This is a genomic window from Streptomyces sp. NPDC104226, assembly GCF_055584085.1.
The window spans coordinates 56,571-166,839 of sequence record NZ_JBVJMS010000013.1 but is presented as its reverse complement, the minus strand read 5'-3'; the positions used below and the strand labels follow the sequence as shown (position 1 = coordinate 166,839).

112 protein-coding genes (2 of these 112 only partly in view) are annotated in these 110,269 nt (G+C 72.7%); 37 read left to right on the top strand and 75 right to left on the bottom strand.

Annotation, left to right across the window (positions count from 1 at the left end; all coding sequences use genetic code 11):
- On the bottom strand, window positions 1-1,095 hold the 5' portion of the coding sequence (locus ACZ60J_RS34145) for a glycosyltransferase (protein ID WP_469687947.1). The gene continues 78 nt to the left of window position 1, outside the view; 1,095 of the gene's 1,173 nt are visible here — the first part of the coding sequence; the start codon lies at window positions 1,093-1,095; its stop codon lies off the left edge, out of view.
- 169 nt (window positions 1,096-1,264) lie between these two features.
- Here ACZ60J_RS34145 and ACZ60J_RS34140 point away from each other — a divergent pair, with 169 nt between their 5' ends.
- Entirely contained in the window at window positions 1,265-2,662 is a 1,398-nt protein-coding gene (locus ACZ60J_RS34140; protein WP_469687945.1) for an NDP-hexose 2,3-dehydratase family protein, read from the top strand.
- Entirely contained in the window at window positions 2,659-3,663 is a 1,005-nt protein-coding gene (locus tag ACZ60J_RS34135; RefSeq protein ID WP_469687943.1) for a Gfo/Idh/MocA family protein, read from the top strand. Before ACZ60J_RS34140 ends, ACZ60J_RS34135 begins: the two co-directional genes overlap by 4 nt.
- A 113-nt stretch (window positions 3,664-3,776) precedes the next feature.
- Here the strand turns inward: ACZ60J_RS34135 and ACZ60J_RS34130 are convergent, their stop codons facing one another.
- Together ACZ60J_RS34130 and ACZ60J_RS34125 are read right to left on the bottom strand one after the other, a co-directional pair.
- Window positions 3,777-4,196 carry an ester cyclase gene (locus ACZ60J_RS34130; protein ID WP_469687941.1) on the bottom strand — a complete coding sequence of 140 codons (420 nt, stop codon included), beginning with the start codon at window positions 4,194-4,196 and terminating at the stop codon, window positions 3,777-3,779.
- Between the two features lie 97 nt (window positions 4,197-4,293).
- Window positions 4,294-4,938, bottom strand: a complete 645-nt coding sequence (locus ACZ60J_RS34125) for a dihydrofolate reductase family protein (protein WP_469687939.1) — start codon at window positions 4,936-4,938, stop codon at window positions 4,294-4,296.
- A gap of 136 nt (window positions 4,939-5,074) precedes the next feature.
- Between ACZ60J_RS34125 and ACZ60J_RS34120 the strand changes: the two genes are divergently transcribed.
- Together ACZ60J_RS34120 and rfbB are read left to right on the top strand one after the other, a co-directional pair.
- Window positions 5,075-6,142, top strand: coding sequence for a glucose-1-phosphate thymidylyltransferase (locus ACZ60J_RS34120; protein ID WP_469687937.1), 1,068 nt, complete (start codon window positions 5,075-5,077; stop codon window positions 6,140-6,142).
- The gene (rfbB, locus tag ACZ60J_RS34115; protein WP_469687936.1) at window positions 6,139-7,134 is read left to right on the top strand and encodes a dTDP-glucose 4,6-dehydratase; all 996 of its coding nucleotides are present in this window, start codon (window positions 6,139-6,141) and stop codon (window positions 7,132-7,134) included. The genes ACZ60J_RS34120 and rfbB overlap by 4 nt, the downstream gene beginning before the upstream one ends.
- 80 nt (window positions 7,135-7,214) lie before the next feature.
- Here rfbB and ACZ60J_RS34110 read toward each other — a convergent pair whose 3' ends face one another.
- The 20 genes from ACZ60J_RS34110 to ACZ60J_RS34015 form a co-directional block, all read right to left on the bottom strand.
- Window positions 7,215-7,829, bottom strand: a complete 615-nt coding sequence (locus ACZ60J_RS34110; RefSeq protein WP_469687934.1) for a dTDP-4-dehydrorhamnose 3,5-epimerase family protein — start codon at window positions 7,827-7,829, stop codon at window positions 7,215-7,217.
- A gap of 153 nt (window positions 7,830-7,982) precedes the next feature.
- Entirely contained in the window at window positions 7,983-9,488 is a 1,506-nt protein-coding gene (locus ACZ60J_RS34105; protein WP_469687933.1) for a DHA2 family efflux MFS transporter permease subunit, read from the bottom strand.
- A gap of 164 nt (window positions 9,489-9,652) precedes the next feature.
- Complete coding sequence (locus ACZ60J_RS34100; RefSeq protein WP_250745285.1) at window positions 9,653-10,120, bottom strand: ester cyclase; 468 nt, start codon at window positions 10,118-10,120, stop codon at window positions 9,653-9,655.
- Between the two features lie 128 nt (window positions 10,121-10,248).
- Window positions 10,249-10,818, bottom strand: coding sequence for a cupin domain-containing protein (locus ACZ60J_RS34095; RefSeq protein WP_469687931.1), 570 nt, complete (start codon window positions 10,816-10,818; stop codon window positions 10,249-10,251).
- A 49-nt stretch (window positions 10,819-10,867) separates the two neighbouring features.
- Entirely contained in the window at window positions 10,868-11,809 is a 942-nt protein-coding gene (locus tag ACZ60J_RS34090) for a TauD/TfdA family dioxygenase (RefSeq protein WP_469687930.1), read from the bottom strand.
- Complete coding sequence (locus tag ACZ60J_RS34085) at window positions 11,806-13,506, bottom strand: AMP-binding protein (RefSeq protein ID WP_469687928.1); 1,701 nt, start codon at window positions 13,504-13,506, stop codon at window positions 11,806-11,808. The genes ACZ60J_RS34090 and ACZ60J_RS34085 overlap by 4 nt, the downstream gene beginning before the upstream one ends.
- Window positions 13,496-14,149 (bottom strand): thermostable hemolysin, encoded by a 654-nt coding sequence (locus tag ACZ60J_RS34080; protein ID WP_469687926.1) that lies wholly within the window; start codon window positions 14,147-14,149, stop codon window positions 13,496-13,498. The genes ACZ60J_RS34085 and ACZ60J_RS34080 overlap by 11 nt, the downstream gene beginning before the upstream one ends.
- A gap of 45 nt (window positions 14,150-14,194) precedes the next feature.
- The gene (locus ACZ60J_RS34075) at window positions 14,195-15,382 is read right to left on the bottom strand and encodes an FAD-dependent oxidoreductase (RefSeq protein WP_469687925.1); all 1,188 of its coding nucleotides are present in this window, start codon (window positions 15,380-15,382) and stop codon (window positions 14,195-14,197) included.
- Window positions 15,383-15,422: 40 nt separating this feature from the next.
- Window positions 15,423-16,415, bottom strand: a complete 993-nt coding sequence (locus ACZ60J_RS34070; RefSeq protein ID WP_469687923.1) for an aldo/keto reductase — start codon at window positions 16,413-16,415, stop codon at window positions 15,423-15,425.
- Between the two features lie 130 nt (window positions 16,416-16,545).
- On the bottom strand, window positions 16,546-17,433 hold the full coding sequence (locus ACZ60J_RS34065; RefSeq protein ID WP_469687921.1) for an ester cyclase: 888 nt from the start codon (window positions 17,431-17,433) through the stop codon (window positions 16,546-16,548).
- A gap of 9 nt (window positions 17,434-17,442) precedes the next feature.
- Window positions 17,443-18,552 carry a 3-oxoacyl-ACP synthase III family protein gene (locus ACZ60J_RS34060; protein WP_469687920.1) on the bottom strand — a complete coding sequence of 370 codons (1,110 nt, stop codon included), beginning with the start codon at window positions 18,550-18,552 and terminating at the stop codon, window positions 17,443-17,445.
- A 2-nt stretch (window positions 18,553-18,554) separates the two neighbouring features.
- Complete coding sequence (locus tag ACZ60J_RS34055) at window positions 18,555-20,933, bottom strand: beta-ketoacyl synthase N-terminal-like domain-containing protein (RefSeq protein ID WP_469687919.1); 2,379 nt, start codon at window positions 20,931-20,933, stop codon at window positions 18,555-18,557.
- 34 nt (window positions 20,934-20,967) lie between these two features.
- A complete protein-coding gene (locus tag ACZ60J_RS34050; RefSeq protein WP_469687917.1) occupies window positions 20,968-22,257 on the bottom strand; it encodes a beta-ketoacyl-[acyl-carrier-protein] synthase family protein in 1,290 nt (429 codons plus the stop codon).
- On the bottom strand, window positions 22,254-22,703 hold the full coding sequence (locus tag ACZ60J_RS34045; RefSeq protein ID WP_469687915.1) for a 3-hydroxyacyl-ACP dehydratase FabZ family protein: 450 nt from the start codon (window positions 22,701-22,703) through the stop codon (window positions 22,254-22,256). The genes ACZ60J_RS34050 and ACZ60J_RS34045 overlap by 4 nt, the downstream gene beginning before the upstream one ends.
- Entirely contained in the window at window positions 22,700-23,977 is a 1,278-nt protein-coding gene (locus ACZ60J_RS34040; RefSeq protein ID WP_469687913.1) for a beta-ketoacyl-[acyl-carrier-protein] synthase family protein, read from the bottom strand. The genes ACZ60J_RS34045 and ACZ60J_RS34040 overlap by 4 nt, the downstream gene beginning before the upstream one ends.
- Entirely contained in the window at window positions 23,974-24,426 is a 453-nt protein-coding gene (locus ACZ60J_RS34035) for a hotdog family protein (protein ID WP_250745296.1), read from the bottom strand. The genes ACZ60J_RS34040 and ACZ60J_RS34035 overlap by 4 nt, the downstream gene beginning before the upstream one ends.
- Before the next feature lie 34 nt (window positions 24,427-24,460).
- On the bottom strand, window positions 24,461-25,228 hold the full coding sequence (locus tag ACZ60J_RS34030) for an SDR family NAD(P)-dependent oxidoreductase (protein WP_469687912.1): 768 nt from the start codon (window positions 25,226-25,228) through the stop codon (window positions 24,461-24,463).
- A gap of 131 nt (window positions 25,229-25,359) precedes the next feature.
- Window positions 25,360-25,782, bottom strand: coding sequence for an acyl carrier protein (locus ACZ60J_RS34025; protein WP_469687910.1), 423 nt, complete (start codon window positions 25,780-25,782; stop codon window positions 25,360-25,362).
- A gap of 123 nt (window positions 25,783-25,905) precedes the next feature.
- Window positions 25,906-26,877, bottom strand: a complete 972-nt coding sequence (fabD, locus tag ACZ60J_RS34020; protein WP_469687908.1) for an ACP S-malonyltransferase — start codon at window positions 26,875-26,877, stop codon at window positions 25,906-25,908.
- Between the two features lie 149 nt (window positions 26,878-27,026).
- Window positions 27,027-28,256: an FAD-dependent monooxygenase gene (locus ACZ60J_RS34015; RefSeq protein WP_469687906.1), complete on the bottom strand. Its 1,230-nt coding sequence runs from the start codon at window positions 28,254-28,256 to the stop codon at window positions 27,027-27,029.
- A gap of 158 nt (window positions 28,257-28,414) precedes the next feature.
- On the opposite strand from ACZ60J_RS34015, the gene ACZ60J_RS34010 reads away from it, so the two are divergent.
- Together ACZ60J_RS34010 and ACZ60J_RS34005 are read left to right on the top strand one after the other, a co-directional pair.
- Window positions 28,415-28,888 (top strand): DUF1772 domain-containing protein, encoded by a 474-nt coding sequence (locus tag ACZ60J_RS34010; RefSeq protein ID WP_469687904.1) that lies wholly within the window; start codon window positions 28,415-28,417, stop codon window positions 28,886-28,888.
- 197 nt (window positions 28,889-29,085) lie between these two features.
- Window positions 29,086-29,829 carry a class I SAM-dependent methyltransferase gene (locus tag ACZ60J_RS34005; RefSeq protein WP_469687902.1) on the top strand — a complete coding sequence of 248 codons (744 nt, stop codon included), beginning with the start codon at window positions 29,086-29,088 and terminating at the stop codon, window positions 29,827-29,829.
- Window positions 29,830-29,930: 101 nt separating this feature from the next.
- On the opposite strand, the gene ACZ60J_RS34000 is transcribed toward ACZ60J_RS34005, so the two are convergent.
- Both ACZ60J_RS34000 and ACZ60J_RS33995 read right to left on the bottom strand, forming a co-directional pair.
- The gene (locus ACZ60J_RS34000) at window positions 29,931-32,213 is read right to left on the bottom strand and encodes a S9 family peptidase (RefSeq protein ID WP_469687900.1); all 2,283 of its coding nucleotides are present in this window, start codon (window positions 32,211-32,213) and stop codon (window positions 29,931-29,933) included.
- Window positions 32,214-32,315: 102 nt separating this feature from the next.
- Window positions 32,316-32,987, bottom strand: coding sequence for a DUF4097 family beta strand repeat-containing protein (locus ACZ60J_RS33995; protein ID WP_469687898.1), 672 nt, complete (start codon window positions 32,985-32,987; stop codon window positions 32,316-32,318).
- A 235-nt stretch (window positions 32,988-33,222) separates the two neighbouring features.
- Between ACZ60J_RS33995 and ACZ60J_RS33990 the strand changes: the two genes are divergently transcribed.
- Entirely contained in the window at window positions 33,223-33,960 is a 738-nt protein-coding gene (locus ACZ60J_RS33990) for a GbsR/MarR family transcriptional regulator (RefSeq protein WP_469687896.1), read from the top strand.
- 31 nt (window positions 33,961-33,991) lie between these two features.
- On the opposite strand, the gene ACZ60J_RS33985 is transcribed toward ACZ60J_RS33990, so the two are convergent.
- Both ACZ60J_RS33985 and ACZ60J_RS33980 read right to left on the bottom strand, forming a co-directional pair.
- Window positions 33,992-34,672: a nucleotidyl transferase AbiEii/AbiGii toxin family protein gene (locus tag ACZ60J_RS33985; protein ID WP_469687894.1), complete on the bottom strand. Its 681-nt coding sequence runs from the start codon at window positions 34,670-34,672 to the stop codon at window positions 33,992-33,994.
- Complete coding sequence (locus ACZ60J_RS33980) at window positions 34,669-35,037, bottom strand: hypothetical protein (protein ID WP_469687892.1); 369 nt, start codon at window positions 35,035-35,037, stop codon at window positions 34,669-34,671. Before ACZ60J_RS33980 ends, ACZ60J_RS33985 begins: the two co-directional genes overlap by 4 nt.
- Before the next feature lie 348 nt (window positions 35,038-35,385).
- Between ACZ60J_RS33980 and ACZ60J_RS33975 the strand changes: the two genes are divergently transcribed.
- Genes ACZ60J_RS33975 through ACZ60J_RS33960 form a run of 4 tightly spaced genes read left to right on the top strand, consistent with a single transcriptional unit; the run spans window position 35,386 to window position 38,454 of the window.
- The gene (locus ACZ60J_RS33975) at window positions 35,386-35,754 is read left to right on the top strand and encodes an acyl carrier protein (protein ID WP_469687890.1); all 369 of its coding nucleotides are present in this window, start codon (window positions 35,386-35,388) and stop codon (window positions 35,752-35,754) included.
- On the top strand, window positions 35,751-36,563 hold the full coding sequence (locus ACZ60J_RS33970; protein WP_469687888.1) for a 4'-phosphopantetheinyl transferase family protein: 813 nt from the start codon (window positions 35,751-35,753) through the stop codon (window positions 36,561-36,563). The genes ACZ60J_RS33975 and ACZ60J_RS33970 overlap by 4 nt, the downstream gene beginning before the upstream one ends.
- Window positions 36,564-36,599: 36 nt before the next feature.
- The gene (locus ACZ60J_RS33965; protein ID WP_274553406.1) at window positions 36,600-38,180 is read left to right on the top strand and encodes an acyl-CoA carboxylase subunit beta; all 1,581 of its coding nucleotides are present in this window, start codon (window positions 36,600-36,602) and stop codon (window positions 38,178-38,180) included.
- A gap of 13 nt (window positions 38,181-38,193) precedes the next feature.
- Window positions 38,194-38,454 carry an acyl-CoA carboxylase subunit epsilon gene (locus tag ACZ60J_RS33960; RefSeq protein WP_469687886.1) on the top strand — a complete coding sequence of 87 codons (261 nt, stop codon included), beginning with the start codon at window positions 38,194-38,196 and terminating at the stop codon, window positions 38,452-38,454.
- A gap of 14 nt (window positions 38,455-38,468) precedes the next feature.
- On the opposite strand, the gene ACZ60J_RS33955 is transcribed toward ACZ60J_RS33960, so the two are convergent.
- The 4 genes from ACZ60J_RS33955 to ACZ60J_RS33940 form a co-directional block, all read right to left on the bottom strand.
- Complete coding sequence (locus ACZ60J_RS33955) at window positions 38,469-39,272, bottom strand: sensor histidine kinase (RefSeq protein WP_469687884.1); 804 nt, start codon at window positions 39,270-39,272, stop codon at window positions 38,469-38,471.
- Window positions 39,269-40,045 carry a response regulator transcription factor gene (locus tag ACZ60J_RS33950; protein WP_469687882.1) on the bottom strand — a complete coding sequence of 259 codons (777 nt, stop codon included), beginning with the start codon at window positions 40,043-40,045 and terminating at the stop codon, window positions 39,269-39,271. The genes ACZ60J_RS33955 and ACZ60J_RS33950 overlap by 4 nt, the downstream gene beginning before the upstream one ends.
- Before the next feature lie 106 nt (window positions 40,046-40,151).
- A complete protein-coding gene (locus ACZ60J_RS33945) occupies window positions 40,152-41,528 on the bottom strand; it encodes a TfuA-like protein (RefSeq protein WP_469687881.1) in 1,377 nt (458 codons plus the stop codon).
- Window positions 41,525-42,712: a YcaO-like family protein gene (locus ACZ60J_RS33940; RefSeq protein WP_469687879.1), complete on the bottom strand. Its 1,188-nt coding sequence runs from the start codon at window positions 42,710-42,712 to the stop codon at window positions 41,525-41,527. The genes ACZ60J_RS33945 and ACZ60J_RS33940 overlap by 4 nt, the downstream gene beginning before the upstream one ends.
- 269 nt (window positions 42,713-42,981) lie before the next feature.
- On the opposite strand from ACZ60J_RS33940, the gene ACZ60J_RS33935 reads away from it, so the two are divergent.
- Window positions 42,982-43,614, top strand: a complete 633-nt coding sequence (locus tag ACZ60J_RS33935; RefSeq protein ID WP_469687877.1) for a hypothetical protein — start codon at window positions 42,982-42,984, stop codon at window positions 43,612-43,614.
- Window positions 43,615-43,621: 7 nt separating this feature from the next.
- Here ACZ60J_RS33935 and ACZ60J_RS33930 read toward each other — a convergent pair whose 3' ends face one another.
- From ACZ60J_RS33930 to ACZ60J_RS33915, 4 genes are all read right to left on the bottom strand, one after another.
- The gene (locus ACZ60J_RS33930) at window positions 43,622-44,230 is read right to left on the bottom strand and encodes a response regulator transcription factor (protein WP_469687875.1); all 609 of its coding nucleotides are present in this window, start codon (window positions 44,228-44,230) and stop codon (window positions 43,622-43,624) included.
- A gap of 45 nt (window positions 44,231-44,275) precedes the next feature.
- Window positions 44,276-45,511, bottom strand: a complete 1,236-nt coding sequence (locus tag ACZ60J_RS33925; RefSeq protein WP_469687873.1) for a sensor histidine kinase — start codon at window positions 45,509-45,511, stop codon at window positions 44,276-44,278.
- 201 nt (window positions 45,512-45,712) lie between these two features.
- Complete coding sequence (locus ACZ60J_RS33920) at window positions 45,713-47,983, bottom strand: TOMM precursor leader peptide-binding protein (protein ID WP_469687871.1); 2,271 nt, start codon at window positions 47,981-47,983, stop codon at window positions 45,713-45,715.
- A complete protein-coding gene (locus ACZ60J_RS33915; protein ID WP_469687869.1) occupies window positions 47,980-48,252 on the bottom strand; it encodes a hypothetical protein in 273 nt (90 codons plus the stop codon). Before ACZ60J_RS33915 ends, ACZ60J_RS33920 begins: the two co-directional genes overlap by 4 nt.
- A gap of 235 nt (window positions 48,253-48,487) precedes the next feature.
- Here ACZ60J_RS33915 and ACZ60J_RS33910 point away from each other — a divergent pair, with 235 nt between their 5' ends.
- A complete protein-coding gene (locus ACZ60J_RS33910) occupies window positions 48,488-49,315 on the top strand; it encodes an AfsR/SARP family transcriptional regulator (RefSeq protein WP_469687867.1) in 828 nt (275 codons plus the stop codon).
- Between the two features lie 195 nt (window positions 49,316-49,510).
- On the opposite strand, the gene ACZ60J_RS33905 is transcribed toward ACZ60J_RS33910, so the two are convergent.
- Window positions 49,511-50,419 (bottom strand): aminotransferase class IV, encoded by a 909-nt coding sequence (locus ACZ60J_RS33905; protein ID WP_469687865.1) that lies wholly within the window; start codon window positions 50,417-50,419, stop codon window positions 49,511-49,513.
- Complete coding sequence (gene pabB / locus ACZ60J_RS33900; protein WP_469687863.1) at window positions 50,416-52,581, bottom strand: aminodeoxychorismate synthase component I; 2,166 nt, start codon at window positions 52,579-52,581, stop codon at window positions 50,416-50,418. The genes ACZ60J_RS33905 and pabB overlap by 4 nt, the downstream gene beginning before the upstream one ends.
- Before the next feature lie 458 nt (window positions 52,582-53,039).
- Between pabB and ACZ60J_RS33895 the strand changes: the two genes are divergently transcribed.
- Window positions 53,040-54,488, top strand: coding sequence for a class I adenylate-forming enzyme family protein (locus ACZ60J_RS33895; RefSeq protein WP_469687861.1), 1,449 nt, complete (start codon window positions 53,040-53,042; stop codon window positions 54,486-54,488).
- A 269-nt stretch (window positions 54,489-54,757) separates the two neighbouring features.
- Here ACZ60J_RS33895 and ACZ60J_RS33890 read toward each other — a convergent pair whose 3' ends face one another.
- The gene (locus ACZ60J_RS33890) at window positions 54,758-55,405 is read right to left on the bottom strand and encodes a 4'-phosphopantetheinyl transferase family protein (RefSeq protein ID WP_469687859.1); all 648 of its coding nucleotides are present in this window, start codon (window positions 55,403-55,405) and stop codon (window positions 54,758-54,760) included.
- A 75-nt stretch (window positions 55,406-55,480) separates the two neighbouring features.
- Here ACZ60J_RS33890 and ACZ60J_RS33885 point away from each other — a divergent pair, with 75 nt between their 5' ends.
- From ACZ60J_RS33885 to ACZ60J_RS33825, 13 genes are all read left to right on the top strand, one after another.
- Window positions 55,481-55,753, top strand: a complete 273-nt coding sequence (locus ACZ60J_RS33885) for an acyl carrier protein (protein WP_469687857.1) — start codon at window positions 55,481-55,483, stop codon at window positions 55,751-55,753.
- Entirely contained in the window at window positions 55,750-56,007 is a 258-nt protein-coding gene (locus ACZ60J_RS33880) for an acyl carrier protein (protein ID WP_469687855.1), read from the top strand. The genes ACZ60J_RS33885 and ACZ60J_RS33880 overlap by 4 nt, the downstream gene beginning before the upstream one ends.
- Window positions 56,004-57,176 (top strand): beta-ketoacyl-[acyl-carrier-protein] synthase family protein, encoded by a 1,173-nt coding sequence (locus ACZ60J_RS33875; protein WP_469687853.1) that lies wholly within the window; start codon window positions 56,004-56,006, stop codon window positions 57,174-57,176. The genes ACZ60J_RS33880 and ACZ60J_RS33875 overlap by 4 nt, the downstream gene beginning before the upstream one ends.
- Window positions 57,173-57,817 (top strand): beta-ketoacyl synthase chain length factor, encoded by a 645-nt coding sequence (locus ACZ60J_RS33870; protein ID WP_469687851.1) that lies wholly within the window; start codon window positions 57,173-57,175, stop codon window positions 57,815-57,817. The genes ACZ60J_RS33875 and ACZ60J_RS33870 overlap by 4 nt, the downstream gene beginning before the upstream one ends.
- On the top strand, window positions 57,814-59,079 hold the full coding sequence (locus tag ACZ60J_RS33865; protein WP_469687849.1) for a beta-ketoacyl-[acyl-carrier-protein] synthase family protein: 1,266 nt from the start codon (window positions 57,814-57,816) through the stop codon (window positions 59,077-59,079). Before ACZ60J_RS33870 ends, ACZ60J_RS33865 begins: the two co-directional genes overlap by 4 nt.
- Window positions 59,080-59,159: 80 nt before the next feature.
- Window positions 59,160-59,762 (top strand): L-2-amino-thiazoline-4-carboxylic acid hydrolase, encoded by a 603-nt coding sequence (locus tag ACZ60J_RS33860; RefSeq protein ID WP_469687847.1) that lies wholly within the window; start codon window positions 59,160-59,162, stop codon window positions 59,760-59,762.
- A complete protein-coding gene (locus ACZ60J_RS33855; protein ID WP_469687845.1) occupies window positions 59,759-61,384 on the top strand; it encodes an AMP-binding protein in 1,626 nt (541 codons plus the stop codon). Before ACZ60J_RS33860 ends, ACZ60J_RS33855 begins: the two co-directional genes overlap by 4 nt.
- On the top strand, window positions 61,381-62,472 hold the full coding sequence (locus tag ACZ60J_RS33850; protein WP_469687843.1) for a hypothetical protein: 1,092 nt from the start codon (window positions 61,381-61,383) through the stop codon (window positions 62,470-62,472). The genes ACZ60J_RS33855 and ACZ60J_RS33850 overlap by 4 nt, the downstream gene beginning before the upstream one ends.
- Window positions 62,473-62,489: 17 nt before the next feature.
- Complete coding sequence (locus ACZ60J_RS33845; protein WP_469687841.1) at window positions 62,490-63,380, top strand: diiron oxygenase; 891 nt, start codon at window positions 62,490-62,492, stop codon at window positions 63,378-63,380.
- Window positions 63,377-63,622 carry an acyl carrier protein gene (locus ACZ60J_RS33840; protein ID WP_469687839.1) on the top strand — a complete coding sequence of 82 codons (246 nt, stop codon included), beginning with the start codon at window positions 63,377-63,379 and terminating at the stop codon, window positions 63,620-63,622. Before ACZ60J_RS33845 ends, ACZ60J_RS33840 begins: the two co-directional genes overlap by 4 nt.
- Window positions 63,623-63,635: 13 nt before the next feature.
- On the top strand, window positions 63,636-64,496 hold the full coding sequence (locus ACZ60J_RS33835; protein WP_469687837.1) for an aminoacyl--tRNA ligase-related protein: 861 nt from the start codon (window positions 63,636-63,638) through the stop codon (window positions 64,494-64,496).
- Window positions 64,497-64,528: 32 nt separating this feature from the next.
- Window positions 64,529-65,254: a 4'-phosphopantetheinyl transferase family protein gene (locus ACZ60J_RS33830; protein WP_469687835.1), complete on the top strand. Its 726-nt coding sequence runs from the start codon at window positions 64,529-64,531 to the stop codon at window positions 65,252-65,254.
- An 84-nt stretch (window positions 65,255-65,338) separates the two neighbouring features.
- A complete protein-coding gene (locus ACZ60J_RS33825) occupies window positions 65,339-66,127 on the top strand; it encodes an MBL fold metallo-hydrolase (RefSeq protein WP_469687833.1) in 789 nt (262 codons plus the stop codon).
- Window positions 66,128-66,232: 105 nt separating this feature from the next.
- Here the strand turns inward: ACZ60J_RS33825 and fabI are convergent, their stop codons facing one another.
- From fabI to ACZ60J_RS33805, 4 genes are all read right to left on the bottom strand, one after another.
- The gene (fabI, locus tag ACZ60J_RS33820) at window positions 66,233-67,042 is read right to left on the bottom strand and encodes an enoyl-ACP reductase FabI (RefSeq protein WP_469688076.1); all 810 of its coding nucleotides are present in this window, start codon (window positions 67,040-67,042) and stop codon (window positions 66,233-66,235) included.
- Window positions 67,043-67,067: 25 nt separating this feature from the next.
- Window positions 67,068-67,772, bottom strand: coding sequence for a 3-oxoacyl-ACP reductase FabG (fabG, locus tag ACZ60J_RS33815; protein WP_469687831.1), 705 nt, complete (start codon window positions 67,770-67,772; stop codon window positions 67,068-67,070).
- A gap of 48 nt (window positions 67,773-67,820) precedes the next feature.
- Window positions 67,821-68,345, bottom strand: coding sequence for an SgcJ/EcaC family oxidoreductase (locus tag ACZ60J_RS33810; RefSeq protein ID WP_469687829.1), 525 nt, complete (start codon window positions 68,343-68,345; stop codon window positions 67,821-67,823).
- A gap of 123 nt (window positions 68,346-68,468) precedes the next feature.
- Window positions 68,469-70,718, bottom strand: coding sequence for a molybdopterin-dependent oxidoreductase (locus ACZ60J_RS33805; RefSeq protein ID WP_469688074.1), 2,250 nt, complete (start codon window positions 70,716-70,718; stop codon window positions 68,469-68,471).
- Window positions 70,719-70,885: 167 nt separating this feature from the next.
- Between ACZ60J_RS33805 and ACZ60J_RS33800 the strand changes: the two genes are divergently transcribed.
- Window positions 70,886-71,551, top strand: coding sequence for a GNAT family N-acetyltransferase (locus ACZ60J_RS33800; protein WP_469687827.1), 666 nt, complete (start codon window positions 70,886-70,888; stop codon window positions 71,549-71,551).
- A 37-nt stretch (window positions 71,552-71,588) separates the two neighbouring features.
- Here ACZ60J_RS33800 and ACZ60J_RS33795 read toward each other — a convergent pair whose 3' ends face one another.
- Together ACZ60J_RS33795 and ACZ60J_RS33790 are read right to left on the bottom strand one after the other, a co-directional pair.
- On the bottom strand, window positions 71,589-72,392 hold the full coding sequence (locus ACZ60J_RS33795; protein WP_469687825.1) for an AAC(3) family N-acetyltransferase: 804 nt from the start codon (window positions 72,390-72,392) through the stop codon (window positions 71,589-71,591).
- A gap of 85 nt (window positions 72,393-72,477) precedes the next feature.
- Window positions 72,478-73,347 (bottom strand): hypothetical protein, encoded by an 870-nt coding sequence (locus tag ACZ60J_RS33790; protein ID WP_469687823.1) that lies wholly within the window; start codon window positions 73,345-73,347, stop codon window positions 72,478-72,480.
- Window positions 73,348-73,398: 51 nt separating this feature from the next.
- Here ACZ60J_RS33790 and ACZ60J_RS33785 point away from each other — a divergent pair, with 51 nt between their 5' ends.
- Window positions 73,399-75,180 (top strand): trypsin-like serine peptidase, encoded by a 1,782-nt coding sequence (locus ACZ60J_RS33785; RefSeq protein WP_469687821.1) that lies wholly within the window; start codon window positions 73,399-73,401, stop codon window positions 75,178-75,180.
- An 82-nt stretch (window positions 75,181-75,262) separates the two neighbouring features.
- On the opposite strand, the gene ACZ60J_RS33780 is transcribed toward ACZ60J_RS33785, so the two are convergent.
- The 15 genes from ACZ60J_RS33780 to ACZ60J_RS33710 form a co-directional block, all read right to left on the bottom strand.
- On the bottom strand, window positions 75,263-75,511 hold the full coding sequence (locus ACZ60J_RS33780) for a hypothetical protein (RefSeq protein WP_469687819.1): 249 nt from the start codon (window positions 75,509-75,511) through the stop codon (window positions 75,263-75,265).
- Window positions 75,512-75,541: 30 nt separating this feature from the next.
- The gene (gene lanKC, locus ACZ60J_RS33775) at window positions 75,542-78,019 is read right to left on the bottom strand and encodes a class III lanthionine synthetase LanKC (protein WP_469687818.1); all 2,478 of its coding nucleotides are present in this window, start codon (window positions 78,017-78,019) and stop codon (window positions 75,542-75,544) included.
- 32 nt (window positions 78,020-78,051) lie between these two features.
- Window positions 78,052-79,695, bottom strand: a complete 1,644-nt coding sequence (mpaP, locus tag ACZ60J_RS33770; RefSeq protein WP_469687816.1) for a daptide biosynthesis intramembrane metalloprotease — start codon at window positions 79,693-79,695, stop codon at window positions 78,052-78,054.
- 21 nt (window positions 79,696-79,716) lie between these two features.
- A complete protein-coding gene (locus ACZ60J_RS33765) occupies window positions 79,717-80,457 on the bottom strand; it encodes an ABC transporter permease (protein WP_469687815.1) in 741 nt (246 codons plus the stop codon).
- Window positions 80,450-81,244, bottom strand: coding sequence for an ABC transporter ATP-binding protein (locus ACZ60J_RS33760; RefSeq protein WP_469687814.1), 795 nt, complete (start codon window positions 81,242-81,244; stop codon window positions 80,450-80,452). Before ACZ60J_RS33760 ends, ACZ60J_RS33765 begins: the two co-directional genes overlap by 8 nt.
- A gap of 174 nt (window positions 81,245-81,418) precedes the next feature.
- On the bottom strand, window positions 81,419-81,568 hold the full coding sequence (locus tag ACZ60J_RS33755; RefSeq protein ID WP_250744242.1) for a daptide-type RiPP: 150 nt from the start codon (window positions 81,566-81,568) through the stop codon (window positions 81,419-81,421).
- Between the two features lie 55 nt (window positions 81,569-81,623).
- Window positions 81,624-81,785 (bottom strand): daptide-type RiPP, encoded by a 162-nt coding sequence (locus ACZ60J_RS33750; protein WP_469687812.1) that lies wholly within the window; start codon window positions 81,783-81,785, stop codon window positions 81,624-81,626.
- Between the two features lie 55 nt (window positions 81,786-81,840).
- Window positions 81,841-81,987 (bottom strand): daptide-type RiPP, encoded by a 147-nt coding sequence (locus ACZ60J_RS33745; RefSeq protein WP_243336478.1) that lies wholly within the window; start codon window positions 81,985-81,987, stop codon window positions 81,841-81,843.
- A 67-nt stretch (window positions 81,988-82,054) separates the two neighbouring features.
- A complete protein-coding gene (locus tag ACZ60J_RS33740) occupies window positions 82,055-82,201 on the bottom strand; it encodes a daptide-type RiPP (protein ID WP_254387522.1) in 147 nt (48 codons plus the stop codon).
- 83 nt (window positions 82,202-82,284) lie between these two features.
- The gene (gene mpaC, locus ACZ60J_RS33735) at window positions 82,285-83,490 is read right to left on the bottom strand and encodes a daptide-type RiPP biosynthesis dehydogenase (protein ID WP_469687810.1); all 1,206 of its coding nucleotides are present in this window, start codon (window positions 83,488-83,490) and stop codon (window positions 82,285-82,287) included.
- Complete coding sequence (gene mpaD / locus ACZ60J_RS33730) at window positions 83,487-84,794, bottom strand: daptide-type RiPP biosynthesis aminotransferase (RefSeq protein WP_469687808.1); 1,308 nt, start codon at window positions 84,792-84,794, stop codon at window positions 83,487-83,489. Before mpaD ends, mpaC begins: the two co-directional genes overlap by 4 nt.
- On the bottom strand, window positions 84,794-85,621 hold the full coding sequence (mpaM, locus tag ACZ60J_RS33725) for a daptide-type RiPP biosynthesis methyltransferase (protein WP_469687806.1): 828 nt from the start codon (window positions 85,619-85,621) through the stop codon (window positions 84,794-84,796). Before mpaM ends, mpaD begins: the two co-directional genes overlap by 1 nt.
- Window positions 85,621-86,715 (bottom strand): daptide biosynthesis RiPP recognition protein, encoded by a 1,095-nt coding sequence (gene mpaB, locus ACZ60J_RS33720; protein WP_469687805.1) that lies wholly within the window; start codon window positions 86,713-86,715, stop codon window positions 85,621-85,623. Before mpaB ends, mpaM begins: the two co-directional genes overlap by 1 nt.
- A 145-nt stretch (window positions 86,716-86,860) precedes the next feature.
- Window positions 86,861-87,847: an LLM class flavin-dependent oxidoreductase gene (locus tag ACZ60J_RS33715; protein ID WP_469687803.1), complete on the bottom strand. Its 987-nt coding sequence runs from the start codon at window positions 87,845-87,847 to the stop codon at window positions 86,861-86,863.
- Window positions 87,848-88,020: 173 nt separating this feature from the next.
- Window positions 88,021-88,218 carry a hypothetical protein gene (locus ACZ60J_RS33710; protein WP_469687801.1) on the bottom strand — a complete coding sequence of 66 codons (198 nt, stop codon included), beginning with the start codon at window positions 88,216-88,218 and terminating at the stop codon, window positions 88,021-88,023.
- A gap of 299 nt (window positions 88,219-88,517) precedes the next feature.
- On the opposite strand from ACZ60J_RS33710, the gene ACZ60J_RS33705 reads away from it, so the two are divergent.
- The gene (locus tag ACZ60J_RS33705) at window positions 88,518-89,534 is read left to right on the top strand and encodes a helix-turn-helix transcriptional regulator (protein ID WP_469687799.1); all 1,017 of its coding nucleotides are present in this window, start codon (window positions 88,518-88,520) and stop codon (window positions 89,532-89,534) included.
- Window positions 89,535-89,640: 106 nt separating this feature from the next.
- Here the strand turns inward: ACZ60J_RS33705 and ACZ60J_RS33700 are convergent, their stop codons facing one another.
- The 7 genes from ACZ60J_RS33700 to ACZ60J_RS33670 form a co-directional block, all read right to left on the bottom strand.
- Entirely contained in the window at window positions 89,641-89,808 is a 168-nt protein-coding gene (locus ACZ60J_RS33700; protein ID WP_469687798.1) for a hypothetical protein, read from the bottom strand.
- Between the two features lie 128 nt (window positions 89,809-89,936).
- A complete protein-coding gene (locus ACZ60J_RS33695; RefSeq protein WP_469687797.1) occupies window positions 89,937-90,665 on the bottom strand; it encodes a TetR/AcrR family transcriptional regulator in 729 nt (242 codons plus the stop codon).
- Window positions 90,658-91,494, bottom strand: coding sequence for an alpha/beta fold hydrolase (locus ACZ60J_RS33690; protein WP_469687796.1), 837 nt, complete (start codon window positions 91,492-91,494; stop codon window positions 90,658-90,660). The genes ACZ60J_RS33695 and ACZ60J_RS33690 overlap by 8 nt, the downstream gene beginning before the upstream one ends.
- A 98-nt stretch (window positions 91,495-91,592) precedes the next feature.
- Window positions 91,593-92,375 (bottom strand): ABC transporter permease, encoded by a 783-nt coding sequence (locus tag ACZ60J_RS33685; protein ID WP_469687794.1) that lies wholly within the window; start codon window positions 92,373-92,375, stop codon window positions 91,593-91,595.
- On the bottom strand, window positions 92,372-93,373 hold the full coding sequence (locus tag ACZ60J_RS33680; protein ID WP_469687792.1) for an ATP-binding cassette domain-containing protein: 1,002 nt from the start codon (window positions 93,371-93,373) through the stop codon (window positions 92,372-92,374). The genes ACZ60J_RS33685 and ACZ60J_RS33680 overlap by 4 nt, the downstream gene beginning before the upstream one ends.
- Window positions 93,374-93,449: 76 nt before the next feature.
- Window positions 93,450-94,301: a DUF4097 family beta strand repeat-containing protein gene (locus ACZ60J_RS33675; RefSeq protein ID WP_469687791.1), complete on the bottom strand. Its 852-nt coding sequence runs from the start codon at window positions 94,299-94,301 to the stop codon at window positions 93,450-93,452.
- Between the two features lie 112 nt (window positions 94,302-94,413).
- Window positions 94,414-94,929, bottom strand: coding sequence for a toxin-antitoxin system HicB family antitoxin (locus ACZ60J_RS33670; RefSeq protein WP_469687789.1), 516 nt, complete (start codon window positions 94,927-94,929; stop codon window positions 94,414-94,416).
- 238 nt (window positions 94,930-95,167) lie between these two features.
- On the opposite strand from ACZ60J_RS33670, the gene ACZ60J_RS33665 reads away from it, so the two are divergent.
- Complete coding sequence (locus tag ACZ60J_RS33665) at window positions 95,168-96,118, top strand: SDR family NAD(P)-dependent oxidoreductase (RefSeq protein WP_469687788.1); 951 nt, start codon at window positions 95,168-95,170, stop codon at window positions 96,116-96,118.
- 281 nt (window positions 96,119-96,399) lie between these two features.
- Here the strand turns inward: ACZ60J_RS33665 and ACZ60J_RS33660 are convergent, their stop codons facing one another.
- The 5 genes from ACZ60J_RS33660 to ACZ60J_RS33640 all read right to left on the bottom strand — a co-directional run bounded on the left by ACZ60J_RS33660 (window position 96,400) and on the right by ACZ60J_RS33640 (window position 101,320).
- Window positions 96,400-96,972, bottom strand: coding sequence for a CGNR zinc finger domain-containing protein (locus tag ACZ60J_RS33660; protein ID WP_469687786.1), 573 nt, complete (start codon window positions 96,970-96,972; stop codon window positions 96,400-96,402).
- A gap of 26 nt (window positions 96,973-96,998) precedes the next feature.
- Window positions 96,999-97,667 (bottom strand): TetR family transcriptional regulator, encoded by a 669-nt coding sequence (locus tag ACZ60J_RS33655; RefSeq protein WP_469687784.1) that lies wholly within the window; start codon window positions 97,665-97,667, stop codon window positions 96,999-97,001.
- A gap of 91 nt (window positions 97,668-97,758) precedes the next feature.
- On the bottom strand, window positions 97,759-99,432 hold the full coding sequence (locus ACZ60J_RS33650; RefSeq protein WP_469687782.1) for an AMP-binding protein: 1,674 nt from the start codon (window positions 99,430-99,432) through the stop codon (window positions 97,759-97,761).
- Window positions 99,429-100,229 carry a class I SAM-dependent methyltransferase gene (locus ACZ60J_RS33645; RefSeq protein WP_469687780.1) on the bottom strand — a complete coding sequence of 267 codons (801 nt, stop codon included), beginning with the start codon at window positions 100,227-100,229 and terminating at the stop codon, window positions 99,429-99,431. Before ACZ60J_RS33645 ends, ACZ60J_RS33650 begins: the two co-directional genes overlap by 4 nt.
- Before the next feature lie 137 nt (window positions 100,230-100,366).
- A complete protein-coding gene (locus ACZ60J_RS33640; protein WP_469687779.1) occupies window positions 100,367-101,320 on the bottom strand; it encodes a helix-turn-helix domain-containing protein in 954 nt (317 codons plus the stop codon).
- A gap of 257 nt (window positions 101,321-101,577) precedes the next feature.
- On the opposite strand from ACZ60J_RS33640, the gene gap reads away from it, so the two are divergent.
- From gap to ACZ60J_RS33615, 5 genes are all read left to right on the top strand, one after another.
- Window positions 101,578-102,585 carry a type I glyceraldehyde-3-phosphate dehydrogenase gene (gene gap, locus ACZ60J_RS33635; protein ID WP_382756757.1) on the top strand — a complete coding sequence of 336 codons (1,008 nt, stop codon included), beginning with the start codon at window positions 101,578-101,580 and terminating at the stop codon, window positions 102,583-102,585.
- Between the two features lie 81 nt (window positions 102,586-102,666).
- Window positions 102,667-103,581 carry a pyridoxamine 5'-phosphate oxidase family protein gene (locus ACZ60J_RS33630; RefSeq protein ID WP_469687777.1) on the top strand — a complete coding sequence of 305 codons (915 nt, stop codon included), beginning with the start codon at window positions 102,667-102,669 and terminating at the stop codon, window positions 103,579-103,581.
- Between the two features lie 173 nt (window positions 103,582-103,754).
- Window positions 103,755-104,843, top strand: coding sequence for a histidinol-phosphate transaminase (hisC, locus tag ACZ60J_RS33625; RefSeq protein ID WP_469687775.1), 1,089 nt, complete (start codon window positions 103,755-103,757; stop codon window positions 104,841-104,843).
- A gap of 611 nt (window positions 104,844-105,454) precedes the next feature.
- Window positions 105,455-106,027, top strand: a complete 573-nt coding sequence (locus tag ACZ60J_RS33620) for a replication/maintenance protein RepL (protein ID WP_469687773.1) — start codon at window positions 105,455-105,457, stop codon at window positions 106,025-106,027.
- Window positions 106,021-106,431: a hypothetical protein gene (locus ACZ60J_RS33615; protein ID WP_469687772.1), complete on the top strand. Its 411-nt coding sequence runs from the start codon at window positions 106,021-106,023 to the stop codon at window positions 106,429-106,431. Before ACZ60J_RS33620 ends, ACZ60J_RS33615 begins: the two co-directional genes overlap by 7 nt.
- A gap of 103 nt (window positions 106,432-106,534) precedes the next feature.
- Here the strand turns inward: ACZ60J_RS33615 and ACZ60J_RS33610 are convergent, their stop codons facing one another.
- Genes ACZ60J_RS33610 through ACZ60J_RS33600 form a run of 3 tightly spaced genes read right to left on the bottom strand, consistent with a single transcriptional unit; the run spans window position 106,535 to window position 108,970 of the window.
- Window positions 106,535-107,320 (bottom strand): ABC transporter permease, encoded by a 786-nt coding sequence (locus tag ACZ60J_RS33610; protein WP_469687770.1) that lies wholly within the window; start codon window positions 107,318-107,320, stop codon window positions 106,535-106,537.
- Window positions 107,317-108,279 (bottom strand): ATP-binding cassette domain-containing protein, encoded by a 963-nt coding sequence (locus ACZ60J_RS33605; RefSeq protein WP_469687768.1) that lies wholly within the window; start codon window positions 108,277-108,279, stop codon window positions 107,317-107,319. The genes ACZ60J_RS33610 and ACZ60J_RS33605 overlap by 4 nt, the downstream gene beginning before the upstream one ends.
- Before the next feature lie 22 nt (window positions 108,280-108,301).
- Window positions 108,302-108,970, bottom strand: a complete 669-nt coding sequence (locus ACZ60J_RS33600; protein ID WP_469687766.1) for a DUF4097 family beta strand repeat-containing protein — start codon at window positions 108,968-108,970, stop codon at window positions 108,302-108,304.
- A gap of 374 nt (window positions 108,971-109,344) precedes the next feature.
- Here ACZ60J_RS33600 and ACZ60J_RS33595 point away from each other — a divergent pair, with 374 nt between their 5' ends.
- A complete protein-coding gene (locus tag ACZ60J_RS33595) occupies window positions 109,345-109,917 on the top strand; it encodes a dihydrofolate reductase family protein (protein WP_469687764.1) in 573 nt (190 codons plus the stop codon).
- A 102-nt stretch (window positions 109,918-110,019) separates the two neighbouring features.
- Here the strand turns inward: ACZ60J_RS33595 and aroA are convergent, their stop codons facing one another.
- Window positions 110,020-110,269, bottom strand: the 3' portion of a protein-coding gene (aroA, locus tag ACZ60J_RS33590) for a 3-phosphoshikimate 1-carboxyvinyltransferase (RefSeq protein WP_469687763.1). Its footprint extends 1,067 nt past the window's final position; only the last 250 of its 1,317 coding nucleotides appear in the window; its start codon lies off the right edge, out of view — the gene reads right to left on this strand; it ends in the stop codon at window positions 110,020-110,022.

Below are 110,269 nucleotides of genomic sequence, written 5' to 3'. Positions count from 1 at the left end.
GGCCGCGTCCCGGTAGCTCTCGTCGGCCAGGATGCGGTGGGCGTGCTCCGTCACGGCGTCGGCCGAGAGGTCGAAGAGCACCTCGCCCGCACCGACGGCGTGCAGCGCCTGGCCGTTGGCCGGGCCGTCCGCGCCCTGCGGGAGGATCAGCTGGGGCAGACCGGCCGCGAGCGTGGCCAGGGTCGTGCCGCTGCCGCCGTGCTGGACCACCAGCGAGGCGCGCGCCAGCACCTCGGACTGCGGCACCCACGGCGCGGCGATCACGTGGGCGGGCAGGTCGCCGAGTTCGGCGCGCTGGATCCGGAACCCGGTGGCCACCAGGACCGGCACGCCCAGCGGGCTCAGCCCGTCGATCGCGGTGCGCAGGTTGTCGGCGGAGCCCAGCGCGGTGCCCAGCGTGAGGTACACGAACGGGTCGCCGGAGGCGCCCAGTCCGCCCGGGATCTCGCCCTGCTCCACGTACGGGACGGGGCGCAGCTCGATGCGCGGCCAGCCGGACTCCAGGACGCTCCGGTCCTGGATGGAGGGCGGGGAGATGTCGATGAGGGTGTTGCCCAGGGTGCTCGCGCGGTCGGCCGGAACGTCGACGCCGAGGTCGGCCGCGGTGGCGAGGATCTCCTGGCGGAGCCGGTCGGCCTCGTGGTCCTGCGAGATCGGGCCCACGCCGTGCGCGACGGCGGGGATGCCGGCGAGCCGTGCGGCGAAGCCGGCGCCCGGGTTGAGCACCTCGTGCACCACCAGGTCGGGGCGGTACGTGGCGAAGGCCGTGGCCAGGTCGGCGGCGACCCAGCGCGGCAGGACGGAGCCGAACACCTTGATGTGCAGGTCCGCGAGGACCGAAGCCGGAACGTCCTGAGCTCCCACCTGGCCACCGTGCTGCTCGAGGAAGGCTTGACCGCCCGCTGCTTCGATGAACGCCTCGGGTACGGACCGGCCTGCCGTCACCGGCTCGAACCCCGCCTCACGGAGGGTCTGGTGGAACTGCTCACCCGTGGCGAACGCGACCTGGTGGCCGGCTGCCCGTGCGGCCCTCGCCAAGGGAAGCAAGGGGAAGATGTGCCCGAAATTGCCCACGCTGGCAAAGAGGATTCTCATGAGGCCTCAGCGTAGGGTCGCCCCCATCCCATGTCTAGTGCTGCTAGGAAATTTATCGCCGACCCATTTCCTTTCAAGGCTCGCTCCAGTGGCGGCCGATCACGCGCCCCCATCCTCGCGATGCGGCCGCCTGCCCCCGGGCATGCGGAACAAGGCGAAGGAGCCATTGATGATCACAGCCCAGACGGTGCCCACGGGCCTCGTTCCGAGTCTCGGGCGACGGTTCACGCTGTCGGCCCAGACCCTCGACAGCGCGGTGACGCCCAACCCGGTGTTCCGCGCGTGGTTCGCGGAGCAGCGGCGCACCAACCGCTACGACGTGCGGCGCATCCCCTTCTCCGAGCTGGTCGGCTGGCACTTCGAGGAGTCCACGGGCAACCTCGTCCACGACAGCGGCCGGTTCTTCTCCGTCGTGGGGCTGGACGTGCGGACGGAGTGGAACGGGTACGGCGCGTCCTGGTCGCAGCCGATCATCAACCAGCCCGAGATCGGCATCCTGGGCATCGTCGTCAAGGAGTTCGACGGCGTCCTGCACTGCCTGATGCAGGCCAAGATGGAGCCCGGGAACATCGAGACGGTGCAGCTGTCCCCCACCGTGCAGGCCACCCGGAGCAACTACACCGGTGTGCACAAGGGCGCGGCCGTCAACTACATCGAGTACTTCAGGCCTCCGCGGGTGGGCTCGCGGGTGCTCTACGACTCGCTCCAGTCCGAGCAGGGTTCCTGGTTCCTGCGCAAGCGCAACCGGAACATGGTCGTGGAGGCCATCGGCGACGTGCCGGAGCACGAGGACTTCGTGTGGCTGACGCTCGGCCAGATCCACCAGCTGCTGAACGAGTCCAACGTGGTCAACATGGACGCCCGCACCGTGCTGTCGCTGATCCCCTCCTTCACCAGCGAGGGCACTCCGCTGCACAGCACGGAGACCCTGCTGAACCGGCTCACCGAGATCAAGGCGCTCCGGGAGCTGGTGCAGACCACCATGCCGCTGTCGGACGTACAGCGGTGGAAGCGCACGGAGTACGCGATCGAGCACGAGACGGGGCAGCACTTCAGCGTCATCGCCGCCTCCGTGCAGGCCGCGAACCGCGAGGTGAAGAGCTGGACCCAGCCGCTGATCGCCCCCGCCGAGCAGGGGCTCGCGGCCTTCCTGGTCCGCCGGATCGGCGGGGTGACGCACCTGCTCGCGCAGGCCAGGTCCGAGGCGGGCGTCCTGGACGTGGCGGAGCTCGGCCCGACCGTGCAGTGCCAGCCGGCCCGCGCGCTGACCCTGCCTCCGGAGCAGCGGCCGCGCTACCTGGAACTGGTCCTGCGGGGTCAGGGCCGACTGCTGTACGACACGGTCCAGTCCGAGGAGGGCGGCCGCTTCCACCACGCGGGCAACCGCTACGCGCTCGTGGAGGTCGGGGAGGAGTTCCCCCTCGACGTTCCCGAGGACTTCCTCTGGGTGACTCCGGGACAGCTCGCGGGCCTGCTGCGGCACAGCAACTACCTCAACATCGAGGCCAGGACGCTGCTGACCAGCCTGCGCGCGACCCGGGCGCTGGACGGGGAGTACGGCCTGTGAGCGCGAGCGGGACCGGGAACGGGACGGAGCCGCGGGCCGGGCGGCTGCGGATCGGTGTGCTGGGGTGCGCGGACATCGCCGAGCGCCGCATGCTGCCCTCGATGCTGCGGCAGCCGCTCGTCGAGGTGACGGCCGTGGCCAGCCGCAGGATCGAGCGGGCGCGGCAGTTCACCGAGCGGTTCGGCGGCGCCGCCGTGGCCGGGTACGAGCGGCTGCTGGAGCGGGACGACGTGGACGCGGTGTACGTGCCGCTGCCGCCCGAGCTGCACGTGGAGTGGACCCTGCGGGCGCTGGCCGCCGGCAAGCACGTGCTGTGCGAGAAGCCGTTCGCGACCCGGCTGTCCGACGCGGAGAAGGCCGTCTCCTTCGCCCGGGAGAACGGTCTGCTGCTGATGGAGAACTTCATGTTCCTCCACCACTCCCAGCACGCGGAGGTACGGCGGCTGGTGGCGGAGGGCCTGATCGGCGAGGTCCAGCTCTTCGGCTCGGAGTTCGGCATCCCGCTGCGCCCCGACGCGGGACCGCAGGGGCTCCCCCGGCGCGCGAGCACCCTGCCGGAGGTCGCCGCCTATCCGATCCGCGCCGCCCGGCTCTTCCTCGGCGACGGACTGCGGGTGGCGGGTGCGCAGGTGCGCCCGGACAGTCCGTACGGTCCGCAGCCCTCGGGCAGCGCGCTGCTCGTCGCGCCGTCAGGGGTGGCGGCCCAGCTCGCGTACGGAGTCGAACACGGCTACCGCAGCGGCTACGGGCTGTGGGGCAGCGAGGGCCGGCTGCGTCTGGAGCGCGCCTTCAGCACCCCGGACGAACTCACGCCCGTGCTCCGGGTGGAGCGGGGCGGCACCGTCACGGAGATCCCGCTCGCGGCGGACCGCCACTTCACGAACATCGCCGGCGTGTTCGCCCGCGCGGTGCTGTGCGGGGAGGACTTCACCCCGCACACCGAGGCGATCCTGGCCCACGCCCGGCTCGTGGACGAGGTGGAGCGCGCCGCCTCGTTCTGACGCCGGGACGGCAGGACGACGGAGCGACGGAACGGCCGATGGGCCGGTGCCTGCGGTGGACCCCACCGCGTGCACCGGCCCATCGGCCGTTCCGTCGTCCCGTCCGCGGGGCGCTACTCGCCCTGGCCCGCGTAGAAGTCGGCGCCGAGCTGGTGGAACATCCCCGCCACGTCGAGCTGGTCCCAGTGCTCGGCCAGCAGGCCGTCCTCGACGCGCCAGATGTCGATCGTCTGGAAGGTGAGGGTGCGGCCGGTGGCCGGTATGCCGAAGAAGACGCCCTGGTGGGTGCCGGAGTACTCGAAGCGGCCGACGATCCGGTCGCCGTCCACGATCAGGTCGTGCACGACGATCTTGACGTCCGGGAAGGCGTCGAAGATCTGCTGGAAGAAGGCCGTGTTGGCCTCGATGCCGTCCGCGACGATCGGGTTGTGGTCGATGTGTCCGGGAGCGGTGTGCTCGGCCATCGTGCTCACGTCGTGACTGTTGATCATGTCCACGAAGCGCTGGATGAGTTCGCGGTGGTTGTCAGACATATCGGGTGCCTCTCTGGGCTCTCGCGTCGGTGGGCGGTGGACCGAGGATCCTCAACCCCGGTCGAGCCCTTCTGGAGGACGCCTGGCCCGCGAGCGGTCACTTCCGCCAGAAGAGGTGGTGCGTCACCCCGCTCGGGCTGGGGACCACGTCCAGGTGGAACCGGTCGAGCAGCTCGTCGGGGGACTCCCAGAGACGGACTCCGGAGCCGAGCTCCAGTGGCGAGACCACCACGTGCAGGGTGTCGACGAGGTCGGCGTCGAGGAACTGCCGGATGGTGGTGGCCCCGCCGCCGAGCCGGACGTCCTTGCCCTGCGCCGCCTCCTTCGCCTGCCGCAGGACCGTGGCGGGGTCGCCGGCGACGAAGTGGAAGGTGGTGTCGGACAGCGTGATCGAAGGACGCTCGTGGTGGGTGAGGACGAACACCGGGGTGCGGAACGGGGGCTTCTCGCCCCACCAGCCCTGCCACGTGTGGTCGAGCCAGGGCCCGCGCTGGGGACCGAACTTGTTGCGTCCCATGATCTCGGCGCCGATGTTGCGGTCGTAGTCCCGCGTGAAGTAGTCGTCGAGGCCCCGGCTGCCTCCGGGATCGGTGCGCATGGGCCAGCTCGCCGTGGCGCCGGCCCACGCGAACAGCCTCCCGGGATCGACGTGCCCGAACGGCCTCTCCAGGGTCTGGTCCTCGCCGGCACCGATCCCGTCGCTCGAGACGTTGAAGTTCTGGACCCTCAGCAGCTGAGCCACGTGTTCCTCCTGTGTTGGCGACGACCTTACTGAGAGGGACCTTCCCGACCGGGGAAACTCATCGCTGCTTCCGGGTGACGTCTGCCCGGCCGGTCCCCGACCCCGGCTCAAGCGCCCGCTCCTAGCCTTCGGTGCCATGAAAGCTCTCGTGCTCTCCGGCGGGGCCGGAACCCGCCTGCGCCCCCTCACCCACACATCAGCCAAGCAGCTCGTTCCCGTGGCCAACAAGCCGGTGCTCTTCTACGGCCTGGAGGCGATAGCCGACGCCGGCATCACCGAGGTCGGGATCGTCGTCGGGGACACCGCCGAGGAGATCAGGGAAGCCGTCGGCGACGGCTCGAAGTTCGGGCTCCGCGTCACCTACATCCCGCAGTCCGCGCCGCTGGGCCTGGCCCATGCCGTGGTGATCGCCCGCGAGTTCCTCGCCGACGACGACTTCGTCATGTACCTCGGGGACAACTTCATCGTCGGCGGCATCCGCGGCCTGGTCGAGGCCTTCCAGGCGGAGCGGCCGGCCGCGCAGATCCTGCTCACCGAGGTCTCGGACCCGAGGGCCTTCGGGGTGGCCGAGCTGGGCCCCGACGGCCGGGTGGTGGGCCTGGAGGAGAAGCCGGAGTTCCCCAAGAGCAACCTCGCCCTCGTCGGGGTCTACCTGTTCACCGCCGCCGTGCACCGGGCCGTGCGCGCCATCGAGCCGTCCTGGCGCGGCGAGCTGGAGATCACCCACGCGCTGCAGTGGCTGATCGACGCGCGCGAGGACGTCCGCTCCACGACGATCTCCGGCTACTGGAAGGACACCGGGAACGTCGCCGACATGCTGGAGGTCAACCGCTCCGTCCTCGAACTCGCCGAACCGCACACCCGCGGCTCGGTCGACGAGGACAGCGAGATCATCGGGCGGGTCCAGATCGACGAGGGCGCCACGGTGAGCGGATCGCGCATCGTGGGTCCCGTCGTGATCGGGCAGGGCGCGGTGGTGTCCGGGTCGTACATCGGCCCGTTCACGTCCATCTCGCGGGACTGCCGGATCGTCGACAGCGAGATCGAGTTCTCCATCGTCCTGGACGGGGCCTCGGTGCGCGGCGTCAGCCGGGTGGAGGCCTCGATCATCGGACGCCACGCGGAGGTGACCCCCGCCCCGCCGGTGCCCGCCGCCCACCGGCTCGTCCTCGGAGACCACAGCAAGGTGCAGATATCCTCATGACCACGACACGCATCCTGGTGACCGGCGGAGCCGGGTTCATCGGCTCCCACTACGTCCGTACGCTGCTGGGCCCCCAGGGGCCGGGCGACGTGCAGATCACGGTGCTGGACAAGCTCACCTACGCGGGCAACCCCGCCAACCTCGACCCCGTCCGCGGGCACGCCGGCTTCCGCTTCGTGCAGGGCGACATCTGCGACGCGGAGCTGGTGCGGGAGCTGGTGGCCGGGCACGAGCAGGTCGTGCACTTCGCCGCCGAGTCCCACGTGGACCGCTCCATCCTCGGCGCCGGCGAGTTCATCACCACGAACGTCCTGGGCACCCAGACCCTGCTGGACGCGGCGCTGCGCCGCCCGGGCGGCAGCGCCCGCTTCCTGCACGTCTCCACGGACGAGGTGTACGGGTCGGTGTCCGAGGGGTCCTGGCCGGAGACGGATCCGCTGCGGCCCAACTCCCCGTACGCGGCGTCCAAGGCCTCCTCCGACCTCGTCGCCCTGTCCTACCACCGCACGCACGGCCTGGACGTGCGGGTCACGCGCTGCTCGAACAACTACGGGCACCACCACTTCCCCGAGAAGGTCATCCCGCTGTTCGCCACCCGGCTCCTCGACGGGCTGCGCGTCCCGCTGTACGGGGACGGGCAGAACGTCCGGGACTGGCTGCACATCGACGACCACGTCCAGGGCCTGGAGCTGGTGCGCACCGGAGGCCGGCCCGGCGAGGTGTACAACATCGGCGGCGGTACGGAACTGAGCAACAAGGAACTGACCACGCTGCTCCTGGACCTGGCCGGTGCGGGCTGGGACAGCGTCGAGCACGTGGCCGACCGGCTGGGGCACGATCTGCGCTACTCGGTGGACTGCTCCAAGATCTCGGCGGAGCTGGGCTACCGGCCGCGCAAGGACTTCGCCGAGGGGCTCGCGGAGACCTTCGCCTGGTACCGGGACAACCGCTCCTGGTGGGAGCCCCTCCAGCAGCGGGCCGCCCTGGCCTGAGCGGGCCGGCAGGAGGGCCGGCGGGCACACGAAGACGCGGCGGGCAGGTACGGCGCCCGCCGCGTTCTCGTGCGCCCGGATCAGCGGGCGGGGCGGTTCGCGTAGGAGTCCCCGTAGGAGGCGACGGCCTCCTGGTACGTCGGGAGCAGCCCGAGGGCGGCGGCCTGCGAGAGGCTCGGCGCGGCGGCGTCCTTCGCGGACCTGATGTACGGCTCCGAGCCGTTCCACGGTATGCCGATCTCCGGGTCGAGCGCCTGGATGTCCACCATGGTGCCGGGCACGTACTCCTCGGAGCAGAGGTAGTTCATGCAGGTGTCCTCGGTCAGGGCGAGGAAGGCGTGGCCGAGGCCGTCCGCGAGGTAGACGCCGATGCCCGAGTCGGCTTCCTGGAGGGTGGTGTCGAACATGCCGAAGGTGGGCGAGCCGACCCTCAGGTCCACGACCACGTCGAGGGCGGCGCCCCGGACGCAGGTCACGAGCTTGGCCTGGCCGGGCGGCAGCGTCGTGCCGTGGATGCCGCGGAGCGTATGGCGCCGCGAGACCGAGAAGTTGACCTGCCGCACGGTGAACGGCTGGCCGGTCAGCTCGGTCAGTTCGCCGATGCGCCAGGCCTCGAAGAACCTGCCGCGGTTGTCCGACAGCGGCGACGGCGTGATCCGGAAGGCGTCCTGGATCTTCATCTCCTCAATGGGCATGATTCCTCGGTTCGTTGTCGTAAGGGGTGGACTGCGGGCCGGTCAGAGTCTGTGGCGGCCGGCTCCGGCAGCGCTCGGAGCGGGCTGGAGCGGACATGGCGACGGCCTCCGCGCGGGCGCGGAGGCCGTCGACAGGCGTACGGGGCTGCGGCCTCAGCGCACCGCGGCCGGAGTGGACTCCTCGGCGGCCGGAGCGGCCGCGGCGCGGGCCGGGGCGGACTGGGACGCGGCCGGAGGTCCGGACTGCGCCACGGGCGGGGTCGCCGCCCGGCGGCCCGGGGCGAGCAGCATGGACAGGGTCGCGGCGGCCACCGCGGCGGCGCCGACCCACATGGCGGGGACGAGGCCGTCGACGAAGTTCTCCGCCGAGGCGTAACCGCCGTTGGCGCTGAAGATCGAGGCCAGCAGGGCCACGCCGAGCGCGGCGCCCACCTCGCGGGTGGCGGCGGTGACGCCCGAGGCGATGCCCTGCTCCTGCTCCTTGACGGAAGCCATGGTCAGGTTCATCAGCGGTGCGTAGAACAGCGCCATGCCCGCGCCGCAGATCATGAGGGAGGGCAGCTGGGCGACGTAGGAGGTGCCCGGTTCGAGGACGAACGCCCACCAGACCATGCCGGCCGTCATCATCGCGAGGCCGACGGTGACCACGGGCTTGCCGCCGACGCGGTCGGAGATCATGCCGCCGAGCGGGGCCACGACCATCGGCATGGCGGTCCAGGCGAGCAGCCGGACGCCGGTCTCCATGGCGCTGTAGCCCTGGATGCTCTGGAAGAACTGGGTCATCAGGAAGATCGCGCCGAACATGCCGACCGACATCAGGGTGCCGGCCAGGTTGATCGCGGTGAACGCCTTGATCCGGAACAGCCGCATCGGCACCATCGGGTGCTCGGTGTGGTTCTCCCAGAGGACGAAGAGGACCATGACGAGGGCTCCGCCGATCAGGGAGCCGAGCACCAGCGGCGAGGTCCAGCCGTCGATGTTGCCCTTGACGATGCCGAGGACGATGCCGAACAGGCCGATGCCGCCCAGGATGGTGCCGACGACGTCGAGACGGGATCCGGAGATCTTGCTCTCCGCCAGCATGCGCAGCGAGACCGGCGCGAGGACCAGGCCGATCGGCACGTTGAGCCAGAAGATCCACTGCCAGGAGAGGTGCTCGACGATGGCACCGCCGACGAGCGGACCGGCGGCGACCGAGAGGCCGTTGACGGCGCCCCAGATGCCGAGGGCCGTACCGCGCTTCTCCGCGGGTACCGCGGCGGTCAGCAGGGTCACCGAGAGCGGCATGATCATCGCCGCGCCGGCGCCCTGGACGGCGCGCGCCGCGATCAGTTCCGCGATGCCCGGGGCGAGCGCCCCGGCGGCCGAGGCGGCCGTGAACAGCAGCAGGCCGAGGACGAAGACCTTGCGCCGGCCGAAGCGGTCACCCAGTGCGGCGCCGAACATCATCAGCACCGCGAAGGACAGCGTGTAGGCGTTGACCGTCCATTCCAGATCCGAGAGGCTGCCGCCCAGTTTGTCCTTGATGGTGGGCAGCGCAGTGATGATCACCAGCTGATCGAGCCCCGCCATGAAGGAGGCGACGCTGGTGGTGAGGATGGCCCATAAGACCACCTTCTTGTTCCCACCGCCCGAGGCTGGGGGGTTGACGGCGCTCATTCAGAGCTTCCTTTCTGGAGGGTGACACATGCCGAGCCGGCGCTCCTGACGCTACGGACGGAACCTCAAGTTCAACTTGAGTTCCGGTCGGGGCGCCGCAACGCTGCGGGGCCCCGCACCGGCATCGGTACGGGGCCCCGCATCAGCGCGAAGGGCGTACCGGGTCAGCCGAGCTGACGCTGGAACGTGGCGATGTCGAAGTAGAGGGTCTCGTCGACCAGCACGTCGCCGTCGAAGTGGAAGAAGACGGCGACGGGGGCGTCGATGGACTTGCCGAGGTTGGGTATCCCCCGCCAGTCCGCCTCCTGCTTGCCGCGCGCCTGCGCCTCGAGGATGACCGCGGTGGGGGTGTGGTGCACGTGGTGCAGCTCGTGCTCCAGGTTGGGGAAAGCGGCCTGGAGCTCGGCGAAGTAGCCCTTCTTGATGGCTTCGGCACCGATCAGCGGGCCCTCCTCGAAGGCCTGGATGCGGTAGATGCCACCGCGCGGGAAGGTGGCGAGCACACCATCGATGTCCCAGGCGATCTCGGCGACCGTGTGCTCCAGGATGACCGCTTCGCGCTTCTTGCGCAGGTCGGCATCGGGCTGGGGCAGGTCCGCACCGGGCAGGATGAACTCGTGCTCCATGGCCATGACATTTCCTCCACGCATCGACCGTCTTCTGATGCGGCTGACGCTAGGAGGCACGCCTCGGCGCACCCTCGATTCCGGCTCGAATGCCGGTTCGTACGGGTGGACGTACGGGCGACCGTACGGGTCGGTCAGGCGGCGGCCCCGCTCCGGTCTGCGGTCTGGGGCGGACGGTAGGTGGGCCGGTAGCCGCAGGCCAGGCCGACCGGAGCGAGCAGGGTGGACAGGGCCATGTCGACGGCGTGCGGGCGGCCGGTGACGGCCCGGTACTCGTCGCGGAACCCCAGGGCGAGCAGCGGCATCTGCAGGAAGGGGGTGCCGTCGGGGCGCAGCCTGCCCTCGCCGGCCAGCCCCCACAGGGTTTCGAAGAGCTGCTCGGTCCGGTAGGCGGGGGTGACGCGCCAGGTCATCCGGGTCCGCTCCGGGCCGTCGTTCCACATCGAGTGGGCCACGCCCGGCGGGATGTGGAACTCGGCTCCGGCTCCGTAGGTGTGCAGGGTGCCGTCGAGCCGGACGTTGATCTGCCCGCTCTGGACGCGGAAGAGCTCGGTCTGCTTGGGGTGGTAGTGCGCGGGCGGCATGTGGGCGGCGCTCGCGTAGTCGACCTCCACTTCCAGGTAGGCCCCGTCCGTGTCGGCCGCCGTGGCCAGGAAGGTGAGCCGGTCGGCCCCCATGTGCAGGGTGTCTCCGGAGCGTGCCATCGGATGTTCTCCCATTCATCGGTCCGGGCGGTCCGGACGGTCGGGGCGGTCAGGCGGCGGGGGCCTCGATGTAGCTAAGGGCGTTGAAGATCGTGCGGTTCGGGTCGGTGATGGCCCGGCGTCCGTGCATGACGCGGGTGTTGTCGATGAGGGCGGCGTCGCCGTCCTGCCAGTCGAGGTTCTCCGTGAGGCGGGCCGTCACCGACTCGACCTCGGCGAGCAGTTCCGCGGACAGCTCGGTGCCGTCGGCGAAGGTGATCTTCGGCTTCTCGTAGTTGAAGGAGGGCCCGAGGATGCTGTTGGCGAAGGAGGGCCGCTCGGCGAAGACGGTGCGGTCGGCGGCGGGGGTGCGGAAGGAGTAGCGGACTCCGCCGTCCTCCTGGGCCACGATCCTGGTGCCGGGGGTCCGGTCGCCGAGCGCGACGAGCTCGGCGACGTCGATCTCCTCGGCCGGCGTGGTCCCGCCGAGCAGGTGGTGGGCCATGGCCCGCCACTGCGCCTCGCCGACGTAGCGGCTGTAGACGATGTCCTGCGCGGCGAAGGCCTCGCGCGCGGCGGGGCTGAAGGCGTCCCAGACGCGGTAGCCGTCGCAGACGGTGGTCTGGGAACCGGAGGACGCGGCCTTCTGGCAGAAGAACCAGGCGAGGTGGGAGCGGAAGGGGCTGTTGCCGTTCTCGGTGTGCAGGCCGACCTCGTCGAAGCCGGCGTCGACCTTCTGCGCGACCTCGGAGTAGAAGTCGCGGGCGGGGTCGAGGGTGGTCGAGGTGGACGTGGCCTGCACCAGCCCGGTGAAGCCGGCCATGTCGGAGCCGCCGAAGCCCCGGAGCAGGAGGAAGCCCGCCTGCGCCAGCAGGTCGCGCAGGACCTTCGGGTCGATGTCCGCGAGGTTTCCGCCCTCTACGGGCTCCACGAGCAGTCCGGTGCCGGTGCCGTAGGGGGTGGTTCTGACGGCGGTCGTCGTGACGGCGGCCGTGGTGACTGCGGAGGTCATGCGTGCTCCAGGTTCTTCTCGGTGTGGTCCGGCGCGGTGTGGTCCGGCGCGGTGTGGTCCGGCGCGGTGGCGTCAGGTGCGGTGTGGTCCGGCGCGGTGTGCTGGTGCAGTACGCGGGCCCGTACGACGTCGCGCCGCGGGCGGCCGGTGACGGTGAAGCAGGTGGCGTACCCGGGGTCGTCCTCGGGCATCAGGTGGATGACGGCGGCGCGTTCGATGCCGGAGAGCCGTTCGCGGCCGAACTCCTCGATCCGGCGCCGTGCGGCGTCCGGGTCCAGGCCGGCGTCGACGACGAAGAGGCCGTGGACCTGTTCGAGCCCGTCGGCGACGATCGCGGCCTCGCGGATGAATCCGAGTTCCCTGTAGCGGGCCTCGACCCACTCCGGAGAGACGTTGCGTCCGCTCGCGGTGATCACCATGCTCTTCTTGCGGCCGGTGATCCGCAGGTAGCCGTCCTCGTCGATCTCGGCGAGGTCGCCGGTGTGCAGCCGCCCCTGTTCGTCCACGACGACGCTGGAGGGGTCCTCCCGGGTGTATCCGGCGAACAGGGAGCTGCTGTGGATCAGCAGTTCGCCGTCCTCGGCCAGCTCGGCCCGCACGTGGTCCAGCGGGCGTCCGACGGTGCCGAAGCGGACCTCGCCGGGAACGTTCCAGGAGACCACCGAGGAGTTCTCGCTGAGCCCGTAGCCCTCGTGGACGGTGAGTCCGTACGCGTCCAGGCGCTGCAGGACCTCCGCGGGCACGGGGGCTCCGCCGCAGGCGACGAAGACCGGGCCGTCGTGGCCGAAGATCCGCTGGTGGCGTTCGCGCACGCCCTCCAGGGGCTGCTCGTCGCACAGCGCGAGGAACAGGGCGGCGACCGTGGGCGGTACGACCAGGGCGGTGGGGCGGGCCTGGCGCAGCAGGGTGAGCATCCGGGGGCCGGCGTCGGCGGCGGTGCCGACCAGCGCGGTGCCGGGCGGCAGGAAGGACACCGAACCGCCCGTGAGGAAGGGCATGTAGAGCCCGGCGACCTGTTCGATGAGCAGGCTCAGGGGCACGACCGAGAGGTAGCGCTCGAAGTCGGCGGGGCGGATCCGTGCCCGCAGCGAGGTCAGCAGTTCGTCGAGGCCGTGCCGGCGGATCCGTACGCCCTTGGGGGCCGAGGTGGTGCCGGAGGTGTGGATGACCTTGACGACCGCGTCCTGCGCGGGGACTTCGGGGAGGGGCCCCGCGGCGGGCGCCCCGGCCAGGAGTTCCCGCAGGCCGACGGGGGTCACGGAGCAGCCGGCCGGCAGGACGGCGGTCTCGGTGCTCTGCGTCCAGCGCTCCAGGGCGCGGGCGCCGCTGTCGTCGACGAGGCAGATGTCGGCGGTCTCCAGGAGGGAGGCCGCCTGTTCGGCGGTGAAGGCGGTGGGGACCGGGATCTCCACGGCTCCGCCGAAGAGGAGGGCGAGGTCGGCGACGACCCACTCGGGGGAGTTCTCGGCGAGCAGTCCCACCCGGGCGGGGCGGCCGTGCTCCGCGGCCCAGCGTTCCAGGCGTCCGGCCCAGACGCGGGCGGCGCCGATGATCTCGCGGTAGCTCCAGGAGGCCGCGGTGCCGGCGGGGGCGCCGTCCGGGCCGACGGCGGCGAGGACGCGCACCATCACGGCGTCGCTGTCGGCCTGTTCGAGCAGCCGCCCGGCGAGGGACACCCGGGGTGTGTCATGCGGCACGGGTCAGCACCTTCGCCTTCGGGCGGTTGCTGACCAGCCGCATGTCGATCTTCTCGAAGCAGTAGCGGCCGATCGCGGCGAGCAGCAGGGTGCTCTGTTCGGCCGCGATGGCGTACCCGACCATCGGCTGGGTCTCGTAGTACGAGCCCCAGGAGGCCGCTTCTTCGGAGGTGAGGCGGTCCGACGTGGCGTCCGCGAGGGGGTGGAAGACCACGCCGAGCCGCTCCATCAGTGCGGCGAGCCGCTCGGTCATGGTCATCACCGCGTAGGGCCGGCCGAGGCACGCCATGACCAGGGGGATCGCTTTGATGATCTCGGCGCCGGCGGTCACCCTGGCCGAGGCGATGTTGCCGACCTGCATGACCTGGGTGCGTTGGACGAAGCCGTCGACGGCGGCGCCGATGATGTCCTCGACGGGTGCGTCGAGGTAGCGCTCCAGCAGGATCTCGGAGCTCTCGGCGTAGGTGATGCCCGCGCAGGCGAGTGCTTCCTCGGTGCCGTCCTCGGCGTCCTCGAAGAACGCGAGGAAGGTGTCCGGGTCGGGGAAGATGTTGGCCTGGTACTGCTTGGCGAACACCGTCCGGGCCAGGTCTGCCGCGACCTGCCAGTCAGGAGTGCCGCGCTCCGAAAGCGTGATTCTCATGTGCCGCCCCCTTGGAGGGTGGAGTGGGAGGGGTGGTGCGGGAGCTCAGCGCAGGCCGCCGAGTACGGCGGTGCGCCGGGTCACCGGCTTGGCGGCGACGGCGAGTCGGGCGGCGTGTACGGCGCTGTTGATCGAGGTCTCGGCGAGGATGCCGGGGGCGGCGACGGCGTCGCCGATCAGGTAGACGCCGTCCCCTCGGTCGACGGCGGGGCGGTCGCGCCAGCTCAGGCCCGGCAGGTCGAGGGCTCCGGTGCGGCCGCGGGAGACTCCGTCGCGGCGCCACAGGATGCGGTCCTGCCAGCCGGGGGTGGTGAGGTCGAAGAGCTTTTCCAGCCGGGCCAGCGCCTCGTTCTTCGACTCGCCGGGTCGCAGCGGCATGGCTCCCTGGAAGAGGGCCTCGCCCTTCGGGGCGAGCGAGGGGTCGTGGTCGGAGTACTGGGAGGTGAAGCCGCCCTCGTCCATGTCGAAGGAGACGTTCCCGTCCTTCTTCGACCGGGTGACGGCCATGTCGAGCAGGGCGGAGGTGCCGCTGGGCCAGTCCAGCGAGCTGTCGCCGAGCAGGCTGCGGGCGGAGGCCAGCGAGGTGGCGACGATCACCGGTCCGTCGGTGGGCAGTTCGGTGAGCCGCGACCCGGTCTCGATGACGACGCCGTGCCGTTTGGCCACGCGCTCCATGCGTTCGACGACGGTGCCCCAGCCGCCGATGAAGTAGCGGCTGGGCAGCGGGAACCGGGGGGTGCCCACGCGCAGCAGCCGCTCCCAGACGAAGGCGGCGGAGAGCCGGCCCGGGTCGCCGTCGAAGAGGATGGGGCCGAGGAAGCCGAGGGCCTCGTTGACGGTCTGCTGCTCGAAGCGCTCACTGGCCCAGTCCTGGAAGGAGCGGTCGATGGGGACCTCGATGTCCCGGTGGAGCCAGCACATCTTCATGTAGCCGCTCGGCAGGGTCATCCGCAGTTTCCCCTGGTGGCGGAAGCGCATCCGGGTCCACTCGTGGAACGACAGCCGTACGTAGCGGCCGGCCAGGCCGCGCTGGAGCAGCCAGTGCCAGACAGGCCCGTTGTCCATGATGGTGTGGGGGCCGTCGTTGGTGACGTAGGGCGCCGAGGCCGACCGGGCGCGCCCGCCCAGGTGCGAGTGGGCCTCGTGGACGGTGACGCGGGCTCCCTGCTCCGCGGCCGAGATCGCCGCGGCCAGACCGGCCAGGCCTCCGCCGATGATCGTGATGTTCGCCATGGTCATTCACTCACTCACGTTGGGATGGACGGGTCCTGGCTCAGCCGTCGAGGGTGGCCATGGCGCCGGCGGGGTAGCGGTCGCCCACCGTGCTGCCGTGGGGGGCGATCCGGTCGAGGGCCGCGAGGTCGTCGGCGCTCAGGGCGACGGCGCTCGCGGCGATGTTCTCCTCCAGGTACTTCACCCGCTTGGTGCCGGGGATGGCGACGACGTCGTCGCCCTGGGCCAGTACCCAGGCCAGCGCGAGCTGGCCGGTGGTGATCCCCTTGGCCTCGGCGAGGGCCGTCAGCTGCTCGACGACGTGCAGGTTGGCGTCGAGGTTGTCGCCCTGGAAGCGGGGGGCCACCCGGCGGAAGTCGTGTGCGGCGAGGTGGTCGAGGGTGCGGATGGCGCCGGTCAGCAGGCCCCGGCCGAGCGGGCTGTAGCCGACGAAGCCGATGCCGAGCTCGCGGACCGTCGCGAGGACGTCGTTGACCTCGACGTCGCGGGTGGACAGGGAGTACTCGGTCTGCACCGCGGTGAGCGGATGGACGGCGTGGGCGCGGCGGATGGTCGGGGCGGCCGCCTCGGAGATGCCGAGGTGGCGCACCTTGCCGGCGGCGACCAGTTCGGACAGGGCGCCGAAGGTCTCCTCGACCGGTACGGCGGGGTCGACCCGGTGGAGGTAGTAGAGGTCGATCCGGTCGGTGCCGAGGCGGCGCAGGCTGCCCTCGACGGAGGCGCGGATGTACTCCGGGCGGCCGTTCTGCTTGCCGGTGATCGTCCCGTCGGGGGTGACCTCGTTGCCGACCTTGGAGGCGACGACGACCTCGTCGCGCCGCCCCGCGATGACCTTGGCGACGAACTCCTCGTTGGTGTGCGGACCGTAGAAGTCCGAGGTGTCGAGGAGGTTCACGCCGAGTTCGAAGGCCCGGTGGGCCGTACGCAGGGCCTCCTGGTCGTCGGCCGGGCCGTAGGCGAAGGTCATGCCCATGCATCCGAGACCCTGCTCGGAGACCGCCAGCCCCTGGCTGCCGAGCTTTCGTTGCCGCATCATCATGCGCCTTCCGCGGTAGTTATCGTCGCTAGGAATTCTAGCGTAGCTAGACTAGAGAACTGCCGGAGCCGCCCTCGAGGCCGGGCCGGGAGGGCGGCACACCAGTCGTGCTGCCGTGCTGCCGTGGTCAGGCCGCGGAGCTCAGCTCGGTCGTGACGGAGGACCAGGTGTGCTCCCGCTCCGCCGTCTTCCCGGCGCGCTCGGCGTGCTCCGCGGCGAACGACTCCCACGGGTCGGCGCCGAGCGCCTCGGCCGCGGCCGCGCGCAGCCACACGTCGAAGGCCTCGCGGGACTGCCCCAGCCGCTTCGCGGCCCCCGCCGGGTCGCGCGCCTCCAGCCGGAGCACCAGTACGTCCTGGTCGCCGAGCCGCTGGAGGGCGAAGGACTCCTGGAGGATGCCGGCCCTGCGCCGGGAGGCCTCGTACTCCCTCAGGCGCGGCCCGGAGAACTCCGCCTGTACGTCCTTCCAGCGGGCGGCGCCGCCCTCGGGGAGGGGCAGGAGCACGGTGGCGGGCTCGACGCTCCGGCGCGCGGCCGCGCGGGCGGCGCCGCGCGAGGAGGGCGCGAGGCGGCGCATGCCGAGCACGGAGAGCATGTTGGACTCGACGCCGATGCCCCAGCGTTCGGCGATCAGGCCGTCGTCCAGCAGCCGCCAGACCACCACGCCCTGGAACTCGATGTACCGCCCGGTGGGCGGCATGCCGAGGAACTCGCCCCGGTGCGTGCCGCGCCAGGTGTTGTGGATGACGACGTGATCGCCGTGGGCGCTCATGTCCTCGATGGTCACGTGCAGGTCGGGGAAGCCCTCGCGCAGTCCCGCGATGGTGTACTTGACGCCCTCCAGCCCCTCGGGCGCACCCGGCAGCGGCTGGTGGTCGATCATGTCGGGGCTGTAGATCTCCTCCACGATGGAGAAGTCGCCCCGGTTCACGAAGGTGTCGAAGACCGCACGGATGGTCTTCTTGTTGCGCTCCTCCACGCTCACCGCGGCGCGCTCCGTCTCTTGTATCGACACTTTTCTTCCTTAGCTGGTGGGGAAGGGCGCTTCCCAGGTGAGGGTGAGTCCCGCGTACAGGTAGCGGCTGGCCTCGATCGCGAGCAGCAGCACGGTGTCCCCGGGCCGGATGCGGCCCTCGGTCCAGCCGGCGTCCAGCGCGAGGGGGACCGCGGCGGAGCCGGTGGCTCCCACGTCGGTGAGGTTCTCCACGATGATCTTGCTCAGGGTGGCCTGGTCGTCCTCGGACAGCCCGGCCGTGCCGTACTCGCTCGCGAAGTACTCGGCGTTGCCCTCCGGGAGCACGCACGCGTCGATGTCCGAGAGGGCGAGCCCCGAGCGGCGCAGCATGTCGTGGATGCCCTCCACGAAGACCTTGGGGCCGAACTGGGCGGTGCCGGGGATGTCGAGCTTGATGTCCATCAGACGCGTGCGCTGCTGCTGTTCGTGCAGCGGGGCGTCGGTGCCGCCGCCGACGATCAGCATGCCGGGCTTGCGGGCGCCGCCCATGGACTGCGTGGCGAACACCTGGCGGCTGCCCTCGTGGGCCGAGCCCTCCTCGCCCCCGCGCAGCACCACGGCCCCGGCGCCGTCGCCGAAGGTGTAGACGGTGAGCCGGTCGCGCATCCGCACCTTGTGCGGGTCGCGGCCGAGGAAGACCGGTGCGAGCAGCGGTGAGACCGACTCCGCGCCGATGACGAGCGCGGTGCGGTAGGTGCCGTCGGCCAGCAGCCGCCGGGCGATGTCGAAGGCCTGGACGGCGCCCACGCAGCCCGCCCTGACCTCGATGACCGCGCAGTTCTCCAGGCCGAGCTGCTCCTGGACGTAGGTGGCCGCGACCGGCAGGAGGTAGTCCGGGCTGGCGGTGGAGAGCACGATCAGGTCGACCTCGGCCGCCTCCACGCCGGCCCGCTCCAGGGCCTGGCGGGCGGCGGCGGTGGCCATGGCGGAGGTGCTCGTACGGTGTTCGCCGGTGACCGGGTCCACCATCCAGTGGCGGCGCTTGACCTGGATGCCCTCCAGTACGTCGTCGGGCAGCGGCCCGCAGACCCGGGCGAGGGCGTCGTTGTCGAGGGGGTCGCCGGGCAGGTGGGCGCCGGTGGCGAGGATCGATACGTGGCGGTCGGTGCTGGGTGACATGGTCAGTTCTCCGTAGCGGGACGGGCCGGACGCAGGACGAGGCTGATGTGGGTCCCCCCGAGCGAGGAGCTGTTGATGAGGACCGGCCCGCTGTCCAGGCCGTTGTCCCAGCCGGTGAGGGCGAGTACGGCGGCCAGCTGTGCGCCCGCGCCCGCCGGTTCGCCGAGCGTCCGCTTGGGGGTGTGGACGGGGACGGAGCCCGCCCCTTCGAGCCGGCCGGCGGCCAGCTGCTCGGGGCCGTCGGCGCGTTCCAGGCCGGCCGCGTTGGCCCAGATCCCGGTCAGCTCGTCGGGCCGGACGCCCGCGTGGGCCAGGGCCCCGCGCATGGCCCGCTCCACGCCTTCGCCCTCCGCGTCCCAACGGCCGATGCCCTGGGCGTCGCAGGTGGTGGTGTGCCCGGCGAACTCGGCCAGCACCCGGGCCCCGCGGGCCAGGGCGCTCGACTCGCGCTCCAGGACCAGGGCGATGCCCCCTTCGGACAGGGTGTAGCCCTCGTCCCCGAACAGGGGCAGCCCGCGGTAGGCCTCCAGGACGCCCGGGGAGAGGTCCTCCACCGCCGGGCACAGCACCGCGTCCGCGCGGCCCTGGAGCAGCAGGTCGTAGGCGACGGTCAGGGCCGAGGCCCCGGCCGCGTGACCGGTCGTCACCGTCGAGGTGGGGCCCTTGGCGCCGACGTTCATGGCGACCTGGCCGGCGGCGGCGTTGAAGACGGTGTTGGGGAAGACGGCCGGGCTGCCGTAGGAGGGGCAGATGTCGAGGACGGGCTGCAGGAAGTCCTCGATGCTGCGCATCGGGCCCAGCCCGGTGCCCAGGACGACGCCGACCCGCTCGTCGGCGGTGAGTCCGGCGTGCTCCAGGGCCACCCGGCAGGAGGCCACGGCGAGCTGGCCGAGCCGGTCCACGCGGCGCCGCTCGGCGGGTGAGAAGTGCGCCGCCGGGTCGAAGTCCGCGCGCGCGACGCGCAGTCCGTCCTCCGGTGCGCCCAGCGGGCCGCCCTCGCGCCAGGCCCGCCACAGCGCCTCGGCGCCCGTACCGGCCGCGGTGATCGCGGCGAAGCCGGTGACCACCACCTTCTCCCCGGCGGGCGGGACCTCGGCGGTGAACCGCCGGGCGTCCGGACGGCCGAAGGCCACGCACGCGTTGGCCCCGGCGAAGGCGAAGTTGTTCGACAGCGCGGCGTCCATGGCCAGCGGGCGCCCGGCGTCGGGCACGGCGTCCAGGCCGCACTTGGGGTCCACGCCGGTGAAGTTGGCCGTGGGCGGGGCGATCTGCTCGACCAGTGCCTGGACGGTGACGATGGCCTCGACCGCCCCGGCGGCGCCCAGCAGGTGGCCGATCATGGACTTGGAGCTGCTCAGCGGGGTCTGCTCGGCGCTCTCGCCCAGCGCGGCACGGACCGCGTTGCTCTCGGCGGAGTCGTTCTTCGGCGTGCCGGTGCCGTGGCCGTTGATGTAGCCGACGTCCTCGGGGGTGAGCCCGGAGGACCGCAGCGCACCGCGGATCGCGCGGGCCGCGCCCTCGCCCTTGGGGTGCGGGGCGGTGGCGTGGTAGCCGTCCGCGGAGAGCCCGTAGCCCAGGACCTCGGCGAGGACCGTGGCGCCCGCGGCGCGGGCCACGGACTCCTCGGCCAGGACGAGCATGCCCGCGCCCTCGCCCAGCGAGAGGCCGTCGCGGTCCTTGGAGTACGGGGCGGCCGGCTTGCTGGACAGCGACTGGAGGCTGGTGAATCCGGCCCAGGCCGTCTCGGTGAAGGCGTCGCTGCCCCCGACGAGCATGGCGTCGGAGTGTCCCGAGCGGATCGATTCGACGGCGTGGGCGATGGCGTGGGCGCCCGACGCGCACGCCGTGTTCACCGACAGCGACGGCCCCTTGAGCCCGAAGGCGCTGCTGAGCGCCTCGGCGATGGCCTGCGGGGGCACCAGCAGGTAGTGCCGGCCGTCGTCCTCGGGGGCGCCGCCGGCCCGGGCTCTGCGGGCGAGCTTCTCCGCGCTGCGCAGCCCGCCGTTGCAGGAGCCGAAGGAGACGCCCCAGCGGTCGGCGGGCAGGCCTCCGAGGTCCGCCTGGTCCAGCGCCTCCTGCGCCGCCGCCAGCGCGAAGTCGACGGCGGGCTCGCGGTCCCGTCCGCCGAAGGCGGCCAGGTAGTCGTAGGCGGGGGCGAGCTCGCTCTGGACCTCGCCGCCGATGTCGGTGCCGTAGCCCTCCATCGGCATGCCGCGCACCGGTCCGATGGCCGGGTATCCGGCCCGTACGCCCTCCCACAGCGCCGTGGCGGTGGCTCCCTGGGCGGTCACGGCGCCGACGCCGCAGACCACCACGGTCCGGGTCCGGGTCCGGCCCGTGCCGCCCGGTGCGGTGTCGTGCTCGTACGCGTCGTCGGTCATGTCCGCTCTCCGTCCGGGGGTATGCGTATGTCCGTCATGACGTCCGCCCCATGGCGATGGCCACCGCCTGGCCTTCCAGACCGCGGGCGAGGGCCAGTGCGCTGTCGGGCCGCGTTTCGCGCGGGGTGAGCGGTACGTAGTCCAGGTCGCACTCGTCGGCCTGGTGGTGCAGGTTCTGGGTGGCGGGGACGACGCCGGAGTCCAGGGCGAGCGCGGTGACGGCCGCGTTCAGGGCGCCGGCTCCGCCGACCAGGTGGCCGGTCTGCGGTTTGATGCTGCTGATCTGGGCCGCCTTGGCGGAGGTGCCGAGCGCGTCGTGCAGGGCGAGGGTCTCGCTGGCGTCGCCCTGGACGGTGGCGCAGCCGTGTGCGGCGATGTAGCCGCCGTCGTGGAAGACGCCGCCCGCGTCGTCGAGCGCGCGGACGATCGCCCGGGACAGGCCGCGGGCCCTGGCCTGCGGACTGGGCGGGCGTACGCAGTCGTTGCCCGCGCCGTACCCGGTGACCTCGGCGTAGCAGTGGGCGCCGCGCGCCAGGGCGTGTTCGCGTTCCTCCAGGACGAGGAGGGCGGCGCCCTCGCCGAACACGGAGCCGCTGCGGTCCCGGTCGAAGGGCCGGAAGGCCTCCCGGCCGAGGTCGGTGCGGGTGGACAGGACGCCGAGGCCGTCCATCTTGGACATGGCCCACCAGCCGGTGGCGTCGTCGTACCCGCCGGCGAGCACGATGTCGGCCTCGCCGCGGCGTACGGTGCGCATCCCGCGGCCGATCGCCATGGCGCCGGCGTCGGCGGTGCCGGCGAAGTAGGCGTTGGCGCCGCGGATGCCGTACTTCTCGGAGATGTGGAAGCCGGCCGCGGGCTGCAGCCCCTCCACGAAGAACAGCGGGGCGATCACCGAGGAGGCCGTCTGGCCCAGCTTGTACAGGTCGGGGGTGCCGTCCTCGGCGCGGACGGCCTGCAGCTGGGCGATGAGCTCGTCCATGCGGGGCATTTCCTTGTTGCTGCCGAGGAACAGCCCGGCGCGCCCGCCGAGGTCGCCCGCGCCGTCCAGACCGGCGTCGCGCAGCGCCAATGTGGCGCCCGCCAGGGCCAGTTGGTCCCCGCGGCACAGCATGCGCAGGGTGCGCCGGTTGGCCCACTGCGTGGGGTCGAAGTCGGGGATCTCGGCGCCGATGCCGGTGCGCAGCGGCGCGGGGTCGTAGGCGCGCAGCGGGCCGATCCCGCTGCGGCCCTCCAGGAGGTTCTCCCAGGTGGGTGCGGCGCCCTGGCCGATCGCGGTCATCAGACCGATGCCGGTCACCATCACGCGCCGCCTGTCGTCGCTCATGCTGTGCCCTCCCTGGGCTTGTCGGCGCTCACCAGGGTGAGGAGGCGAGCGGCGGCAACCACACGGCCCTCGACCCGGGCGGTGGTCCGTACATCGGTCGTCTGCTGGGTGCGGCCCGTCACCTCGACGGTGATCTCGACCTGGTCGCCGGGGGCCACGAAGTGCTTCCAGCGGACGCCCCGTACGGAGGCGAGCCGCCAGCCGGCCGGGTCGCCGCCCGCGGCGGCCTTCGCGAGGTCGGCCATGCTCTCCAGGAGCAGTACGCCCGGCAGGATGGGGTGCCGGGGGAAGTGGTGGTCGAAGACGGGCAGGGTGGCGGGGATGTTGCGGACGGCGACCGCCCGCTCGCCCGGGACGAGCTCCACGAGCCGGTCGAAGCCGTGGGGGACTTCGGCGGTCGCGGTGGACTCGGCGGCGGCGGTGGCCGGAGCCGTCGCGGTGCTCACGCCTCCTCCTGCGGGGCGGCTATGACGATGCTGGTGTTGCTGCCGCCGAACGCGAAGGCGTTGATGAGGACCGCCGATACCGGCATGGAGCGGGCGGTGTTCGGTACGTAGTCCAGGTCGAGCCCGCGGTCGGGCCGGTCGAGGTTGAGGGTGGGCGGCACCAGGGAGTGCCGCATCGCGCCCACGGCCGCGAGGACGCCGAGTCCGAGGCTGGCCGAGGTCAGGTGTCCGGCCATGGACTTGGGAGCGCTGACCACCAGCCGCTGCGCCTCGGCGCCGAACACCTTCTTGATGGCGGTGGTCTCCGACTGGTCGTTGCCGTGCGTGCTGGTGCCGTGCGCCACCACGTAGTCGATGCCGCCGGTACCGAGGCCGGATTCGGCGATGGCCCCCTCCATGGCCTGGATGGCTCCGGAGCCGTCCGGCGGGGAGTCGGTGATGCGGTAGGCGTTGAGGGTGGAGCTGTAGCCGAGGACCTCGGCGAGGATGGTGGCGCCGCGTTCGCGGGCCGCGTCCATGTCCTCCAGGATGACGGCGACGGCTCCCTCGCCGACCACGAAGCCGCTGCGGTCCGCGTCGAAGGGGCGCGAGGCGTGCTCGGGATCGTCGTTGTACCGGTCCGTCAGTGCCCCGAGCAGGCTGAAGCCGAGCAGGTCGAGCCAGGTCGTCAGCGAGTCGTAGCCGCCGGCGATCATCAGCTTCGCGTCGCCCTCCTGGATGGCGCGGTACGCCTCCCCGATGGCGTGCCCGGATCCGGCGCAGGCCGTACTGATGCCCAGCATCGGGCCGGTGCCGCCGACCATCCGGGCCATGGCGGCCAGCGGGACGTTCTGGTCGTCGGTCAGGGTGAGGGCGGGGGGCTGGCAGATGAAGGCGTCCGCCTGGCCGGTGGTGGCCCGCAGGTGCCCGATGTCGAGCAGGGCCTGGAGCTCGGGGCGCCCGACGCTGGCTCCCATGGCGACGCCGCGCTCGTCGGCGGCGTACACCTCCTCGGAGAGCCCGTCGATCCCGGCGGAGCGCACCGCCTCCCAGGCCGCCGCGACGCCGAACTGGCCGACGCGGGAGAGGTGCTTGCGCCCGACCTTCGCCGGGATGGCGGCCGCCGCGTCGAAGTCCTTGACCTGTGCGGCGATGCGCACCGGGAAGCCGGAGGCGTCGAAGGTGGTCAGCGGACCGACTCCGCTGCGTCCGGTGGCCAGGCCTTCCCAGGTGCTGTCCGCATCGTTCCCGAGAGGGGTGACCGCCCCGACTCCGGTGATGGCTACGCGCTTCATCCGACCGGTCCTCCGCCCTGCAGCTGTCGCGCCATGCGCGCCGTGTTCGCCGGGTCGTCGAGACGCTCGGCGTCGATGAGCGCGCACATGATGCCGCTCGCTTCCAGGACGGTCTCGCCGTCCACCGTGACGGTGCCGTCCAGGATCGCGGCGTCGTCGTTCATCGATTCGATCCTGGCCTCCATGCGGAGCACCTCACCGGGCACCACGGGACGGTGGGCGGTGGCCTCGCCGACGGCGAGCAGCGCCGCGCGCAGCGTGTGGTCGGTGCTGAGCATGATCAGCCAGGTGGCCGACTGGCACAGTGCCTCCAGCGCGAGGCCGAAGGGCAGTGCCGGGCCGTTCGCCGTGGCCTGCCAGTAGTCCTCGTCGACGGTGGTGACCTTGCGGGCGGTGATCCGCTCGCGGGGGGTCCAGGTCTCGATCCGGTCGATCAGATGGAATCGCATCGTCGTCTCTTCTTCTTCCGTTCCCTCCGGTCCGTTACGGGCGGCCGATGCCGAGCTGGGCGGAGAATCCGCCGTCCACGGTGAGCAGTTCGCCGGTGGTGTAGCCGGAGTCCGGGCCGGCGAGGAACACGGCGGCCGCGGCGACCTGCTCGACGGTGGCGAAGCGGCGCAGGGGGATCTGGCGCTTGATGCTCTTGCCCCCGTCGCGCTGGAGCACCTCGCCCACCAGTTCGGTCGGGGTGAAGCCGGCGAGGACCGCGTTGACCCGTACGCCGAACCGCGCGAGCTCGATCGCGGCGGAGCGGGTGAAGGAGTTCAGGGCGCCCTTGGAGGCGGAGTAGTTGGACTGTCCGATCCAGCCGCGCTCGCCCATGGCGGAGGAGATGTTGACGACGGTGGCCTCGCCCTGGGCCATGAAGTGCTCCATGACGGCGTGCGTGCAGTGGTACGCCCCGCCGAAGTTGACCTTCATGACGTTCAGCCAGGCGTCCGGCGCGCCTTGGTAGATCAGGCCGTCGTCGCTGGTGCCCGCGTTGTTGACCAGCACGTTCAGGGAGCCCAGCTGACGGATGGCCTCGGCGACCAGTTCCGCGGCCTGTTCGGGGTCGGAGACGTCGGCTCCGATCGCCACGGCCCGGCCGCCCGCCGCCTCGATCTCCTTGACGACCGCCAGGGCGTCTTCCCGGCGTGAGCGGTAGTTGACTGCGACGGCCGCCCCCTGTTCGGCCAGGGCCAGGGCGATGGCCCGGCCGATGCCCCGCGAGGCACCGGTGACCAGGGCGGTGCGGTCCTTCAGCTTCATCTGTCTCTTCCCGTTTCTGCTACGAGGTGGGCGTCCTGGCTGCTGCGGCCGACGGGCGCCATACGGGCCCCGGCGCCACCCCGCACCCGCCCGGCCCGTCGGTGGGGGCCGGGCGGACGCGGGACGGCATGTCAGGCTGCGGCGGCCGCGTGGGCGCGCTCGGTCAGCAGATCGGTGAGGTTCTGGACGGTGAACAGGCCGAGGACGCCTTCGGCGGTCAGCGGCTCGGCGAGCTGCGTGCGGTCGAACTGCGGCAGGACCTTCTCCAGGTGGGTCAGGCCGGTGTCGTTGACGACCTCGTTCTCGTCGCCGAACTCCTCGTCCGGGATGCCGCCCTGGAGCAGGTTGGCGATGTCGGCCACGGTGATCTTCACCTTGGTGGCGCGCTCCAGCCGGAAGAGGATGTCGAGCAGGTCGATGGACTCGGCACCCAGCGCCCCGAGGAGGGTCGCGTCGGGAACGGCCTCGGCCTCGTCGATGCCGAGGGCGTCGGCTATGGCGGCCTGGACCGCGGGGAGGTAGTCGGTCGACAGGGTGGTCAGGGTTTCGGGCACCGTGTGCTGCCTTTCGAATGGGTTCCCCCGGAGGGGACGGAGGGTGAGGGAGAGGGCGCAGGGGCCCGGAGGCGCGGGAGCGCGGGATCGGTCGGGCGTACGGGAACGGTCGGGCGTACGGGTTCAGGCGGCGGCCGCGCCGGCGAGCGGTTCGGGGCTCAGGTCGCGCAGCAGGGTGCTGATGCGGCGCTCGTCGTTGGTGCTGCGCACCAGGGCGCCGGGCACGCAGCGGCCCGCGAAGCCGCTGAGGACGCGGCCGGGGCCGGCCTCCAGGTAGCCGCCCACTCCGTGCAGCGAGGCGGCCGCCAGCACGTCGACCCAGCGCACGGGGCCGGCGAGCTGGCGCCGGAGCAGGTCGCGGGCGTGCGCCCCGTCCCGTACCGCGGCGCCGGTCACCGAGCTGATGACGAGCAGCCGGGGCGCGGAGAACGTGGTGCGCTCCAGTTCGGCGGTGAACTCGTCCTCGACCGCGCTCATCAGCGAACAGTGGAAGGGTGCGGAGACCTTGAGCGGCACGGCCCGCTCGGCGCCCGCCTCCAGGGCGAGCCGGCCCACCTCGGCGACCGCCTCGCTCTGGCCGGAGACGACCGTCTGGCCCGCCTCGTTGTAGTTGGCCACCTCCACGACGCCGAACGGTGCGGCCTCCGCGCAGAGTTGCTCGATCCGTTCCGGAGCCAGCCCCATGAGCGCGGTCATGGCCCCGGAGACCCGGCGCGAGACACCGGCCATGAGCTCGCCGCGGCGGCGTACGAGACGCAGTGCGTCACCCGCTTCGAGGACGCCGGCGGCGATCAGGGCCGTGTACTCGCCCAGGCTGTGACCGGCGACCGCGGCGGGGCGGAAGCCCGTCTCCTGGCGCAGTACCTCGTACACGGCGAGGCTGGTGGCGACGATGGCGGGCTGGGCGATCTCGGTCGGTGCGAGGTCCGCGTCGGGGGCCGTGGTGCACAGTTCCGTCAGGGGGAGTCCCGTGGCCTCCTCCGCCCGGGCCAGCACGCGTCCGACCGTGCGGGGGTGTGCGCGCAGGAGGTGTCCGGCCATGCCCGCGCGCTGCGAGCCCTGGCCGGGAAACATCGTGAAGAGATTGTCGATCATCCCCGTTCCTACCTCACTGAGTTGTGGGTGACAGGCCGCCGAGCAGCCGGATGGCGTCGGCCCGCTGAGCCGCAGCGCCGTCGGCGGCCGTCCTCGACACCGTGAAATCTGGCATCACGTTCTGGCGCATTCCTCGAATGCGCCTCGATTCAGCCAGCGGCCGCGCCGGGGGCGGTGGCCGGTTGCGCGGCCGCCCGTCCGGGGGCCTTGGCCCAGCGGGTTCCGTAGGCGACCTGCCCCTTCTCCGCCGCGCCGAAGGCCTTGGTGTTCCAGTTCTTGCGCATGAAGGCCTCCCGCGCCTTGATCAGCAGGGGGTTCTCGACCGAGCCCATCTGGCCGATCCGCCAGGCGATGCGCTGCAGGGGCGCCGTGCGCGCGCGACGCTCGGTCTCGTAGCCGCGCAGGCCGGCGACCGGGTCGCTGCCCGCCCCCGCCAGGTGCTCGGCGAGCACCAGGGCGTCTTCCAGGGCCTGGCAGGCTCCCTGGCCGATGTTGAAGGTGATGGGGTGGGCGGCGTCGCCGAGGAGGGTGACGCGGCCCTTGCCCCACTGGCGTTCGGGCTTGCGGCCCTCGACGTCGCCGCGCAGGATCCACTCCTCGGGGGTGGCGCGCAGGATGTCCGCGACCGGGCCGCCCCAGCCCGCGTGGCGGCGCAGCAGCATGTCCCGTACGCCGGGCTCGTCGCGGCCGCCGGGCGCTCCGTTGGCCACGCTCATCCAGTGCACCAGGCCGGGGGCGACGTCGTAGTAGGTGAAGCGGGTGCCCGGCCCGAACATCGCGTTGAAGGTGCCCGGCGGGATGTCGGCGTGCTCCATCGGGGCCCGGCCGCGCCAGGCGATGTAGCCGCTGAAGCGGTTCCTGGCGGGGCCGAACATGGCGTCGCGCACGGCTCCGTGGATGCCGTCGGCCCCGATCAGCAGGTCGCCGCGGTCGCTGCCGCCGTCGGCGAAGCGGACGGTGACGCCCTCGGCGTCCTGGTCGAAGCCGATGACGTGGGCTCCGGTGCGCACGACGGGGCCCTCCAGCGCGTCGCGCAGGATGCCGTGCAGTACGGAGCGTTCGACGGCGATGGTGGGCTGTCCGTAGCGGGTGACGAAGTCGCCCACCGGCCAGGCGCCGAGCACCTCGCCGCGCCAGGTGCTGAAGTGCGCCGTCTGCTGGGCCGGGGCGATCTCCAGGACCTTCTCGGCCAGGCCCAGGTAGTCCAGCGCGAGCATGCCGTTGGTCCAGACGTGCAGTCCGGCACCTCCGTCGCGCAGTTCCTCGGCCCGCTCGAAGACGACGACCTCGAAGCCCTTGCGCTGGAGTGCGAGGGCTGCGGCGAGGCCGCCGATCCCTCCGCCGGCTATGAGTACGCGACGGGGACGTCCTATGGCCATCTCAAGCTCTCCTCGTGGCTGTCCGGGCGGCCGGGCCGCTCCCGCCGGGTGCGAAATCCCTGACGGACTCCGGGAGTTGTCAACGCTAGCATTGCGAGCGCCGATGTTGATAGTGTCAGCAGGACATCTAGCATCGCTATAACCCAGAGGTGGTTGTGATGGAAGCGCTCCTGCTCACGCTGGCCGTGGTGGCCACCATGGCCAACGCGGTGGTCTACGGCACCGACGTGTTCTCGGCACTCGTCCAGCGGCCGGCGATGGCCCACGTCGACGACGCGGCCCTGACCAGCGCCATGGGCCAGATCCACCGCTTCGGCGACCGCAGGATGCCCGTACCGGGCGTCTTCGGCCTGGTGGCCACGGTCGGCACCGCCGCCGTCGCCGGGTTCGAGGGCAAGACCACGCCGTCCGTGGCCTCGGGCATCGCCGCCCTGGCGCTCGTGGTGTGGCTGGCCGTCTACAACAAGGTGAGCGCGCCCGTGAACAAGGAGCTCACCGGAGCGGCCCTGGACTGCCGCGTCGCGCCCGACGCCCGCGGGCTGCAGCGGACCTGGGACAGCGTCATCAACGTCCGGGTCCTGCTCCAGGCGGTGGCGCTCGGCGGGATGTGCGTGGCGCTGGCCGCCTCCTGAACCCCGGCTCCGCCGCATCGCGCACGCCGGACGGGCTGTGCGGGAGGCCCGGAGGGGTGGCCGGTTTTCGTGGTTTTCACCAAGGCTGATGGCCTGCCGGTTTGGGAGAGACTGCCGGTCAGAGGGCTTGATCCGCCGCGTTCGCGGGCGGGAGCAGGCCCTCTCGCACGGTGAAAACCAACGGGGAGGACGGCACCATGAGTGCACAGGAGCAGTACGACAAGATCGGTGAGGCGTACGAGGGGTTCAAGGCCCTTCCGCTGGAGCAGTGGGCGATCGTGCCCGGATTCCTGGCCCTGGTCGGAGACGTGACGGGCAAGTCGGTGCTCGACGTGGCGTCCGGCACCGGCTTCTACAGCCGGGAGCTCAAGCGGCGCGGCGCGTCCGAGGTGCTCGGGATCGACATCTCCGGCGAGCTGGTCTCCGTGGCGCAGGGCATCGAGGAGCGCGACCCCCTGGGCGTGCGCTACGAGGTGGGCGACGCGGCCGAGCTGCGGTCCTTCGAGGAGCCCTTCGACGTCGGGCTGGCCGTCCAGCTCCTCAACTACGCCTCGGACATCGCCACCACGGAGCGGATGTGCCGCAACATCCACCGGAGCCTGAAGCCGGGCGCCGAGCTCTTCCTGATCAACCAGTCGCCCGACTACCGCTTCGACGGGCCCACCCCGGAGAAGTACGGCTTCCGCACCGAGCTGACCGGTGAGACGGTCGAGACCGGGCAGCAGGTCCGCACCACGGCACTGCTCGACCCGCCGGTCACGTTCATCGCGAACTTCCCGCGCCGCGAGGTCTACGAGAACTCCCTGAAGGCGGCCGGATTCAGCGAGCTCACCTGGACCCCGATCAAGGTGTCGGAGGCCGGCCTCCAGGAGTTCGGCGCGGAGCACTGGGCGAACCTCGCCGAGAACCCCCCGCTGGAGATGCTGCGCTGCGTCGCCTGAGGGTGCGCCGCCCGAGGTACGTCGCCTGACGGTGCGGCGGATGCCGTGACGGCCCGGTCCCGGGAGTTTCCCGGGGCCGGGCCGTCGGTCGTCCACGTGGCTCAGGCGAACAGGTCCGCCAGGAGTTCGGGGCCCAGCGGGATCGGGGCGGGCCGGTGGGCGGGGGGCCGGACGCCGTGCAGCTCGCGGACCAGGAAGTCCCAGCAGCGCTTGCGGACGTAGGCCAGGTGGTCGATGAAGGTGTGGTCGGCGCCGGGGACGATGAGCAGTTCGAAGTCCTTGTCGGCGGCGACGAGGCGGTCGGCGAGCCGGAGGGTGTGGGCCGGGTGGACCTGGTCGTCCATCTCTCCGTGGACGAGGAGCAGTCGGCCCGCGAGACGGTCCGCGAGGCCCAGGCTGGAGGTGCGGGCCCAGGCCTCGGGGTCGTCCGCGCCGTCGTAGGACTCCACGAAGCCCTGGTTGAAGCAGGGGGCGTCGTGCGAGCCGGACATGGCCACGCCCGCCGTGTAGACCTCGGGGTGGTCCAGCATCGCCCGGGCCGCGGCGAACCCGCCGCCGGAGTGGCCGAAGGCGCCGACCCGGTCCAGGTCCATCCACGGCCGGGTGGCGGCCAGTTGGCGCAGCGCCGCGACGTGGTCGTCCAGGCCGCCGGCGTCGGCCAGCCGGCCCTGGGAGGCGTCGTGGAAGGCCTTGCCGCGGCCGGGGGTGCCGCGGCCGTCCACGGCGATCACGACGAATCCGAGCGCCGCGAGGGGTTCGGCGTCCATGCCCAGGCCGCCGGGGTCGAAGCCCGGGGCGACGCGGTTGAGCTGGGGGCCCGGGTAGAGGCTGTCGATGACGGGGTAGCGCCGGGCGGGGTCGAAGTCCCGCGGCCGGTAGAGGACTCCGTAGACGTCGGTCTCGCCGTCGGCCGCCTTGACGCGGAACCGCTCCGGTGCGGTCCAGCCGGTCTTGGCGAGCTCGCCGGTGTCGGCGCGCTCCAGCTCGGCCAGGACCCGGCCGGACCAGTCGCGGACCCGGGTGACGGGCGGGGTGTCGACGGTGGACGCGGAGTCGATGAAGTACGTGCCGGTGGGGGACGTGGTGACGGTGTGGTCCTGGTCGTCCGGGGTGATCCGGGTGAAGGCCGAGCCGTCCAGGGAGGCGCCGCAGACCGTGCGCCGGTACGGGTCCTCCTCGACCAGGCCCGAGGCGGTGAAGTAGACCGTCCGGCCGGCCTCGTCGACGTGCAGGATCCGGCGGACCTCCCACGGACCGGAGGTGACCTGTCCGAGCAGGGCGCCGGTGTGCAGGTCGTAGCGGTACAGGTGGCCGCGGCCGTCGCGCTGCGAGTACCAGAGCACCTCGTCGGCCAGGACCCGGACGATGGGCGGCTCGAAGGCCCACGGGTTGGGCTCCACCCGGGTGGGCCCGGTCTCGGCGAGCACGGTGGTGACCTCGCCGGTGGCCGGGTCGAGCCGGTGCAGGGTGAGGGTGCGCAGGTCGCGGGGGCGGTCCAGGTAGTGGACGGCCGAGCCGTCCGGAGCCCACCACGCCCACTGGGCGGTGATCGGGGACAGCTGCGGCATGAGCAGCGGCTCGGCCTGCGCGCGGACCACCGTGCCCTCGGCGAGGTCCAGTACGACCAGCTCGGCGCGCGGCACGTGCGCGTCGCCGGGGTGGGCGTAGCGCTGGGTGCGGGCGACGGGCGCCCCGCCGCCGGCGGGGGCGGCCTCGACGAGGTGGGCGACGCGGACCTCGCGCTCGTCGGTGCGGTGCGCCAGCACCTTCGTGGAGTCGGGTGACCAGGCCACGGCGGGCGGCAGGTACGGGAGGCCTATCTTTCCGAGCAGGGTGGCGTTGGCCGTGCAGTCGGGGCCGGCGCCGTAGGCGTGGCCGGGTGCGCCGTCGGTGGTCAGGGCCCAGGTGCGGCCGTCGGACAGCGAGCGCGCCCACAGGTCGTGCCCCTGCCGGAACACGGTGAACCTCCCGTCGGGCGAGGGGACTTCCAGCGGGCTGCCCGGCGGGGTGGACCCGGCCTCGGCCCGCTCGCAGGTGTAGCCGTCCAGTTCGCAGCGCCAGTGCTCGCCGAAGGCGTCGAACTCCACGGCGCCGTCCACCGGTTCGATCGCCGGGAACGGCAGGGCCTCCGGGTCGGCCGGCTGCCCGGAGGCGGCGGCCAGGGCGGCGGCGAGCCGGGCGTGGTCGAAGGCCGGCTCCCGGGTGCCCGCCGCCGGGTCGACCAGGACGAACCGCCGGCCGGTGCCCGTGGGCACCGCGTACCAGAACCGGGCGCCGGCGTCGGTCCACTGCGGCCTGACCTTGTCGCCGGTGACGAGCTCGCCGGGGCGGGCGGGGCGGTGCAGGAGCCGCTCCGCGGCCCGGTACTGCTCGGTGGTGCTCATTGCTCTGCTCCTTCGACGGTGCGGGCTGGTGGCGGTGCTGCGGTGCGGGTGCGGCGGTGCGCCGGTGCGGGTGCTGCGGTGCGGCGGCGGGAGTCGTGCGGCTCAGAGGCTGCGGGCGGTGATGTCGCCGTAGGAGGTGGTCGCCCGGATGTCGAGGCGGGCGGCGGCGCCTTCGGCGTTCTTCAGGGAGTTGTGGATCCGGCCGTAGGAGGTGCCGGCGTCCAGGGTGGCGCCGGAGCCCGCGGCGGCACCGACCGAGATCGCCCCGGACTCGGTGCGCAGCACGACCGTGCCGTGGACGGCCTCGGCGACGGTGATGTCGCCCTGCTGGGTGCTGATGTCCGCGGAGCCGGCCAGGCGGCCGACCGCGATGTCGCCGGCCTGGACGGTGAGGCGGGCGCTCGCGGCCTCGTCGAGCTTGACGGTGGCCTGCGCGCCCTCGAAGGCGATGTCGCCGAGGCGTCCGAGGCCCCGGAGCTCGGCGGCGGCCGCCTTCGCCTCGATGCGGGAGCCGACGGGGAGCTGGACGGTGACCTCGATGGATCCGGCGGCGCCGAGGAGGCGGTTCTGCGCCTCGGGGACCTCGATGCGCAGGACGCCGTCGGCGTAGACGACCGTCGTCTGCTCCGCCGTCTTCACGTCGCGGCCCTTCGAGGCGTCCGCGGGCAGGACCTCGACGGTGGTGTCGGCCCGGTCGGCGGCGATGAGGCGGATCCGGCCGGCGGGGATGTCGAGGACGGCGGCGATCGGGGCGGTGGTGGCGAACTTCTGCATGGCTTTCTCCTGTGGTCTGCGGTGGTGCCGTTTGTTTCTGACAACGGAAAAGCTACGTTGCATTCCAATACTCGGCAACATCCTCGTTGCGCACTTCTCGCATTCTTGCAGCTCAGAGCCCCATTTTCATTGCAATGACCTTGGAGTCAATGCAACACGCGCCATCCACTCGTTGCAATGAACTAGGAGTGAACGCTATGCTGGGAGCATCGCGGACCTACAGAGGGAGATCACGGTGCCGGGAGGCAGACTCACGCAGCAGGAGCGCCAGCAGATCGCGCTGGGGCTGGCCGACGGGCTCGCCTACGCGGAGATCGCGCGCCGGCTGGACCGGCCGACCTCCACCGTCACCCGCGAGGTGATGCGCAACGGCGGTCCCGGCTCCTACCGCTCCGACCTGGCCCACCGCGCCACCGAACGCCGCGCCCACCGGAGCAGGCAGGCCGCCCCCCGGGGGCCCCTGGCCTCCCCGCAGGCCGACGGGCGCGATGCCGAGGCCGTGCGCGCGTACGAGGAGACGTTCGCCGGCATCTTCATGCAGTCGGGCCTGTCCAAGATGACGGCGCGGGTGCTCGCCGCGCTCTACACCACCGACGCGGGCAGCCTCACCGCGTCCGAACTCGTCCGGCGCCTCCAGGTCAGCCCGGCGTCCGTCTCCAAGGCCATCAGCTTCCTCGAAGGCCAGTCCCTCGTCCGCCGGGAGCCGGACGAGGGCCGCCGCGAGCGCTACGTCGTCGACGACGACGTCTGGTACCAGGGCATGATCGCCAGCGCCCGCGCGCACACCCTGCTCGTGGAGACGGCCCGGCAGGGCGTCGGCGTCCTCGGCCCGGGCACGCCGGCCGCCACCCGCCTCGAAAACATCGCCCGCTTCGTCGACTTCGTGAGCGAGGGCATAACCCGCGCCGCGGAGCAGGCCCGCGAGGTCCTCCACACCAAGCCCGCCCCACAGCCCCCGCAGACCTCCGACTGAGGAGCGAACGCCGACGCCCCCCCCGACCGAGTCAGGCCACGACGCCGGGGTCGTCGTCGTCGGCGTCGTGCAGGCGCTGGTCGAGGTCGTCGGTCCAGCGACGGGCCCAGGCACGCAGCCCGGCGGTCTCCTCCTCGGTGAGGCCGTACGCGGCGAACTCCTCGTCGTCCGCCCAGTCGACGCCGGCGAGGCGGTCGCGCAGGTCCTGGAGGCGGAACTCGTCGCGGCCGTGGCGCTCGCCGAGGCGTTCGAGTTCGGGGAGGGTGCGGTGGCGGGAAGCGGCGTGGACGTCGATGACGTCGCGGACGGCGCCGCGGTCGGCCAGCGCGCGGACCTTCGTCCCGATGACGGAGTCGAGGGGCAGGACCGGCCCGTACGCGGTCTGGGCCGGCGGGTTCCAGAAGTGCTCCTTGAGTACGTCGACCTCGCACTCCTCCCCGGTATCCGGGTCGACGACCATCAGCCGGGCCGACAGCGGATCCACGGCGATCACGCGCACCGGCCAGCCCCGGGCCGCGAGGTCCTGCTCCAGGCCGGTGACGATCTCGGCCATCGGGGCGGGGTTCTCGGTGGCGACGTCGAGGTCCTGGCTGAGGCGCTCGACGAGGCCGTGGGCCTGGACGGCGTACCCGCCGGTGATCACGAGAGGGTACGGGGCACCGATGTCGATCACGGCCGCGAGGAGCCTGCGGTGCAGGTCGCTCAGGTTCACGCGGTGGTGGATCCCGTCGCCGGGAGCAGCTCGGGGAAGGCGTCTTCCCAGACCTCGCGCAGGTGCCTGCTGACCAGGGTGCGCAGGACGGGCCACTGCGCGAGGAGGAGGTCGCGGTCCAGGAGGGCGACGAGGTCCTCGTGCTGCCCCTCGGCGAGGACGGTGCGGTAGAGGCCCATGCGCAGGCGCGGGCGGTCCAGGTCGTAGGACCGCAGCCCGGACCAGGCCACGTGCAGCGGCAGCTCGACCACGCCGTGCCGGGGGCCGGCGAGCTTCTCCAGCGAGGCGGGCAGCCGGCCGGCGTACCGGGCGCGGAGCACCTCCGCCGCCGAGGGCGCCGCACCGCTGGAGGGGAGCATGACCATGAACCCGATTATCCCGCGTCCCGCCCGTCACCGGTACCGCGGGCGCGTGGGCGGTGCCGCGGGGGCGTTCTGGGTCTCCCCTGGGCGTCGCGTGCGTCGTTGTTTACACGGGTGGACGGCGTCTGCAGAACTCTGGCCAGGCTCTGAAAACGCGGTGTGTTGAACGCGCGTCCCGGCCCGAAGAAGCTGTGAAGCACGATCCGGTCAGCTGTCCGCCGAGGGCGGGACCACGGACCGACGATCCGGCCGGCGCCGGTGGGACCGGGTGACCCCCCACCACCCAGGAGGCGAGCGGGCCCTTTCGCTCCCCGGCGCACCGTCCACCCTTCACAGAAGGCGGTACGAACCATGGCACTACGAAATACCGGCACCTGGCTCGAACGGTTGCCCGATCTGCCCGCCCTGCGCGCCGCCGACACCGGGGCGCGCATACGGATGATCGAGCAGTACATCTGCCAGGAGCTCACGGAGACCCTCGACATCCCGCCCGCCTACCGGATCAACGTCCGCCGGCCGCTGCGCAGCCAGGGCGTGGACTCGATCATGGCCATCCAGCTCAAGCGGAAGCTGGAGACGGCGCTCGGCGTCACGGTGAAGGCGGCGGACCTGCTGCGCGACGACAGCGTGGCCGAGGTCGCCGCCCTGCTGTGTGCGCTGATGCCGGACCGCCGGGAAGCCCGGGACCGGTTCGCCGCGACCGCCGGCGCAGGCCGATGAGTAAGGCCTCCGGGACGGCCCGGATCACCCCGCCGGACCAGGACATGCACCTGTGGGTGTGCCATCCGGACCTGACGGAGGAGAACGAGGCGGCCCTCGTCACGGACGAGCTCGACGCCAAGGAGCACAAACGGGCCGCGGCGTTCATCCGGCCGAACGACCGGCTGACGTACCTGTCGGCCCACATCGCGCTGCGCCGGCTGCTGTCCGCGTACACCGGCGTCGCGCCGGGCGAGTTGACGTTCGGCCGCGACGCCTGCCCGTGCTGCGACCGCCCGCACGGCCGGCCGGTGCTCCGCGACTCGCCGCTCCCGCTGCACTTCTCCCTGTCGCACAGCCACGGGGTGGTCCTCATCGGGATCGCGACCTCGACCGTGGGCATCGACGTGCAGCGGGTGCCGTCGCTGGAGACGACCGACCTGTGCTCGCCCGATCTGCACCCGATGGAGCAGAAGGAGCTGGCCGCGATCGAGAAGGACACGGACCGGCAGCTGGCCTTCGGCCGGCTCTGGACCCGTAAGGAGGCCTACTTCAAGGGCCTGGGCACCGGGCTCGGACGGGAGCTGTCCGCCGACTACCTGGGCACGGACGAGGGGCCGGACGTGGCCGACCGCCCCGAGGGCTGGATCGTGCAGAACCTGCCGAGCTGCCCCGCCCACGTGGCGGCGTCGGCCCTGCTCACCGACGGACCGCACGAGATCACCGCGCGCTTCGTGACGATGGAGATGCTGACCACCGCCGACGCCCTGGAGCTGATCGCCGCGGAGCCGTCCATGTGCTCGGACTTCGAACCGTCTGCCGACCGGTAGCCGGGATGGACCACTCAACGGGGAGGAAGTAGCACCGTGGTGACGACACAGCAGGCCGACGGAGTCGGCGCACCGCCCGACCGGCTCGGGGAACTGGCCCGCATCAAGGAAGAGACCCGCGAGGGCGCCAACCCGGCGGCCACCGAGCGCCAGCACGCCAAGGGCAAGCTGACCGCGCGCGAGCGGATCGACCTCCTCCTCGACAAGGGGAGCTTCTCGGAGGTCGAGGGTCTGCGCAGGCACCGGGCGACCGGCTTCGGCCTGGAGGACAAGCGCCCCTACACCGACGGGGTGGTCACCGGCTGGGGCGAGGTCGACGGCCGCACCGTGTTCGTGTACGCGCACGACTTCCGGATCTTCGGTGGGGCGCTCGGCGAGGCCCACGCCCAGAAGATCCACAAGGTCATGGACATGGCCATCGCGGCGGGTGCCCCGCTGGTCTCGCTGAACGACGGGGCGGGCGCGCGCATCCAGGAGGGCGTCTCCGCCCTCGCCGGGTACGGCGGCATCTTCCAGCGCAACACCAAGGCCTCCGGTGTGATCCCGCAGATCAGCGTGATGCTCGGACCGTGCGCCGGCGGCGCCGCGTACTCGCCGGCGCTCACCGACTTCGTCTTCGCCGTCCGCGACATCTCGCAGATGTTCATCACGGGTCCGGACGTGGTGCAGGCGGTCACCGGGGAGGAGGTCACCCAGAACGGCCTCGGCGGCGCCGACGTCCACGCCGGGGTCTCGGGCGTGGCCCACTTCGTCTACGACGACGAGGAGACCTGCCTCGCCGAGGTGCGCTACCTGCTCTCCCTGCTCCCCTCCAACAACCGCGAGCTGCCGCCGGACGTGCACAGCGAGGACAGCGAGGACCGGCACTGCGACGCGCTGCTCGACACGGTCCCGGCCGACGGGAACCGCTCGTACGACATCCGCGAGGTGATCGCGGAGATCACCGACGACGGCGACTACATGGAGGTCCACGCCGGCTGGGCGCCGAACCTGGTCGTGGCGCTGGCCCGGCTCGGCGGCCAGGTGGTGGGGATCGTCGCGAACCAGCCCGCGGCCATGGCCGGGGTCCTCGACATCAAGGCCAGCGAGAAGGGCGCGCGGTTCGTGCAGTTCTGCGACGCCTTCAACATCCCGCTGGTCACCCTCGTCGACGTGCCCGGCTTCCTGCCGGGCGTCGACCAGGAGCACCAGGGCATCATCCGGCGCGGCGCGAAGCTGCTGTACGCGTACTGCAACGCGACCGTGCCGCGGATCTCCGTGGTGCTGCGCAAGGCGTACGGCGGTGCGTACATCGTGATGGACTCCCGCTCGATCGGGGTGGACATCGCGCTGGCCTGGCCGACCAACGAGATCGCCGTGATGGGCGCCGAGGGCGCCGCCAACGTGGTCTTCCGGCGGGAGATCGCCGCCGCCGACGATCCCGAGGCGATGCGCCGGCAGAAGATCGACGAGTACAAGACCGAGCTGGTGCACCCGTATTACGCGGCCGAGCGCGGTCTCGTCGACGACGTGATCGACCCGCGCGAGACCCGCTCGGCGCTGATCCGCTGCCTGTCGATGCTGCGTACGAAGGACGCCGCGCTGCCCCGCCGCAAGCACGGCAACCCGCCCCAGTGAGGAGGACCCGGAGATGACCGAGGTACGCGAAGCAGTAGGCGCGGTACACGAGAAGCACGCGCCGTTCCTGGTGCGGGTGGAGAAGGGGAGCGCGAGCCCGGAGGAGGTCGCCGCGCTCACCGCCGTCCTGCTGGCCAGGGCCGCGGAGCCGGCTCCCGGCCCGGACCACGGCCCCCTGCGGCGGACGGCGGCCCGCTGGCGCCGCCCCGAACGGGGCGGCGGCTTCGACGGCCCCCGTACGTGGCAGGCCCGCACGCACGAGCCGAACACCTGACGGCCCCGCGGCGCCTACGCGGTCGTACGGGCCGGCGGCGAGGCCCTCGCGGTGGGGGCCGGAGCCTGCGGCGGACCGGTGGGCTCGGGGGTGTCCGCGCGGGTGTCCGCGGGGGCGTCCGCGGGCAGGACGGCCCTCGCGCGCAGGCCGGGAAGGCCCGTGCGCAGACCGAGTTCGAGGCGGCCTCCCGAGGCGCCGAGCAGGGCGGCGGCGATCGTCAGTCCGAGGCCGCTGCCCCGGCCGCCGCGGCCCGCGCGGCCGCGCCAGAAGGGTTCGCAGGCGTGGGCGATCTCCTCGCGCGTCATCCCCGGACCCTCGTCGCAGACGTCAACGGCCACCTCGCCGGGGGCGTCGCGGCCCACCGACACCCGTACGGTCCCGCCCGGCGGGGAGACCTTGAGCGCGTTGTCCAGCAGGACGTCGAGGGTCTGCTCCAGCGTGCCGGGCTGCTGGACGAGGGAGGCCCGCTCTCCGATGATCTCCAGGTGCGTGCCGCCGGCCCGCGCCGCGGCCGACCACGCCTCCACGCGCAGCCCGGCGACGGCGAGGGCGTCCGCGGTCTCGGCCCGGGCCACGGCGTGCTCGACCGCGCCCCAGGCCAGTACCTGTTCGAGGACCTCGGAGAGCCGGGCCACCTCGCGCAGGATGGCCTCCACCTCCCGGCCCGGGGCGGGATCGGACGCGCCGAGGTAGCGGTCCTGGAGGAGTTCGAGGCGCAGGCGTACGGAGGACAGCGGGCCGCGCATCTGGTGCGCGGCGGCCACCACGACCGTGGGCGGTTCCGGCTCCCACTGCGCGGGCGCGTGCACCGCGTTCATGACGCCCGCGGCTGCGGGACGGTCAGCCGGTAGCCGACGCCCCGGGCCGCCTCGATCCAGTCGTTGCTGCCGAGCTTGCTGCGCAGGGAGCCCACGTGGACGTCCAGCGTGCGGGTGGACCCGAACCAGTTCTCGTCCCAGACCCGCGCCATGATGTCCTGGCGTTCCATGACCGTGCCGGGTTCCTCCAGCAGCATGGCCAGCAGCTCGAACTCCTTGCGGGTGATGCGTACTTCCGTGCCGTCCAGGTACACCTTGCGGGCGCGCCGGTCCAGGCTGAGCGGGCCCGCCCGCAGGATGCCGCCGGCCGGGTGCACCTGTTCGCGGGGCTGTTGGTGGGGCTGTTCGGGTGTGCCCGCGGGATCTGGGCCCGGCTCCGGTGCGTTCGCGGCGGCCGCCGCGGGGTGCCGGGGGCAGTCGCCGGAGCGCCGGATGACGGCCTGGATGCGGGCCATCAGTTCGTAGCGGCCGAAGGGCTTGGCCACGAAGTCGTCGGCGCCCATGTGCAGGGCCATCACGCGGTCCAGTTCGCCGGCCCGGCCGCTCAGTGCGATGACGGGGACGCAGGAGCGTTCCCGGATGCGCCGGCAGACCTCGTGACCTTCGAGATCGGGCAGGCCGAGGTCGAGCAGGACCAGGGAGGCGTCGTCCAGGTGCTCCAGGGCCGCGGCGCCGGTGCCGGTGCGGCACGTGCCGTAGCCGTGCACGGTCAGCGCCTGTTCCAGGGCCTCGGCGATTCCGTCGTCGTCCTCGACGATCAGTACGTTCCTCATCGGTGCCTCCCGGTCCGGTCCGCTGCCCGCGAGTGGACCCCACTTCGGACAGTACCGCCGCCGGAAGGCCTGGGACGGGGCGCGAGAGCGGGCCGAGAGCGGGGCGCTAGCGGGCCTCCACCTGGGCTGACGCGGCGCGCAGGGGCATGAACCGGCGGGCGGTCTCCTCCGCCTCGGCCAGGGAGGCGAAGCCCCGGTCGCGGGCCGCCGCCTCCAGGGCCGCCGGGCTGCCGGAACCCCAGATCTCCCGCAGGTGCCCGCGGACTTCGCGCACCGGGATCCGCCGGGCGGTGCCTCCCGGTGCGCTCGCCGCGGCGGACTCGCCCAGCCGGTCGATGGCGGCGACGGCGTTCGTGCTCGCCGCCCACACCGCGTCCGCGTGCCGCAGCTCCGCGGGCACCCCGTGGAAGGGGGCGTCTCCCGGTGCGCTGCGGAAGGAGCGGACGAGCAGGGTGAGCAGCCGGTGCCAGGGGGTTCCGGAGCGCCGCTCTCCGGGGGTCAGCCAGTGCTCCCACGCCTGGGCGGGGAGCAGGTCCGCGGTGATGCCCGCCCGTGCGGCGGACTCCAGCGCGCAGGTCTCCAGCTCCGAGTCCCGGGTCGGCAGCAGCTCCCCGGCGATCCGGTGCAGGGTGAAACCCCGGTAGCGGGCGGGGAAGTCGGGTGCGTAGAGCTGCTGGAAGCGGAGTACGTCGAGTTCCCGGACGGCCGGGTGGCGCGCTGCTCCCGGTGCGGGCCGGAACGTGCTGCGCCAGTGCGCGCGACGGCTCGTGGGCGTGAGGAACCAGGCGGGTACGGGCGGGGGCTCCGGTGCGGGCGGCGCGGCGGCCGCGGGTGCTTCCTGGGCCAGCCAGGACAGGGCCAGCAGGGCGTCCACGCGCTGCAGGTCGGTGGTGGAGCGGGTCCGCAGGGCGTACGCGTGCAGGGCTGCCGCGGCCTCGCCGGTCTCCTGCGCGTGCTCACCGGCCAGCCGGATCAGGGCGGGCCAGCAGCGCTCGGCGGAGGGCAGCGAGCCGGCGAGGCCGAGGAGGGTGTCGCCGGTGGCGGGGGCGAGGATCCGGTCGGTGACGGCGTTGGCGACCGTCCAGCGCAGGGTGACGAGCGCGACGGTGGGGTGCCCGTGGGTGTGCGTGGGCCGGTGTGCGGCGACCTCGGCGTCGCCGTCCAGGGTGCCCTGGACGAACATGCCGAAGACGAGGCCGATGCCCCGCATGCCGTACGGCCACAGCTCCGCGGCGCGCAGGGCGCCGAACCCGGCGGCGCCGACGACCCGGGTGCCGTCGGCGAGGAGGTCGAGGATCTCCTCGTGGGACACCGGGGTGCCGTGGTGCTGGACGCCGTCGAGGAGGACGACGGTGTCCCCGGGCCCGGCGGCGAGGGCGAGCAGGTCTCCGTGGCGGGCCGGCGGGTGGAGGACCGACCCGGGGTGCGCCGTGCGGACCTCGTCGGCGCGGAGGGCGGCGCCGACGAACACGTGGGTGGTCATCGGCGCTCCCCGGGCAGGTGTACGGGGCCGCCGCCGGCGGCGGGGCCGGTGAGGCCCGCGGCGACGACCTTGACGACGCGGACGTCGGTCTCGGTGCTGAGGTCCACGGCCACGGGCCGGTGGCCGGTCACCGCGGTGACCAGGCCGGCGAGCCAGCGCATCTCGTCGGTGTCCTCGGCGAACCCGGCGGACCCGGCGGTGTGCGCTGCGGCTTCCCGCCAGTCGAGGAGCCGCCCGGCGGTGCGCGGCGGCGTCGTGCGGGCCCGGCCGGCCGTGGCCGGGCCGTCGCCCGCCAGGGCGCGCAGCCGGTCGCGGGCGGCGCCGGTCAGCGCGCGGCCGAGGGCGATGCCGGGGTCGCCGTGCACGCCGACGGCGGTGACGGGCACGGGGAAGGACTTCGACCACAGGCCCACCGAGAAGCAGGGCAGCGCCCAGCGGTTGGCGCGGCGGGTGAGGGTGACCCGGACTCCGGCGGCGGCGAGGCGGCCGAGGACCTCGGCGCAGAGCGGGTCGTCCACGCCGGCCGGGTCGACGGGACCGCTGGTGTCGGGTCCGCCGGTGTCGGGGCCGGGCGGGGCCGAGGCGGCGCGCGGGGCGGACGCCGCGGCGGTGGCGCAGTCCTGCTCGATCACCTTGTAGAGCGCGTGGACCACGGTCTCCTCGTAGCTGTTGCCCCCGGCCAGTCCGCCGCCCGTGGTGTGCAGCAGCGGGGGCCGCCACTCGGTGCCGGTTTCCTCGCCCGCGGCGACGCAGGCCCGGGGGGCGGGTACGGGGGCGCCGGTGACCAGGTCGGCGGCGACGACCCAGTCCAGCGGGGTGTGTTCGCTCAGCAGGCTGCCGGGCGGCAGGGGCAGGGCGCGTACGTCGTAGGGCAGGGCGAGTTCGCGCGCGGGCGTGCGCAGCACCTCGGCGGGCGGGCAGGCGTACTCGGCGTGCCAGAGCCCCACGGACTCCATGACGGCGGAGATCCGGGCGAGCAGGGGGGTGGCTCCGCGGCCGTAGGCGAGCGGCCGGGTCCGGGCGGCGGGCCGGACCGCGGCGACGACCGGGACGCCGAGGGTGTCGAGGCCGGTGACGTCGGCGATCCGGGTGATCCCGAAGGAGTCGCGGAGCTCGTCGAGGCGGGCCCAGGTCTCCTCGGGGTGGCGGACCCGGTGGGTCCCGGCGAAGTGCACCTTCTTCACGCGTCGTCCTCCCCTGCCCCGTCCCGGAGGCCGTCGGTCGCCGTGGTGCGGCTCTCGTCCACCAGCGTGCGCGAGCGACGGCCAGGCAACGGGCAAGGGAACGGCAGAAGTTCGGCACGGCTGGTGAAAACCTCTCCCCACCAGGGCGCACGGAAGGGGTGGCCCCGCGCGTCGGGGGCCCGTACGGAACCGGGTTCCATCGGCGCTCTAGCGGCGTGTGCCGACAATGCACCGGTTATGCCGTGCACGGAGCAGGAGGGGAGCCGCCGATGTCCCAGCGGGAGCGCGGCCGGCAGGTGACGGTCGTCGAGCGGATCACCACGACCGGGGATCCCTCCTCGTTCGAGCGGGCACTCGTCGACTACGCGCGCCACCGGGAGTCCGCCAAGGGGTTCGAGGCGCTCGTCACGGCCGCCTGCCCGGACCGGCCCGGCAGCTACGTCCACCTCGACCAGTGGAGCACCCTGGACCGGCTGCTCCAGGCCTCGCACGAGGCCGGTCACGAGGACGGGCCGTCGCCGGTACGGCACCCCGGGCTCGGTCCGGGCGCCACCTCCACCAGCGAACTGATGGTCACCGTCGGGCGGATGACTGTCGGGGGCGAGCTCGCGGACGCCGCCCACGTCGTGCTGGTCCGTGCCGTGCTCGACGGCCCGCCGAAGCAGTTCGAGCTCGACTTCGGCGCCCTGGTCGCGCAGTGCGTGTCGGACAGCGGTTTCGGCGGCAGCGATCTGCTCCGCTCGGCCGCCGACCCCCGGGCCTACCTGGGCGTGCTGTGGTGGCTGGACGCCGGGGCCTGTGCCCGGGTGAGCGCCGGCGAGGGCTACCGGTCCCGGCTGGCGGGGCTGTCGGCCGCCGCGGAGGTCGTCGAGGAGCCGACCCGGGTCCTGCGCGTGGCCTGAGCCGCGGCTACGGGATCCAGCCCGCCTCCTCCGCGATGCGGATGGCGTCGATCCGGTTGCGGGCGTTGAGCTTGTCCACGATGGCCGTCAGGTAGTTCCGTACGGTGCCCTCGCTCAGGAAGAGCTGCTCAGCGATCTCACCGGCGTCGGCGCCCCGGGCGGCCAGCCGGAGCACCTGCGTCTCGCGCGGGGATATCGGGTTGTCCAGCGCCTCCCAGGCGCTGAGGGCGAGATCGGGGTCGATCACCCGCTGTCCGTTGGCCACGGCCCGTACGGCCTGGGCGAGCCGGGCCGGCGGGGAGTCCTTGAGCAGGAACCCCGAGACGCGGGCGGCCATCGCCCTGCGCAGGGTGCCGGGCCTGCCGAGGCTGGTGAGGATCAGCGTGCGGCAGGCGGGCAGGCGTTCGCGCAGTTCGGCGGCCGCGGTCAGCCCGTCCATCCCGGGCAGGTCGATGTCGATGATCGCGACGTCGGGGCGCGCTTCGAGCGCGGAGGCCACGATGAGGTCTCCGCGGTCCACGGAGGCCACCACCTGGAAATCGGGTTCCAGTTCGAGTAATGCGATGAGTGCGCCGCGGACCATGTGGACGTCCTCGGCTAGAAGCAGCGACAGCATGCTTGTTCCCCCGTATACCCCTCGTGCCGGTCGGCTCGCGCCGCTTCAGCCGGCTCGACGTTCCAGTGCCACGACGGACGCTCTTCCCGCGCCACCGTCGTACTCGCGTCCTTGTGGGCCGACGCCGTCCGGGGTGTCGGGGGCGACCGGTCTCAGCGGCGCCCTCGCCGTCACCCGGAACCGGCCCTCCGGTTCGATGCCCGCGGTCAGCGTCCCGCCGATCGCGGTGAGCCTCGTGTCCAGGTTGCCCAGACCGCTGCCACGGTCCGCGGGGTCGGCGAGCCCGGGGGCCACCACCCCGTCGTTCTCCATCACCAGTTCCACCGTCTCCCCGTCGACCGCCGCCCTGATGGTGCAGGACTGCACCTTGCTGTGCCTGAGGATGTTGGTGACGCCCTCGCGCAGGGCGGTCGCCAGCACGGTGTCCACCAGCGGGTGGAGCCGCCCGCAGTCGATGTCGACCTCCGCCTCCACGCCCGCCGAGGCCATCACGTCGGCCACCGAGACGGCCTCCGCCGCCAGCGACATGTCGCGGTATCCGCGGGCGACCGCCCGGACGTCGACGAGGGCCTGGCGGGAGACCCCGAGCACGGAGACGACCTCTTCGCGTGCCCGCTCGGGGTTGTTGACGACGACCCGCTGGATCAGCTCGCACTTCAGGGAGATGGCCGAGAGGCTGTAGCCGAGGAGGTCGTGCAGGTCCCGGGCGAACCTCAGGCGTTCCTGGATGACGGCCATCCGCGCCATCTCGGCACGGGTCCGGTGCACTTCGTTGACCAGGTCGGTCAGCCGGGTGAGGCCGTACACCACCAGTCCGGTCAGCGCGGTGGAGATGGTCGAGTACGCGAGGTCCAGCACGTTGCCGCCCTGGCCCACCGCCCACCACAGCACGACGCCCGAGATGGCCGCGAAGGAGGGCCAGGCGATCCTGGGCGGTGCGAGCAGCAGGACCGAGGCGCTCAGGGGTCCCGCCACGCTGCCCCACAGCACGTTCAGCCAGACCAGGGGTAAGAAGGTGAGGAACAGCTGTACGCCCAGGGCCGCGCACTTGCGGCCGGTGGACCAGCGCCGTGCCTTGGGCGAGGTGAGGACCAGCTGGAGGCCGTAGAGGAGCATGACCGCCGTCGCGCAGACGAAGAGTTCGCGCCGCTGGTCGCGCAGCGCGTATTCGACGTTGAGCAGGGTGACGATGGCGTACCCGGACAGGACCGTGACCACGATGCCCTGGGCGAGGCGCGGGGCCAGGACGTCGGTGACCCGGCCGCGCTTGTCCGGATTCAAGCTTTCCGCTTGCTCGGTTCCCTGAGCTAGGTCGTTGTCCGCAGTCCGGAAACGGCCCGTCATATGCTCACTCCTCGGTAGGGAAACGAGAGGATCCGAGTCCGCACTATATGCCGAGCCCGCCAAAGATCGGAGAGGTAGCAGAGAGCTGATCTACAAGGGGATCCGGAAGGACATCCGGAAGGGCATCCACGCGTACAACTACAAGGGCAGCGGAACCCCGTTGAGTTCGCGGAATGCGGTGGGGGTATTCCGCTGGCCGAGACGCACCGGTACGTCGAAAAGCCGTCCGGGAGCGAACCTGGCGTAAAACGGCCGGAGTCCCGGCACCAGCGTCTTGACCACGGGTATGCCCACGTCAGGCCGGGTCTGGTCGAGGACCAGCAGCTCCATCCCGTGCGATTCCAGCAGGGTCCGCAGGTGCGTGACGTCGTCGAGGAGGTCCGCGTTGCGTCCGGCGTACCGCCAGGACGCGGGGGTCCGCCCGGTCTGCGCCGGGTCCGCGAAGAGCTGCGGCTGTCCGGGCAGGTCCGTACCGGAACCGCCGGGGGCCGGCAGCATCTGCACCATCTCGGTGACCGCCCTGCGCAGCGCGAGCCGCGGGTCGAGGTGGGCGCCGAACCCGTAGACGAACTCCTCCCCGGGGCCGCCGGTGCGCCGGGAGACGGCCGCCACGACCGGGATTCCGAGGTCGGAGGTGAGGTCGAGGGCCCAGACCTGGTGGCCGGCCCGGTCGAGCGCCGATCTGGTGGCCGCCAGCCAGGGCTCGTCGAAGGAGTCGAGGTCGAGGCCCGGCAGGCTCAGCCGGTTGTACCACCACAGCGCCACGGCGTCCCGCTCGACGAGTTCGAGCACGCCCTGGACCACCGCGTCCTCGAGACTGCCGCCCGCGGCGTTGCCGTTGGAGTCGGCCCACAGGCCGTCCCGGGAGGCGCCCGTGCCCGTGTCGAAGTACAGGGTGGAGGTGGGGAGCATCCGGTGGGCGCCGGCGGTGAGCGACCAGACGGGCGTCCACTCGGTCTCGGCGGCGGGGTCGAAGGGGCGGCTCACCCGGTGGAAGGGCGGCTGGAGGGCGTTCCAGCGCGCCCGGTCGGCGTACTGCCGCTCGTCGAACAGCTGGTACGTGTTGGGGTGGACGGCCGCGGCGCCCAGCCCGGCCATCGACTCGCGGATGACCAGCTCGTCGCCCTGGCGGGCGGCGCTGTACCGTTCCGCCGCCTCGCAGAGGGCGCTCGCCCGGGCCTCGGTGGCGGTCGCCCCCTTGCCTCCGCTGCGGGCCCGCAGGACCTGGTGGACCCCGGCCAGCGAGTGGCCCCGCAGGGCGAGGTTGTGACCGGAGTCGTAGGCGTGCAGTCCGTCGGGCAGTCCCGGGACGGGGCGGACGTTCGTCACGATGCCGGTGACCGGGCTGATCAGATGGCGGTTCTCGATGAGGATGCCCTCGGCGCAGACGGCCCGGTCGTTGCTGCCGGTGCCCTCGGCCTTCGGCCGGGAGGACAGGGCGAGGGGCCGCGCCGTCCGCCGGGCGACCAGCGCGGGGTCCCCGCAGTCGAGGCACTGCGGCCGGCGCAGCACGGTGTGGTGGGCGGTGCTCAGGTTGAGGCTGTCCAGGACGCACACCGACCGCTGCTCCGGGTAGCGCAGTCCCGCGAGCCACTTCGACAGTTCCAGTACGGCGCACTGCAGTCCGAGGGACCGGACGGCGGAGAGCGTCGGGGCGGGGCGCGGCGCCGGCCCGTCCAGGCCCAGGGCGCGCTGTACGGGGAGTTCCCCGGCGCGGTGCTCGGAGAGCCGGTGGGCCAGGCAGGACCAGCAGGGTCCGTCGGATGCGTCGCGTCCGTCGGTGGCCGGCGAGAAGAACGGGCCGGTCCAGGGGTCTGCCCCGAACGGCCGGGCCAGCAGCCAGGTCCGGCCCTGGCGGCGCAGCCGCCGGGAGACGGCCCGCAGCCCGGGGTCCAGGTAGTCCGTGCACACGACCAGGGTCAGCGGGGTGTCGGCTTCCGCGTCCGCATCGTCCACGGCGTTGAGCCCGGAGGCGGCGCAGGCGGCGCGGACCTCGGCGGCGTTCACCCCGCCGACCGGGATCACGGCGACCGGCGCGGTACGGACCTCGGCCGTCGCCTCGTACCCGTCGAGGCCCGCCCGGTCCCAGTAGGCCTGGGCCAGGGCGGTGTCACCGCCGGCCGGGGCGGCGCCGCCGTGCCGGTACCCGACCAGATTGGCCTGCGCGAGGCTCCGCAGCGCCCGGCCCGCCTCGGCGACCGGCATGGTCGCCGAGGCGGCCCTGAGTAAGGCGTCCAGGGTGTGGCTGCCGTCGAGCAGCGGGACCAGGCTCTCTATGCCGGCTCCGCGCAGGACGGTCACGCCCTGGTCGGAGAGGACGAACGCGGCCTCGCCCGGGACCGCTTCGGCCCGCACGTGGCGCTTGAAGGCCACGAAGGGGCCCGCCTCGGGCTCCCGCGGGGGCGTCACGCCGCGACCTGGAGGTCGGCCTGGTCGGTGAGGTTGCCGCCGGTGCAGGTGCTGCACCGCAGGCAGATCGACATCGGACCGGTGACGGCGGCGCTCAGGTCATCGATGGAGAGGGTCGCGCCGGACGTCCAGTCCACTCCCTGGGCCTCGAGTCCGAACTCCAGCAGGACCCCGGCCGGGTCTGCGTCGAAGCGCTGTCCGAGCTTCGGTTCCAGAGCGGTACGGGCGGCGAGTTCCGCGAAACGGAAGAGTTCCTGGGCCACGTTCATGACTTCCCCCTGAGACCGACGGTGCTGCACTGGTGTCCTGTTGGGACGAGAGTCTGGAGGGGGACCTCACAGCACCGGCAGTGCCACGTTCACCGGCCGCGTATGACATTTTCATGATTCACCTCGTGCGCACCTCACTGGGCTGCCGCACGCCCGGCTGCGACGCTGTTCACCTGGCTCCGAAGGGGTCGTCGCACACCGTCCGGCACCCGCGGCCCGAAGAGGGAGAGCACAGATGGACATCAAAGTACTCGGGTCGCTCACTGCCCAGGAGCGCGGCGTCTCGGTGGTTCCGACCGCCACCAAGCCCCGGCAACTGCTGGCCCTGCTCGCCCTGCACGCCGGGCGGGTCGTCACCGTGCCGACGCTGATGGAGGAGATCTGGGGCGAGGAGATCCCCCGGAGCGCCACCACGACGCTGCAGACGTACATCCTCCAGCTGCGCCGGAAGATCGGCGCCGCCCTGGAACGGGACCCGGCGCTCGACGCCAAGGAGGTGCTCGTCACCCGGTTCGGCGGCTACCTGCTCCAGGTGCCCGCGGGCCAGGTCGACGCCCACGAGTTCGAGCGGCTCGCGGGGCAGGGCCGGGCGGCCTACGACATCGGCGACTACCGTGCCGCCTCCGACCTGCTCGGCCGCTCGCTCGCGCTGTGGCAGGGGCCGGCGCTGGTCGACGTACGCGCGGGATCGATCCTCGAACTCGAGGTGCTCCAGCTCAACGAGGAGCGCACGGCCGCCCTGGAGCGGCGCATCGAGGCCGACATCCGGCTCGGGCGCTGCGCCGAGGTGATCCCCGAACTGCGGGTGCTGGCGGCCCGCCACCCCCTCCACGAGGGCTTCTGCGGGCAGCTGATGCGCGCCCTGCACCGCTCGGGCGGGGGCTGGCGCGCGCTGGAGGCGTACCAGAAGCTGCGGGCCTCGCTCGTACGCGAACTGGGGCTGGAGCCGTCCGCTCCGCTCCAGCAGCTGCACCAGGCCGTGCTCTCCGGCGATCTGGCCCGGACCGATCCGGCCGGCTCGACGATCCCGCGCCGGCTCCAGCCGATCGCGGCCGCCGAATAGCGGCGGAGCCGAATTCCCAAGTCGGTTCCAAGTCGGCCCCAAGTGGAAATGCAATGCGGAGGCCGCACCTATTGGTGCGGTCCTTTCCGCACAATGGCGTCCGGCAACTGCGCCGGGCACGTGCGCGGGTGCGGCGCGGCGCGGCGGGAACCGCCGCCGTGACCGCGTACGCGGCGGCGGTTCGCCGTGGCGGGTTCACGCCGGGAGCGGGGTCCGCAGTCCGTCCAGCCAGCTCTGCCACGCGACGGCGTGCCGCGGGGCGCCGGCCGGGAGGGACCCGCCCGTCCAGGCGGTGACGGGGCGCAGGCCGTGGAGGGCGTTGACCACCCAGACCTCGCGGCCGGCCAGCGCGGACAGCCTGCGCCGGACGGGCCGTACGGTCACTCCCGTGCGCGCCGCCCGGTCGAGCAGCAGCGAGGCGGTGACCCCGGGGAGCACCGGGAGCTCGGCGGGGGGATGGCACAGGACGTCCTCCTCCCACCACAGGAGCGAGGAGTTGGCCGCTTCGAGCACCACTCCGTCCGCGGTGACCAGGAGCGCCTCGTCGGCGTCCGCGGCCGTGGCCCTGGAGCGGACTTCGGCCAGGGCGCCCAGGTCCGGCCCCTTGTGACGGGGCGTCCGGCGCGGGTCGCAGACCGCCAGCCCCCAGACCCTGGCCGTCGTGGAGCGCGCGGGCGCGGGGCGCAGCCGGTACAGCAGCCGGTAACCACCGGGCAGGACCGTGTCCGGGGGCGCGTCCGGGGAGGCGGTTTCCAGCTCCACGCGGGGGAACCAGTGGCCGGCCGCCCGGGGCAGCAGGGCCGCCATCGCGGTCCAGAAGGTGTCCAGGAGCGCGACGGGCACGCCGGCGGTCTCGGTGCAGGTGGCGGTGAAGCGGCTGCGGTGCCGGTCCAGGGCGCGGACCCGGCCGTCGTCGACCAGCCAGGAGTCCGCGGCGAGGAGCGTGCCCGGGGCGTCCGTCGCGGGGACCTCGCGCAGGGCACCGGACCCGGTGAGCGCGAAGAGGCGGTCGGCGCGGCCCGGAGCGGTGGGCGGGGTCGGCCCGGTGGGCGGGGTCGGCCCGCTCGGCCCCGTAGGCCCCGTAGGCCCCTTAGGCCCGGTCAACGGGACACCGGGGGCTCGGCGGACGCCGCCGCGTCGCTGCCGGGGAAGCCCCTGCCGAGGAGGCGGAGCAGCGGGGTCGTCTTGGTGATGGTCTCCTCGTACTCGGCGGCCGGGTCGGAGAGCGCGACGATGGCGCCGCCGACTCCGTAGCGGATGCCCTCGTCCGTCACGACGGCGGTGCGGATGACGATGCTGAGGTCGGCGCCGCCGCACAGGGAGAAGTAGCCGATCGCTCCGGAGTACACGCCGCGCGGGCCCTCCTCCAGTTCGTCGATGATCTGCATGGTGCGGATCTTGGGGGCGCCCGTCATCGAACCGCCCGGGAAGGCGGTGCGCACGCATTCCACGGCGCTCACTCCGGGGCGCATGGTGGCCCGTACGGTGCTGACGAGCTGGTGCACCGTGGCGAAGGTCTCCACGTCGAAGAGCTTGGGCACGTGGACCGAGCCGACCTCCGCGCACCGGCCGAGGTCGTTGCGGACCAGGTCGACGATCATCAGGTTCTCGGAGCGGTCCTTCTCGTTGGTCCGCAGGTCCACGCGCAGCGCCTCGTCCTCCTCCGGGGTGGCGCCGCGCGGCCGGGTGCCCTTGATCGGCTTGGACTCGGCCAGTCCCTCGGCGGTGACGCGCAGGAACCGTTCCGGCGAGGTGCTGAGGACGGCGAGGTCCTCGAAGAGGAGCAGCGAGGCGAACGGCGCCGGGCTGGTGCGGCGCAGGAACCGGTACCCCTCCCAGGGGTCCACCTTCGCTTCGCTGTGCAGTTCGTTGGTGAGGCAGACCTCGTAGGTCTCCCCCGCGGCGATGTCCTCCTGGCTGCGCCGGATGCGGTCCAGGTAGGCGTCCCGGTCGTGGCGCAGGCTCAGATCGCCGGCGTCCAGGGGCTGCGCGGGCACGTCGGCGTCCGCGGTCCGGCCGGCGAGGCCGCGCAGCCGTCCGGCGGTGGTGTGCAGCCACGCGCGGGCGGAGGCGTCGTGGGCGAGCGCCTCGGGATCGGCTCCGGGGTCCGCGGGGGCCAGGGCGAGCAGGTGGGTGGTGCCGGTCAGGTGGTCGAAGGCCAGGGCGCGGGCCGCGAACACCATCGTGGCGTCGGGCTGCTTGGACCGGTGGACGACCGGGCCGGCCCCGCACTGGGCCTTCAGTTCGTACCCGAGGTAGCCGACCCAGCCGAGGGCGAAGTTGCAGGGGTTCTCGGCCCGGTCGGGCAGGTCCACCTTCAGGGACTTGAGGTCCTCGTCGATCCAGTCGAAGAAGGGGCGCTGCGCGACCTGCGCGCTGCGGACGCCGTCCCGCTCGGACGTGACCGTAACCGTGCCGGCCGCCACGTCGGCCGTGGCCACGCGGGCCAGCTCCCCGGAGGCGTCGCCCATGATCGAGAAGCGGCCCGTGGCGCCGTCGCTGCGGCTGCTGTCGAGCCAGAAGGCGTGGTTGCCGCCGCGCAGCAGCTCGTCGAAGACGATCTCGGGGTCCCACGCGGTGGGCAGCCGCTCGGTCAGGACGCGCAGGTGCCGGCTCGGGGCGGGGCGGGCGGCCGCGGCGGCGGGTGCGGCCGCTGCGAGGGGCCGCGCGCCGGGGTGCTCCTGCTGCCAGCGGGCGGTGAGCTCGCGGAAGTTGCGCATCATCAGCAGTCCGTGCTCGCTGCTGATGGATTCCGGGTGGAACTGCACGCCCCACAGCGGGCGTTCGCGGTGGCGCAGGCCCATGAGGATGCCGCCCGGCGCCCAGGCGGTGGCCTCGAAGACGTCCTCGGGGAGGTCGGCCACGGTGAGGGAGTGGTAGCGCACGACGTCGAAGGGCGAGGGGATCCCGGCGAAGAGGTCGGTCCCGGAGTGCTCCACGGGGGAGACCCGTCCGTGCCGGGGTTCGGGGGCCCGTACGACGGAGCCGCCGCCGAGGTGGGCTATGCCCTGGTGGCCCAGGCACACGCCGAGGACCGGGCGGTCCGCCGCGCGGACGATCTCGGTGCAGACGCCGAAGTCCTCCGGGCGTTCGGGGGTGCCGGGGCCGGGAGACAGGACGACGTTGTCGAACTCCTCCAGATGGCTGGTTCTCCACCCCGGCTCATCGTTGCGGATGACGACGGGCTCCTGCCCGTTGGCCTCCGACAGGAGGTGGAACAGATTGAAGGTGAAGGAGTCGTAATTATCCACCAGGAGAGTGCGCATGCTCACCTCACGAGGTCATGGAGGGACGGATTCGACAGCCGGATCCGATAGAAAGATCTGATGACTGAATTCCGGACGGACTACGCAGCCCGGGAAAGATCGCCTCGATGGCCTCCCGGATAAACCGGCGTCGCACGCAGGCGCTACGGCCGGTCAATGGATACCCGACCCTGAGCTCCCGATTCCCCGTCAGGGAAATCGGGGAATGCATGATCTCCCCGTTCAACACGGGCAGACCCTACAGGGAGTCCCTGTTCAGTCAAACATTTCCCGCACCGCGGACCCGGCCCCGCAAGGCAACCCGGCAGTAGGAATTCGCAATTCCGCAAGAATGCTGTCGCGCTTTGCATATGACGCTTGACAGTCCCCGAGGGGTCGTTTCTATTATGCGGAACTGCTGAGCCAGTCAGGGCTAATCAGCAGCACAACGGGGCAGTGCAACGGGGAGATGTTTGTTCGTGATCAACGATTTCGGGGGCCCCGGGCCCGGGACGACCGATCCGGAACAGCACGACGGAAGCTGGGTCGACGAACTGCTCCTGCACGCCGGCCACGACGACGCCGAGCCTGCGGTGCACATCGGCGAACGGCTGGATCGCGCCGGTCTGCGCCGCGAGGTCGCGGCCCGCCACACCGAGCTGGCGGAGGCCGGACTGCGCCGCGGCGGATCGGTCGCGCTGCAGCTGCCCCCGTCGCTCGCGCTCCTCACCCACCTGCTGGCCGCCTGGCGGACCGGGGCCCAGGTGATCCTGCTCGACCACCGGCTGACCGCCCACGAGAGCGACCGGGCGCTGGAGCGGACGGCCCCTCAGCTCCTCGTCCGGCCGGCCGGACCGGTGCGCCTGGGCGTGCTGCGCGGCTTCCACGCGGTCGACGCCGTGGCCGAGCCGTACCCCGGGGGGCGGCCGGCCGCGAGCGGGCACGCGCTCGTCCAGCTCAGCTCCGGTTCCACCGGCCCCTCCAAGGTGATCGGGCGCACGGCCGCGGACCTCGTCGCCGAGGTCCACCGCTACACCCTGATCCCCGGCATGCCCGGACCGGGCGACCGCATCGTGGTCCTCAACTCCCTTATCCATGCGATGGGGTTGATGGCGGGGATCCTGCACAGCCTGCACGCGGGCGTCGAGATCGTGCTGCCGGAGCGGATGAGCGCCGACGGCATCCTCGCCGCCGTGGCCGCGCGGACCGCGCCGACCGTGATCACCGGGGTGCCGTTCCACGCGCAGCTGCTGGCCTCGGTCTCCGCTCCCCCGCCGCTGCCGCACCTGGTCGGGGCCATGTCCGCCGGCGAGTCGGTGCGGCCCGGGGTCGCCGAGGCCTTCGCCGCGCGGTACTCCGTACCGCTGGGCGAGGTGTACGGGATGACGGAGACGGGCGTCATCGCGGCCGACCTGTCCGGGGCCTCCCGGCCGGCCACGGGGCGCACGGCTCCGGGCATCGAGGCGAAGGTCGTGGACGGGGAGCTCCTCGTACGGCGGCCCGTCAGCCCCTACCTCGGTCCGGCCGGTCCGGACCGCTGGGCGGACGGCTGGCTGCGCACCCGCGACGCGGCGACGCTCGACCCGGAGACCGGGCTGCTCGCCGTCGTGGGCCGGCTGGACTCCCAGGTGTCGGTCGGCGGGCTCAAGGTCGACCTCACCGAGGTCGAGTGGACCCTGTCCGAACTGCCCGGCGTCCGCGAGGCGGTGGTGGTCCACGACGGGGCCATCGAGGCGTACGCGGTCCTCGACGAGCAGGTCACCGCGCGGTCCGTGGAGAACCTGCTCGCCGAGCGGGTGGCCGGCTTCAAGCTGCCGCGCCGCATCCACGCCCTGGCCGCCCTGCCCCGGACGACCACCGGAAAGCCGGTACGGGACCCGGCCGCACTGCGGACCGCGCTCCGGGCTGCCGCCCCGGAACGGGTGTGAGCCCGATGGGACGCCACGAGACCCCCGTCACGGCGCACCCCGCGGAGGCCCCCGGGCCCGCGGCCGCGCCGTGCGGGAACACCGTCCGGCCCGACGGCGACCCCGTCACGCCGCGCGGACACGCGGCGGCGGCCTTCGGGCGCTCCGCCGCGCCGTGCGGGCGCTTCCCCGCGTCGCCCGGGCAGCCGGTGGCGCCGCGCCCGGGCTCCGGAGCGGCGTGCACCGGATCCGGGGCACCTCGCGGCAACGGCGTTGCTCCGCGCGGAAGTTCAGCCGTCCACCTCGGTGACCGAGACCGGGGCGCCCTCGGTGCCCGGGCCGCCCGCCACGCACAGGACGTAGCCCTCGGGGCCCCGGGGGACGGCGCTGGTCAGGCCGGAGCCGGGGAAGACCTCCCGCAGCGTCGCCACGGGTCCCGCGGGCTCCGGCGGCAGGCCGGAGGCGGGCAGCGGAACCGGCCGCAGCCGGCCCCCGCCGGCCAGCCCGGTGCCGACCGCCTTGCCCAGTGCCTCCTTGTGCGTCCAGACCCACAGCAGGGCGCGGGCCCGCAGGGCGGGTGCATGGCCCTCGATCCAGCGGACGTCCTCCTCGGCGAACCAGCGCCGGGCGAGGGCCACCGCCGGGAGCTCGCGGGCCGGCTCCACGTCCACGCCCACGTCCCCGCCGGTGCAGACCGCGACCGCGGTCAGGCCGCGGGTGTGGCTGACGCTCACGTTGACCCGTACCGGCGGCCGCGCTCCGCGGTCCGCGGCGCCGGGCCGTGACACCACGTACGGCCGTCCGCCCGGCTCCCGGGCCACGGCCAGGCCCTCGGGCCCGACGCCCAGCACCGCCGCCGCGGCCCGCCGCAGCAGCGCGTGCGCGTGCTTGCGCTGGTCACCGACCGGGACCGCGAGCCACACCTCTACCCGGGACACCGACACCCCCACTCGTCCCCGGTGCCCAGACACGTCCTGAACACCCATGCGAACACTGATACAAGGAGCCAGTTCATGAGCACCCCTGTGCGCGCCTTCGTAGTGAACACCCTCGAAACCATGAACCTCGACACGGCCGGGATCACGGACGCCACCCCCATCGGCGACGACGGCCTGGAGCTGGAGTCGCTCACCACCGCCGAGCTCGTCATGCAGGTCGAGGAGGAGTACGGGGTCAAGTTCTCCGACGAGGACGTCGAGGGCCTGCAGACCCTGACCATCGGCGAGTTCGTCGCCCAGGTCGAGCAGCGCCGGACCCAGGTCACGGCCCCGGCCGGCTCGGCGTGAGCGCGCCGTCCCCCGCCCCCGGCCGTCCGGAGGTGATCGCCCTGCTCGCCCAGCACGACGAGTGCGCCCCGGGCGACGTGGGCGAGCGGATCGACTCCCTGCAGCTGGCCTGGCTGGTGCACGTGGTCGAGGAGCGGTACGGCATCCGGATCGACCTCGACGAGGAGCTGGAGGCCATGGACACGGTCGACGGCGCCGTCGCGGTGCTGGCCGGCGCCCTGGCCGCTCCCGTACCGGGCGGGAGCGGTTCGTGACCGGGGCGGACCAGGCCGACCAGGCAGACCGGGCGGACCAGGCCGACCGGACGGTCGTCATCACCGGGCTCGGCGTCACCAGCGCCTTCGGCCGCGGCGAAGAGGCCCTCGGGCGGGGACTGGCCGCCTCCCGGGCGGCGTTCGGACCGGTCGGGCGGTTCGCCACGGACCGGTACCGCACCGGTGTCGCCGCCGTACTGCCGGGCTCGCCCGACCTGGACGAGGAGCTGCGCCGGGTCGTGGAGGAGGCCTGCGAGCAGGCCGGCCTGTCGCCGGCGGAGCGGGCGCAGGCTCCGCTCCTGCTGGGCCGGCACGCCGATCCGGCGGTGGCCCGCGGGCCGCTGGCGGTCCAGGGCAAGTCGGCGATCTCGGACACCGCGGCCGCCCTGGCGCGGGCCTGCGGGCTGCTCGGCGCGGCCCGGACCTACACCAACGCCTGTGTCGCCGCCAGTACGGCGGTCTCCGAGGCGGCCGTACGGATCCGCACCGGCCGGGAGGAGCGCGTGGTCGTCTCCGCGGGCTACCTCGTGGACGAGGACAACTACGCGCTGTTCTCCGCCGGCCGGGCGCTCTCCCCGGAGGGCGTCCTGCGCTCCTTCAGCGCGGGCCGCAAGGGCCTGCTGCTCGGTGACGGCGTCGGCGCGGTGGTCCTGGAGTCCGCGCGGGCGGCCGCCGCGCGCGGTGCCCGGCCGCTGGCCGTGCTGTCCGGCTGGGGCCTGGCCGGCGACGCCCACCACGTGTGCCGGCCGCACCCCGAGGGCCTGGGGATGGCGCGGGCCATCGGCGCCGCGCTGGACCGGGCCGGGCTGGCGCCCGCGGACATCGGCTACGTCAACGCCCACGGCACCGGCACGCCCGCCAACGACTCCTCGGAGAGCTCCGCCCTGCGCCTCGCCCTCGGGGACGCGGTCGACGGCATCCCGGTGAGCTCCACGAAGTCCCTGCACGGGCACGCGCTGGAGGCGTCCGGAATGCTCGAACTCGCCGTCACCCTGCTGGTCCTGCGCAGCGGGGAACTCCCCGTGAACGCCGGCCACTCGGGGCTCGACGACGACTGCCGCCTGGACCTGGTCCTCGGCTCGCCCCGCCGGGTCTCCCCCCGGCACGTCCTCAGCCTGAACGCCGCTTTCGGCGGGGCCAACACCGCATTGGTGGTAAGCGCGCCATGACCACGTCCCCGGCCCTTTCCCCCTCCTTCTCCGCCACCCGTTCCACCCTCCCCGCGGCGGCCGTGGAGCTCCTCGCGGAGGGCGTCTGGCCCGCCCCGGGCGACCCCGAGCTGCCGGTTCCGCTGGCCGGTTTCGCCGTCTCCTCCTTCAGTCCGATGGCCTCGGCCGCCGCCGACCGCTGCCTGGAGCAGGTGTACGGCGCTCCGGGCGCGGCGGAGCCCGGCGCGGAGCCGGCCGGTCCCGGCGCGCAGGAGCTCGTACGACGGGCCGGGCGCACGGCGATCGTGCTGGCCTCCCGGGGCGGCGACCTGGAGACGCACACGGCGACCGCGGTCGCCGTGGACGCCGGCCGGCCCGCGGCGCCCCTGCTGTTCTTCCAGTCCGTGCCCAACGCGGTGGTCGGCCACATCGCCAAGCGCTGGGGGCTGGCCGGTCCGGTGATCTGCTTCAGCCCCGACGCGGCGACCGCCGATCCGCTGGGCGAGGCGCTGGACGTCACCCGCTTCCTGGTCGACGGGGGCGACGCCGGGGAGGCACTGGTGCTGCTCGTGGAGCAGGCCGGCCCGGACGGCGCGTCCGCGCACGCCCGCGCCCTGCTCGTACGGCCCGCGGCGCCGGACGCCGCCGGGGAGGCGTCGTGAGGAGCGGGCTCCGGGAGCAGTACGACGTCTGGGTCACCGGGATCGGACTGGTCACCCCGCTGGGGACCGGCGTACCGGCCTTCGTGGACGGGCTCGCGGCCGGGCGCTCCGGGCTGCGCCGGCTGGAGGGCGAGGCCTGGGCCGCGACCGGCGCCGACGTGGCCGGGGTGGCCCCCGAGATCTCCGCCCTGGACCTGCTGCCGCGCACCGAGGCGCGCTCGGTCGACCGGTTCGTGCTCATGGCGCTGGCCGCCGCCGACGAGGCGCTCGGCGACGCCAAGCTGACGGTGGGCCAGGACGTGGCCGCGGACCGGGTGGCGGTGGTGGTCTCCACCGGCGCCGGCGGGCTCGCGACGTACGAGGAGCAGGCCGTGGCCCGCGCCTCGCGGGGCCGGGCCGCGGTCAGCCCGTACCTCCTTCCCGGCATGCTGCCCAACATGGCGGCGGCCCGCATCGCCATCCGCCACGGCGTCCGCGGGCTCAGCAGCTCCATCGCCACGGCCTGCGCGGCGGGGGCGATGTCGGTGGCCGAGGGGCTGCGGCTGATCCGCGAGGGCACCGCGGACGTGGTGGTCTGCGGGGGCACCGACACCGCGCTCGCCCCTTCCGTGGCCACCTCCTTCGGCAACGCCCGCGCGCTGGCCCGCGCCGGCACCGGCGATCCGGCGGCGGCCAGCCGCCCGTTCGACCTGGACCGGAGCGGTTTCGTGCTGGCCGAGGGCGCCGGGATCCTCGTCCTGGAGCGGGCCGCCCACGCCCGCGCCCGCTCGGCGCACGCCTACGGGCGGGTCCTGGGCTGGGGCGCGACCAGCGACGCCCACCACCCGACCTCGCCCCGGCCCGACGGCGAGGGTGCGGCGGACGCCATGCGGCGCGCGCTGGCGGACGCCGGGCTGGCTCCCCGGGACATCGGTTACGTCAACGCCCACGGGACCGGCACCAAGGTGGGCGACCTGGCCGAGGCGCGGGCCGTCCGCTCGGTGTTCGGCGAGGACGGGCCGCCGGTCAGCTCGGTGAAGGGCGCCATCGGCCACCTGCTGGGCGCGGCGGGCGCGGTGGAGGCGGCGGCGACCGTACTCGCCCTGCACCACCGGAGCCTGCCGGCGACGGCCAACCTGGACCGGCCGGACCCGGACTGCGCACTCGACCACGTCCGCGGCGCGCCCCGGGCGGCGGCGCCCGAGGCCGCGGTGTCCAACTCCTTCGCCTTCGGCGGCCACAACGTGAGCCTCGTGCTCGGCAGGGCCCCGGAGGCGGTCTGACCAGCGCAGCACCCGGCACCGCAGCACCGACCGCACCCCCACCCGCTCCCTCCCGCTCCCACCCGAAGGACGAGGACACCGTGACCAGTTCCGCCTCCCAGGCACCCGGACCGGCGGGCCCCGGCGAGCCCTCCGCCGACCTGCTGCGCCAGTTCTGGTGGCTGCACGACGCCCGCTGGTACCAGGGGGTCGCGCGGCGGTTCGGCCAGGACGCGGCGAACGAGGTGAACGCGGAGGCGATGCAGTTCGTCACCCGCCGGATCGCCTCCGCCTACGCACGGGAGGAGGGGCTGGCCCCGGGGCTCTCCGCCGCCGAGCTGGCCACCGCACTCACCGGCATCTCGGAGCTGATGACCGGGGACGCCGTGGAGGCCTCCAACAAGGTCACCGGCGAGGAGTCCTTCGAGACGGCGGTCACCCGCAACTTCGCCCTGGAGATGCTCGCGCGGGCCGGGACGCTGGAGGGCTACGAGTGCCCGTGCCCGCAGATGCGGGCGGGCTGGTTCGAGGGGCTGAAGACGGAGGTCAGCGACCACCGCGTGGAGTGCCTGCGCACCGGCGGCTCCGCCTGCCGCTTCGTCACGAGCACGGCGTCGGGCGCGGCAGCCGCCGGCGAGGCCGCCACCAGCGCCGCTGCCGCCGGCTCCGCCACCACCACCGTCCCCGGGAAGGAGACCCCGTGACCACGCCCGACTCCGGCGCCCCCGCCGCGTACGTCACCAGCGCCATCGAGCAGTTCGCCGCCCGCGGCGAGCAGATCGCGCTGATCCACGGCGAGCGGTCCATGACCTTCGCCGAGCTGCTGTCCCTGGCCTACCGGACGGCCCGGGTCCTGCGGGACGCGGGCCTGGGCCGCGGGGACCGGCTCGTGCTGCTGGCCGCCAACCCGCTCGAGATGTCGGCGGTGGGCCTGGCCGCGCACCTCCTCGGCATCAGCTACACCCCGGTGTACGCGGCCGGCGGCGAGCAGGTCGCCGAGCACATCCTGCGCGACGCCGCCCCCGCGGCCGTGATCCTCGCCTGCGCCGGGCCGATCCTGCCGGGACCCCGCATGGCCGAACTCGCCCGCGCCGCCGGGGTGAAGCAGCTGTTCGGGCTGGGCCCCGTCGCGGACCCGGACGTGACCGACCTGCTCGCGGCGGCCGCCGCCCGGTCGGACGCCCCGCTGCCGGTGGCGGCCCGCGAGGACGACGTCGCCCGGGTGCTGTACACCGGCGGCACCACCGGGCTGCCCAAGGGGGTCGTGTACACCTTCGGCGCGCTGACCGCGGCCGCCGGCGCCTGGGCGGGCGCGGCCCCGCCGCCGGGGCTGCGGTTCCTGGCGATGACCCCGATGGCGCACGCCGCGGGTGCGATCGCCTGCGGCCTGCTGCGCCACCACGTGAGCGTCGAGCTGTTCGACGAGTTCGACCCGGAGGCACTGCTGGTGCGCATCGCCGAGGCCTCCGCCGAGCACCGGCCGGTCACCACGTACCTCTACCCGCCGTACCTGTACCGCCTGCTGGACCACCCCGACCTCGCGCACACCGACCTCTCCGGGCTCGCGGCCGTCAGCTACGGCAGCGCGCCCGTGACCCCGCACCGGCTCGCCCAGGCGGTCCGCAGCCTCGGCCCCCGGCTGCGGCAGAGCTACGCCCTCACCGAGGCCATCGCCATCACCAGCCTGGGTCCCGAGGACCACGCGGCGGCCGCCGCGGACCGGCCCGAACTGTTCGGCTCGGTCGGCCGCGCGGTGCCCGGGGTGTCCCTCCGGGTCACGGGCGGGGACGGCCGCGCGCTGGGGCCCCGTACGGAAGGAGCGGTCGAGGTGTCCGGGCCCACCGTGATGGCGGGCTACTGGCAGCGGCCCGACCTGAGCGGAGAGGTGCTGCGGGAGGGCTGGCTGAGCACCGGCGACCTCGGGGTGATCGACGAGGACGGCTACCTGTACCTGACCGGCCGGGCGAAGGACCTGGTCATCGTGGACGGGACCAACTGCTATCCGCAGGCCGTGGAGAACGTGCTGACGGCCCATCCGGAGATCCGGCGCGCCGCCGTCATCGGGGTGCCCGACCCGCTCACGGGCGAGGCCCTGGTCGCCGTCTGCGTGGCCGCCGAGGACGACCGGCCCGGCCTCGCCGGGGAACTGGGCACCTCGGTGCGCGACGCCCTGGGCGCGGCGCACGTGCCCGGACGGTTCGAGTTCGTCGCGGACATCCCCACCGCCTCGTACGGAAAGCCCGACAAGGCGGCGCTGCGGGCCCGCTTCTCGCCCCTGGCCCAGCCGACCCTGACAAGCCTGACGTCCTCCGGGAGCAACGGATGAACATCGAAGCCAAACCGTGGACCCGCCCCGCCGCCCCGCGGGGCCTGGAGGGCTGGCTCGAATCCCTCCGCGACCTGCTGGTGATCCCGCCGGAGCTGCGCGACGAGTGGGTGGAGCGGGACGCCGCGCTCGAACTGCTCCAGTGCGGGCCGGAGATCCTCGACGAGCTGCTGCGCAGCGGCCTGCCGCACGGCGGGACACCGGGGGCGGAGCGCTTCGACCGCTTCGACCTGGTGAACCTCGCCCTCTACTCCGGCTCCGGGACCTCCGTGCCCGAGAAGACGATGCGCTACGCCCTGCGCTGGATGCACGCCGATCCCGAGTCGCTGTTCCGTCCCCAGCGCTGGAACTACTCCGTCGCGCTGACCCCGCCGGCCGCGCACGGCCAGGGAGAACCGCAGGGAACCGACTGGAACCTGGCCACGCCCCACCCGGAGCTGAGCGGCGGCTGGACGGAGTCCCTTTCGATCGGTCCCGAGGGGGCATCGCTCGGGGAGAAGGACATCACGGCGAGCGGCACGGCCGGGCTCACCGCCTCCGGGGTGCTCGTCACCTCCGGGGAGCGGCGGGAGATCGTCTCGGAGAAGCTCCGCGCGATCGTGACCTCGTACGGCCCCGACCGGTTCCGCTGGGGCCGGATGCCCGAGGAACTCCAGTGGCGCAAGGACGAGGTGCTGGCCCAGGGCTACGCCCCGTGCATCTCCGTCTGCCTGGAGCTGGCCGAGCGGTGCCGGGAGGCCGGCTTCGAGGCCCGTACCCGGCGCGGCTGGATCATGGGGATGCTCGACCTCGCCCATTCCTGGCTGGAGGTCGTGGACGAGGACGGCCTGGTCAAGAACGTGGACCCGGCCTTCGTCATCCTGGCCGACCACCACGCCGAGGCCCCGCACCCGGACATCGCTCAGGCCTTCACCGGCTCGCTGCTGAACCGGCTGCTGCCCACCGAACACCATGCGGACGAACCGGTGAACGGCTACCGCCGCGACGGCCTGTTCGCCCACCCGCGCCACCAGACCGACATCCAGCTCTCGGCGGAGCAGCCCGCTCCGCGCGAGAGCGCCGTGGCCGCCAGCGGCTCCGGCAACTGAGAGAGGAAAAGGATCCGATGAGCACGCCCGTGCTGCAGGCCGACGCGCAGTTGCAGTCCATACTCGACCGGCTCGTGTCGATGTCCGAGCGCGACCACTACGACCCGTACACGATGTTCGACTGGCCCGAGACGCTGCCCGAGGACCAGTACTGGATGACTCCGGAGCTGCTGTCCATCCACGGGACCAAGGTGGCCGAGTCGTTCACCGAGGAGCAGAAGTGGGCGATCAGCAAGTGGGAGAGCGTCAACTTCTACAGCCTGAACGTCGACGGCATCCGTGAGCTGATCACCGAGATCATCGCGCGGATCCACACGAAGGACTTCGCCCTCTCCTCCGAGTACTTCCACCACATGATCGGCGAGGAGAACTCGCACATGTGGTTCTTCGCCCGGTTCTGCCTGCTCTACGGCGGCAAGGTCTACCCGGACAAGGGCGTCCAGCTGGAGATGAAGTCCGAGGGCGAGTCCGCCCACTTCCTCGTCTTCGCGCGGCTCCTGCTCTTCGAAGAGGTCGTCGACTTCTTCAACAAGCGGATGGGCGACGACGACCGGCTGCACCCCACGATCCGCAAGATCAACGCGATCCACCACCAGGACGAGTCCCGGCACGTCGCCTTCGGCCGGCAGATCGTCTCGCACCTGCACCGCCAGCTGCGGGAGAAGCTGAGCACGGAGGAGCTGGCCGAGCTGGAGCTGTACCTCAAGCGGTACCTGCGCAAGTCCGTGGACGGGCTGGTGAACCCGGCGGCCTTCAGGGACGCGGGCATCCCGAACCCCTACCAGGTGCGCAACGAGGTGCTGGCCGACCCGGCCTTCCACGAGCTGGAGCGCAAGATGCTCAAGCGCTCGATGAGCTTCCTCGTGAACGAGGGCATCTTCACCGACGACGTCCTGCCGCGCTCATGAGCACCGCGACCGGCTTCGACGCCGTACTCCAGTACCTGCTGACCAAGCGGCCGGACCTGACCTCGATCGATCCGGAGCTCGACCTGGTCGAGAACCGGATCCTCGACTCCCTCGGCTTCGTCAACTTCCTCTACGTGCTGGAGGAGCAGACGGGCGAAGAGATCTTGATGGAGAACGTCACTCCGTCTGATTTTCGTACGATCAACTCGATTCGAAAGAGGTTCTTCCATGAGTCCGAGTAGTCCGGGGAGCTCCGTGAGCACGTCGGAGGCGGGCCGTACCCCTTCCACCCGCGGCGGTCTCGCCACCCTCGGACCGGGTGCGCTGAGGCTCCGGGCCACGCTGGAAGGCGTGTTCACCGGCTGGGCGGCCGAGGTCGGCGCCGACGCGGTGCAGTACCCGCCCCTGATGCGGGTCGAGGACCTGCACCGGCTGGACTACTTCCAGAACTTCCCGCAGCTGGCGATCCTCGGAGCGGCCCTGACGGAGGAGGCCGCTCCGGAGTACGCGACGGGCGGGTCGCGGGAGCCCTCACTGCCGGCCGGGCACCTCACGGAGGCCTCGTACGCGCTGCCTTCGGCGGCCTGCTACAACGTCTACCTCGATCTGACGGGCCGCACCCTGACGGACGGTCCCCACAAGGTGACCACCGTGGCCACCTGCTTCCGCCGCGAGACGCACTACGACGCGCTGCGCCGGCTGCTGGGCTTCAGCATGCGGGAGATCGTGTGCGTCGGCACCCGGGACGAGGTCCTGGCCCACCTGGAGCTGTTCCGCAAGAAGATCACCGGCTACCTGTCGGAGCTCGGCCTGCCCATCGAGATCGAGGCCGCCAGCGACCCGTTCTTCGACGCGAGCGCGGGGCGCGCGCTGATGGCGCAGCTCTTCCCGGTGAAGGAGGAGTTCGTCTTCGACGGCTCGCTGGCGATCGGCTCGCTCAACTTCCACCGCAACTTCTTCGGCGAGCGCTGCGAGATCCGCACCGCGGACGGCGAGCCCGCCTTCACCGGGTGCGTGGCCTTCGGCCTGGAGCGCTGGATCAGCGCACTCACCTCGCACTTCGGCCTGACCGAGGACGAGCTGGCCGACCGGGTGCTGGCGGCCGGCCGACCGTGACGCGGAGCGGATCGGACGGGACGGCGGCGACCATGGCCGGCCCTGCGGGGCGGATCGTCCCGGGGCGGATCGTCCAGGGGTGGACCGCCTCGGGACGGGTCGCCTCGGGGCGGATCGCCCCGGCCGGGCAGGCCGCCGCGGGCCCCGGTGGCGTACGCGCCTGGTGGGCCGACGGGCGCGGTCTGCCGGCGGGCACGGTGGCGGCGCTCGCCGCCGCACTGCCCCCGCACGAACGCGCCCGCTACGAGGCCGTCTCCGATCCGCTGGGCCGGGCCGAGTTCGTCCTGGCCCGGTACCTGCTGCGCACCGTGCTGGGGCGGATGCTCTGCCGGCCGGCCGCCCGGGTGGGCCTCGCCGTGGACCGGGCCGGGCGGCCGTGGGTGACGGACGCCCCGGGGGTGGACGTGAGCATCGCGCACGCCGCCGGTGTGGTCGCCGTCGCCGTGGGCAGCGGACTCGCGCCCGGGACCCGGATCGGCGTGGACGTCGAGGAGGTCCGTACGGTCCCCCGGGCCGGGGAGCTGGCCCGGCGGCTGTTCTCCCCCGCCGAACGCGCCCGCCTCGGCCTGGCCTCGGGCCTGGCCGGCGACCTGCTGTGGCTGGACGTCTGGACCAGGCGGGAGGCGTACGTGAAGGCCGTGGGCACCGGGGTGCGCTCCCTGGCCGGGGCGCCCGACCAGGACGTCGGCCACCGCTGGCACCCGCTGCGGCTGCCGCGGGGATTCACCGGGGGCCTGGTGGTCGTCGAACCCGGCTGACCGGCCCGCTCCCTCCTCATCTTTCCCGTCCCACCGTTCCCGCCGTTCCCACTGTTCGCGTCGTACTTTCCAAGGAGCAGTTCCATGACTGAGAACACCGCCGCACAGCTCGCCGTCACCGCGGTGGGCGGCCCCACCGTGGTCATCGACCTGGGCGGGCTGCGGTTCGTGACGGACCCGACCTTCGACGCCGCCGGTTCCTCCTACGAGATGGGCCCGGTCGCCCTGCACAAGGTGGCGGACCCGGCGCTGACCACCGACCGGCTGGGCCCGGTGGCGGCCGTCCTGCTGTCGCACGACCAGCACCCCGACAACCTCGACGGGGCCGGGCGCGCCTTCCTCAAGGAGGTCGCGCTGGTGCTCACGACCGAGCAGTCCGCGGAGCGCGTCGGCGGTACCGGGCTGGCGCCGTGGGCCGAGCACGTACTGGAGCGCCCGGACGGCGGCCGCCTCGTGGTCACCGCCGTCCCGGCGCAGCACGGTCCGGCCGGGACCGAGCCGATGCTCGGCGCCGTCACCGGCTTCCTGCTGAGCGGCGAGGGCCTGCCGACCGTGTACGTCAGCGGTGACAACGTCTCCCTGGAGCCGGTGCGGGCCCTGGCGGAGCGCCTCGGCGGGGCCGGCGTCGACCTGGCGGTGCTGCACGTGGGCGCGGCGCAGCTCGCCCCGTTCGGCCCGACGCTGCTCTCGCTGACCTCCGAGCAGGCGGTGGAGGTGGCCGAGCTGCTGGGCGCCCGCAAGGTGCTCGCCGTGCACCAGGACGGCTGGCAGCACTTCACGGAGGGTCAGGACACCGTCAGCGCCGCCTTCGAGAAGGCGGGTTCGGGCCAGCGTCTGGTCGTTCCCGAGCCGGGCAACAGCCTCGCGCTCTGACCCGCGGGTCGGAGAAGGGGTGGTGCCCCGGGCCGCGCGTGCGGCCCGGGGCACCACCCCTTTCGTACTGCGGTGTTGCGGTGTTGCGGTCCTGTCGCCCTGCGGTCAGGCGCCCATCGCGTGGTGTCCCCCGTCGACGTGGACGATCTCGCCCGTGGTCGCCGGGAACCAGTCGGAGAGCAGTGCGGCGCAGGCCCGTGCCGTGGACTCCGTCTCGGTGATGTTCCAGCCCAGCGGTGCCTTCGCCGCCCAGTCGTCCTGGGTGCGGGCCAGGCCCGGGATGGCCTTCCCGGCAGTGGTCCGCAGGGGGCCGGCCGCCACCAGGTTCGACCTGATGCCGAGCGGGCCCGCCTCCCTCGCGAGGTAGCGGTTGGCGGACTCCAGGGAGGCCTTGGCCACGCCCATCCAGTCGTAGCCCGACCAGGCCTTCGTGGCGTCGAAGGTGAGGCCGACCACCGAGCCGCCGCCGGCCATGAGCGGGAACAGCGCCTTGGCGAGGGAGACGTAGGAGTAGGCGGAGGTGTGGACGGCGGTGGACACGTCCTCCCAGGGTGCGGTGAGGAATCCGCCGAGGCAGCTCGGCGGGGCGAAGGCGATGGAGTGCAGTACTCCGTCGACTCCGCCGAGCTGCTCGCCCACCAGCTCCGGGAGGCGGGCGAGGTGCCCGGGGTCGGTCACGTCCAGTTCCACGACCGGCGGCTTCTCGGGCAGCCGGCGGGAGACCAGTTCGACCAGGGACAGCCGGCCGTATCCGGTGAGGACGATCCGGGCGCCCTGTTCCTGGGCGATACGGGCGGCCGCGAAGGCGATCGACCGCTCGGTGATCACTCCGGTGACGACGATCCGCTTGCCGGCGAGCAGACCGCCGGTGGCGGGAAGCGCGGTGACCGAAGGTGCGGTGACGGGGGGCGCCATGACGGGAGGCGTCGTGGTCATGGGGTCAGTGCCCCATTCCCAGGCCGCCGTCCACGGGCACGACCGCGCCCGTGACGTAGCCGGCCCGCTCCCCCGTGAGCCAGGCCACGGTGTCGGCCACGTCCTCGGGCCGTCCCGCCCGTCCGGCCGGGATCTCCGCCAGGTGCGTGCTCTTGCGGGGTCCGGACAGGGCGGCGGTCATGTCGGTCTCGATCAGGCCGGGCGCCACCACGTTCACGGTGATGCCGGACGTCGCGACCTCGCGGGCGAGCGAGCGCGCCATGCCGACCATGCCGGCCTTGCTGGCGGCGTAGTTGACCTGGCCCTGGTTCCCGCGCAGTCCGGCGACGGAGGACACGAAGACGATCCGCCCCCACCGGCCGCGCAGCATCTTGGGCAGGGCCCGCCGGGCACAGCGCCAGCCGCCGGTGAGATTGGTGTCGATGACGCGGGAGAACTGCTCCTCCTGCATCCGCAGCATGGCCCGGTCCTCGGTGATGCCGGCATTGGACACGAGAATCTCCACCGGGCCGAGTTCGGCCTCGACCGCGGTGAATGCGGCGTCGACCTGTTCCGGGTCGGACACATCACAGCGAACGGCGAGGAACTTGCCGTCCGGTGGTTCGCTGCGGTAGGTGACGGCAACCCGGTCACCACGTCCGAGGAATTCCTCGGCAATGGCCAACCCGATTCCCCTGTTTCCTCCCGTGACCAGCACCGTGCGTGGCAACGAAACTCTCCGTTCCTCTCGATTTCCTCGCGTCAGCCGGCTCGGTGATCAGCCCTGAATGGTGGTGCTCTGGAATTCCTTCATGTAGTACGTGTTGCCCACGCGGACCGCGGTCCAGGAGACGATGATGCGCTGGCCGATCGGCACCTGCTCCGGATCGGTGTAGGTGTCCCCGGGCTTCAGCAGCCCGCCGAGCCCGTCGATCACGGCCGTGGTGCTGGACAGGCAGCGCACGCTGAGCGGCTTGCCGATCATCCGGGTGCCGGCCAGGGGACCTGCGAAGGCGCCCTGGTAGAAGGACTGGATCGCGGTCCGGCTGGTGAGGTAGGCGCCGTTGCTCGGAATCATGTGCCCGTCCGTCGTGAACTGGGCGGCGACCCCGGCAGCGTCCCCGTTGTTCCAGGCGGCGAAAAGCCGGTGCGGGACATCGGTGATGGCGGTCTGCGTCGGCGAACACACCGGACCGAACAGGGAATCCTGTGCGGGTTCCTCGACGGCGTTCGCCGCGGTGGCCACTCCGGCGAGCAGCATCAGGGAAACGGCGGGAATCGCAATGCGACGGGCAAGTCTCACGAAATCTCCATTGACTGGCGATCGGAAGTTCTTGGCCAGTCTAGGGATGCTCGGGATGTCTGAAAAGTTTTCCCTCGACGCGATCAGGAATTCAAATGACGCAGAATGCGAATCGTCCGGAATTCATCTTTCCGTTTCTGCTTCGACCGTCTCCGCCGTCTCCGCCTTCTCCACGCGGACGGGCACCCCGTTGAAGACGGCCGTGCCGGAGAGCGGGTCGACGACCGAGCTGTCGGTGAGCGCGTTCATGCTCACCCCGGGCTGGGTGGCCGCGTGGGCGAGCCGGCTGCCCTTGCGCCCGTGCCCCCAGCCGTACGGGAGGCTCAGCACGCCCGCGCGCAGCCGGTCGGTGGGCTCCACCGGCACCACCACCTCGCCGCTCCGGCCCCGGACCCGGACCAGGTCTCCGGCGGCGACGCCCAGGCGTTCGGAGTCCTCCGTACTGATCTCCAGGGCGCAGCGGTTGGTCCCGCCGGACAGGGTCGCGATGTTGTGCGACCAGCTGTTGACGGACTTCAGCTGGCGTCGGGAGATGAGCACGAACCCGCCGTCGTCCAGCTCCCGCATCCGCGCGTCGAGCCGCGGCAGGTCCCCGGTGACGGCGGGCGGGCACAGTTCGACCAGGCCGGAGGCGGTCATCACGACCTCCTCGCGGCGGGGCCGCAGCGGCCCGAGGTCGATGCCGTTCGGGGTCTCCTTGAGCAGGGCAAGATTCAGGCCGTCGGGACGCCTGCCGAACAGGTCGCCGGCGGGGCCCAGCCGCAGCATCAGGTCGAGCCGCCGCTCCAGGGCGTTGTCCCCGGTCAGCTCCCGCTTGAGCGCGGCCGGTTCGCGCCCGTGCAGGGGCGCCCCCCGGCGCCCGGAGGCGGCCCTCAGGGTCAGGTCGGTCAGCGCCTCGTCCACGCTGTCCGGGTCCTCGTCCGCGCTCTTGCCCGAGGCGATGAGGACCAGCCGGGCGAGGATCTCCGCCTCGCTGGGGCGCCCGGGCGCGAGGGGCCGTACGGGCGGGGAGAAGCGGGCGTTGCGGCGGACGGAGCGGCCGGCCAGGACCACGTCGTAGTGGGGCGATTCCAGGGCGCTCGGCGGCGGCAGGATGACGGATGCGTGGCGGGTGGTCTCGTTCAGGTAGGGGTCGACGCAGACCATGAAGTCCAGGCCGGGCAGGGCCCGGTCCAGCCGCTCGCCCTGCGGCGAGGCGAGGACCAGGTTCCCGGCGATGCACAGCAGGGCCCGTACCTGCCCCTCGCCGGGGGTTTCGATCTCGTCCGCGAGGGTCGCGGTGGGAAGTTCGCCGTTGGCTTCCGGCAGTCCGCGGACCCTGCTGTGCCAGCGTCCGGTGCGGAACGGCTCGGCGGGGCGGCGGGTGGCGTGCGGGGCCTCCCCGAAGAGCACTCCGCCGGGGCGGTCGAAGTTCCCGGTGATGATGTTGACCACGTCCACCAGCCAGCTGGTGAGCGTGCCGAACTCCGTGGTGCAGGTGCCCAGTCGTCCGTACACGGCGGCCGTCGGCGCCGCGGCCAGGTCGCGCGCGAGCGTGCGGATGGTCCCCGCGGGGACCCCGCAGGCGTCCGCGACGTCTTCCGCGGCGAACCCCTTCACCTGGACGGCCAGCTCGTCGAAGCCGGCGAAGCCGGGGCCGGGGTCGGTCGCCAGGCCCTCGTCGAACAGCGTGTGCGCGATGCCGAGCAGCAGCAGGGCGTCGGTGCCGGGGCGGATCGGGACGTGTTCGTCCGCGAGGTCCGCGGTGCGGGTGCGGCGCGGGTCGACGACGACGAGGCGCCCGCCGCGCGCCCGCAGCGCCTTGAGGCGGCCCGGCAGGTCGGCGACGGTCCACAGGCTGCCGTTGGACTCCATGGGGTTGGCGCCCAGGACCAGCAGGTGGTCGGTGCGGTCGATGTCCGGCAGCGGGAAGGCGAGCGGGTCTCCGTACATCCATCCGCAGGCCACGCTCTTGGGCATGGTGTCGAGGGTGGTGGAGGAGTAGATGTTCCGTGTGCCGAGCCGTTCGCGCAGGACCAGCATGTAGAGCGGCAGGGCCAGCGTGTGGATGACCGGGTTGCCCATGTAGAGGGCCACGGCGTCCTTGCCGTGCTGCTCGCTCACCCCGCGCAGGCCGCGCTCGACGGCGGCGAAGGCCTCGGCCCAGCCCACCTCGTCGAAACCGCCGTCCGGGCGGCGCACCAGCGGGGCGGTCAGCCGGTCGGGGTCGGCGTCGAAGCGGCCCAGGGAGGCTCCCTTCGGGCAGAGGTACCCCTTGCTGAAGACGTCGTCCCGGTTCCCCTTGACGCGGGTGACGACCTCGTCCGAGAGCGTGATGCTCAACCCGCAGGTCGCCTCGCACAACGGGCACACCCGTGTCGCCGTTCGCTCCAACACCGGCCGCCCCCACACCACTTGATCAACTGCGCGCAGTGTAGCCACGGGGTCCCGGGCTGTCCCGCGTTCTATCGCCCGTGAAGGCCGACGGCCCGGCGCCGGGTGGTCATCAGCGCCGCCGAATTGGCGCGACACGGCGGGGACGGTTCTGGAACGCTGCGGCCATGACCTTCGTACTCGACGGACCGGTCCTCGACGGCGAGCTCGTACGCCTGGAGCCGCTGGAGCACCGCCACGCGGCGGACCTGGCCGTGGCGGCCGAAGAGGACCGCAGCCCCTACCGGTTCACCTGGGTGCCCACCGCGGACCGGGTCGGGGCGTACATCGACGCCCAGCTCGCCCGCCGCGACGCGGGCACACTGGCCCCGTACGCGCAGGTGGAGCGGGCGTCGGGGCGGGCCGTCGGGGCCACCGCCTTCTGGGACCCCCGGCCGTGGCCGACGACCGGGGAGGGCCTGTGCGCGATCGAGGTCGGCTACACCTGGCTCGCGGCTTCGGCCCAGGGCTCGGGGATCAACACCGAGGCCAAGTACCTGCTGTTCCGGCACGCCTTCGAGCACTGGGGCGTGGCCCGGCTCGACCTGAAGACGGACGCCCGCAACGCCCGTTCGCGCGCCGCGATCGAGGGGGTCGGCGCACGCCTCGAGGGCGTGCTCCGCAACTGGTCCCGCTCGTGGGCCCCGGGCGAGGAGGGCCTGCTCCGCGACTCGGCGATGTACTCGGTCACCGCGGCGCAGTGGCCCGACTGCCGCAGACACCTGGAGGAGCGGATGGCCCGCGGCCCCGAGCGCCGGCGGGCCGGGACGGACGCCGGCGCCACGGCGGGCTGACGGGCCCGCCCCCGTACGGGCCCGCCCCGTCCCCGTGTCAGGCCGTGGCGGCCGGGGGCCGGTTGCGGGTCAGCCAGCCCTCGGCGTAGGCGACGGCCTCGGCCAGGTCGAACAGCCGGGCCTCCGCGCCGCCCACCCGGCCCCGCACCACCGGGCGTTCCTTCTCGAAGGCCTCCCCCAGGTCCTCGAAGTCGTCCGAGGAGACCGCCGTGTCGCGGACCGTGGTCCAGCGGCGGCCCTGCGGGGTGGCGACCGCGAAGGAGTTGTCGACCAGCGGTGCGTCGACCCGGTACTCGGCCAGGTGGAAGGCCGTGCAGGAGCCGAAGCCCGCACCCAGCAGCAGGATCCGCGCCCCGGCCTCCTCCAGCCGGGCGAGCGGGCTGCGCTCGCCGAGCCGGCACTCCGGGGCATGCCCGTCCGTGATCGTGGCCGCGCGCGGGCCCAGCCCGGCGAAGGAGGTCTGCGGATGGCCGCTGCGGACGGCCCCCGGCCAGGTGCGGACGGCTTCGGGGACGGCGCCCATGCCGCGGGTGGGCGTGGTGCGCGCGTCGAAGGGCGGCATCGCGGCCCGGATGTCCGCCCACCACGCTTCGGGCACCGGCGGGCTCTCCCAGTACGCCGGGTCGGAGTTGTCGCCGGAGTGCGTCGGCACCACCAGGGTCCCCGCGGCCCCGAGGGCGTCGAGCAACGCCGTGACCACCGTGGCAGCGCCGCCGCAGACCCAGCCGAGCGAGCTGAGGGAGGAGTGCAGGAGGAGGGTTTCACCGGGGTGCAGGCCGAGGCCGCGCAGCTCGGCGGCGAGCGAAGCGCGCGTACAGAGGGGCCCGGCCTGAGAGTTCATGGACACAAGGGGTCAGTGTCGGGGGCCCCGCTCCCGCGCGCCACCGCATTGCCGGACGCCGGGCCGGATCCCGTCACCCTGCGCGTCACCGTGCCCGTGACCCCGCGCGTCGCCGGCGCCGGGCCGCCGCGCCGCCGGCGGCCAGGGCTGCGGCCGCGCCGCCCGCGAGCCAGGGGCCGTTCCCCGGTGCCGGTCCGGCGGCCCGGTCCCGGCATGCGGGGCGGTCCGGGTCGGCGGAACCCGCCACCCGGTAGCGGGCCCAGACCTCGTCGTCGCCCGCCCAGCGGACCTCGTACAGCCCCGGCCCGGCATCGCAGCGGATCGTCGCGGCGGCCGTCACCACCGACTTGGCCCCGCGCATGACGGCCCGGCCGGTGAACCCGGGCGAGACGAGGGTGTCGCCGTACCCCGCCGACGCGTCCGAGGCCGTCGGCGTCGCCTCCTCGCCGGGGCGGAACGTCCGTACGTCCCAGGGCGACTGCGGCCAGGAACTGCCGGCGGGCCAGTGCTCCTCCGGCCGTTCGGGGGGAAGGGCCGCGACCTTCCCGGGGCAGGCCGCGCGCTCGGCCGCGCCGATGCCGGCGACCTCGACGCTCACCCAGGGCTCGCCCCCGGCGCCCTCGGCGGGCCCGCCGGGGCCGGTCTGCCGGACCGGGTAGACCCCCGGAGCGGTGTCGCAGGCCACGGTGGCCACGGCGGTGATGACCGGATCGTCCATCCTCAGCGTCCCGGGTGCGACGAAGATCTCGGATACCACCCGGTTGCCGTTCTTCCCCGGCAACCAGCCCGGGAGTGTGAACGTGAGCCGCTCCCCGGGGCTCGCGGACAGCCGGGCCCCGGCGGGCAGCGGGGTGGGCCGATCCGCCGTCCGGGCCGCGAACGCGGTTCCCGCGGACGGCATCAGGAGCATCGTCAGCGCGGCGACCCCGGCCGCGGCGGTCTTCGTCCTGCCCATGTGATCTCTTTTCTGTCTACCGACGATCCTGTCGTACGGAAGGTGGGTTCCTTGAGATCCAGCTGGTGCACCGCCTTGGCCGTCGCCGTGATGGCGGCCGCACCGGGTACCGATCCCCCGCCGACGCCCTCCGCCAGGGTCGTCGCCGAAGAGGCGTACTGGACGGCCGAGCGCATGGCCGCCGCCGTGCCCGTCGACGACGCGCGGGGCCGCGGTACGGCCGGTCCGCAGGACAGGACCCGGTCCGCCGCTCCGTCCGGCACCCCTACGGGCACCTACTTCGACGGCATGCCGATGGTGGGGACCTTCTTCTACCGGGATTCCAAGGTCGGCCACGCCGACACCTCCTGCACCGGCAGCGTGGTCCGCAGCACCGGCAAGAGCATGGTGCTCACGGCGGGGCACTGCGCGGACGGCATGGCCGGGCCGACGCACCACGCCGTCTTCGTGCCGCAGTACCGGCACGGCAGAGCGGCCGGCGCCCAGCCGTTCGGGATCTTCCCGGTCAGGACCAACGGCGTGTACACGGACCCCCGCTACACCTCGGACGGCCCGGCCGCCGTCTCCGACCTGGACGTCGCCTTCGTCCTGGTCGAGCCGAACGCCAAGGGGAGCGTCGAGAGGCTCACGGGGGCACTGACCTTCACGCCGGGAAGCACCTACGCGCACCGCGTCACCGTCGTCGGCTACCCGTCCGCCTCCGCCGTCAACCCGGCCCACAAGGCCATCCGCTGCGACGTTCCCACCACCCGGCTGGGCGGATTCCGCCAGATGCGGATGGTGTGCAGGGGCTTCTACGGCGGTGTGTCCGGCGGTCCCTGGATCAAGGACTACGACGCCGCGCGCCGCACCGGCAAGGTCATCGGCAACACCGGCGGCCTCCAGGGCGGCGGCAACGACTCCTGGGTGACGTACGCGCCCGTGTACGGCAAGGAGGCCCGGGCGCTGTACGAGGACGCCGATGCCGGCCGCGACCCCGGCGCCCTCTCCCGCCCGCCCTACACGGGTTCCGCGGACGGCCACCCGCTGCCCGGTTCCGGGGAGCTGTGGACCCATGCCAGGGCCATGGCCTCCGGCGACTTCACGGGCAGCGGCCGCAGCAGCCTGCTCGTGGTGTGGACGGACGGGGAGGTGACCCTCTTCCCGGGCGACGGCCGGGGCGGCTTCCTCCCGGAGCGCCGGCTCATGGCGCCGAACGCGGGCTGGAAGGACGTCGCCACCGTCACCGCGGGCGACTTCACCGGGTCGGACCAGTTCGACCTGCTGGTCCGCCGGAAGGACGGCCGGACCACCCTGCACGGCGACGTCGGCTCCCACGGCCTGGGTCGCGTCACCGAGATGGCGCCCGCCGGATCGGTCTGGAAGCACGCCGTGCAGATCACCGCCGGGCGCTTCGCCGCCTCCACCTACGTCACCGACCTCGTGGTCCGCTGGTCCGACGGCGAACTCACCCTGCACACCGCCGTGGGCGCCGGCACCTTCGGCCGCGAGCACCGGCTCAAGGCCCCCGGCCCGGCCTGGAAGGGCGCCTCCCTGCTCGCCGCCGGGCAGTTCTCCGGGAACCGGAAGTGGGACCTGATGGTCCGCTGGTCCAACGGCGCGCTCGTCAGCCACCCGGGCATCGGCACCCGCGGGCTCGGCGGCGAGCGGCGCCTGCGCGGTCCGGACGGCACCTGGACCCGCAGCGTCCTCATGACCGCCGGCCGGTACACCGGCGACGGCCTCGCCGACGACCTGATCGTCCGGTGGAGCGACGGCGAGACCACCCTGTACGAGAACACCCGCACCTCCGGCCTCACCAAGGAGCGCATGCTCGTCCCGCCGCGGGGCTGACCCCGGTCCCGGGCGAGGTCGTGCACCCGCAGGCCGCTTGTGGGGGAAGTGCGAGCGGCCTGCGGGTGGTCGGGGCGGCGGGTCAGCCGCGGATCCAGCCGGTGAAGGCGGGGGCCGACAGCGCGGTGTCCAGGGTCTCCAGGACCGCCGGGGCGCGGGTGTCGTCCGGGGCGGTCAGGGACAGGGTCGCGGAGCGGGTGGTCATCGCGAGGGGAACCACCGTCCACGACGCGGGAAGGCAGGAGACGAGGCGTACGGCCGTGGTCTCGGGGGCCGCCGAGGCCGGGGCGTCCTCCGTCATGCTGATGCTGACCGTCAGGTGGGTGGGCATGCGGGGCTCCGTACGTGGGTGGGGTCGGATTCAGCGGGCGGCCGGGACCGGCGCCGGGGCCGGGGCGGGCAGGTAGGGCAGGACGGCCGTGCGGGGCGCGGTGAGCGCCGCCAGGACGCCGGCGGAGCCGGTGGCCAGGTCCGTGGACAGGCGCAGCAGGTGGTCGCCGAGGAAGCCGGTGGCGTACGGGTCGTTCTCGTGGGCCACCGCGAACGGTTCGAGGCCGGAGCGGAGTTCGGCGAGCGCCCGCGCGGTGGCCGCCGAGCCGTCGTCCGTGCAGCTCAGGGCGGCGAGCGCGCCGGCGCGGCCGGTGAACAGGCCGCAGGCCGGGTGGAACTGGGACGTGAGGTCGGTCAGCAGCGCGTCGTGGACGGCCGTCAGGTACGGGTCCCGGTGCGCGGCGAGGTAGTGGTGGACGGCGATGGCCTGCCCGGCCCCGCCGTGGGCGAGCTGGACCCGGTGCCAGGGCGTGGGCAGCGGCTGCCGGGACAGTTCGAGGTCGTGTACGAGGGCCACGCGGGCGGCGTCGTCACGGCCGGCGGCGAGCAGGAAGAGGGCCTCGCCGCTGGCTCCGCGGAGCAGGCCGGGGCGTTCCTCCAGGGTGGGGCTGTTGACGAGGGCGGCGGCGAGTTCGCCGGCGGCCGTGTCCTCGCCGAGGTGCAGCAGGGCGAGGCCGAGGCCCGCGATGCCGCCGGAGAGGCTGCGGTCGGGGCTGCCGTCGCGCAGGGTGGCGGTGGACAGCAGGCCGTGGGCGCGCTCCAGGAGGGCGGCGGCCTCGTCGGTGCGCCCGAAGTCGTGCAGGACGCAGGCGATGCCGGCCAGTCCGTCGTAGAGGCCCGGGCGCGGCCCGGTGAGGGCGCGGGCGGCGTCCGCCAGCCAGTCGACGTGGGCCTCGGGGACGGTGATCCCGGCTCCGCGCAGGGCCCACAGGACTCCGGCGGTTCCGTTGGCGATGTTGAGGCCGCCGTCGGCGTGCAGGAACTGGTCGGCGTCGCCGGGGAAGAGGCGGTCCGTGCGCTCGGGGGTGGCGCAGGTCAGGATGCCCGTGGCGATGCGTTCGGGGGTGGCCAGCGGGCCGCCGGCGGGCGCCGGGGCGTGTCCGAGGTCGGCGCGGACCTGGTCGGAGTACCCCTCGGGGACCGGGAAGAAGGCGGCGATCTGCGCGAGGAGGTCCTCGGAGCGGCTGCGGTTGAAGGACATCACCGGGGTCAGCGGCAGGAAGAGGCTCAGCCGCAGGCAGCCCAGGGCGTAGCGGTCGACGGCGGTGCCGGTGGTGCCGGCGGGGGCGCAGAATCCGGGGGCTCCGATGGCCTGGCCCGTGTGTCCCTCGATGGGGAGGGTGGTCTCCAGGTCGATGAAGGCGACGGTGCCGTCGGGGCGGATCAGGACGTTGTTGGGGTGCAGGTCGCCGAAGACCAGGCCGCGTGCGTGCATGGCGGTGACGGCGGCCTCGATTCGGTCGAGGACGTCCAGGGCCCAGGCGGTGTACTCGGCCACGGGCATGGCGGTGTCGCGGGCGGTGACCGCGTGGAGCATCGGGTTGCGCTCGGCGGTCTCCTTGGTCAGGGCGTTGCCGTCGACGAACTCCCTTGTCAGGAACCAGTGTTCGGCGCCGCGACGCCAGTCCAGGACCTTCGGGAACCAGGGCAGTCCGTCGAGGGCCGCCATCGCGTCGTGCTCGCGGCGCAGCCGTTCCACGGCGTCGGCTCCGGCGTCGTCGAGGCCGGCGTGCGGGCGGCCCTCCTTGACCAGGACCTCGTGTCCGTCGCGGGTGTCGGTGGCGCGGTAGACGCCGCCGCCGTTGGAGAAGTGCAGGGCCTGGGTGATCTTGAAGGGGAAGTCCCCCAGGGAGCCCCCGCGGTTGCGTTCGGCCAGCGCCTGGACCACGCACGGCGGCAGTTGCAGCCAGGCCGGCGGGCGGAAGGAGGGGCCGCGCACGTCGGGGACGAGGTTGCCTTCGGGGTCCTCGATGCAGGGCACGGGGACCCCGTTCGGGCCGGGGCCGAGCTTCAGTTTGAAGCCCCCGTAGCGCAGGTACAGGGGGCCCGCTCCCCAGCGCAGGTCGCTGAGGACGGCCGGTCCGGGACGGCCTTCGAGGAGGGCGTCGAGCTCGGTGAGTACCGTCTCCAGCTCCGCCTCGTCGCGCGGGTAGAGGGTGATGAACTTGCCGCTGCTGCCCCGGTCCCCGTACTTGCTGTTGCGCAGCATCAGCATCGAGGGGCTGGTGAGGAACTTGAAGAGCAGGGAGCGGGAGGTGCAGTACGCGCTCACGATGTCGAGGACCTCGGGGGCCGTCCGCTCGGTCGCCGACACGTGGATCTTCCAGCCCTGGCCGGGGAGTTCGAGTCCCGGCGGGGTCAGGACGGTCCACTCCCCCATCGGCTCACGGGTCCACCCGGCGGGGGCCTCGGCGGTCGCCGCCGGGAAGGCGTCGGCGCCGGTGATCGCGGCCGGACGGTCGTAGAAGGGGGTGCCGGGCGGGCAGTGGGCAACGTGTCGCAGGGACATGGCGGGCCTCCGTGGGCGGCGTACGGGAGAAGTCAGGGGAGCAGCGGGCCGAGGTAGGAGACGGCGAACCACTTCCAGAGCGGGTGGTGGCCCGCCTGGACCTCGGCGACGCCGGTGCGGTCCGTGCCGTTCGGCGCGGGGGTGGCGGTGACGCGGTGCAGCGGGTACGCCTTCATCTCCAGCCAGGGGCGGTCACTGGCGACGGGGAGCATGGCGGTGACCGGGGCGAGGACGTCGTGGCCGGTGGGTTCGCCGAGGGTGGCGGTGCCGGTCTGCGGCCGGGAGAAGAGCCCGGAGCGGCGCAGGGTGACCGTGGTGCCCTCGGTGAGCTCGAAGCCGCCGCCGCCCCGGGGGACGAGGAGGCTGAGGCTGCCGTCGCGCTCGGTGGTGTAGCCGGCCGAGACGGTGGCGGGGATCTGTACGAGGGTGGCGGCCAGGGCCAGTCCGGTGGTGGCGAGGACTCCCGCGGCGGCGATGCGGGCGGGGCGGGCTCCGGCCTGGACCGCTTCGCGGACCAGGGTGGCGGCGCCCTTGCCGAGGCGCCACAGCAGGTAGCCGAGGGCGCAGACCATCATGCAGGAGCCGGCGATGCCGAGGCGCTGCAGGATCCCGGACCACAGGGTCAGGGCGCTGGAGACCAGGTACAGCGGGAAGACCAGGCAGGCCAGGCCGTACGGGACGGACCAGCCGCGGCCGGGCAGTTCGCGCCGGTAGCCGCGGCCGCCGAAGACGATCCGCGCGAGGGCGCGGCGGGCGTCGGTCATGGCCTTCTCCCGCAGGTGGGAGATGTCCAGGTGGCTCATGAGGGCGAGGTAGCCGTCGAGCTTGACCAGCGGGAGCAGGTTCACCACGCAGACCATGTAGTTGACGAGGCCCACCAGCAGCAGGGTCTCGCGGGCCGGTCCGGCGGGGACGGCGAAGGCGGCGAGGGCGGCGGTGCCGGCGGCCACGGCCTGGATGGCGATGCCGGCGAGGGCGACCTGGACGCGCTGGTGCTTGCCGGGCAGCCGCCAGCCGTCGGAGACGTCGCAGAAGAACGCCGGCGACATGTAGAAGAGCATGAAGCCCATCCGGCTGGGTGTGCCGCCGTGATGGGTGAGGACCGCGCCGTGGGCCATCTCGTGGACGGCGGTGGTGGCGACCACGCCGAGCATCACGCAGGCGTACGCCCACAGGGGCATCGGGCGGGAGAGCGCCTCGCCGAGGGTGGCGCCGCTGGCGGCGAGGGCCAGGACTCCCAGCATGACGACGGCGGCGGCCGCGCCGAGGGCGATCCGGTGGCCGAGCGGGCGGACCAGCGGGGCGAGGCGGCGCAGCATCCGCTCGGGCTTGACCAGGGTGAACTGGATGGTCAGCGGGCCCGCGAAGCGGACCCTGGCCGGCTTCTTGACGGGCCGTCCGTCCTCCAGGAGGTCGGAGTCGGCGAGGCTGCGGACCGCGCGGTCGATGTGGCCGGGGGTCCAGGGGGAGCCGAGTTCGGCGGCGAGCTGGTCGTGGTCGCGGCTTCCGTCGAGGAGGCGGACCAGGCGGGCGAGGTCCTCGCCGGTACGGAAGTGCTTGTGCTCCCCGCGCTGGATCACCCAGGGGGCGTCTGCGGTGAGGGGTTCGCGCACGGCCACGTCGTCGGCGGTGCGGGGCCGCTCCAGATCGGGTGCGAAGGCGGTTTTGGCGGACATGGTGGAAGCACCTCGGGGGGTCTAGGCGATGTCGCGGGTGCGGACGAGATGGCGGCCGGCGACGAAGGCGGCGGCGAGCCAGGCGGCGATGACCGCGTACGCCCAGGGCAGCGAGAGCAGGTCGGGCTTCACGTCCCGGTAGACGGAGCTCATCGCGATGGTCAGGAGGTACTTGGAGACCTCGGGGACCAGCCGCTGCAGCCCGGGGTCCACCAGGAGCGTGAGGCCGATCAGGGTGGCGACGGCGCCGGTCTGGTTCCGGACGATCCAGCCGATGAGGGCGCCCCAGGGGGCGGCCAGGGTGCAGCAGGCGAACACGCCGAGCAGGATGAGGGCGGTCTCGCCGTCGGCGGCGGCCTCCAGGCCGAAGGGCAGCGGGCCGAGGTAGACGCTGACGGCGCCGAGGGCGGCGGCGATCAGGCCGAAGGCGGCTCCGGCGGCGGTGGCGACGACGAGCTTCGCGCCGAAGAGGCGGGTGCGGGAGCCGGCCAGGAGCGCGGAGCGGACCATGGTGCCGGAGGCGTAGTCCCGGGTGACGTGGACGGCGCCGAAGACGGCCGCCAGCAGGAACATCATCATCCAGGAACGGGCCACGTCCTGGCCGACGGCCAGGGACGTGGACCCGTCGGCGATGGCCTTCTCGCCTCCGGAGACGTATCCGAAGGTGGTGATCAGGCACAGCCAGGCTCCCGCGAGCGGCAGGGCCCACCAGGCGCGGCCGGTCAGGGCCTTGCGGGTTTCGCCGGCGATGAGGTTACGCACGGGAGTAGTTCCTTTCCGGGGTACGGGTTCCTGCGGTGCGGGCCGGGTCGGCGGCGGGTACGGCCGTGGCGGCCGGGTCGACCAGCTCGAAGAAGCGCTCCTCCAGGCGGCTGGCGCCGTGGCCGGTGAGGTCGTCGAGGGTGCCCGCGTAGCGCAGGGAGTGCTGCATGATCACGACGTCGTCGACGGTCTGCTCCAGCTCGGCGAGCTGGTGGCTGGAGACGATGACGGTGCGGCCGCCCAGGGCCAGGGTGCGCAGCGTGGCGCGCAGCCAGCGGATGCCGTCCGGGTCGAGGCCGTTGGCCGGCTCGTCGAGGATGAGGATCTCCGGGTCGGCGAGCAGCGCGGTGGCCAGGGCGAGCCGCTGGCGCATGCCGGTGGAGCAGCCCTTGACCGGGCGGTCGGCGGCGTAGTCGAGGCCGGTGTACTCCATGACCTGGTCGGCGCGGCCGGCGGGCAGGCCCAGTACGGTGCACCAGATGCGCAGTTCGCCGCGGACGGTGGCGCCGGTGACGCCGCCCATGCCGTCCATGCTGACTCCGATGCGGTGGGCCGCGTCGGGGAGTTCGGCGTAGGGCTTGCCGAGGATGGTGGCGGTGCCGGCGGTCGGGGTGGCGAGGCCCAGCAGCATCCGCAGGGTGGTGGTCTTGCCGGCGCCGTTGCGGCCCAGGAGGCCGGTGACACGGCCCGCGCGGATGTCCACGGTCAGTGCGTCGACGGCGCGCAGGCCCTTGTAGGTCTTGGTGAGGCCGTTCAGCGAGACGGCCGGGTCGCTGCTGCTGCTCATCGCTGCCGCGTCCTTTCCGGGGTGTGCCGGGTGTGGGGTGGTTCGGTGGTTCGGTGGTTCGGTGGTTCGGTGGTGCCGAGGGCCGGGCCCCGGCCGGGGGTTTCCCGGCCGGGCCCGGTCCGCATCGATCCGTTTCGGGCGCCGCTCCCTGGGGAGCGGGTCACCGGGGCGGGATCAGGTGGCGATGGTCACCGTGGAGATCGCGATGCCGATGGACACGCCCTCCCAGAAACCGGGGGCCTCGAGGACCTCGAGCTCCTGCAGGCCCAGCTCCAGGCCGTCCTGCGCGACGACCGCCGCGTTGTCGAGAATCTGCTCGCTCATGGCTGTTCTCCTTCGTGTGTCGAGTGGTGGGTGGTACGTGACTGCTGAGGGTGGATCAGGTAGCGATGGTCACCGTGGAGATCGCGATGCCGATCGACACGCCCTCCCAGAAACCGGGGGCCTCGAGGACCTCGAGCTCCTGCAGGCCCAGCTCCAGGCCGTCCTGCGCGACGACGACCGTCGTGTTCTCAAGGTGGCCGAGAATCTGCTCGCTCATGGCTGTTCTCCTTCGTGTGTCGAGTGGTGGGTGGTACGTGACTGCTGGGGGTGGATCAGGTGGCGACGATGGAGACGATGGAGATGCCGACGACGACACCGCCGGTGGTCCACCAGCCCGGGGCCTCCATGACCTCGAGCTCCTGCAGGCCGAGCTCCAGGTGGTTCACGTCGGCCGCGGGGGCCTCGAACTTCTCGTTCATGACTGACTCCTTCTCTGTGTGTGGGTGTACGAGGGGGTGGAGCGGTGGGGCGCTGATCCGGGTCGGATCAGGTCATGACCACCGAGACGAGGGAGATGCCGACGACGACGCCACCGGTCGTCCACCAGCCCGGGGCCTCCATGACCTCGAGCTCCTGCAGGCCGAGCTCCAGGTGGTTCACATCGGCGGCAACGTTCTCGAACGTGTTGTCCATGACGGTTTTCCTTCCGTGAGAGGTGGGGTGGTGCGGTCCCCGCGCCAAGGCGGCGCGGAAGTCTGTGGGTGCGGAGCGGCAGTTCAGGCCGCTTCGCTGAGCAGGGCGTTGACGTCGGCGGCGCGCAGGCCGCCGAGCATCGGGAGGCCGGCGCCCCAGGCCCGTACGGTCCTTCGGGCCACCGCGTCGAGCAGCTGCGGGGTGACGGCGATGTCGCGGACGATGCCCCAGCGGTTCATCAGGGCGCTGATCCCTGCCACCGGCTCGGCGGGCAGCGGGTCGCCGCTGCTGTCGGCCGAGCGGAGCAGTTCCCAGATCCCCCGCAGGCGGGTGGCGGAGCCGAGCCGGGTGTCGCCGGCGAGTACGGCCCGCCACAGGGCCGGCAGGATGGCCGCGACGGCGGTCATCTTGCGGATGCCCAGGGCGCTGGAGAGTTCGTTGGCGATCATCCAGCCCTCGGTGCTGAACAGGTCCCTGCCGTAGCAGAGCCAGGTGGACTGGGTCAGTCCGCTCAGCCGGGCCAGGTCGGTGCGGAGCGTGGCGTCGGGGGCCTGTCCGTCGGCCAGTTGCCGGGCCAGTGCTCCGCCGAGGCGGACCAGCTGGGTGGCGGCGGTCTGGGCGAGGGCGTCCTCGACGGCGCGGTCGGTGAGGTTGCCGACGTAGGGGCCCACCGTGCGGAAGACCGCTTCGAGGGCTCCTTCGATCAGCAGCTCGCCGGGCAGGGTCTCGGTGGCGGCCGGGTCGATCAGGGCCGCATCGGGGGCGAGGGCGTCGCCCATGACGAGCCGTTTGCCGCTGTTGTGCGGCAGGCAGGCGACCCGGCTGAGTTCGGATCCGGTGCCGACCGTGGTGGGTACGGCGAGCAGCGGGCGGGTGCGGCGGGTGCGCGGGTCCAGGGTGAGCAGTCCGCTGCGGCCGGTGGTGCGCAGGGCCGTACGGGCCCGCTCGTCCTCGTGGGCCACGGCCAGGAGCTTGGCCCGGTCGAGGAGGGCGCCGCCGCCGATGACGGCGACGAGTCCGGCGTCTGCGGTGGCGCGGGCCAGGGCGAGGATCTCGTCCGGGCCTCCGTCGCCGTCGGGGACGATGGTGTGGGTGGTGTGTCCCGCCCGGTCCAGTTCCGCGGTCACCAGGGCGGTGATGCGGGAGTTCGCGACGGCCGGGTCGAGGAGCAGGGCGGTGACGGGACGACTCCCCGCTGCCGGGTGGGCGTCGTCGAAGTCCGCCAGCCAGTCGCTGAGCCCTTCGGGGCCGATGAGCAGCCGGGTGGATCCGGACCAGGCGATGTTCACCGCGTTCCTCCCGCGAAGCTCTCCACGCCCGTCCGTACGGCTTCCATGAGGGCGTCGATCTCGGCGTCCGTCGCGGTGAGCGGCGGCATGATCTGGATGCCGTGGACGCCGGCGTGGACGATGGCGCCCGCTGCCCGGATGGCGGTGATCTGGTCGAGGACCCGGGCCTGCGGCAGGGGTTCGCCGTCGGGGGTGACGATGCGCAGGGAGCGGAAGAGGCCGCGGCCGTCGTGGGAGTCGAAGAGGGGGTGTTCGGTGACGAGCCGGTCCAGGTGGGCGCCGAGGGTCTCGGCGGCGCGCCGGCCCCGGGAGACGGCGTCGAGGCGGCGCATCTCCTCGATGGTGGCGATGATCGCGGCGCAGGTGACGGGGGTGCCGGCCTGCGTTTCGCCGTGGGTCAAGGTGGCGTCGGCTTCGCGGAAGGCGTCGGCGATCGTGCGGGAGACGATGACGGCGGCGGCCGCGCAGGTGCCGTTGGTCAGTCCCTTGGAGGTGACCAGCAGGTCGGGGCGTTCGCTCCACCGCTGGGAGGCGAACATCGACCCGGTGCGGCCGAATCCGGTGGCCACCTCGTCGGCGGCGAGCAGGAACCCGTGTTCCTCGCGGAGCCGGAAGAGGGTCTGGAGGTACTCGTCGGTGAGGGGGACGGCCCCGCTGCCGAGGACGGGTTCGACGACGACGGCCGCGATCTGGGAGCCCTGGGCCCGCATCAGCTTCTCGATGTCGGCGGGGTCGTTGGGGGTGACGTGGCGCACCAGGCGCTGGTCGACCCCGTAGACCTGCTGGCCGAGGTTCTCGCCGGTGAGGGCGAAGCCGCCGAAGGTCAGGCCGTGGTAGCTGCCGCGCAGCCCCACGATGATCTTGCGCTTCTCGGCGCCGCGCAGGGCGTGGTAGTGCCGGGCGGTCTTCATGACCAGGTCGTTGGCGGCGCCGCCGGAGGTGGAGAAGAGGACGCGGGCGAAGTGGTCGGCGCCGCAGAGCTCCACCAGGGCCTCGGCGGCCTGCCGGGCGTAGGGGTGTTCGTAGCGGAAGACGCTCAGGTACGAGGCGTTGAGGAGGGCTTGGTGGCAGGCCTCGGCGATGTGCCGGTTGCCGTGGCCGAGGTTGGCGTTCCACAGGCCCGAGTCGCCGTCGAGGAGTTCGCTTCCGTCGGCGAACCGTACGTACATCCCCTCGGCGGAGACGGCGCAGATGCCGTCGTCGCCGTGGGCGGAGGGCGGGAGCAGGGAGGTCCACAGGGCCGGGTGGCCGTGGTCGGGAGTCTCGTCGTCCCGTCCGGTCAGGGTGGGCAGGGCGGTGGTCATCACAGGGCCTCGGCTTCCAGGAGGACGTCGTGGTGGCGGCCGCCGCCCGGGATGGGCGTGGTGGAGCGGATGGCGAAGCCGGCGGCTTCGAGCTCGGCGACCAGCAGCGGTGCGGGCATCACGCCGATGGTGGTGGTGGCGACGTGGACGGGGCCTTCGGCCGGCGGGTCCGCGGGGATGACGGTGACCGTGCGGGAGCTGTTGCCCGAGGTCCACTGTTCGATCATCCGGTAGGAGCGGCCGGTGATCTCGCCGGGGGCGAGGATCTCGCTCTCGTCGCTGCCGTCGTCGGCGGCGTCCACCTCGACGGTGGTGAGCAGGAACCTGCCGCCGGGCGCCAGGTGTTCCCGTACGCAGCGGTAGAGGCCGGGTCGGGCCTCCGGCGGGAGGAGGGAGATGGAGGTGGTGCCGAGGACGACGGCGCCGAAGCGGCGGCCGAGCGAGAAGTCGCTCATGTCGGCCTGGACGGGGGTGCACCGTCCCTGGAGGGAGGCCGGGGTGGCGGCGAGCCGGTCCCGGAGCAGTCCGATCATGTGGCCGGAGAGTTCGAGGGCGGTGACCTCGCGGCCGAGGGCCAGGAAGGGGAAGGTCAGGCGGCCGGAGCCGGCGGCGAGGTCGAGGACCGGGCCGGGGATGCGGCGCAGGGTGGTGAGGAGTTCGCGGACCTCGTGCGGGGTGGTGCCGGCGATGTCGTGGTAGACGGGGGCGCCGGCCTCGTCGTAGAGGTCGCACAGGACGGCCCGGTCTCCGAGTTCGGCGACGGCCTCGGCGGCGCGGCCGGTGAGGCCGGTGCCCGCGGCGGCGGGGCTGAGCAGCATGGCGCCCATCAGAGGGTCGCTCCTTCCGTGACGTCGGGGGTGGCGTCGGGGGCGGCGGTGCGGGGGGCGGCGGACTCGGTGAGGGGCAGTCCGATGCCGGAGAAGTAGGCGGCGACGGCGTCGACGGTGGCCGGGTCGGCGTAGTCGGCGGCGGCCCGGGCGGTGCCGGTGACGAGGAGGGCTTCGGCGGCCTGGGCGGCGTCGGGGGAGAGGGCGATGGTGCGGCGGTCCCCGGGGTGGTGGATCAGGGCCTGCTCGGCGTTGAAGAGCAGCACCGGGGTGTCGCCGGAGGTGTCCTGCGGGGCGGGGTGGTCGGCGAGGGCGGGGACGAGGCGGCCGCCGAAGCCGGAGACGCGGGGCTGTTCGAGGCCTCGGGTGACGGCTTCGCGGATGGCGCCGACGGCGGCCAGGTAGCGGGAGATCCAGGGGCGGGCGGCGAGCTGCTCGCGGCGCAGCTCCTCGTCGAGTACGCCGGCCAGGGCGCCGGTGGAGTCCTCCCAGGCCCGGTGCAGTGCGGCGGCGGGGGTGCCGACGGGGCCGAGGGAGGCGGCGCCGGGGGCGACGCTGACGGCTCCGTCGGCGTCGACGTAGAGGCGCAGGGCCGGGCCGTCGCCGTCGCCGTTGCCGCCGAGGGCTCCGAGGTCGGCGAGCTGGACCGAGGGGTGGGTCAGGAAGGCGGAGAACTCGCCGTCGTTCAGGGCCCGGTCGGCGTCTTCCAGGAAGGCCTGGAAGTCGGCTTCCTCGACGATGCGGACCAGGGTGGGTCCGAGGACGGAGAGGTAGGGGGTGATCGAGTAGGCCTGTACCTGGAGGTAGAAGTCGGGGTGCAGGCCGGCTTCCGCGCCGGGTTCGCCGAGGGAGCCCTGCCAGACGATGACCTGGGCGCCGGTGGCCTCGTGGGGCTCGGGCTCGGCGGTCGGCTCGTCCCCGGGGACGAGGACGACGGTGCCGGGTCCGGCCACTCCGCTGCCGAGCAGGGCGTCGAGGTGGGCCGCGTCCTCCAGGACGACCGTCGCGGTGAACGGCGGGCGGGGGGCGAGTGCGGCCAGGGGGCGTCCGGTGCCCCACTGCAAGGCGTGGGCCTTGACCGAAGTGAGTGTCATGAACATGCCTAACGTGAGTGCGTGGGTGGACGCGGGCGCCTGACGACGCGGAGCTGGAGGGGGATCGGCCGGGGGCGGCCGGAAGCATGAGGGGGTGCGGGCGGGCAGGTGGTGGCGACGGGCGGCGGTTGCGGGACGCCTCCGGTCAGGAGGCGAGCCCGAGGACCGTGAGCAGCGTGCGCAGTTCACGGCTGGCCGCCTGGGCGCCGTACAGCTGGGCCACGCCGGTGACGTTGAGGACGATCTCGTCGACGCCCGCCTCGCGGAAGGCTTCGAGCTTCGCGAGGAGCTCGGCGGGCTCCCCGTAGAGGAAGGCGTCGCCGGCGACCAGGGCCGCACCCCGGGCGCTCTCGTCCTCCGCCTCCGAACCGGTGGCGGCGGGGAGTTCCACACCGCCGCGCCGGAGCATGTCCTGGTAGTGCGCCGCCTTCAGGTGGTGCCGGTTGGAGGCCAGCGCGAGGCGTACGGGATCCCGGTCGGGCGCCGCCAGGGCGATCGGCACCATGGCCACCACCTTGGGCGCCGGCCGGTCCGCGCTCTCGGCGCTCTTGCGCACCTCGGGCACGATCGTGTCGGCCAGGTAGCGGGCCGGGGTCAGCCAGCAGATCGCCGCGTCGGCCACCTCGCCGGCCAGCCTCGCCATGCCGGGGCGCAGGACGCCGAGTCCGACCTCGACGGGCGGTCCGGGCACCGGCGGGAGCAGTGACTCCTGGTGCAGGTACTCCCCGTCCAGGACCGCGTCCGTACCGTCGAGGGCGGCGCGTACGGCGGTCAGGTACTCCCGGGCCGCGGTGAGCGGGCTCCGGTACGGGGCTCCGAGCAGGGCCTTCTGCACCGCGGGGGCGCCCGGCCCGTAGCCGGCGAGGACCGGCTGACCCGTCATCAGGGCGAGGGAACGGGCCTGGAGGGCGGCCTCCGTGGGGTGGCGCAGCCCCATCAGGGTCACTCCGAGCCCGACGGGGACCCTGAATCCGGCGCCGGCGGCGTGGGCGAAGGCCTGGTGGGTCTCGGTGACCAGGCTCTGTCCCTGCCAGAGGCGTTCGGCCCCGGTCCAGTGGACCAGCCCGGCGAAGGGCAGGAGCTGCTCGGGGCGGCTCGGGACGAAGGGAACGAGCACCGAGTAGGCGGTCATCGGACTTTCTCTCCTTGTGCTCGGGGTCCGGGAGTTCGTTTCCCGGGAGCCGGATGATTGGTGATCGGAAGGGGCGAGGAAGATCGAATATCCCGGGATCGGGCCACCGGGGGGAATTCCGGGTCGGAGATCAAGTGGCGATCTCTTCCGGAAGGACCCTCCGGGACGAGCCGCTAGTCCCAGTTGTGGGTGTCGCGGCCCGGGATGATCACGCAGACGCCGGGGAGCGGGAGGCCCGCCGGAATCGGTACGCAGACCTGGGTGCCGGGGGCGGGAAGCGGTGCGGGGGCGGGGGCGTCGGCGTTCGCGGTGCCGGCACCGGCCAGGCCGATCAGTACGGCGGCGGCGAGAGTGACGCTGAGGCGCTTCATCACGGTGGTTCCCCCTTGGTCTGCGGTCCGTCCCGGACCCGGCTCTTTCCTGCCCGGTTCCGGTGGCCTCCGGTGTTTCCCGGCGGCTCCTTGTGACCACAACTCTGCCGTTCGGAAAGGCTCCGTTCGAGGGCTGTCACGCGCAGCTTGCTGCGTTCTGCGAGGTCACTTACTGCACCGTCCGAGACCCCCTTGTGGACCGTAAGGCGGAAGCGGAATGGATCATTGCCGTAGCCTCGACCCGGGGTAACAGGTAGATCTAGGCCGGGTAATGACCGGCCACGGCGTTGGGGGAATCCATGGGGGATCCGGATCTGGCGTTTCTCGATATCGATCCGGAGGACGAACGGTTCTACCGCGTCCTGCTCAGGAGCGGTGGCGCGGATCCCGAACAGCTCGTGCGGCACGCCGATCTGGACGAGGAGGCGGTACGCGTCCTGCGGGAACGGGCCACGGCCCTGGGGCTCGCCGCGATGACCGACGGGCTGCTGCGCCCGGTCAGTCCCGCCAAGGCGGTGCAGCACCTGATCGACGCCCGGCTCGCGCGGATGCGGCAGGAGCTGGAGTCGAAGGCGGCGGCGGACGCGGTCGTGGCCTCGCTGCTCGCTGAGCGGGACGCGGCCACCACCTCGGACGCGATCGCGGGGGCGGACCGGCCCCCCATGGAACGGCTGATGGGCATCGAGCAGGTGCGGGCGGCCATCGACGAGCTGACCTTCTTCACCCGGTCGGAGTCCATGACCACCTGGCCCTCCGGGGTGATGCGGCCCGAGATCATCGAGACCTCGCGGCCGGCCGACGCCCGCATCCTGCGGCGCGGCATCCGGATGCGCAGCCTGTTCGGGGCGGCCGCGCTGGACGATCCGGCCACGATGGCGTACCTGCGGGAGATGGTCGGCAAGGGGGCGGAGGTGCGGGTGTCCCGCCTGGACCTGGAGCGCATCCTCATCTTCGACCGGGCGGCGGCGCTGACGCCGATCGACCCCTCCGACAGCAAGCGGGGAGCGCTCCTGACCCGTGAACCGGGCCTGGTGACCACGCTGGTGTCCCTCTTCGACCGGATGTGGGGACAGGCGCAGGAGATACCGGCGGCGGCGGACGAGGAGGGGCCGGCCGTGTCGGGCGAACGCCCGACCGAGCTGGAGCGGCGGATCCTGGAGTCGCTGTGCACGGCCGACAAGGACGAGAACGGGGCGCGGGACGTGGGCATCTCGGTGCGGACGTACCGCAAGTACGTGGCGACGCTGATGCACCGGCTCGACGCGTCGAACCGGTTCCACGCGGCGCTGCTCGCGCGGGAGCGCGGCTGGATCTGAGCGGGGCGGCCCCTGCGGCCGCCCGGTAAGCACGGAGTCCGCGTCGGAGCTGCTCCCCCGTCGCGGACTCCGGTCAAGCCGGCCGGACCGGCTAAGACGGCCACGGCTAACCGCGGGACCGCTGGAGGGCGCGGGCGCAGGAGAGCACGCCGACGGCGAGCACACCCATGACCACGTACCGCGCGGTGCCGTCGAACAGCACGGTGGACGAGGCCAGCAGGGCGATCAGCACACCGGTCGTGACGGCGAGCGGGTTCTTCTGGGTCTGGGCCATGGTGGTGGCTCCTTCGGAAGCGGGGATGGCCATTCCACTCTGACAGCGGGCACCGCCCGCCCGGCCCGGTTCCGGGTGCAGCTTCCGGCATTCCGCCTCGCAGCATGCTGCGAGCCGGCCGTGCCGGGTCAGTGCGGGGTGCGCGGCGTGTGCAGGCCCGTGACGACCATGTGCGTCAGCAGGGCGTAGCTCTCGTCCAGGTCTTCGGGCAGGGCGAAACCGCCTCCGGTTTCGAGGGAGACGAAGCCGTGGGCGGTCGCGCGCAGGCAGCGGGCCGCGTGGACGGCCGCGGAGTCCTCCAGGCCGTAGGCGCGCAGGGTGGCGAAGAGGATGGTGATGAGGCGTTCCCCCGCTTCGGCCGTGCGCGGTTCGGGGCTGTGCAGCAGGGCCGCGTACCGGTGGGGGTGACGCAGGGCGTAGCTGCGCCAGGCCGTCATGAACGCGCGGATCGCCTCGTCGGCGGAGCGGCCGATGACGGCCATGCCGATCTCGTCCGCCATCTCGTCCATGATCCGCGCCGACAGGAGGTCGCGGAGCTCGGCGAGGCTGCGCACGTGCTTGTAGAGGGAGGGGGTCGCCACGCCCGCCCGGCCCGCCACCGCCGACAGGGTCAGGCCCGCCGGCCCCTCCGCGTCGACGAGGTGGAGCGCCACGTCGACGACCGCGGCGGCCGAGAGCGAGGCCCTGGGCCGCCTCTTTCGGATCTTGTCGGCCGAGTCCGCGGTGTCTGGTGCCGTGCCTGGGCGTGTTGCCGGGGCGCTCGGGTACTGGGCGTACTCGGTCGCCTCGGCAGTGGGGCCAGGCGCGGTGCCGGGCGTCGCGGACCCGGCAAGATCCGAAAGAGACGGCTCAGGCACGGGCGGTCTCCTTCAGGAAGGACAGGATGGCCGCGGCGGTTTCGGCGGGGAACTGCGCGTGGGCGTAGTGGCCCGCACCCTCGATCGTGACGAGGCGGCCGCGCCCGGCGGGCAGTTCGGCGACGATGGCCGCGCCCTCGGCGACCGGGTCGGCCCAGTCGCAGTCGAGGTCGCCCTCGACGATCAGCGCGGGGCACCGGACGTCGCCGAGGCGCGCGCCGGCGTCGGTGGGGGCGGACATCCCCATCGCGGCGACGACGGCCATCCGGCCCGGCCGCCCCAGGTCGGCGTCGAGCGCCTCGAGGTGGGCGGCGTGACCGGCGGGGCGGGCGCCCGGGTAGGCGTGGTCGAGGTAGCGCTTCCACAGCCCCTTGCTGCGCAGGATGCCGGTGCCGAGCAGCAGGAGCATGCCCTTGCGGTAGCGGGCGTTGGAGCCGAGGGCCCCGAAGTCGATCTTCTGGGCCCTGGTGAACGGGCTGATCTCGACGACGGCGTCGACCAGCGCGGGCTCCTGCGCCGCCGCGATGGTGGCGGCGCCGCCGGCGAAGGAGTGGCCGACGATGACGGCCGGTCCGTCGAGGTGCCGGATCAGGCCGAGCAGGTCGCCCGCCACGTCGGTACGGGTGTACGAGGTCCAGCCGGTGCTCGATTCCCCGTGTCCGCGCAGGTCCGTGGAGGCGACGCGGTACCCGGCGGCAACGAGGAGGGCCGCGGTCTCGCGGTAGGCGGCGCGGTTGTCGCCCATGCCGTGGGCGAGCACGATCAGCGGACCTTCGCCCGTGACCTCGTACGCGAGGCGTCCGCCTTCGGTGTTCAGAAACTCCGTCATGACCCGTCCCCCAGAACTGGTGACCAACGCTGTGGCTAATGTCTGTCACTCACAAGCTAATGCCATTAGCCACAGTGGTCAACCCCAACCCCACACCCCTACTTCGGGTCGCTGTTGAACTTCGCGGCCGACCAGAAGTACCCGAGGACGACGAGGCCCAGGCACCAGGCGAGTGCGATCCACCCGTTGTGGCCGATCTCGGTGCCGAGGAGCAGCCCGCGCAGGGTCTCGATGGCCGGGGTGAAGGGCTGGTACTCGGCGATCGGCTGGAACCAGCCCGGCATCCCCTCGACCGGCACGAAAGCGCTGGACAGGAGCGGCAGCAGGATCATCGGCAGCGCGTTGTTGCTCGCGGCCTCGGCGTTCGGGCTGATCAGCCCCATGCCCACGGCGATCCAGGTCAGCGCCAGGGCGAACAGCACGAGGAGCCCGAACGCCGCGAACCACTCCAGGACGGTGGCGTCCGTGGACCGGAACCCGATGGCCACCGCGACGGCGCCCACGAGCACGACGCTCGCGATCGACTGCAGCACGCTGCCGACGACGTGCCCGATGAGCACCGACCCGCGGTGGATCGCCATGGTCCGGAAGCGGGCGATGATCCCCTCGCTCATGTCGTTGGACACCGACACCGCGGTACCGATGGTGGTGCTGCCGATGGTCATCAGCAGCAGCCCCGGCACGAGGTACGCGATGTAGTCGGACCGGTCGCCCCCGATCCCCGCGCTCATCACATCTCCGAAGATGTAGACGAACAGCAGGAGCAGCATGATCGGCGTCAGCAGCAGGTTCAGCGTCAGCGACGGGTAGCGGCGCGCGTGCAGCAGGTTGCGGCGCAGCATCGTGGACGAGTCGCGGACGGCGAGGGCGAGGGTGCTCATCGGACGTTCTCCTTGGACTGGTTGGGGACGCCGGCCGGGCCGGTCAGGGCGAAGAACACGTCATCGAGATCGGGCGTGTGCACGGTCAGCTCGTCCGCCTCGACACCGGCCGCGTCCAGCCGCCCGAGGAGGGAACCGAGCTCACGCTGACTGCCGTCGCTGGGAACCTGCAGGGTGAGCGATTCCGCATCCCGGATGGCCTCACCGAGCGCGGCCACCGCGGCCCCGTACACGGCCGGGTCGGAGAACCGCAGGCGTACGTGACCTCCGGGGATCAGCCGCTTCAACTCCTCCGCAGTGCCCTCGGCAGCGATCCGGCCGTCGTTCAACACCGCGATCCGATCCGCGAGCTGATCCGCCTCCTCCAGGTACTGCGTCGTCAGGAACACCGTCACCCCACCCGCAACCAACCCCCGGATGATCTGCCACATGGTGTGACGGGACCGCGGGTCCAAACCCGTGGTCGGCTCGTCGAGGAAGATGATCCGCGGATCCCCCACCAGCGTCATCGCGATGTCGAGCCGGCGCTTCATGCCACCGGAGTACGTGGAGGCCGGCTTCTTCGCCGCCTCGGTGAGGTCGAACCGCTCCAGCAACTCGGCGGCCACCCGCCGCCCCTCCGCCCTCGACAGGTGGTGCAGGTCCGCCATCAGGAGCATGTTCTCCTCCCCGGTGATCAGCCCGTCCACGGCCGAGAACTGCCCGGTCACCCCGATCGCCGCCCGCACCGCCTGCGGATCGGCGGCCAGGTCGTGGCCACCGACCCGGGACTGACCACCGTCGGCGGTGATGAGCGTGGACAGGATCTTCACGACGGTGGTCTTGCCGGCGCCGTTGGGGCCGAGCAGTGCGAACACGGACCCGGCCGGGATGCTCAGGTCGATGCCGTCGAGGACGGTCTTGTCCCCGTAGGACTTGCGCAGGCCGACGGTGGAGACGGCCGCCGGAGACGGGTGCCCGTCCGCTCGACGTGATGTGGGCATGACAGAAGAAGGCATGAGGCCCTCCATTCGAAGGCTGAAGTAACGGGGGGGAGGCGGCGCCGAATCGGAAGTGAGAGAAGCCGGCTCCTGGTCAGATGCCGGAGGCCAGGGCGCGACGGACGTCGATGTTGCCGTGCTTCGTCCGGGCGCGGACCTTGACGGTGTCCGCGCTCCCCTCCGGGCTCCCGGACGCGGTGAGCGTGTTGCGCACCTGGCCGGAGCCCGAGCTGACGTCGAGCCAGGCGGCCGTACCCTCGCGGACGCCGACCTCGATGGCCCCGTAGGAGGTCTCCAGCTCCACGCTGCCGCGGGCGACGTCACCCACCCGCAGGGTCCCGTGGGCGGTCTTGGCGGTGACCGAGCCCTCGGCCCGCCGGACCTCGATGTCACCGTTGGCACCGCTCACCCGCAGCTCGCCGATGGCGGCGCCGACGGTCGTGGTGCCGTGCGAGTTCTTCAGGACGGCGGGGCCGTCGACGAAACCGAGGCGCAGGCTGCCGGAGCTGGTGCTGATCTCGGTCGCCCCCTCGGCCCGGTCCACGGTGATCGAGCCGTGCGACGCGGTCAGCTTGAGCGGGCCGGTCGTGTCGAGGCGGACGTCGCCGGAAGAGGTCTTCACCCGGACCTCGCCGAGCCGGCCCTCGCCGACCACCTGGGTCCAGGCGCCGGTCGTGTCGACGTGCGAACCCGTGGGCAGTTCGACCGTCACGTCGACGATGCCGGGCTTGCCGAACGGGCTGGACTTGGGCGTCCTGACGGTCAGCACGCCGCCCGCGAACGTGACCTCGGTCTGCTCGGCGGTCCGTACGTCCTTGTCGCGCTTCGGGTCCCGGGGCTGCACCGCGACGACGGTGTCCCTGCGGTCGCCCGCGGTGAACTGGATGGAACCGGCCTCCACGTGGGCGGTGACCGAGATCGCTTCGGAGGTGTCGAAAGAAGGCATGGCTGTCCCGTCCTCTTGGGTCTTCCGGGTGTCCCCGCTGGTGGGACGTGGTGTGGGCGAACTGATGCGGTGCGGTGCGATGCGATGCAGTGCGATGGGCTGAAGGGCCCGCCTAACGGACCCAACCCGTGAAGCTCTGCCCCACGCTCTGGGACTTCTCCGCCGTACGGGGCCGGGCGCCGCCGTCGACCGCTGCCGATACGGCGCGCACCAGCCAGGCGTTGACCGACAGCCCCTCGCGGGTCGCGGCCTCCTCGGCGCGGGCCTTGAGGTGGGCCGGCAGGCGCAGGTTGACGCGGGCGGTGCCGCCCTCGTCGCCTTCGGCGGCTGCGTGCGGCGCGAGCGGTTCGGCGGCGGCCGGCTCCACGGGGGCGTGGCTCTCGCCCGCCGGCACCGTCACCACGAACTCGGGGTCGAGCCCGCGCAGCCGTACGTCGACCGAGCCGGGGGCGAGTTCACGGGTGATCTCGTCCATCGCGGCGGAGAGCACGTTGAGCAGGGTCAGCCGGGTGGCCGACTCCAGGGGAGCGGTGAGCCTCTCGGCCAGCTTGCGGGCTTCGTCGCCGCCGGCCTCGGCGGCGACGGCGAGCTCTTGGCGGAGGGTGGTGACGTAGGGCGTGAGGTCCATGTCGCACAGCATGGCACAGCAATGGCGCCATGTCGAGCCAATGTGGCACCACACCACCACCCCATGCCGCCACCACACACAAACACCCAGCTCAGCGCGATGACACCACCTTGCGCCACCGTGACACCATCCGGCACCACCGCTGGGGGAGCTGCGCCGGCGTTCTGCTCCTCGCACTGCGGGACGAGATGGGGCAAATACGGATAATGTCGAAATCCGACTACTGGGCGGAGGGCTGATGGCGCACACTCTTGTTTTCACCGGAGGCACCAGCGGCATCGGCCGCGTCGCGGTCGGCGAGTTGCTGCGACGGGACTCGGAGCTGCACCTGGTGCTGTTCGCCCGGGGGGCCTCGGCCGCTGACACAGTGTCCGCGCTGCCCACGGGCGCGGAGCGGGTTTCGGTGGTCCGGGCAGATCTTTCGCGCCTGGCCGACGTCCAGGCGGCGGCGCGCGAGGTGGCCCGGCGCCTGGAGCGCGGCGAGCTCCCGCCGCTGCGGGGGATCGCGGGCAACGCCGGCGTCTCGCTCACCGACGCCGTGCACACCACGGACGAGGGCTTCGAGACCACGTTCGCGGTGAACGTGCTGGCCAACCACGTGCTGTTGGCGGAACTGGCGCCGAGCCTGCAACCCGGGGCCCGCGCCACCGTGACGGTCAGCGACACCCACTTCGGCGACTTCCGGCACAACATGGGATCGATGCCGGCGCCCAGGTGGGCCGCCCCGGAGGTCTTGGCGCGCCCCGGGACCTTCCCCGACCCGACTTCGGTCACCGCGGGCCGGACGGCCTACACGACCAGCAAGCTGGCCGCGATCCACCTGGTGCACGCGTGGGCGCCGCGGATGCCCGAGGGCACCGGGATCGTCGCGTACAACCCGGGCGTCGTCCCCGGGACTGGCCTGTCGCGGGACGCCGGTGCGATCGGGCGGTTCATGATGATGAGGGTCGTGCCCCTGATGGCCCTGACACCGCTGGCCGACACCATGCCCGTGGCGGGCCGCAAGCTCGCGGCCGTGGTCACGGGGCGGACCGGCGCGCCCTCCGGTTCCTACATCGACCGCACGCACATCACCCCGTCGTCGCGCGAGTCCTACGACCCCGGGCGCGAGCAGGCGCTGTGGGACTTCGCCGAACACGTCCGGACCGGCCTCGCGGCGGCACCGGCCGGGCGCGACGCGCAGGGCTGACCGGCTGGCGACCGGCCTGGAGGAACACGGGCGTCACCGTGATCATCGGCCGTCCGGCAAAGCGACCCATTCCGGAAGCACCGGCACCATTCAGCCCCTCCGGCGTTTGAGGAGCGGGGGTCCGGGAGCTGGCCCCCGGCAACGGCGCCGCACGCGGCACGGGTCCGGGCGGAGCCCGGGGAACGGTGGAAGGGCGGGTAGGGGACTCCGCCCCGCGCAGCGGCACACCCCGCAGCCAGGCGGGGGCCAATCCGGGGCCAAGGGCCAGGCCCGGCCCGGGGTCAGGGGGTGGAGGCCGTTCGGCGGGCGTAGTGGCGGGCCGCCTTCGCCCGGTTCCCGCACCCCGTGCTCGTGCACCACCGCCGGGTCCCGTTACGACTGACGTCGTGGAACAGCAACCCGCACGTCGGATTGGCACAACTCCGCACCCGCTCCCGCGCAGTGCTCAGCAACCGCAGGTAATCCGCCGCCACGAGATACCCGAGCAGCCGCCCCGAATCGGGCGCCTCCAACCGCTCCACGGGCCCGGAGGCAGTGAGCAGCCGCCGTATTCGCCCCGCGTCGAGCAGCCGGTTGAAGGCGTCGAGCGCCATCGGCCCCGCATCGGGGCGCCCGGCCACACCGGCGAGCGCGGTACGGGCGGCCCGCACGGCGGTCAGGGTGGTCCGGTCGGCCAGCAGCTCGCCGCCGGCGTACGCGGCGGCCGCCCGGGACCCGGCCAGCCAGCACGCGAGGCCGGCGGTGGAGTCCAGCAGGTCGTAGCGGCCGTACCGGTCGTGCCAGAGGGTGTTGAGGAGGTCGAGGCTGAGCGGCTCGCCGGTCAGCGGACGCGGATCGGGCGCGCTCGGCGCCACGGCCGTGGCTCCTGCTCGGTCCACGCTCACCCCCGCGGCCCGAGGTGCACGGGTTCGGGGGCGGCCGCGAAGGCGCAGTAGGGCGACGAGCCCTCGGCCCGGTACAGCTCCACGGCCTGCGGCGCCGCGAGGATCCCGGGCAGGATCAGCTGCCACAGCCGGGTCAGGTGCCCGCGCAGCGGCCCGCAGGACCGGCCCGGGCGGACCTTCTCCGCGCGCAGGCACACGTCCATCCCGACCAGTGCGTACACGAGCTGCGCGGCCGTTCCCCAGGGGTCGGCCGCTCCCTCCAGGGCGTCGGCCAGTTCCTCGCGGACGGCGTCGGTCCAGGAGACGCTGCCGTCGGGGTAGTGCACGAACTCCCGGGTCAGCCGGGCGCCCGCCCGTACGACGGGGTCGTGCCCGAGCCGCCCGGCGACCGCGTGCGTGATGTCGACGGCGGCCTGCAAGGGCCGGATCCCGCGGTGCGGTACCGCGCCCAGGGCGACCAGGACCGCCTGCCGGGCTTCGGTGCGCACCGCTCTGACCAGGTCGTCCTTGGCGGGGAAGTGGTACATCAAGGCGCCCTTGGTCACTCCTGCGGCGGTGCAGATGACGGCGAGCGAGGCCCCTTCGTAGCCGTAGAGGTCGATGGCCTTGGCGGCACCGTTGATCAGAGCCCGGCGCGTCCGCTCGGCTCGCTCCTGCTGCGCCATGGGCGCTCCTCGTGCGTAGGGGGGTGGAGACGTACGGGTGGTGGGGGGGGGGGGGGGGGGCCACCCCCCCCCCCCCCCACCACCCGTACGATCAGGCCGCGGTGCCGGCCGGGACGGAGGCCAGGCTGTCCTCGAAGCTCTTGCGCAGCTGGGCACGGCGGAGCTTGCCGATGCCGGTCTTGGGGATCTCGGACCGGTCGACGGGCAGCAGGTGCGGTACGTCGACGCCCAGCCGCTCCCGGACGCGTTCGCGGATCCGCTCGCCCTGTTCACCGGTGATGGAGAGGGTGCCGGTGCGCGGGCTGAAGAAGACCGCGAGCTCCTCGTCTCCGCCGGGCTCGGCGGTGACCAGGGAGGCGACGGTGTACGAGGGCTCGATGAAGTCGAGTTCCTCGACGGCGGCCTCGATCTCGTGGCCGTGGTAGGCGATCTCCCCGAGCTGGATGACGTCGTCGGTGCGGCCGGTGACGGTGAGGATGCCGTTCTCCACGTAGGCCAGGTCGCCGGTCTTGAACCAGCCGTCGTCCGTGAAGGACTGGCGGTTCTGCACGGGGTTGTCGTAGTACCCGGAGGTGATGGTGGAGCCGGTGACCTGGAGGCGGCCGGTGACGCCCCACGGCACGAGGGCGCCGTGCTCGTCGACGACGCGGATGCGGGTGCCGGGCTGCGGGCGGCCGACGGGCACGTAGCGGTCGTCGCCGGCGGCGGCCTCGGTGAACTGGCAGTCGGCCACGCCGGCGGTGGTCTCGGACATGCCCCAGCCGGGGAACATGGCGGTGGCGGGCAGCCCGTAGGGGGCCAGCAGGTCCAGGAAGCGGCGGACGACGCCGGAGCGGACGGCCTCGCCGCCGTTCATGATGTAGCGCAGCGGGCTCAGGTCCCAGCCGCGGCCCTCGAAGCGGTCGGCCTGGTCGTTGACGAGCACGAAGGCGAAGTTGGGCGCCCAGGTGGTGTCGGCCCGGTGGGCGGAGACGGCGTCGAGCCAGCGCAGCGGGTCCTCGAGAACCCACTGGATCTTGGCGTGGACCTGGGCGGCGCCGAGGAAGACGTCGCGCGCGTGGAACATGACGAGGCCGCCGATGTGGTCCAGCGGCATCCAGTTGAAGGTGCGGGTGTCCGCGTCGAGCTTGTTCACGCGGGAGGTGGCCGCGCTGCGCGTGAGGATGTTGCGGTGGGTCAGGGTGACGGCCTTGGGCACGCCGGTGCTGCCGGAGGTGAGCAGCAGGACGGCCGGGTCCACGGCGTCCGGCTCGTGCCAGGCGAGGTCCGGCTCGTGGGCGGTGCGCAGGCTCGCCACGTCGCCCAGGTGGGCGGCGGTCCAGTCGGCGTCGGCGGTGACGGCGGGCGCGATCTCCTGGCCGGTGCCGGTCAGGACGCGGGGGCGGCCGTAGCCGGCCCAGACCCGCTCCAGCAGGCCGGGGCCGTTGACCGCGTCGGCGCTAACGGGCAGCGGCAGGAAGCCGCCGAGGATGCAGGCCCAGAAGCCGGAGAGGAGATCGGCGTCGTCCGCGGACTGCAGGATGATCTTCTCGCCGACCGCGGCGCCGGAGGCGCGCAGGCCGGCCAGGACGCGCGAGGCGTCGTCGAGGAGCTCGGCGTAGCTCTGGTGGACCTCGGTGCCGTCGGCGCGGATGTACGTCACCCCGCGGCCGTCGGCCGTGCCCTCGCTCTCGGCGACGGCGCGGACGAGCGCGGCGCCGAGGTGCGCGACGCCGGTTTCGGGGGCGGGCCCGCCGTCGAGCAGCGATATGCCGGTGCCGGTCATGCCTGGTTCTCCTCTTGCTGAGCGGTGTCGGACGCGGAGTCGGCGGGGGTCGCGGTGGCCACGATGACGAGCGGGCCCCGGCCGTGGAAGGGCGCGGGCTCCTTGCGGAACCCGCCGTACTCGGCCGTGATGGTCAGTCCCGCCGCGGCCAGCAGTTCGCGGACCTCGGGCCCGGTCAGGACGGCCTGGTCGAAGAAGTTGTCGTACATGGCGACCGTGCCGTCCGCGGTGCGGACCAGCAGGGTCTCCTCGTTGCGCCAGTTCGCGGCGTGCGCGTTGATGAACTGGCGGGCCAGGCGGGTGATGAGGACCCCGTCCCGGCGGTGGTGGCCGACGCTGTTGGGCTGGAAGGAGTCGACGAAGTTCAGCATGTGGCCGAATTCCAGGACGACCTGTCCGCCGGGGTTCAGCAGCTCGCGCACGGAGCGCAGGACGGCCGGGAGCCGGCCGCGGTCCAGGTAGTTCAGCGTCATGAAGAGGCTGTACACGAGGTCGTAGCGCTCGTCGGTGCGGTACTCCTCGGCGCGGGTCTCCACGTAGGAGATGCCCTCGTCGCCGGCGGCCCGGGCGTACTCCAGGAAGGCGGCGCTCTGGTCGACGCCGGTGCCGCGGTGGCCGCGCTCGCGCAGGGCGCGCAGGTTGGAGCCGGTGCCGCAGCCCAGGTCGAGGACGGTGCCCGCGTCGGGGAGCAGGGATGCGAGGAACTCCGTCTCGGCGTCGAGGTTGCGGAAGTCCTTCCGCATGATCTCGTAGTACTCACCGGGGAATTCGAAGCTCGTGCCGGTCAAATCCGTCATCCTCCTCGGATGTCAGTGCGCGTCGGTCGGTGTGCTCGTCGGTCGGTGCTCGGCGGCGGCGGTCCCCCACGGGGGGCACGGCGGCTTCTGCGAGGACCCGGCCCCTCCGTGGGCACGGGCTCTCCGTGGCCACGGCCCTACGTGGGCACGGGCTCGCGCATGGTCCGGTAGCCGCGCGGGGTGAGGCCGTACCGGTCGCGGAAGAGCCGGCTGAAGTGCGAGGCCTGGTAGAGGCCGGACCGTTCGCCGATGACCCCGACGGGCAGGTGTTCGAGCCGCGGGTCGCGCAGCTCCGACCGGCAGCGGGCGAGGCGTTCGTCCCGGATCCACCGGGCAGGGCTGGTCCCCTGCTCCTGGAAGATCCGCTGGAGGTAGCGCAGCGAGACGTTGTGGTGCTCGGCGATCGCCTGCGGGGTGAGGTCGGGGTCGGAGAGCCGCGCCCGGATGTACGCCTGGATGCCCAGCATGAGGTCGTGCCGGGCCACCTCGTCCTCGGCGGCGACATTGCGCAGCCGGTCGGCGAGGACGGCCGCGGTCAGGCCCGCCACGGTGGCGCCGACCCGGTCGACGGCGGCGTGGATCTCGGTGCCGTGGTCGTGGAGTCCGGCGAGGAGCTGGGAGAGCAGGGCGCCCGCGCCCATCCGTCCGCACCAGCCGGTGGCGGTCAGCTTGGCGGTGTCGCCGGCCGACATGCCGAGGTGGCGGTGCGGCAGCTGGACCTCGACCAGGTGGAAGGGCCGGGGCAGCACGAGGCGGTACGGGCGGCTGGTGTCGCAGCAGATGATCTGCGGGCCGCTCGCCTGGCCGCGGCGGCCGTCCTGGTGCACGTGGATCTCGCCGGCCAGCGCCCGGAACACCCGCAGGGACTCGGCGGGGTCGGGGCGGATGTGGCGACCGGGGCGCACGGCTTCGTGGGCCTCCCCGGTGACGAGGGAGATCGTGACGTCTCCGAACTCGCGGCGGACGGTGGTCCCGTGCACGGACTCGCTGTGCGTACGGATGACCCGTGCCGTGCAGGTGGCGGGTGCGGCGAGCGCTGGACTGCGGTCCGGCACGAATGCGCTCGGCACGCGGAGGGGCAGCATGTCCATCGTTCTCCTCGCTCCGGGAAGCGTCGTGTCATGACAAGCAAGCCCATAGAAACATACCTTCATGCAGGTACTCGATCGCCATCAGAAGTTCCAATCGACTGGGCCTCACCTCGGCTTTCATGCGCAAACAGGCCAGGAACAGGCGCATTTACGCAAGCCAGACCACAGGTCGGCCGGTACAGTTGAGGACGAGGACTGGCCGGACAACGCGGCTTCACGTGCGGTCATGGATGTAGTTTCCGAACGAGGGGTATCACGTGACGATCAAGGTCGGCATCAACGGATTCGGCCGCATCGGCCGCAGCTTCTTCCGCGCCGCCCTTCAGCGGGGCACCGGCCTGGAGGTGGTCGCCGTCAACGACCTCACCGACGCCGCGACGCTGGCCCACCTGCTCAAGTACGACAGCACGCTCGGCAAGCTCGGCCACGAGGTCAAGGCCGTCGAGGGCAACCTCGTCATCGACGGGCGCACCATCCGCGTGACCGCCGAGCGCGACCCCGCGAAGCTTCCGTGGGGCGAGCTGGAGGTGGACGTCGTCATCGAGTCCACCGGCGTCTTCACCGACGCGCACAAGGCCCGCGCCCACCTGGAGGCCGGCGCCCGCAAGGTCATCATCAGCGCGCCCTCGAAGAACGAGGACCTGACGATCGCCTTCGGCATCAACGACGACCTCTACGACCCGGCCGTGCACGACATCGTCTCCAACGCCTCGTGCACGACCAACTGCCTGGCCCCGCTGGCCAAGGTCCTCGACGACGCGCTCGGCATCGAGCACGGCCTGATGACCACGGTCCACGCCTACACCGCGGACCAGAACCTCCAGGACGGTCCGCACAGCGACCTGCGCCGCGCCCGCTCGGCGGCGACGAACACCGTGCCGACCACCACCGGCGCCGCCAAGGCCATCGGCCTGGTCCTGCCGCAGCTCAAGGGCAAGCTCGACGGGTACGCGCTGCGCGTGCCGATCCCGACGGGCTCGGCCACCGACCTCACCGTCCGCGTCGGCCGCGCGACGACGGCCGAGGAGGTCAACGAGATCTTCGCGAAGGCCGCCGAAGGCCCGCTCGCGGGCATCCTCACCTACACCGACGAGCCGATCGTCTCCAGCGACATCGTCACCGACCCCGCGTCGTGCATCTTCGACTCGGGCCTGACCAAGGTGATCGGCGACGGCCGCCAGGTCAAGATCGTCGGCTGGTACGACAACGAGTGGGGCTTCTCCAACCGTGTCGTGGACACCGCCCTGCTGATCGGCGCCCGCTGACCTGCGCCCCGTAGACGAGCACCCGCCGACGGCGACCCCGTCGGCCGCGGTGCCCGTCCCGACCGGAGGATCCCGATTCCCGTGATCAAGACCCCCCATCACGAGGGTGAACAGGCCGTCCAGAAGCAGGCCGGCGAAGGCGGTCCCGGCTGGGGCTCGCCCATGTTCGACGACGTGATCCAGCCCGGCTTCGACCAGTACCTGATGCGCCAGCGCATGCTCTTCCTGGGCGGCGCCGACGCGACGGGCGCCATGTGGTCCTCGCTGGTCACGGGCGACCCCGGCTTCGCGCTGCCCACGAGCCGGCGCACGATCACGCTGTCCTCCCTGCCCGTGCCGGGCGATCCGCTCGCCGAAGCCTTCGCCGAGACGGCCGACATCGGGCTGCTCGCCCTCGAACCGCACACGACGACCCGGATCCGGATCAACGGCGTGGCGCGGCGCGAAGGGGACTCCCTCCACATCCGCACCGAGCAGGTCCTGGGCAACTGCCCCAAGTACCTCCAGGTACGGGTCCCGGTCGCGGACGGGCCCGCGTCGGCGGCCCGGGAGACCCGGGACGGCGACGCGCTGACGCCCGAGCAGGAGAAGTGGATCCGCGGCGCGGACACCTTCTTCATCGCCAGTCAGGCCGACGGCTACGGCGCGGACTCCTCGCACCGGGGCGGCGAAGCCGGCTTCGTCCAGGTGGCGGGGCCGCGCAAGCTGGTCTGGCCGGACTACTTCGGCAATTCCTTCTACATGACCCTGGGCAATCTGCAGCTCAACGAGAACTGCGGACTGCTCTTCCTCGACTGGGAGTCCGGCCACACCCTGCAACTCACGGGCAAGGCTCGGATCAACTGGGCCGAGGGGGACCGGGCGGACGTGCCCGGAGCCCTGCGGATGTGCGAGTTCGACATCGAACGCGTGGTGCAGATCGACGGGGCGACCCGGCTGCGCTGGGCGTTCGGCGGTCCCTCGCCCTACAACCCGCCGGCACCGGCTCGGGGCTGAACCCCCTCAGCCCCGAGCCGTCCCCCTCCCCCGGCCCCCTGGTCACCGTCCGGCCGCGCCGCCTCCCCCGTCGGCGCGGCCGGACGGTGTTGTACCCCCGCCCGGCACGCAGCGCACGCGCACCACGCCGCCCACCCACCCGCCCGAGGACTCTCCCGCTTAAGGACTCCGCCATGCCCGCCACCACGCCCGCCACGCCCGGTCCCGTCCTGCCCCGGCTGCGCGCCGACGTCTCGACGGTCCCCGCCTACGTGCCGGGCCGCGCGGCCCGCGACGAGTTCGTCGACAAGCTCTCCTCGAACGAGAACCCGTACCCGCCGCTCCCGTCGGTGATGGCCGCCGTCGAGACCTGGCTGGGCCGCCTCAACCGCTACCCCGACCCCACCGCGGCCGAGCTGGTCGCGGAACTCTCCGAACGCCTCGACGTGCCCGCCGACCACCTGGTGCTGGGCACCGGCTCGGTCGGCATCACCCAGCACCTGGTCGCCGCCGCCGCGGGCCCGGGCGACGAGGTCGTCTTCGCCTGGCGCTCGTTCGAGGCGTACCCGCTGCTGACCTGGGCCGCCGGGGCGACCTCCGTCCAGGTCCCGCTGCGCGACGAGACCCACGACCTGGACGCACTGGCCGACGCGGTCACCGACCGCACCCGCCTGGTCTTCGTCTGCAACCCGAACAACCCCACCGGCACCGCCGTGCGCCGCGCCGAACTGGAACGCTTCCTGGACCGCATCCCCGCCACCACCCTCGTCGTCATCGACGAGGCCTACCGCGAGTTCGTGGACGCCGCGGACATCCCGGACGGCATCGACCTCTACCGGGACCGCCCCAACGTCGCCGTCCTGCGCACCTTCTCCAAGGCCTACGGACTGGCCGCTCTCCGCGTCGGCTACGCGGTGGCCCACCCGCACGTGACGGCCGCCCTGCGCGCCTGCTCCGTCCCCCTCGGCGTCAGCGGCCCGGCCCAGGCCGCCGCCCTGGCCTCCCTGCGCGCCACCGAGGAACTCCGCGAACGCGTGGCCGACCTGGTGGCGGAACGCGAGCGCGTCAGCGCCGGCCTGCGCGCGGAGGGCTACGAAGTCCCCACCAGCCACGCCAACTTCGTCTGGCTGCGGCTGGGCTCGCGCACCTCCTACTTCGCGGACGCCTGCGAGGCCGCCGGCCTGATGGTCCGCCCCTTCGGCGACGAGGGCGTCCGCATCACCATCGGCACCCCGGACGCCAACGACCGCCTCCTGAAAACGGCCTCCCACTGGAACCACTGAGACGAACCCCGTGTCGTGCTCAGCCACAGAAGGCGCGCCCAGCACAGCCCGCAGCCGATATCCGGCGTAGGGGCGCTACTCCGCACCACAGACGGCATCAGCCACTGTGCTGCTTGCCTCCGACGGAAACCCCACCCGACCCGCCACCGGCCGGCCGACCCGCACCGAAGAAGCGAGCACCGGAGCGCAGCGCAGGGCGCAGCCAACCCGTGGAGCCCGCAGACGCCCACCGACATCAGTCGGCTCTTATTGAAAAGAGAGCACTTCCGAAAAACCCCCTCTGACCTGCGAGTTCACGAGCATCGATGTGTCAGCGCTGACACATCGGCAGCCGAAGATGTGTCAGCGGGCAGCACCAAGGGCGGTATTTTCTCCCACCCGACTGGGAGAAAATTACATATGCCCTGGTCAGCCACGTGAAGGCCGCCGACGTACACGAAGAACGTGTCGGCACCGACACTCAAAAGTCATACCGGCTGGGCAAATTTGTCCCAGCCCACTGGGACAACCCGCTAGGCTGCGTGGCTACTTCCCCTTGAGTGAGGACGGGACCCACGCACATGGCGCGCCCCCAGCCCATTCGTCGAGCGTCCGGCTCGCAGCCTCCCCTCGTGCCTGTCTCCGACACCGGCGAGGAGTTCAGGGAGACTCTGACCGAGAAATTCGCGGACCTCATCGGGAAGACCCCGGTGCGAGGCCGACCGGTCCAGCAAGTCGACGTCAGCCTCCGGGTCACCCAGCGGGCCCCGCACGAGATGTACGGGACGGCCGGCTTCAGCGCCGTAAGCAACGAGTTCCTCAGCGAGGTCCTCGCCGTCCTCATTGCTCAGCACGGCATGTCCCCCATCCAGTCCGCCGTCCTGGTCTGGTGCATCGGCAAGCAGAAGGAGGGCTGGGTCAAGGCGACGCACAAGCTGATCGCCGAACGGCTCGGGGTCGAGCGGGCCAACGTCACTCGGGCCGTCAGCCGCTTGGAGGAGTGGCACATGATCCAGAAGGTCCGACCCGGTGTTCTCTTCGTGAATCCCTTGATCGGCTTCATGGGCAACGGAGACCGTCAGCAGGAGATTCTGGTTAAGCTGCGGCAAGGGACCCCGGAGGGCGCGTTTCCCTTGCTCAATGCGCCACCCGCCCCACGAAGCACGCAATTGGAACTCGGTCAGGACCAGGAGGCGGCATGCTGATCCAGGCGACCTTCGGGCACGGAATGCTCCACAAGCTGGAGCTCTCCCGCGGTGCCCAGGACCTTCTGAGCGCGCTGATCGACCTCCAAGAGCCGGGCGGCGAGGTCCGGATGTCCCAGCAGGAGCTCGCGGCGCGTGTGGGCCTCGGCAAGAACGCCGCGTCGACCGCCATGGCCTCACTCGTCGACCGACACCTCGTCCTGCGACCAGAGCACAGCTACCGCACCTACATCCTGCATCCCTACATCGCGGGCTACGAGACCGTCGAGTCCCTCGCGGCCGCGGTACGGGAGGCAGCCCGCAACATCCAGAACGGAACGCTCGGCGAACCGTCGGCCCCCCGCTACCAAGCGGCACCTCCCAAGAGGCAGCACCGAGAACTGCGTGCCGTCAGCGGCGCGTAGAACCGTAGGCATCCACACGCCAAAGAGGCGGCGCACTCCGACGTGTCGTCGGGGTACGCCGCCTTCGCGGGGTGCGGGGTGCGGGAGCGGCCCGCGTCGGCCGCTACTTCGGGTCACTGTTGAACTTCGCGGCCGACCAGAAGTAGCCGAGCACCGCGAGGCCCAGGCACCAGGTGACGGCGATCCACCCGTTGTTACCGATCTCGGTGCCGAGGAGTAGCCCGCGCAGGGTCTCGATGGCCGGGGTGAACGGCTGGTACTCGGCGATGGGGCGGAACCAGCCCGGCATCCCCTCGACCGGCACGAAGGCGCTGGACAGGAGCGGCAGCAGGATCATCGGCATCGCGTTGTTGCTGGCAGCCTCGGCGTTCGGGCTGACGAGGCCCATGCCGACGGCGATCCAGGTGAGCGCCAGGGCGAACAGTACGAGGAGCCCGAACGCCGCCAGCCATTCCAGAGCGGTGGCGTCCGTGGACCGGAAGCCGATGGCCACCGCGACCGCCCCGACGAGGACCAGGCTCATCACGCACTGGATCACGCTGCCGACGACGTGCCCGATGAGCACCGACCCGCGGTGGATCGCCATGGTCCGGAAGCGGGCGATGATGCCCTCGCTCATGTCGGTGGAGACCGATACCGCGGTGCCGATGGTGGTGCTGCCGATGGTCATCAGCAGCAGGCCCGGCACGAGGTAGGCGATGTAGTCGGACCGGTCGCCGCCACCCAGGCCCGCGCTCATCACGTCGCCGAAGATGTAGACGAAGAGCAGCAGGAGCATGATCGGCGTCAGCAGCAGGTTCAGGGTCAAGGACGGGTAGCGGCGCGCGTGCAGCAGGTTGCGGCGCAGCATCGTGGACGAGTCACGGACGGCGAGGGCGAGGGTGCTCATCGGACGTTCTCCTTGGACTGGTTGGGGACACCGGCCGGGCCGGTCAGGGCGAAGAACACGTCATCGAGATCGGGCGTGTGCACGGTCAGCTCGTCCGCCTCGACACCGGCCGCATCCAGCCGCCCGAGGATCGAGCGCAGCGCGCGCTGGCTGCCGTCGCTGGGAATCCGGAGCACAAGCGCCTCGTCGTCCCGAGCGGCCTCGCCGAGCACCGCGGTGGCGGACCGGTAGGCGTGAGGGTCGGAGAACCGCAGGCGTACGTGGCCTCCGGGGATCAGCCGCTTCAACTCCTCCGCAGTGCCCTCGGCAGCGAGCCGGCCGTCGTTCAACACCGCGATCCGATCCGCGAGCTGATCCGCCTCCTCCAGGTACTGCGTCGTCAGGAACACCGTCACCCCACCGGCGACGAGCTCGCGGATGATCTGCCACATGGTGTGGCGGGAGCGCGGGTCCAGGCCCGTGGTCGGCTCGTCGAGGAAGATGATCCGCGGATCGCCGACCAGCGTCATGGCGATGTCGAGCCGGCGCTTCATCCCGCCCGAGTAGGTCGAAGCCGGCTTCTTCGCCGCCTCCACCAGATCGAACCGCTCGAGGAGTTCGGCCGCGACCCGCCGCCCCTCCCGCTTGGACAGGTGGTGCAGGTCCGCCATCAGGAGCATGTTCTCCTCGCCGGTGATCAGCCCGTCCACGGCCGAGAACTGCCCCGTGACCCCGATCGCCGCGCGGGCCGCCCGCGGGTCGGCGGCCAGGTCGTGGCCGCCGACCCGGATCTCGCCGGAGGCGGGATCCGGGGAGACGAGGGTGGAGAGGATCTTCACGGCGGTGGTCTTGCCCGCGCCGTTCGGGCCGAGCAGGGAGAAGACCGTCCCTTCGGGGACGGCGAGGTCGATGCCGTCGAGGACGGTCTTGTCGCCGTAGGACTTGCGCAGCCCGTTCGCCGTGATGGCCCAGCTGGTCATGAGGGGTGCTCCTTTACGGATGTCAGAGGCTGCGGACGGTGATGTCGCCGTAGGCGGTGGTCGCGTGGATGTCGAGGCGGCCAGCCGCGTCGTCGGTGGTGCGCAGGGCGTTGTGGATCCGGCCGTGGGCGGCGCCGGCGTCGAGGGTGGCGCTGACCCCGCGGGCGGCGCCGACCGAGATCTCGCCGTACTCGGTGCGCAGTTCGACCGTGCCGCGCAGGGCCTCGGCGATGCGCAGGTCGCCCTTCTGGGTGCTGATCCGGGCCGGCCCGCCCAGGCGGCCGACCGAGACGTCGCCGGCCGCGAGGGTCAGGTGGGTGCTCGCGGCCTCGTCGAGCTTGACCGAGCCGCGGGCGCCCTCGAAGACGACGTCACCGAGGCGTCCGACGCCCCGCAGTTCGGCGTCGGCCGCCTTCGCCTCGACGCGGGATCCGACGGGCAGCTGGACGGTGACCTCGATGGCACCGGAGGCGCCCAGGAGCTGGTTCTTCGCCGGGGCCGAGATCCGCAGGACCCCGTCGGCGTACTCGACCGAGGTCTGCTCGGCCGCCTTCACGTCACGGCCCTTCGAGGCGTCGGCGGGCCGGACCTCGACCGCGGTGTCGGTGCGGTCCGCGGCGATGAAGCGGATGCTGCCGGCGGGGATGTCCAGCACGGCGGAGATCGGGGTGGCGGTGGCGAACTTCTGCATGATTCTCTCCTGCGACTCGTTGTTTCCGATGAACGAAAAGCTACGTTGCTTTCCACATCTCGACAAGTAACTCATCGCGGGAAGATCAGATAATTGCAGGTCAGACCCATCAAATCGTTGCGAAGGCTTGGGATTGAATGCAACGATCGAAGTGCAAGCGTTGCAATGGACTAGAAGTGAAAGCTACAGACCCGCGCGTCGCCGCCCCGACCCGAGGAAAAGAATCTTTCCGGGACCGATGAGTTTCCCCGGGACCCGCGGTCTTAGATCATGAAAGGCGCGCCGCAGCAGCCACGGAAGTGGCCGCGGGGGGCGTCGAACGGACCCGCCGAGAGCCAGCCAGCCAGCCAGCCACGAGATTCCGAGGACCCACGATGCGCACCCTGATCAGCTCCGCTTTCATCTCCCTCGACGGCGTCGTGGAGGCCCCCGGCGGCGAGCCCGGGTACCGGAACTCGGGCTGGACCTTCAAGGACGTCGAGTTCCTGCCCGAGGCGTTCGAGATCAAGGGCCGGGAGCAGAAGGAGGCCTCGGCGATACTGCTGGGCCGGACCAGCTACGAGGCGTTCAGCCCCGTGTGGCCCGCCATGGAGGACTTCGCCGACTACAAGGAGATGCCGAAGTACGTCGTCTCCACCACTCTCGCCGAGGACGACCTGGTGTCGAACTGGGGGGACACGACGATCCTGCGCACCCTCGACGAGGTCGCCGCCCTGAAGGAGACCGAGGGCGGCCCGATCATCGTCCACGGCAGCGCCGCCCTGAACCGGGCGCTCTCCGACGCCGGCCTGATCGACCGTTACCACCTGCTCGTCTTCCCGCTGCTGCTCGGCGCGGGCAAGCGGCTCTTCAGCGCCACGGACAAGGACGCGCAGAAGCTGAAGCTCGTCGAGCACGCGGCCTACGCCAACGGCCTGCAGCTGAACGTCTTCGACGTCGTCCGCTGACCGGGGCGCGAGCACGGCACACACACGCAGACATGCGCAGACACGCGAACGGCGCCCCCGCCGACAGGGCGGGGGCGCCGTTCGCTCGAAGGTACCTGTGCCTCAGCGGAACAGCCGGCTCAGCTCCTCGTGGAACCCGGGGAAGGTCTTGGCCACGCAGGCCGGGTCGTCGAGGGTGATCCCGGCGGCGCGCAGGCCCAGTACCGAGAAGGACATCGCGATGCGGTGGTCCCGGTGGCAGTCGACCGTCGCAGGGACGGGGACGCCCGGGTGGACGGTGATGCGGTCGGGGCCCTCTTCGACCCGGATGCCCAGCGCGCGGAGGTTCCCCGCGACGGCGGCGATGCGGTCG

Bases quoted from the DNA above. Each gene is read 5' to 3' on its own strand.
- ACZ60J_RS34140 (WP_469687945.1), top strand. From the start codon at position 1,265: ATGATCACAGCCCAGACGGTGCCCACGGGCCTCGTTCCGAGTCTCGGG.
- ACZ60J_RS34130 (WP_469687941.1), bottom strand. From the start codon at position 4,196: ATGTCTGACAACCACCGCGAACTCATCCAGCGCTTCGTGGACATGATC.
- ACZ60J_RS34120 (WP_469687937.1), top strand. From the start codon at position 5,075: ATGAAAGCTCTCGTGCTCTCCGGCGGGGCCGGAACCCGCCTGCGCCCC.
- rfbB (WP_469687936.1), top strand. From the start codon at position 6,139: ATGACCACGACACGCATCCTGGTGACCGGCGGAGCCGGGTTCATCGGC.
- ACZ60J_RS34110 (WP_469687934.1), bottom strand. From the start codon at position 7,829: ATGCCCATTGAGGAGATGAAGATCCAGGACGCCTTCCGGATCACGCCG.
- ACZ60J_RS34105 (WP_469687933.1), bottom strand. From the start codon at position 9,488: ATGAGCGCCGTCAACCCCCCAGCCTCGGGCGGTGGGAACAAGAAGGTG.
- ACZ60J_RS34100 (WP_250745285.1), bottom strand. From the start codon at position 10,120: ATGGCCATGGAGCACGAGTTCATCCTGCCCGGTGCGGACCTGCCCCAG.
- ACZ60J_RS34095 (WP_469687931.1), bottom strand. From the start codon at position 10,818: ATGGCACGCTCCGGAGACACCCTGCACATGGGGGCCGACCGGCTCACC.
- ACZ60J_RS34090 (WP_469687930.1), bottom strand. From the start codon at position 11,809: ATGACCTCCGCAGTCACCACGGCCGCCGTCACGACGACCGCCGTCAGA.
- ACZ60J_RS34080 (WP_469687926.1), bottom strand. From the start codon at position 14,149: ATGAGAATCACGCTTTCGGAGCGCGGCACTCCTGACTGGCAGGTCGCG.
- ACZ60J_RS34075 (WP_469687925.1), bottom strand. From the start codon at position 15,382: ATGGCGAACATCACGATCATCGGCGGAGGCCTGGCCGGTCTGGCCGCG.
- ACZ60J_RS34070 (WP_469687923.1), bottom strand. From the start codon at position 16,415: ATGCGGCAACGAAAGCTCGGCAGCCAGGGGCTGGCGGTCTCCGAGCAG.
- ACZ60J_RS34060 (WP_469687920.1), bottom strand. From the start codon at position 18,552: ATGTCACCCAGCACCGACCGCCACGTATCGATCCTCGCCACCGGCGCC.
- ACZ60J_RS34055 (WP_469687919.1), bottom strand. From the start codon at position 20,933: ATGACCGACGACGCGTACGAGCACGACACCGCACCGGGCGGCACGGGC.
- ACZ60J_RS34050 (WP_469687917.1), bottom strand. From the start codon at position 22,257: ATGAGCGACGACAGGCGGCGCGTGATGGTGACCGGCATCGGTCTGATG.
- ACZ60J_RS34040 (WP_469687913.1), bottom strand. From the start codon at position 23,977: ATGAAGCGCGTAGCCATCACCGGAGTCGGGGCGGTCACCCCTCTCGGG.
- ACZ60J_RS34035 (WP_250745296.1), bottom strand. From the start codon at position 24,426: ATGCGATTCCATCTGATCGACCGGATCGAGACCTGGACCCCCCGCGAG.
- ACZ60J_RS34030 (WP_469687912.1), bottom strand. From the start codon at position 25,228: ATGAAGCTGAAGGACCGCACCGCCCTGGTCACCGGTGCCTCGCGGGGC.
- fabD (WP_469687908.1), bottom strand. From the start codon at position 26,877: ATGATCGACAATCTCTTCACGATGTTTCCCGGCCAGGGCTCGCAGCGC.
- ACZ60J_RS34015 (WP_469687906.1), bottom strand. From the start codon at position 28,256: ATGGCCATAGGACGTCCCCGTCGCGTACTCATAGCCGGCGGAGGGATC.
- ACZ60J_RS34010 (WP_469687904.1), top strand. From the start codon at position 28,415: ATGGAAGCGCTCCTGCTCACGCTGGCCGTGGTGGCCACCATGGCCAAC.
- ACZ60J_RS34005 (WP_469687902.1), top strand. From the start codon at position 29,086: ATGAGTGCACAGGAGCAGTACGACAAGATCGGTGAGGCGTACGAGGGG.
- ACZ60J_RS34000 (WP_469687900.1), bottom strand. From the start codon at position 32,213: ATGAGCACCACCGAGCAGTACCGGGCCGCGGAGCGGCTCCTGCACCGC.
- ACZ60J_RS33995 (WP_469687898.1), bottom strand. From the start codon at position 32,987: ATGCAGAAGTTCGCCACCACCGCCCCGATCGCCGCCGTCCTCGACATC.
- ACZ60J_RS33980 (WP_469687892.1), bottom strand. From the start codon at position 35,037: ATGGTCATGCTCCCCTCCAGCGGTGCGGCGCCCTCGGCGGCGGAGGTG.
- ACZ60J_RS33975 (WP_469687890.1), top strand. From the start codon at position 35,386: ATGGCACTACGAAATACCGGCACCTGGCTCGAACGGTTGCCCGATCTG.
- ACZ60J_RS33970 (WP_469687888.1), top strand. From the start codon at position 35,751: ATGAGTAAGGCCTCCGGGACGGCCCGGATCACCCCGCCGGACCAGGAC.
- ACZ60J_RS33960 (WP_469687886.1), top strand. From the start codon at position 38,194: ATGACCGAGGTACGCGAAGCAGTAGGCGCGGTACACGAGAAGCACGCG.
- ACZ60J_RS33955 (WP_469687884.1), bottom strand. From the start codon at position 39,272: ATGAACGCGGTGCACGCGCCCGCGCAGTGGGAGCCGGAACCGCCCACG.
- ACZ60J_RS33950 (WP_469687882.1), bottom strand. From the start codon at position 40,045: ATGAGGAACGTACTGATCGTCGAGGACGACGACGGAATCGCCGAGGCC.
- ACZ60J_RS33945 (WP_469687881.1), bottom strand. From the start codon at position 41,528: ATGACCACCCACGTGTTCGTCGGCGCCGCCCTCCGCGCCGACGAGGTC.
- ACZ60J_RS33935 (WP_469687877.1), top strand. From the start codon at position 42,982: ATGTCCCAGCGGGAGCGCGGCCGGCAGGTGACGGTCGTCGAGCGGATC.
- ACZ60J_RS33930 (WP_469687875.1), bottom strand. From the start codon at position 44,230: ATGCTGTCGCTGCTTCTAGCCGAGGACGTCCACATGGTCCGCGGCGCA.
- ACZ60J_RS33915 (WP_469687869.1), bottom strand. From the start codon at position 48,252: ATGAACGTGGCCCAGGAACTCTTCCGTTTCGCGGAACTCGCCGCCCGT.
- ACZ60J_RS33910 (WP_469687867.1), top strand. From the start codon at position 48,488: ATGGACATCAAAGTACTCGGGTCGCTCACTGCCCAGGAGCGCGGCGTC.
- pabB (WP_469687863.1), bottom strand. From the start codon at position 52,581: ATGCGCACTCTCCTGGTGGATAATTACGACTCCTTCACCTTCAATCTG.
- ACZ60J_RS33885 (WP_469687857.1), top strand. From the start codon at position 55,481: ATGAGCACCCCTGTGCGCGCCTTCGTAGTGAACACCCTCGAAACCATG.
- ACZ60J_RS33870 (WP_469687851.1), top strand. From the start codon at position 57,173: ATGACCACGTCCCCGGCCCTTTCCCCCTCCTTCTCCGCCACCCGTTCC.
- ACZ60J_RS33850 (WP_469687843.1), top strand. From the start codon at position 61,381: ATGAACATCGAAGCCAAACCGTGGACCCGCCCCGCCGCCCCGCGGGGC.
- ACZ60J_RS33845 (WP_469687841.1), top strand. From the start codon at position 62,490: ATGAGCACGCCCGTGCTGCAGGCCGACGCGCAGTTGCAGTCCATACTC.
- ACZ60J_RS33840 (WP_469687839.1), top strand. From the start codon at position 63,377: ATGAGCACCGCGACCGGCTTCGACGCCGTACTCCAGTACCTGCTGACC.
- ACZ60J_RS33830 (WP_469687835.1), top strand. From the start codon at position 64,529: ATGGCCGGCCCTGCGGGGCGGATCGTCCCGGGGCGGATCGTCCAGGGG.
- ACZ60J_RS33825 (WP_469687833.1), top strand. From the start codon at position 65,339: ATGACTGAGAACACCGCCGCACAGCTCGCCGTCACCGCGGTGGGCGGC.
- fabI (WP_469688076.1), bottom strand. From the start codon at position 67,042: ATGGCGCCCCCCGTCACCGCACCTTCGGTCACCGCGCTTCCCGCCACC.
- ACZ60J_RS33800 (WP_469687827.1), top strand. From the start codon at position 70,886: ATGACCTTCGTACTCGACGGACCGGTCCTCGACGGCGAGCTCGTACGC.
- ACZ60J_RS33795 (WP_469687825.1), bottom strand. From the start codon at position 72,392: ATGAACTCTCAGGCCGGGCCCCTCTGTACGCGCGCTTCGCTCGCCGCC.
- ACZ60J_RS33790 (WP_469687823.1), bottom strand. From the start codon at position 73,347: ATGGGCAGGACGAAGACCGCCGCGGCCGGGGTCGCCGCGCTGACGATG.
- ACZ60J_RS33780 (WP_469687819.1), bottom strand. From the start codon at position 75,511: ATGCCCACCCACCTGACGGTCAGCATCAGCATGACGGAGGACGCCCCG.
- lanKC (WP_469687818.1), bottom strand. From the start codon at position 78,019: ATGTCCCTGCGACACGTTGCCCACTGCCCGCCCGGCACCCCCTTCTAC.
- mpaP (WP_469687816.1), bottom strand. From the start codon at position 79,695: ATGTCCGCCAAAACCGCCTTCGCACCCGATCTGGAGCGGCCCCGCACC.
- ACZ60J_RS33760 (WP_469687814.1), bottom strand. From the start codon at position 81,244: ATGAGCAGCAGCAGCGACCCGGCCGTCTCGCTGAACGGCCTCACCAAG.
- ACZ60J_RS33755 (WP_250744242.1), bottom strand. From the start codon at position 81,568: ATGAGCGAGCAGATTCTCGACAACGCGGCGGTCGTCGCGCAGGACGGC.
- ACZ60J_RS33750 (WP_469687812.1), bottom strand. From the start codon at position 81,785: ATGAGCGAGCAGATTCTCGGCCACCTTGAGAACACGACGGTCGTCGTC.
- ACZ60J_RS33745 (WP_243336478.1), bottom strand. From the start codon at position 81,987: ATGAACGAGAAGTTCGAGGCCCCCGCGGCCGACGTGAACCACCTGGAG.
- ACZ60J_RS33740 (WP_254387522.1), bottom strand. From the start codon at position 82,201: ATGGACAACACGTTCGAGAACGTTGCCGCCGATGTGAACCACCTGGAG.
- mpaD (WP_469687808.1), bottom strand. From the start codon at position 84,794: ATGACCACCGCCCTGCCCACCCTGACCGGACGGGACGACGAGACTCCC.
- mpaM (WP_469687806.1), bottom strand. From the start codon at position 85,621: ATGGGCGCCATGCTGCTCAGCCCCGCCGCCGCGGGCACCGGCCTCACC.
- mpaB (WP_469687805.1), bottom strand. From the start codon at position 86,715: ATGACACTCACTTCGGTCAAGGCCCACGCCTTGCAGTGGGGCACCGGA.
- ACZ60J_RS33715 (WP_469687803.1), bottom strand. From the start codon at position 87,847: ATGACCGCCTACTCGGTGCTCGTTCCCTTCGTCCCGAGCCGCCCCGAG.
- ACZ60J_RS33710 (WP_469687801.1), bottom strand. From the start codon at position 88,218: ATGAAGCGCCTCAGCGTCACTCTCGCCGCCGCCGTACTGATCGGCCTG.
- ACZ60J_RS33705 (WP_469687799.1), top strand. From the start codon at position 88,518: ATGGGGGATCCGGATCTGGCGTTTCTCGATATCGATCCGGAGGACGAA.
- ACZ60J_RS33700 (WP_469687798.1), bottom strand. From the start codon at position 89,808: ATGGCCCAGACCCAGAAGAACCCGCTCGCCGTCACGACCGGTGTGCTG.
- ACZ60J_RS33690 (WP_469687796.1), bottom strand. From the start codon at position 91,494: ATGACGGAGTTTCTGAACACCGAAGGCGGACGCCTCGCGTACGAGGTC.
- ACZ60J_RS33685 (WP_469687794.1), bottom strand. From the start codon at position 92,375: ATGAGCACCCTCGCCCTCGCCGTCCGCGACTCGTCCACGATGCTGCGC.
- ACZ60J_RS33680 (WP_469687792.1), bottom strand. From the start codon at position 93,373: ATGCCTTCTTCTGTCATGCCCACATCACGTCGAGCGGACGGGCACCCG.
- ACZ60J_RS33675 (WP_469687791.1), bottom strand. From the start codon at position 94,301: ATGCCTTCTTTCGACACCTCCGAAGCGATCTCGGTCACCGCCCACGTG.
- ACZ60J_RS33670 (WP_469687789.1), bottom strand. From the start codon at position 94,929: ATGGACCTCACGCCCTACGTCACCACCCTCCGCCAAGAGCTCGCCGTC.
- ACZ60J_RS33665 (WP_469687788.1), top strand. From the start codon at position 95,168: ATGGCGCACACTCTTGTTTTCACCGGAGGCACCAGCGGCATCGGCCGC.
- ACZ60J_RS33655 (WP_469687784.1), bottom strand. From the start codon at position 97,667: ATGGCGCAGCAGGAGCGAGCCGAGCGGACGCGCCGGGCTCTGATCAAC.
- ACZ60J_RS33650 (WP_469687782.1), bottom strand. From the start codon at position 99,432: ATGACCGGCACCGGCATATCGCTGCTCGACGGCGGGCCCGCCCCCGAA.
- ACZ60J_RS33645 (WP_469687780.1), bottom strand. From the start codon at position 100,229: ATGACGGATTTGACCGGCACGAGCTTCGAATTCCCCGGTGAGTACTAC.
- ACZ60J_RS33640 (WP_469687779.1), bottom strand. From the start codon at position 101,320: ATGGACATGCTGCCCCTCCGCGTGCCGAGCGCATTCGTGCCGGACCGC.
- hisC (WP_469687775.1), top strand. From the start codon at position 103,755: ATGCCCGCCACCACGCCCGCCACGCCCGGTCCCGTCCTGCCCCGGCTG.
- ACZ60J_RS33615 (WP_469687772.1), top strand. From the start codon at position 106,021: ATGCTGATCCAGGCGACCTTCGGGCACGGAATGCTCCACAAGCTGGAG.
- ACZ60J_RS33610 (WP_469687770.1), bottom strand. From the start codon at position 107,320: ATGAGCACCCTCGCCCTCGCCGTCCGTGACTCGTCCACGATGCTGCGC.
- ACZ60J_RS33605 (WP_469687768.1), bottom strand. From the start codon at position 108,279: ATGACCAGCTGGGCCATCACGGCGAACGGGCTGCGCAAGTCCTACGGC.
- ACZ60J_RS33600 (WP_469687766.1), bottom strand. From the start codon at position 108,970: ATGCAGAAGTTCGCCACCGCCACCCCGATCTCCGCCGTGCTGGACATC.
- ACZ60J_RS33595 (WP_469687764.1), top strand. From the start codon at position 109,345: ATGCGCACCCTGATCAGCTCCGCTTTCATCTCCCTCGACGGCGTCGTG.